We start from the raw sequence: 113,196 nt of genomic DNA, 5'->3' as shown, positions 1-113,196 counted from the left end.
ATCTCGGGCGATTGGGAAAGCCGCAAGCGGGCGGAAAAACGCACGCTGGCCATCCTCGCCCCGACGAACAAGGCGGCGAGCGTGCTGCGCAATCGCGGCGTACCTGCGACGACGATCCACCGCATCATCTACACGCCGGTTTACGACCCCGAATATGAGAAAATCGCTGAATGGCTGGCAGGTGAGGGGGACCGCCCCACGATTGAGGGCCTGACGGAGGAGGCACTGGACCGCGCCCATGCCTTCTATCAGCAACAACCGAGCGTTCCGGGCGCGTTGGCCGCTGCGGGGCTGCGCGGGTCTGATTTTATCACGGGGTGGAAACGGCGGGACGATCCGCTGGATATCGGCTTTGTCGATGAATCCTCGATGCTCGACGACAAACAGATGAACGACCTGCGAGAGATTTTCTCAACCCTCGTGCTGTTTGGCGATCCGGCGCAGTTGGCGCCTGTTGGGCAATCCGGCTCCATGGTGTTTGATGCCTTGCCCGAGGGATGCAAACGGATGCTGGACCGCGTTCACCGGCAGGAGGCTGACAGCCCAATTCTGGACTTGGCCCACGCGCTGGCCGACCCTGACCTGCAATTCGAGGATTTCGAGCGGATGATCGAGGATGCCGCGCGACAGGATGATCGCGTGGTTGTGGCGCAGCGGGTTGATGCGGAACTGATGGCGCGCTCTCCGGTGCTGGTCTGGCGCAACGCGACCCGTATCCGGCTGATTTCCGCATTTCGGGCCGCGCATCAGGCCCCTGAATTTGCGCTGCTACCCGGTGAGCCACTGATCTGTGATGGGGTCGAACTGCCCCTTAAACATCGTAAAAAACGTATCGACCTTGAGGCGCGCGGTCTGATCAAAGGCGCGCAATGCGTGTTCATGGGCGAGGGGCGCAAGCCGGGATTTTCGCGCCTCTATGTGATGGGGGCGGAGGAGCCGCAGGTAAATGCGGCGACGATTATCAAGATTGAGAAGCCGGATGAGGAGGAACCCTTCATCCCGTCCGCTGCCCGCATGGGTGCCGCTTTCGTCCACGGTGCGGCCTGCACAATCCACAAGGCGCAGGGCTCGCAATGGTCCGAAGTGCAGGTTTTCGCCCCCGACCTATATGGCGCGGCGCGGATGGGCCGGACCGAGGCAGGCATCGCGCTATGGAAACGGCTGGCTTATGTGGCGATCACGCGGGCGGAAACTCGGCTGCATTGGGTGACGAAGTACCGACTGGCCCGTCCATCAGCCCCGTTGGGAATTGAGGATCTGCGTAATCCTGAGCCTTCTGTGCTAACATTGCAGGCAGAACCAACGATCTGACGCGCCAATTGGGCATTTTGCGGGAAATTTACGCAAATTTGCAGCAGGTGCGTAAAGTTTCCCCCGTTTGCTTGCCCTTCGTGATTTGATGTTACATCAGGGCCGGTATCAAATTCTCTATGTAATATAGGGACGTAATCCGGTTTCAAAACAAACAGCTACGGGCGTTGCGTTACATCAAAGGGTAGGTGGCCATGGAATTCCTAGAATATATCTTCGGTAAGATCGGTGATTTGACATGGGGATGGTCGCTTATCCCGATTTTGGTGATTTTCGGCGTGTTCATTACGATCACAACCGGCTTTGTGCAGTTCCAGTTTTTCCGGCGCATGTTCCGCGTATTGTCTAGCAATAATAATTCCGCCGATCCCAACCAGATTTCCGCCCGTGCGGCGCTGCTGCTGTCCGTTGGTGGGCGCGTTGGCGGAGGTAATATTGCTGGCGTGGCGGTCGCAATTTCGCTGGGTGGTCCGGGTGCTGTGTTCTGGATGTGGGCGATTGCGCTGGTTGGCATGGCGACCAGCCTTGTCGAAAGCTCACTAGCGCAGTTGTTCAAGCGTAAGGTCGGCGATGGTGATTATCGTGGTGGTCCGGCCAGTGCGATTATTTACGGTCTGGGTATCGAGTACCGGTGGTTGGCTGTCGTTTATGCCATCTGTCTGATCGCGGCATTTGGCCTAGGGTTTAATGCGTTTCAGGGCAATACGGTTGCCGGTGCGATGCAGGATAGCCTTGGCATTGATCGTTTGTGGACGGGCGTTGTGCTGTCAGCGGTTTCTGCTGTGATCATCTTTGGCGGTATTCGCCGCATTGCAAAGGCAGCGGACGTCATCGTGCCGATCATGGCTGTCGGTTATCTGGGGATCGCGGTTATTATTATCCTGATGAACATCACCAGCATCCCCGGTGTGCTCTACGATATCTTTACCAATGCATTCGGTCTTCAGGAGGCTGTCGGCGGCGGCATGGGAGCTGCAATCGCGCAGGGTCTGCGGCGTGGTCTGTTCTCGAACGAGGCCGGTCTGGGTTCGGCCCCGAACGTGGCGGCAACGGCTGAGGTGCGTCACCCGATCAGTCAGGGCATTACGCAATCCTTCTCGGTCTTTATCGATACGATCATCATCTGTACCTGCACGGCCTTTGTGATCCTGCTGGGCGATGTCTACGTTCCGGGTGCCGAGGGGATTGATGGCGTTGCGCTGACCCAGCAATCCATGGTTTCGCATATGGGTGAGTGGGTGAAGTACTTCCTGACCGGCGCGATCCTGCTATTTGCGTTCTCGTCGATCATCTACAACTATTATTTAGGTGAGAATGCGATGGCGGTCCTGACCAAAAGCCCGGTGGGTATTTTGGTTTTGCGTATCGCCATTATCTGCATCGTGTTTCTGGGGGCAACTGCACCGGGCGCAACGGCGGTGTTCTTCTTCTCCGACCCGATGATGGGCATTCTGGCGCTGGTTAACCTGCTGGCGATTATGATGCTGTTCCCTGTCGCGATGCGGTTGCTGCGCGATTTCCGTGCTCAGCTAAAGGCAGGGGTAGAGCGGCCGGTGCTGGATCCAGACGCCTATGCTGATCTGGATATTGACCGTGAGGCGTGGAATCACCCCTCCGCCTAACGACGCGGCCTAGTTAGAAATAGATCAAGCCGCAGCTATGTGCTGCGGCCTGATGTTTATTGATCCGACGGCACCCAATCGGCCAGCGGCGTGCCGCCGGTGTAGTGGTTTTTCGCAGGATTCTCGCGGAACAGAACGTATAGGTCGATGGGGTCCACGCCCAGTTCGGTCTGTAGGATCGCGGCGATGGCATCAGTCAGGGCCTTTTTGCGATCGGCCTCGCGACCGGGGCGCAGGTCAACAGTGACCAGCGGCAGGCCGTCACCAATCTCGCCGAAGGCTTCACGAACGGCGACATAGTCATATTTGATCTCTTTAGGCGCGAGCGTATCCAGCACGGCCTGCTTTACGCCCTCGCGTATGCGCCTTTTGATGGTTTGCTCTGTTCCTTCGGGAACCTCGACACGAATTACGGGCATGGGAATTTCCTTCCGATACTTATTTGGCGCCACGCAAGGGCGCGCGCTAAGTTAAGCATCGCGGATAATTTGCCTCAAGCCATGGCCCGATCACGATTGTGATGGGCAACGTGGCGGCTGGGCTGTGTTCGCTAGAAGCAATCTAGCGTGGCACACGCGCTCATCGCGTATGCCACAGTTGCTCTTAAATCCGGAACCCGATGGAGAGCGAACCGATGCGCTGTGCTTCGTCCTGTCCGTCAAATTCTTCGCTCATCCATGTCTGGCCGAACATGACACTAAACATGCCAATTTTTGCCTGTACCCCTAGTCGGGCACGCACACGGGTTTCTTCGATATCGACTTGGGAGTTGTTCGGGAACAGATATGATGATTCTGCATGGCCAATATCCGCACCAGCAATGAAGCTGAAGCCTTCGATGTCATGCATTCCGGCGGTTAGCGGCATTCCCGTAACGGCATCACGGGTCCAGCGGTGTTCGTCCGATACGGCGAGGGGGCCAAAGATGAAATCACTGCCAAACCGCACCGTTGTCTCACTGCCTGCTTGGGCAAGGGCATAGGGCCGCACACGGAACTCGTTCTGGATCGAGTAGTTCGCTGCAAATTCAACCTCGACAGTGCCCCCGATCGAGTTCGAGATACGCGGGTCATTGCGGTTGCGCCCGTCATAGCTGCTGTCCAGTCCGAGGAGGTCGTGCGCCTGATGCTGCAAGCTGTGCAGGCCTGTTTGCCCGCCAATGACCAGTAATTCGGCACCAATACGCGTTTCGAACGCTCCGGTACGGGTATGCGCATATGCAGCGAAGCCCAAGGCCGAGCCGTATGACCGGTTTCTGGAAACCGCGCCTGCGCCTGGATTGGCAGGATCGACATAATCGGACTGACCTGTCCATGGTGACACGATCTGGCCGCGTAGGCGGAATTCCACAGCATCATCCGGCGCGAAAACATTTCCGTTGTAGAACCATGAGCGCTGATACGACGCAGATTGCCAGCGATCATTGCCGTCACCTATAGCATCATTTGTGAAGTTACCAATAGAGCCGATTTGGCCGCCTAGACTAAATCCGTCGGCACTTGCCGCTATAGGACACAGGGTAACTACTGCTGTGAGGCAGGCAGCCTTTATGAACGAAATCATGGATTATCCTCTCGGTCGCTGGACACATTTCCGAAGGTACACTGGAAATTTGAACCTGTGTAAAAGATAGTTCATAATTATGATTGAGTAATTGGGTCGGTCGATGCGCGAGATTGAGTATCAATTTATACTTTGGTATAGTTTTTTAGGGGTGTATTTCGCTTATCTTGTGCATTTTGCACGGTCGGTATGTTCGGTATTGAGACGCAATTTTGCGACATATCGCGTCACGAGCATTTAGAGAATCCACAGCTTCCGCAGGTAAGGCAGCCTTCTAGCATCCGTAGTTCATATGCTCCGCAACTTGGGCAGGCTGGTCCGGGTTTTGTGGTGCTGATTTGTGGGGCTACCGGATCAGGGCTGAGAGTGCTGCCCTGTGCAGGCAGGAACTCGATTGCTATCATGTGCCGCTCGATCACACCGCCGATGGCGGCCAGAATTGAGGGTACATATTTCCCCTGCATCCATGCGCCGCCACGCGGATCGAACACGGCCTTCAGCTCTCCAACGACAAAGCTGACATCGCCGCCGCGCCGGAACACAGCGGAGATCATGCGGGTCAGCGCCACGGTCCACGCGAAATGCTCCATATTTTTGGAGTTGATGAAGATTTCGAGCGGGCGCCGCAACCCGTCCACCACAACATCGTTCAGCGTGATGTAGATCGCATGTTCGGAATCGGGCCATTTGATCTTGTAGGTCATACCGTCCACCGCATCGGGGCGGGCAATGGGGGCGTCGAATTGCGGCATCTCAACGGTCGGTTCGGCGGGGGTGTCCACGCTTAGAACAGAGCCTGTGACGGCGTTGGGGCGATAGGTTGTGCAGCCCTTGCAGCCTGTATTCCATGCTTGCAGGTAGACATCCTTGAAGGTTTCGAAATCAATATCGGCTGGGCAGTTGATGGTTTTGCTGATGGAACTGTCGATCCATTTCTGGGCGGCCGCCTGCATGCGAACATGATCCGACGGGGCCAGGGTTTGTGCGTTCACGAAATAATCGGGCAGGGGGCCATCGCCGTGCAGGTCGCGATACAGCTTTACCGCGTAATCGACCACGTCCTCCTCGGTGCGCGTGCCGTCCTTTTGCAAAACCTTGCGGGTGTAGGAATAGGCAAAGACAGGCTCGATCCCGCTGGACACATTGCCCGCGAACAGCGAAATCGTGCCTGTCGGTGCGATGGAGGTTAGCAGCGCGTTGCGGATGCCATGCTTGCTGACGGCGCGGCGGACATCTGCGTCCATCTCCATCATGGTTTCCGAGCCTAGAAAGGCCTCCGCATCGAACAGTGGGAACGGCCCCTTTTCCGCCGCCAACTGCGCCGAGGCGAGGTAGGAGGCGCGGGCGATTTGATGCAGCCAATGTTCGGTCTGTTGCGCCGCCTCGACCGAGCCATAGCGCTGTCCCACCATCAGCAACGCATCGGCAAGGCCGGTAACGCCCAGCCCGATGCGCCGCTTTGCCTGTGCCTCATCCTGCTGCTCGGGCAGGGGGAAGCGGGAGCTATCGACAACATTGTCCATCATCCGCACAGCCATGGCGACCAGTTCGGTCAGCGCGCCCTCATCCAAAGCGGCATCGTCGGTGAACGGTTCAGTGACCAGTCGGGCGAGATTGATTGATCCCAACAAACACGCGCCATAGGGCGGCAATGGCTGTTCACCACAGGGGTTCGTCGCCGCGATTTCCTCAGCATAATATAGGTTGTTACGGCGATTGATCCGGTCAATGAAAATGACGCCCGGTTCCGCGTAATCATAAGTGGACCGCATAATCAGGTCCCACAGATCGCGGGCCTTTACGGTGCGGTAAACCGTGCCGCCAAAGGTCAGATCCCATGTGTGACCTGCCTCAACCGCCTCCATAAATGCATCACTGACCAGAACGGACAGGTTGAAGTTGCGCAGACGGGTTGAATCCTGCTTGGCGGTGATGAAATCCTCAATATCAGGGTGATCGCAGCGCATCGTTGCCATCATCGCACCGCGCCGTGCGCCTGCGCTCATGATCGTGCGGCACATGGAATCCCAGACATCCATAAAGCTGAGCGGCCCCGACGCATCGGCCCCAACACCGGCAACCGGCGCGCCCTTTGGCCGGATGGTGGAGAAGTCATAGCCGATCCCGCCACCCTGCTGCATGGTCAGGGCGGCCTCACGCAGGGCGTCAAATATGCCACCGAGTGAATCCGGTATCGTGCCCATGACGAAACAGTTGAACAACGTGACGGTGCGCCCTGTTCCGGCCCCTGCAACGATCCGGCCTGCGGGCAGGAATTTGAATTCGGACAGCGCGGCGTGAAAACGGTCCTCCCACAGGGCGGGATCGTCCTCAACACTGGCCAATGCACGCGCGATGCGCCGCCAAGTATCGTCAACGGTTTCATCCGCCCCAGCGCCATCCTGTGGTTGGAAACGGTACTTCATCTCCCAAATCTGTTGCGCGATTGGGGCTGCGAAATCGGACATGACACGACCTGCGATCTAGGGAATGGAGGATATGCCGAGTATGAGGCCAGCACCAAATGTGTCAACCGGCGGCAATTCGGCGCGTGATATACCTGCCCGGTTACCTATATGTAGTCGGTACGAAACCGCCTGTAAGGACACATCATGCCGACCGAACCGCTGAACCTGATCAAGCTATGTGTCGGAGCAGAAAAGGTTGAGGACCTGTTGAACTGGCAGGCGCATGTTCGGGAAACCCGCACGGCCCGTGGTGAGCCCGCGGAACATCGCCACGTAACCCGCATGTGGCCCAAACGTGAGGCAGAGCTTCTGGATGGCGGATCGTTGTACTGGGTGTTCAAGGGGCAGGTGCTGGCCCGCCAACAGATCGTGCGTCTGGATGAAGTGATCGGCGAGGATGGCATCCGCCGGTGCGGTATCGTTCTGGCGGATGAGGTGATCAAGACGGAGGCCGTGCCCCGCCGCCCGTTTCAGGGCTGGCGCTACCTCAAATCAACAGATGCGCCGCAAGATTTGGCCGCCGACAGGGAGGGGGAAACCGCCCTGCCGCCGGAACTGGCAACCGCACTGGCCGCGCTAGGCGTTAGGTAAGCGCCGGAACCGGTAGGTCCAAACGACCGCACAGCGTTGCGAATGTCGCACGGTTGGCATCTGACCAATGAGCATTACGCGCCGCAAACAGCGTCGCCTGTGATTTCAGGATTTCGCCATCGGTCAAAATCCGCAGGTGGTTCGCCGTCAGGGTCGCACCGCTGGAGGTGATGTCGGCAATCGCCTCAGCCGTTTGGTTCTTGATCGTCCCCTCGGTCGCGCCCTGTGAATCCACGATCTCGAAATCAGCCACGCCCTGCGTGCTGAGGAAGCCCCGCACGAGGTTGTGGTATTTCGTAGCAATCCGCAGGCGGTGTCCGTGATTGGCGTGAAACTGTGCTGCGGCATCATCCAGATCGCGCAATGTAGTCACATCCGCCCAGCTATCGGGGACAGCAACGATCAGGTCGGCAAAGCCGAAGCCCATATGCGCGACGGCGGGCGTGATCTGCGCCCAGTCGGCCAGCTTTTCCTGAATCAGATCCTCACCGGTTACACCCAGATGGATGCGTCCGGCGGCCAATTCGCGGGGGATTTCGCTGGCTGATAGCAGGACCAGCTCGATCCCGTCCAGACCAGTGACCTGCCCTGCATATTCGCGGTCCGATCCGGTGCGAGCGACGGTGATGTCTGCCTTGGAAAACCAGTTGATTGCATCCTGTTGCAAGCGTCCCTTGGATGGCAGGCCGAGTTTGAGCGCAGTCATTTGGCCACCTCATCAAGTGCGGAGAGCAGGATTTGTGGCCGGATCATACCACCAATGGCGGGCCAATCGGCGGCACCGACCTGTTGCGACAGGCGGTCATAGCGGCCACCGGCGGCGATAACTTGGCCTGCATGGGCCATCTCGAAAACGAACCCGTCGTAATATTCATGCCGACGCCCGAAATCGGCGCGGAACGGTGTGTCCAATGCTTCAGGGCCGAGACGGTGGCACAATTCGCTGAGCCGATCCTCGAACCGCGCCAGCGCATCGTCGATCCGATCACCGAGCAGGGCGCGGACCAGTTCCGGAACCTGCCCAATCGGGCCGGTAATATCCAGATAAGCCAGTAGTGTTTGCGCCGTATTCGCAGGCAGCATGTCATTGGCACGGGCGGTCAGCAATTCGGCGACCTCGGCAGGGCTGCGCTTGCCCTGAATGGTCAGGGTGTCGTGCAGCTTTGCCTCGATATCAGGTCCAGCCAGCGTATCCGGCACGGCGATAGGCGTTTGCATGCGAGTGATCTGTGCGCGCAATTGCTCGGGCCGCCAGAACAGGCCGCGCAGACGGGCGCGGATGCGGTCTGACATGTCCAGCGCATCCAGAACCGCGTGGAACAGCGCAACATCGCCGGTCATCACCGGAACATCCTTTAGGCCGGAGCGGTGCAGCGCCGCGAGGATATTTGCGAAAATCCGTACATCCGCCGCCTCGCGTCGCAGCGAGCCGAAATATTCGATGCCCAGTTGCAGGTATTCCGTGGGCCGATCATCGCCGGGGGCGCTGCGCCGGAACACCGGACCGCTATAGCAATAGCGCGGCGTGCCGGCATCACGGCCCCGTTCAGCGTGCAGCAGGTAAACCGGCACCGTGAAATCCGACCGCAGGGCAAGGCCGTTGCCCATCAGATAGGTCAGATCCAGCAGGGTTTGACCGCCCAGCCCGACATGTGCCGCGTCGTGCAGCATTGGCGGATCAATCCGCTCATACCCGGCCTGTTCAAACCCGCCCAGCAGGCTTTCGGACAGTTCGACGAGGCGGCGATAATCGCTGCCCCTGCGCGCCAGCCCGCTCATTTCGAGCGTGCGAGCAATTCACGCACTTCGCTGACCAGATCGGCGCGGCTCACTTCGAACTGCGCGGCGTTCTGCTTCCACTCCTCGTTCGAGGTGATTTCCTGTGCAAGGCGGGCGCCAAGGGCCAGATCCTTGATCTGAACGATGCCGTTTTCCTTCTCCTGCGCGCCCTCGATAATGGCGATGGGAGAATTGCGGGTGTCGGCATATTTCAGCTGGTTGCCGAAGTTTTTCGGATTGCCAAGATAAACCTCGGCCCGGATGCCTGCATTGCGCAGCTCGGCCACGATGGTCTGGTAATCGGCCATGCGATCACGATCCATGACGGTCACGATGACGGGGCCCGCAACCTCATCCGCGCGGGTCAGGCGATTGTCCAGCGCGGCCAGCAGGCGGTCCACACCGATGGATACGCCGGTTGCGGGAACCTCTTGGCCGGTGAAACGCTTGACCAGATCGTCGTAGCGGCCACCACCAGCGACTGAACCGAATTGACGGGGGCGGCCCTTTTCGTCGAGCACCTCGAATGTCAGCTCCGCCTCGTAAACGGGGCCGGTATAATAGCCGAGGCCACGCACAACCGACGGATCGATCAGGGCGCGGTCGGGGCCGTAGCCCTGCGCCTCAACCATCTCCGCGATTTGCTCTAGTTCTTGCACACCCTTGGCACCGACAGCCGATCCGCCGACCAGTTCGCCCAGACGTGCGCAGGTTGCGGCGTTGCTGTCGCGCAGGGCGGAAACGAAGCCCATGACGATATCGGTCTGTTCGTCGCCCAGACCTGCACCCTTGGTGAAATCGCCGGAGACGTCCTTGCGTCCCTCACCCAGCAGCGCACGCACGCCGGATTCGCCGAGGCGGTCCAGCTTGTCGATAGCGCGCAGCACGATGCCACGCTCATGCGCGCGGATGGTAGGGTCGGATGGGTTCAGCAGGCCGGTGACCTCCATCACGCCGTTCAGAACCTTGCGGTTATTCACGCGCACAATGTAGTCGCCGCGCTGAATGCCCACGCCCTCCAGCACATCGGACAGCATCGCGCAGATTTCTGCATCGGCGGCCACCGTTGGCGTGCCAACCGTATCGGCGTCGCACTGATAGAACTGGCGGAAACGACCGGGGCCGGGCTTTTCATTCCGCCAAACCGGACCAACCGCATAGCGGCGATAGGGCGTTGGCAGGTTGTTGCGGTGCTGTGCATAGACGCGCGCCAGCGGGGCGGTCAGGTCATAGCGCAGCGCCATCCAGCTTTCGTCATCGTCCTGCCATGCAAACACGCCTTCGTTCGGGCGGTCCACGTCAGGCAGGAATTTACCCAGCGCCTCAACCGTTTCCACAGCCGAGCTTTCCAGCGGATCAAACCCGTATTGGTGATAGATGCCGGTGATGGTGCGCAGCATCTCCTGCCGATGGATTACCTCGGGGCCGAAATAATCACGAAAGCCGCGCGGAGGGGCAGCTTTGGGGCGTTGGGGTTTCTTTTGCTTATCCTTGGCCATCGGTCAGTCCTCAAACCCTATAGGGGCTCTGAAATTGGGATTGTTGGCGGTGTAGCGGATGCCCCCCTAGGGGGCAAGCGAGGTGGTTTACGCCAGTCGCGGATATAGGCCCGCATGAAACACCAGCGGATGCGGTGTCGGATCATGTTCCAGACTGTCCACGCGCCCCACAACGATGGCGTGATCGCCCCCCGGATGCACGGCATGGCGGGTACAGCGGAACATCGCGGCGCATCCGCTGAATTCGGGAACACCTGTCGGACCATGCGTCCAATCCATATCGGCAAAGGGATCGCAACCGGATCGTGCAAAGGCTGCGGCCAGTTCCAGCTGTTCGGCATTCAGGATATGGATGGTGAAATGTCCTGCCTGTGTGAAGGCCCCAAAACGGGCGGAGCGTGTTGCCGGTGCCCACATGACCAGCGGCGGGTCTATCGACAGCGATGAGAAGCTGTTGGCCGTCATACCCAGCGGCCCATCCGGCCCTAGCGTTGTGACCACCGTCACGCCGGTTGCGAAGGCGCCACAGGCGTCGCGCAAATCTCTGGCTGTGAAATGGGTCATCGTACACTCCTCGTTTCAACCGGATTTATCCTGTTTCCCGCGCGATGCAATGCGCGCTATCCATAGAACATGGCCGAAAGCGATCTATACCATCCGATTAAGACGTTGTTGAGCGCGCAAGGCTACACCGTAAAGGGTGAGATAGGCCCCTGCGATATCGTTGCCATGCGTGGAGACGAACCCCCCGTGATTGTTGAGATGAAGACCGGCCTGACCATGGCCCTGCTGTTACAGGGCGTGGACCGCTTGGCGATGAGCGAGGCCGTCTATCTGGCCGTGCCGCGCCTGCCGGGGCGCAGTCGCAAGGACGCCACGCGGATCAAGGGGATGCTGCGCCGCCTCGGTCTCGGTCTGATCGTGGTAAAGAATGGCGTGGCCGAGGTGCGATTGGACCCCGGCCCCTATGCCCCCCGCGCGAACGCAAAGCGGCAGGGGCGTTTGCTGCGTGAATTCCAGTTGCGGCGCGGTGACCCCGAAATTGGCGGGCAACCTGCCGGTGCGGTGATGACGGCCTATCGTCAGGGATGCCTGCGACTGGCCACGCATCTGGCACAGCATGGCGTGGTCAAGGCATCGGTAGCGGGCAACGCGGCCGAGGTGGAGAAAGCCGCAACCATCCTGCGCGCCAATCATTACGGCTGGTTTGAACGGGTTGAGCGCGGTTTTTATGGCCTAACCCCCGCCGGTCACGATGCGCTGGCAGCGGATGATTCGACCGCAGATACGTCCCGCCATGGACGCACGGCGTCGCACGCGATAAACGACGCATAAAGGAGCCTTTGCCATGTCTCTCAATTCGTTCGGCCATCTGTTTCGTGTCACCACTTGGGGTGAAAGCCACGGTCCTGCCCTAGGCGCAACCGTCGATGGGTGTCCCCCCGGCGTGCCGGTGGAACCCGCGATGCTGCAACACTGGCTGGACAAGCGGAAACCGGGCAAGACCAAGTTCGAAACCCAGCGGCGCGAGGCGGACGAGGTGCGCATCTTGTCCGGCGTATTCGAGGGGCAGACCACCGGCACACCGATCCAGTTGATGATCGAGAATACGGATCAACGCTCCAAGGATTACGGCAATATCGCGGAGACTTTCCGCCCCGGTCATGCCGACATCACCTATTGGCAGAAATACGGCATTCGCGATTATCGCGGTGGCGGTCGCTCCAGTGCGCGTGAAACAGCCGCGCGGGTTGCAGCGGGCGGTATCGCGCGTGAGGCGCTAAAGGTTCTGGCACCTAACCTGCGCATCGTCGGCGGGTTGGTGCAAATGGGTCCGCACGTGGCCACGGGACGCGATTGGGATGAGGTTGAGAACAACCCGTTCTGGACCCCCGACGCCGCTGCCGCCGCGCATTACGCCGAATATCTGGATGAAATCCGCAAGGCCCATTCCTCGGTCGGCGCGGTGATCGAGGTTGTCGCGCAGGGCGTGCCCGCAGGTATTGGCGCACCGGTTTACGGAAAGCTGGACACCGAACTGGCCGCCGCGATGATGAGCATCAATGCCGTCAAAGGCGTCGAAATCGGTGAGGGCATGGCCGCCGCCTGCCTAACGGGTGAGGCGAACGCGGACGAGATCGATATGGGCCCCGACGGCCCGATCTATTCCTCGAACCATGCGGGCGGCATTCTGGGCGGTATTTCCACCGGACAGGACGTGGTTGTGCGGTTCGCGGTAAAGCCGACCAGCTCTATCCTGACGCCCCGCCGCTCCATCACCAAATCGGGTGAGAGTATTGAGGTCGTGACAAAGGGCCGCCATGATCCTTGTGTCGGCATCCGTGCCGTTCCCGTGGGTGAGGCGATGATGGCCTGTGTCCTGCTGGACCAAATCCTGCTGCATCGCGGGCAAATCGGCGGCAACCGCGGCGCAATCGGGGGCCTGCTATGAAGCGTTTCCTGATGCTCGCGCTACTGGCTGGCTGCGTGGCGGAGCCTGAGGTTGTGGCTGTCGTACCGGTAGAGCCGGAACCGGTCGCGGAACCCCGCCGTCAGTTCAGCGATGATAACATCCCCTTTGACCTGACGGCGGGCGCGGACATTACCGTCATCCCCGATTACTGGGTCGAGATTTTCTGTACACTGACATGGGAAAGCCGCGCCGAGCCGTTTACCGGTGTTGAGCAGTGGAACCCGTGCCTGCGGCCCGACATGTTTACCGACGGACCACGGGTCGCGCAGGCACCTGCGCCAACGCCGGAGCCCGCTGCCGAACCGGAAGCATTGGAGCAGGCCAATCCGGTAGCAGCGGTCCGTGCCGAACCTGTGCAGCAACAGACCTATGTCATCCCCAGCCCGACCACGGTACCGGTTCTGACAGCGCGTTCTGTCGAGTTCGACATAGCGCCGGACCCGACCCTGTTCCTGAACCCTGACGGGTCGTTCTCGCGACGGGCTCAGTAACCCTGCGCGTAATCGACGGTATTGTGCATCTGCTCACCCCGCGATGCGCGAGCAATGTTGCGCGCGGCTAGCACAGCGGCGGATGCGACCCGTGTTTCTGACGCGATATGCGGCGTGACCGTGACGTTGGGATGCGCCCAGAACGGGTGCTCCTGCGGCAACGGCTCAATGCGAAACACGTCCAGCGTTGCGTGGCCGATCTGCCCCGAGTCCAGTGCGGCAATCAGCGCCTCATCGTCGATCAACGGGCCGCGCCCCGGGTTCACAATCATTGCGCCACGCGGCAGCATCGCCAACCGGTCCGCGTTAAGCAGGTTTTCCGTCGCAGGGGTGGAGGGCAGCAGCATCACCACGATTTGCGCGACGCTTAGAACCTCGCTCAGCCCGCTATCGCCGTGATGGCAGGTGATGCCGTCGATCTGCTTGGCAGAGCGGCTCCAGCCGTGAACGTCGAAGTTCAACACGCTTAGCGCCTGTGCGCAGGCCGATCCCAGCGCCCCCAGCCCCAGCATCGCGACAGGGCGATCACGGGCAAGCGGGGCAATATGCGGCTGCCATTCGGCGTCAGTACGCTTGATATCAACATCCATGCCTAAGTGGTTGCGCAGGACGTGGCCGGTTACCCACTCGATCATCCCCTCGGTCATGCCGGGGTCAACCATGCGGGCCAAAGGAACCTTTAGCGTTGGGTTGCCGACGATTTTCTCAACACCGGCCCATAGGTTCTGTACGCCCTGCAATCGGGTGAAGGGCGAAAAGTCCTCCAACCCGCTATTGGGCGCGTAGATGATCCAGTCCACCGTTTCAGGGTCCATCTGGGTGGCCAGATTAACCTCAACCCGTTCCGCCGCGAAGGTGTCCAGCAGTGGTTTGCGATACTTGTCCCATGCTTCGGGACGGGCGGAAAACAAGACATTAATCATCCATAGGCTCCTCTAGGACGGTGGACATGGGCGCTTTGAATCAGGCCGAATGCGCCCAGCAGGACCAGCATCGCTGACCCGCCATAGCTGACCAGCGGCAGTGGCACGCCTACAACCGGCAGCAACCCCATCACCATCGCCATATTCACGGCGAAAAAGAAAAAGAACGTGGCGGTCAATCCGCCGGTCATCAGCGCCCCGAACCTGTCACGGTTTGAAAAGGCCGATAGCAGGCAAAACATGATGATCGCCGTATATAGCCCCAGCAATGTCAGCCCGCCGACAAAGCCGAACTGTTCTGCCAGCGACGTAAAGATGAAATCGGTATGTTTCTCAGGCAGGAAATCCAACCGGCTTTGCGTGCCCTGCATAAAGCCACGGCCCGACAGGCCACCGGCCCCCAGTGCAATCTTGGCCTGTGTGATGTGATAACCGGCACCCAGCGGATCCTTGGACGGGTCGAGGAAGATGTCGATCCGGCGATATTGGTAATCGTTGAGCAATTGCCACGTCTGCCCGCGCGACTCGAATACGGCCCAAACCGTCGTGGCAACCGCCGCAATGGCCGTGCCGAAATACCACCAGCTAACACCTGCTAGGAACATCACCACGCCAGCTCCCGCCACCATCAGGATCGAGGTTCCCAGATCAGGCTGTTTCAACACCAGCATCACCGGTATCGCGGTCATGACCAGTGGGACCGCAACCCAGAACGGGTGCGAGACTTTCTCCTGCGGTAACCACGCATAATATTGCGCGATCACCATGACGAGGGCGACCTTCATCAGCTCGGAGGGTTGCAGGCGCAGCGGGCCAAGGTCGATCCAACGCTGCGCGCCCATGCCAACCTCACCAATGAATTCCACGGCCAGCAACAGGGCAAGCCCGCCCAGATAGGCAAAAATCGAAATCCGCCGCCAGAAATCCACATGGATCATTGCGATGAACAGCATCGCGATAATGCCCAACCCGAACCGCATCATTTGCGGACGTGCCCAGCGATCCAAATTGCCGCCAGCCACGGAATACAACATCAAAAAGCCGGCACCGCAGACGCAGCAGATCAGGATCACCAGTGGCCAATGAACGTGTAACAGCTTTGCCGGACCGGTCGGGGTCGGGCGGGCGTTCATTTGCTCCCAGTAGATCATGCGCGGCTCCACTGTACGCTGGCGCTATCCTGCCCCAGGCGGCGGCGTTCGCGGATGGTTTGGTGCATGGCAGAGGGCCAAGCCTCAATCGGTGGTTCGGGGCCATATAGCGCGCGGATCATCACATCCTGCGCAATCGGGGCCGCCGCGGTGGACCCGCCGCCGCCATGTTCCACAATCGTTGCAATCGCATAGCGGGGCGCATCAAAGGGGGCGAAGGCGACGAACAGTGCATGGTCGCGTCGGTTCCACGGCAAATCCTCGTTTCGGAAAACGCCGGTGCGGCGCTCCGCCTCGGTGATGCGGCGTACCTGTGAGGTGCCGGTTTTACCCGCCATGGCCATTTGAGGGTCCGCGATGCGCGCGCGATAGCCCGTACCGCGCCGGTCATTGGACACTGCAAACATGCCAGCGCGCACTGCATCCAGTGACGCTGTCTGCACTCCTAGCGGCGCACCAGCGGACAGGTCAGCAGGCACGCCGTCAACAGATCGGATCAGCTTTGGCGTGACCGATGTACCGGATGCGATCCGCGCGGCCATCACGCACAGCTCCAGCGGTGAGGCCAGCATAAAGCCCTGCCCAATGCCCGAATTGACCGTGTCACCGATCAGCCAGCTTTCCCCGTGGACCCGCAGCTTCCAATCGCGATCCGGCATATTTCCTGCGCTGACCGCTGGCAGGGGTAAGTCGTGGCGGATGCCTATGCCTAGCCGATTGGCCATTTCGCTGATTTTATCGATGCCGACCCGTTGCGCGATGTCGTAGTAGTAAACGTCGCATGAGTTTTTCAGGCTGTCGCGCAGGTCCATCCAGCCATGCCCACCGCGCCGCCAGCAATGGGCGCGCCGATTCCCGACCTCGATCGAGCCGCCGCAGAACACGGTTTCGGACGGGTTGATGTGGCCTTCCTCTAGCGCGGCAAGTGCGACCACCATTTTGAACGTGGACCCGGGTGGATAAACGCCCGACACGGCCTTGTTATAAAGCGGGCGATATTCGTCAGTGTTCAGTGCGTTCCATTCACCGGTTGAAATGCCAAAGACGAAGCTGTTGGGATCAAAGGACGGGGCCGAGGCCATCGTTACAATCTCACCTGTTTGCACATCCATGACCACCGTGGCGGAGCTTTGCCCCTCCATCCGGCGTAGGGTGAAATCCTGTAGGCCGCTATCAATGGTCAGTTGCAAATCCTGACCCGAGCTACCCTCAACACGGTCCAGTTCACGTATGACGCGGCCGCTTGCATTGACCTCGATCCGCGAATTGCCGGCGGACCCGCGCAAATCAGCCTCGGCTCGTTTTTCCACGCCGTTTTTGCCGATCTGGAAATCGGGGATTTGTAGCAGGGGGTCAGGGTTCTCAATCTGGCTGAGGTCATAATCGGAAACAGGACCGACATAGCCGACAATATGAGCAAAGACCTCATCCGCCGGATAGTGGCGCGACAGGCCAACCTCGGTCAGAACACCGGGTAGGGCAGGGGCGTTCGATGCCACGCGCGCGAAGCTGTGCCAGTCCAGATGCTCCGCCACTGTCACGGGGACAAAGGCGGGGCGGGCGTACATATCGCGCAAAACACGCTCACGCCGGTCGGGGCTGATTTCGATCAGCAGGGACAGGCGGCGCAGCACCTCACCGGGGTCGCCTGCCCCCTCACGCACCATGACGATGCGGTAGTTTTGCTGGTTGATGGCAACGGGTTGCCCATCGCGATCATAGATCAGGCCACGCGCAGGGGGTAGCAGCCGGATGTTAATGCGGTTTTCCTCGGCCAGCAGTCGGTAGCGTTCCGCTTCCTCAACCTGCAAATGGCGCATGCGCCAACCCAGCGTGCCGACAAGGGCAAGCTGTGCGCCCATCAACACCAATCCGCGTCGGGTAATGCTGGGGCTGTTTTTCTCTTTACGGGCCATTTTAGCCCTCACCTAAATAATTGGAGTATGAAATCTTGCCGCTGGTGCGGTGCCGCAGCCCCAGTATCCCGCCACAAAATAGCGCGACGGCAGGATAGCTGAGGATTGTTATGCCTGCATATTGTGCCATCTCAACCGGCATAGGCAATGTGCCAAGGCTGATCCACAACAGCGCCATTTGCAACAGCATTCCAATGCCGACAAGCATGGCGACGGTCAGCCATTCCAGCGGAAATGCAGTGTCGCGCAATGTGCGGATCTGGGCGCGCAGCAGCTCTGTTATCAGAACCAACGTCAATGCGCCGATGCCGATGGGCCGCATCAGGATCATATCCGCGATCAGCCCAAGAGCGAACAGCACAAGGATCGGCGCGCAGTCAGGTCTGCGCAGCACCCAGTAACAGCACAGCATCAGCAGTAAATCAGGCATCGGCCATTGTGTGGCGCCCGGTTGAACTGGAACTGCCACGATCAGGATGCTGGCAAAACCTGTCAGCGCCAGCATCAGGATACGGGTCAGGCGGCGGGTCATTCCGGCTCCTCACCGAAAAAGAATTGCTCATCGGTAATCAGGCCACCGGGTTGGTCGATGGCGGGGCGCGGGCGATAGTTCAGCACGCGCACAAACCGCAATTGTTGGTAATCGGCGGCAAGGCGCAGGCGCAGGCGTCCATTTGCAGAGACGATCACCTGACCGGCCAGAACATCGGCGGGCAGGACACGTCCGTCGCCTGAGGTGACAACCCTGTCACCGGCCTGAACACGTTCGGTATCCTCAACAAAATCGATCAGCGGCGCGTCGGTATTGTCACCAATCAGGATCGCGCGCTGCCCCGACGGTTGCAGGATGACCGGCACGCGGCTGTTAATATCGGTCAGGAAAATCACGCGGCTGGTTTCCTCACCAACGCCGGAAATCCGCCCGACCAGACCCAGTCCGTCCAGCGCGGCGGATCCATCCATGACCCCGTTCTCAGACCCGACATTCAGCAGGCCGGAGCGGCTGAACGGGCCTGCGCCCTCTGCCATGATCTCACCGGTGATAAAGGTTGCCTGCGGGGACAGTTGCACGTTGTTCAGCGCGCGCAGGCGGGCATTGCGTTGTTCCAGCTGCAATGCGGCCTCGTGCCAGCCGTTCATGGCCTGCAATTCGCGGCGCAGTTCCTCGTTCTGTTCGTAAACCCGCACATAGGACTGGAAATCCTGCACCATGCTGGTGACCTTGGCCGCGGGGCGTGTGGTCCATTCCAGACTGGGCAGGACAGCATCCGCCACGGCCATTTGCAGGCGTTCAACCCGTGGGCTGTCGATGCGCCACAGGATGAACAGGGCAAGGCAGATCAATACGATCACGCCCAGCAAGATTTGCCGCGTGGTTCGCCAAAGGCTGTTTTGATCCTGTCCACTCGTATAGGCCACGCTCGGACTCCCGCCACGGGCTTACATTCGATGCCTGACCCACAGATTAACGCGGGTAGGACATCCACTCAAAATCAACGGTTACTGGTTGCCGTAATCGATGACGTGCTGGATTTTGCGCTCGAATTCCAGGCTTTTGCCGGTGCCCAGAGCAACACAATTCAGGGCGTCATCCGCCACCGTAATCGCCAGACCGGTCTGTTCGCGCAGGGCCAGATCCAGATCACCCAGCAATGCACCGCCACCGGTCAGCATAACGCCACGATCAACGATATCTGCGGCCAGATCAGGGGGCGTTGCCTCCAGCGCGGTCATCACCGCCTCACAGATTTGCTGGACCGGTTCGGCCAGCGCCTCTGCCACTTGGGCCTGCGTAACCTCGGTTTCCTTGGGCACGCCGGTCAGCAGGTCGCGACCGCGGATTTCCATGGCGTGACCGCGACCATCCTCAGGCATACGGGCGGACCCGATGGAGGTTTTGATCCGCTCTGCCGTTGCCTCGCCCACCAACAGGTTATGTTGGCGACGCAGATACGAAATAATTGCCTCGTCCATACGGTCGCCACCCACGCGGACGGAGCGCGCATAGACGATATCGCCTAGGGACAGCACAGCCACCTCGGTCGTGCCGCCGCCAATATCCACAACCATCGATCCGGTTGGTTCGGTGATGGGCAGGCCCGCACCGATTGCTGCGGCGATCGGTTCTGCGATCAAACCTGCCTTGCGTGCGCCGGCGGCCAGAACGCTTTCGCGGATAGCCTTCTTCTCAACGGGGGTGGCACCGTGAGGGACGCAGACGATGATTTTGGGTTTGCCGCGTTTGTTCACCTTGTTGATGAAGTGCTTGATCATCGCTTCGGCCACGTCGAAATCGGCGATAACGCCGTCGCGCATGGGGCGAATGGCCTCGATCGAGCCGGGCGTGCGGCCAAGCATCAGCTTCGCTTCCTCGCCCACTTCGAGAACCTTTTTGCGTCCGTCGCGCACATGATATGCCACTACAGACGGTTCGTTTAGGACGATCCCTTTGCCCTTCACGTAAATCAGCGTGTTGGCGGTTCCGAGATCGATTGCCATGTCCGATGAGAACATGCCTGAAATAATACTGAACATCTACGCACTGCCCCTGACCCGATACGTGCGCCATTCCCATTGCGGCGTCTTTTCGCATCACTGACAGTCTTATACGACTCACAGTCCCGTACCGTAAAGGGTGTGCAGGATGGGAATGCACGACAATGCAAGCCCAGATCGCATGCTGTCCCCCGCTGTGAGCAAAGAACCGCCGAGTAAGTCACTCATGTAACGCCAATTTGCGGAATAGACGCCCGATTTGCGGCGGCGCGAATCAGTTGGCCCGGTATTCAGTGCCGGTCGAAATCAACGGGTCACAGCGTCGGGAGTTTGTCCTGAAAGGCGCCGAATTATCTACAAGGGGAATAGTACCATGGACCAATTGCAAAGGTATGAGCAGTTCGCCGCGCTTCATCAGCCGGGCGTGCCTGTCGTGCTGGTTAATATCTGGGATGCGGGCAGTGCGCGCGCCGTCGTGGCAGGTGGGGCGGTTGCGGTTGCCACCGGTTCCGCCTCTGTCGCGGGGGCGTTGGGGTGCGCTGATGGTGAGGAATTGCCGATGGAGTGGTCGTTGCAGGCTGCCCGTCGGATTGTTGCTGCTGTGCATGTGCCGCTGACTCTCGATTTCGAGGGCGGATATGCCCAAGGCGCTGCGGAATTGTCTGCAAACGCTGCATCGGTTGTGGAAACCGGCGCGGTCGGGCTGAATTTCGAGGATCAGGTCGTCGGCAGCAGCAACCTGTATGATGTGGCCGAACAGGCGACACGCGTGGCGGCCCTGCGCAGTGGTGCCGGGTCCGCGTTTTGGATCAATGCCCGCACGGATGTGTTCCTCAAGGCCAAGCCTGACACGCATGACATGGCCAAGGTCGATCAGGCGCTGCGCCGTGGTGATGAATATGCCAAGGCTGGGGCCGATAGCTTGTTTGTGCCCGGTCTGCGCGATCTGGATCTGATCCGCAGCGTGTGTGAGCGTTCGTCCTTACCGGTCAACATCCTGATGTTTCCTGACATGGCCACACGGGCCGAGCTGGCGCAATGCGGTGTTGCGCGCATCAGTCACGGGCCATTCCCGTGGGTTGCAGCAATGGCTGCGGTGGCTGTGGCGACAAAGGTGGCCATGTCCTAGAGATCAGATTGTGGCGCCCGTTTTTGCCTTGATCGATGCCTTTAATACGGCTGGGCGCAGCATTTCAAAGCGTCCAGTCAGACCGCCAAAACCTAAGAAGCGCCAAGCGCCTACGATATGCGTCAATGACGGGTTTATCGTGCCGGAGTAGTGCACAAAATCGGCATCTGGATGCGATATTTGATAGGTTTTGACGAATGTGATGGTTTGGCCCGACCGCTCACCATTCAGATCGGCGCGCAGTGTTGATGGAGCATCGGCCATGAAGGTATTCGGCTCATCGCTCCACCCGTCAATTATGCCGGCATGTTCATCTAGCAGGGCTGTGAACGTAACCGGTGGCGCGAAGCGGGCGGGATAGGTGTAGCGCCCCGACCAATGGCCGGAGACGCTGATTTTGTCGCGCGACATTAGCTGGTGATGTCTTCGGGTGCGGATTTCTCACGCCGGACCATCAGTTTATTCAACGCGTTGATATACGCCTTGGCCGAGGCAACGACCGTGTCGGTATCGCTGGATTGTCCTGCGACGATCTTGCCGTCCTCCTCCAGCCGAACGCTGACGGTGGCCTGCGCATCGGTGCCCTCGGTCACGGCGTGCACCTGATACAGCGCCAGACGGGCCGTGTGCGGGACCATTTCCTTTAGTGCGTTGAACGTCGCATCAACAGGGCCGTCGCCAGTGGTCTGGGCACTTTTTGCTGTACCCTCAACCATCAGGGACATGGTGCAGGTCTGCGGACCAGTGGTGCCGCAGCGAACCTCCATCTCCGTCAGGCGCACGGTGTCGTGGCCTGCGCTGGTGGTCTGGTCGGACATCAGCGCCACGAGATCCTCGTCATAGACCTCCTTCTTGCGGTCAGCCAGATCCTTGAACCGGACGAACACATCCTTGAGCTGGTTGTCGCCCAGCTCATAGCCGAGGTTTTCCAGCTTGGAGCGCAGCGCGGCGCGGCCCGAATGCTTGCCCATCACCAGCGAGGTTTCGGACAGGCCGACATCCTCGGGGCGCATGATCTCGAACGAGGTGGAATCCTTGAGCATCCCATCCTGATGGATGCCGCTCTCATGGGCGAAGGCGTTTTTGCCGACGATCGCCTTGTTATACTGCACGGCAAAGCCGGAAACCGATGCAACCATGCGGCTGGCATGCATGATGCGGCTGGTATCAATCTGGGTCTGGTACGGCATAATGTCATTGCGCACCTTCAGAGCCATGACGACTTCCTCCAGCGCGGTATTGCCGGCCCGTTCGCCCAAACCGTTAATGGTACATTCGATCTGACGCGCACCTGCCTCAACTGCGGCGAGGGAGTTCGCCGTCGCCATGCCCAGATCGTTGTGGCAGTGCGTGGCGAAAATCACCTCATCCGCGCCGGGAACCTCTGCGATCAGCATGCGGATCAGCTCTGCGCTTTCGCGTGGAGCGGTGTAGCCGACGGTGTCGGGCACGTTGATCGTGGTGGCGCCTGCCTTGATCGCGATCTCGACCGTCCGCTTCAGGAAGTCATGCTCCGTCCGTGTCGCATCCATCGAGGACCACTGCACGTTGTCGGTCAGGTTGCGGGCATGGGTGACCATGTTGTGAATGTGCTCGGCCATTTCATCCATGCTCATCCCTGTGATGCCGCGATGGCTGGGGGATGTGCCGATAAAGGTGTGGATGCGGGGGCGAGCGGCGTGCTTGATCGCCTCCCATGCGCGGTCAATATCACCGGTTGCGGCGCGGGACAGGCCGCAGATTTGCGCACTTTTCGCGATCTTGGCGATTTCGCTGACGGCGGCGAAATCACCGGGGGATGCGATGGGGAATCCTGCCTCGATGATATCCACGCCCATTTCGTCGAGCAGGGTGGCGATCTCCACCTTCTCCTCATGGGTCATGGAGGCACCGGGGGATTGCTCACCGTCGCGCAGCGTGGTGTCGAAGATCAGGACTTGGTCCTGTTTCTGATCGGTCATGTGGATGTATCCTTAGAGCTTGTTGTGGTCGATCCGGCGCTCACTTCTCATATCCCCTGAGCGCGCGCGCCAGGGTCCCGGCACGCTCAGAGGCTGCTTAGGAGAAGGAGGCTGCGAAGGATCATTCTTGTGCTCATGCGGGTACTATAACGCGAAATACCGGAACGAAAACCCCGTAATTTACGCTGTGTTGTTTGGCGACATGGCGATCACCACGCGGGGCCGCTGAATTGTACTCATGACGCTAATTGTTATTGGCGAGGCGCCGTTTTGGGCGTAACGGAACATCATGCGTACTGTGACCCTAGACCAAGCGAAGGCCCTGCCTATTTGGGGCGGCCCTATCGCGTTGCTGATCCTGATGGCGGCGGCGATGCCGTTGGCGTTTTCCACGTGGAATGCCCTGCTGAATAATTTTGTGATCGAGGCGGCACAGTTCGACGGCTCCGATATCGGATGGCTGCAAACCGTGCGCGAGATCCCCGGATTTCTGGCCGTCGGTGTCATTGCGATCATCATTTATGTGCGCGAACAGATTTTGGGGCTGGTCAGTCTGATCATGCTGGGGGTCGCCGTGGCGATCACGGCCTATTTTCCGACATTTCAGGGGCTGTTGGTCACAACGCTGATCGGCTCCATCGGTTTTCATTATTACGAGACGGTCAACCAGTCCCTGCAATTGCAGTGGATCGATAAAAAACGCGCCCCCCAAATGCTGGGCTGGATTGTGGCTGTCGGATCGGGTGCGTCGCTGCTGGCCTATGGCCTGCTGGTTCTGGGATGGAAGAATTTCGGCTGGACATATGAGGCAGTATATCTGGTTGGCGGTGGTGCGACCGTTCTGCTAGCCCTGTTCTGCTTCGTTATGTATCCGCAATTTGAGAGCCCCAACCCTCAGATCAAGCGGATGGTCCTGCGCCGTCGCTACTGGCTGTATTACGCACTGCAATTCATGTCGGGCGCGCGTCGGCAAATCTTTGTCGTGTTCGCGGCGTTTATGATGGTCGAACGGTTCGGGTTCGAGGTTCACGAAGTCACCGGCCTGTTCATCGCCAACTATGTCGCCAACATGTTTTTCGCACCGATGATGGGCGGTTTCGTGCAGAAGTTCGGCGAACGCCGCGCCCTGATTGTCGAATATATCGGGCTGATCGGCATCTTTCTGGCCTATGGCGCGCTGTATTTCGCCAGTTGGGGCGATCTGAAATGGGGCGTTATGATCGCCGCTGGACTGTATGTGCTGGATCACTTGTTTTTCGCGCTGGCCTTTGCGTTGAAGACATATTTCCAAAAGATCGCTGATCCGGAGGATATTGCGCCAACCGCTGCCGTTGCCTTCACAATCAATCACATTGCTGCGGTCGGATTGCCGGCGGCTCTGGGTTATCTGTGGCTGACATCGCCTGCGGGTGTTTTCATCTTGGCCGCCGGATTTGCCTGTGTTTCCTTGATGCTGGCGCTGATGATCCCCCGGCATCCGGCAAAGGGGCATGAGACTGTGTTCGCGCCCCGCCTAACCCGCGCACCGGCGGAGTAATCCGGTGCCATCTTGCTGCGCGCGCGCGGCTTCCTATCTTCTGGTGCAAAGACAAGGGGAACCCAATGCTGTTTAGTCGTACAAAATCCACGATGGTCACTGCCGCTGATGCGTTGCCTGACAATGCACAGCCCGTAGCCACCGCCGAACATCACTTTATCAACGGTCGCCCATTGCAGGGACCGTTCCCCGAGGGGCTGCAAACAGCCATGTTCGGTATGGGCTGTTTCTGGGGTGTGGAGCGGATGTTCTGGAAGCTGGACGGCGTCTGGGTCAGCGCCGTTGGCTATGCCGGTGGATACACCAAAAACCCGACCTACCAGCAGGTTTGCACCGGTCAGACCGGCCATAACGAGGTTGTTCTGGTGCATTTCGATCCTGCGGTGATCTCATATGAGGATCTGCTCAAGATTTATTGGGAGGGGCACGACCCCACGCAGGGCATGCGGCAGGGCAATGATGCGGGTACGCAGTACCGGTCCGGCATCTATGTGTTCTCGGATGAGCAGCGTCAGGCCGCAGAGCAGTCAAAGGAAGCATTCGCCGTGCGCCTGACCGCAGCAGGCTACGGCGCTGTAACCTCTGAAATCGTGTACGCGCCGACGTTTTACTATGCCGAGGATTACCACCAGCAATATCTGGCAAAGAACCCCGCCGGATATTGCGGAATCGGTGGAACAGGCGTGACCTGTGCCATCGGAACAGGCGCGTAATATCCGGCGCTATTTAGATTCTTGCGGTAGGCGGGCTTGATTCAGCGCAGTCTGGGCCGCATACCGCGCTGAACCTGAACGAGGATATGTAGCATGACGACCTGGACAGCCCTGACGACGCTTGCCGGTGAAAAGCCGGGGCTGGCTCTCGCCGAAGCGATCGAAAACCTTGAGCCGACCCCAACCGGTGTTGGTGTTTTCGAAGTCGAAGATGGCTCCGGCCTATGGGAGGTCGGTGGCTATTTCACCGAAAAACCCGATGAGATCGGCTTGGCCCTGCTGGCCGCCGTGCATGGAGCCGCAGATTTCGCGGTGTCGAAACTGGATGATCGCGATTGGGTGGCACAGGTGCGACGTGAGCTGTCACCGGTGCCTGCTGGCCGGTTCCTTGTCCATGGCTCGCATGACCGTGGCGCCGCTGGAATCCACCAGATCTCGCTGGAGATTGACGCGGCCATGGCGTTCGGAACAGGGCACCATGATACAACGCTGGGCTGTTTGCTGTCCTTTGATGCGCTGCTGAAAACCGGACTGCGGGCGACGAATGTTGCGGATATTGGCGCTGGAACGGGCGTTTTGGCAATGGCCGCGGCCAAGGCATATCCGTGCCGTGCCATCGCATCTGATATTGATCCGGTTGCGACACAAACCGCGCAGGCCAATATGCGCTGGAACGGGCTGGGCGATCAGGTGGCTTGCGTGACCGCCGCTGGTTTCCGGCAGGCCCGCTTGCATGAACGTGCGCCCTATGATCTGGTCTTTGCCAACATCCTCGCCGGTCCACTGCGTAAGTTAGCGCCGCAAATGGCCGAGCATACCGAGCAAGGGTCGATCATCATCCTGTCTGGCATTCTGAACCGTCAGGCAACCGGCGTGGAGCGGACCTATCAGGGCTGGGGCTTTACCCGCCTCGACCGCCGCTCGATCGGGGAATGGACCACGCTGACATTGCTGCGTAGCTAATAAAAAAGGCCGCTCCGAACGGATCGGAGCGGCCTAAAGGAACAGCGCTGCCAGCGGTCAGAGAACGCGGCGCGACATGTTACGGGCGATGCGCTGGATATCGGCGCGCACGAGGCCCAGATCAGAAAGCTCACGATTAGAAAGACTGTTCAGGCTCTTTACCGTAGCGCGTGCGCGGGGGATCGCGCGAAGTTCGACAATCGCATGTTCGATGCTGGTCACAACCCGATAAACGAGGTCGGAGCCGATCGGCGCAAAGGCGGTGTTAACAGTCATAGTCATCGTGGTATTTCCTTGAATGGGATTTGGTGTTCCTTGGGTTGCGTGAAATTGCATTTGGCGTTTTCTGCGGCTTGCGACAAGAGGGAAAATGTACCCCGGACACGTCAAAATTTCCTTACCGCTGGCATCAGTGTGCATGACAAAATTATTGCGTCGTTTTGGGGTGATAGCGTGTCGCTAAAACCGCTTTTGATCTTTCGGGCTTGGTGGATGTTCTCGGTTCGTGCTAGGGCTTCCAATGTGCGGAAATGTGGAAGGTTTTGTGAATGCGCGTTCTTGGGATCGATCCTGGCCTACGCAAGATGGGATGGGGTATCATCGACGTGTCGGGAACGCGCCTTGCGCATGTCGCAAATGGCGTATGTACCGGTGATGGCACGGATTTAGCGAATCGCCTCTGCGCGCTGTTCGCGCAATTGCAGGTCGTTCTGGACGGCTACAAACCGGATTGCGCGGCGGTGGAGCATACCTTCGTGAACAAGGATGCCGCCGGTACGCTAAAGCTGGGACAGGCGCGGGCGGTTGCCCTGCTGGTTCCGGCGCAGGCGGGGTTGCCGGTTGCGGAATATGCGCCCAATCAGGTGAAGAAGGTGGTGGTCGGTGTCGGCCACGCGGCCAAGGCGCAGGTTGATCATATGGTCCGTCTGCAATTGCCCGGTGTTCAGATCGCCGGACCCGATGCGGCTGATGCGTTGGCCATTGCAATGTGCCATGCACATCATGCGCGCTTTGCCGGACGTTTAGATGCGGCAATCGCCCGCGCAGGAGGTTGAGATGATCGGCAAGATTTCAGGGCGGTTGGATTACCGCATGGGCGACCACGTTTTGATCGAGGCATCAGGCGTCGGCTATATCGTTCACTGCTCCGAGCGCACGCTGGCGGCGTTGCCGGTGGAGGGTAGCCACGTCGCGCTATATACCGAAATGGTGGTGCGTGAGGACCTGATGCAGCTCTACGGCTTTCTTACCTTGGCGGAGAAGGAGTGGCACAGGCTGCTGACCTCGGTTCAGGGTGTGGGGGCAAAGGCAGCGCTGGCGATCCTCGGCACATTGGGGCCGGAGGGGACCAGCCGCGCCATTGCGCTAGGCGACATTGCTGCGGTTAAGGCGGCGCAGGGCATCGGCCCCAAAATCGCGGCCCGCGTTGTCAATGAATTGCAGGACAAGGCACCCGCGATCATGGCGCTGGGGGCCAGTGGCGCGCGACGTGCGATGGCAGCTGCTCCGGTTGTGGCGACTCCGGTTGCAGACGCGCCAGTAATCGACACGGTGATTGATGAGGGACCGGCCAGCGATGGCTTGGCGCAGGCGGATGCCTTATCCGCGCTGGTCAATCTGGGCTACGCCCATGGTGAGGCCGCCAGCGCCGTCGCACAGGCCAGCGGTGAGGGCGGCGACGCAGGTGCGTTGATCAAGGCAGCGCTAAAGCTGTTGGCGCCCAAGGGATAGCTCCGCCCTTGTCCACGGCCTGCGCGGCTGCGACAACAGGATGAACCGATGAGCAGGCAAAACGCGCAATGACCGATCCGATTCCAATGACGCCGCAGGAACAGCCAGAGGACGCAGACCGCGCCCTTCGGCCCCAAACGCTTGAGGATTTCACGGGGCAAGCGGATGCCCGCGCTAACCTGCGCGTCTTTATCGAGAGCGCCCGACGTCGGGGCGAGGCGATGGATCACACGCTGTTTTACGGCCCGCCCGGGTTGGGTAAAACCACGCTGGCGCAAATTGTCAGCCGCGAGTTGGGCGTGAATTTCCGCATGACCTCGGGTCCGGTTCTGGCCAAGGCGGGCGATCTGGCCGCGATCCTGACCAATCTGGACGCCCGCGACGTTCTGTTCATTGATGAGATTCACCGCCTGAATCCGGTGGTTGAGGAAATCCTGTATCCCGCGATGGAGGATTTCGAGCTGGATCTGGTGATTGGTGAGGGGCCGGCCGCGCGCACTGTGCGGATCGACTTGCAGCCTTTTACCTTGGTCGGGGCCACCACGCGCTTGGGCCTGCTGACAACACCGCTGCGGGATCGTTTCGGCATTCCCACACGGCTGGAATTCTATACCGTGGATGAGCTGGTCAAGATTGTGGAGCGCGCGGCCAAGATGCTTGGCGCCCCCGCAACCCCCGGCGGCGCGCGTGAAATTGCCAGCCGCGCCCGTGGCACCCCGCGTATCGCGGGCCGTCTGCTGCGCCGCGTCGTGGATTTCGCGATTGTTGAGGGGGACGGAACCGTCACGCAGGAGCTTGCCGATCGGGCGCTAACACGGTTGAGTGTGGATGATCTGGGCCTTGATGGTGCGGATCGCCGCTACCTGCGCCTGCTGGCCGATAATTACGGTGGCGGTCCCGTGGGCGTTGAAACAATCGCCGCCGCATTAAGCGAGGCCCGTGACGCGATTGAGGAGGTGATCGAGCCGTTCCTGTTGCAACAGGGCCTGATTGCACGTACTCCGCGCGGCCGAATGCTGGCGCATAAGGCGTGGACGCATCTGGGCTTGGCACCACCACGCCGCCCCGATCAGTCCGACCTGTTTGATGCCGGTTCCAGAACCAACCTGCCGGAGTGATTGCCATGTCCGAACAACTCGACGTAACGCGCCTGTTCACCCGATCCGATGGCAGCTACGCCTTTGCCCGTTGGAACCGCCCCATCGCGCCGGTCGTGTTCGGGGTTGAGGATCAGACGGTCGCTTTGGTCAAGGATGCCCTGCAAGCGGTCGCCACATTGGCGAATATGCCGTTGGCGGAGACAGATCCGGAACTCGGCGCGAATATGATGTGGTTCTTTCTACGCGACTGGTCCGAGCTGACGGCCACGCCCGACCTGGATCAGTTGATTCCAGAGCTACCTGATCTGATCACGCGATTGCAGGCGGCTGGCGCGAACCAATACCGGATATTCCGCTTTGATCCTGATGGGGCAATTCGCGCGTGCTTTGTGTTTATCCGGATGGATGCGCAATTGGCGGATGTGCCTGCGGATACCTTGGCGCTTGGCCATGCGGTGCAATCAATCCTGCTATGGTCGGATACGGCGTTTGCACAGACATCCCCGCTGGCAATTGTGCAAACCGGCGGCCCTGCGGTGCTGCGTCCCGAAATTGCCGACGTGATCCGCGCGGGATATGCGGCGGCATTGCCCGCCCATGCGACAGATGCCAGTCATGCGCTGCGCCTACAGGCCCGATTGCCATCAGCAAGGCGCTAGCGTTGTTTGCTGTGGTGAAGAATGTTAGGCCCTAGTACGTAGATCAATCGGGACCGCAGCATGACCTATCGCACTCAGATCCGTGTCTATTACGAAGACACCGATATGGCGGGCATTGTCTATTACGCCAATTACCTGAAATTCCTGGAGCGTGGCCGCTCTGATGCTGTGCGTGAGGCAGGCATCAGCCAGCTTGATCTGCGTGATGCGGGGCTGGTTTTCGTCGTGCGTCGCGTGGAAATGGATTATAAACGCTCGGCCCGGTTCGAGGACATCCTGACAGTGCATACCGAGCTGGAGGATATGCGTGGTGCACGCTTTACCATGCCGCAATCGGTCTGGCGGGGTGAGGAGAAGCTCTTGGATGCGCGGATTGAGTGTGCTGTGATGGACCTATCGGGGCGGCCGGCGCGACTTCCGGCGGAAATCCGCCTTAAACTTGCCGAGTTCCTAGGCTAGGCGCCTGTGTAAGTTGAATTCTACGTGTCCCACCTGCGAGAAGCTTGCAAATGGGGCAAATAGGCTGAATTAGTTTGACAAAACGCGACCCGGATACCGGGCGCATCAATACGGGCGGCAGGCATATGGAAGCGGACGTAATAGGCGCGGCAAGCGAGATCGATTTTTCGTTGCTGGCACTGTTTCTACGGGCGACGATCACGGTCAAACTGGTGATGATCATGTTGATCGGCGCCTCTATCTGGTCGTGGACAATCATTATCGACCGCACAATGGCCTTCCGCCGTGTGCGCAGCGCGGATTCCGAGTTTGAGAGCACATTCTGGTCCGGTCGTATGTTGGATGAGATTCATTCGGATATTGATGGATCGCCAGATGCCCCAACCGCGACGATCTTTTCCGCCGGTATGGATGAGTGGACCAAAACCCAATCCAGCAAGGGGCTGCGCGCCGGTGCACAGCAACGTATCGATCGCGCCATGAATGTTGTTATCGCGCGTGAGAGTGAGCGCCTGAACCGTGGGCTTGGCTATCTGGCCTCGATCGGCGCGGTTTCACCCTTTATCGGCCTGTTCGGCACGGTCTGGGGGATCAAACACGCCTTTGAGGAAATCGCACTACAGCAATCCACCGATCTGGCCGTTGTGGCGCCCGGTATCGCGGAGGCCCTGCTGGCCACTGCACTGGGCCTGCTGGCCGCGATTCCAGCCGTTATTTTTTACAACAAGCTTAGCGCCGACAGTGACAGCATCGGTGGCGCGCATGAGAATTTCGCAGATGAATTCGCCATGATCCTGTCCCGACAGCTTGAACGTCGGGGGGAATGATCGATGGGTGCGGGAACGATCCAGCGATCTGGTGGGGGCGGGCGTCGTCGTAGACGGGGCCGCGCCGCCGCGATGAGCGAGATCAACGTGACGCCATTCGTGGACGTTATGCTGGTTCTGCTGATCATCTTTATGGTTGCAGCACCACTGCTATCCTCCGGCGTTCCGGTGCAATTGCCCGATACCGCCGCCGGTGCCTTGCCGCAGGAGGATGAGCGTCCCCTGACGTTGAGCCTGACGGCTGAGGGCGATGTTGTTCTACAGGACACGTCCATCGCGCGGGATGAGTTGATCCCACGTATGCGTGCGATCGCGGCGGAGCGGACCTCGAACGCGGTGTTCCTGCGCGCGGATGGCGCAATTCCCTATTCGCAGGTCGCACAGATCATGGGTGCGCTGAACAATGCGGGCTTTAATCAGATCAATCTGGTGACCAGCAATGGCGGACCTGATTTCGATGGTGCGGCCCCTGCCGCGCCGTCCGAGTGAGGGCGCGATGCGCAACGCCGTAAGGATATCTGCCGGGCTGCACGTCCTGCTGATTGCGGCGTCGCTGCTGAAATTGCCATGGCAAAGTGCTGAGATTGAGCCTGCGATCAGCATTGCGGAGGTCTCGATCCTCAGCGAATCCGAGTTTAATGCCGCAATCTCGCAGGCACCGCAGGTGGTGCCGATGGCAAATCTCAACAATCTGGCCGCGCCGAGCTTCGAGGATCTGGACGCTGCACGGCCTGATGATGAAATGGACGTTACGATCAACGATCTGGACGGGCCGGATGATCCTAGTGATGCGGATGCCGAGGCTGATTTGACCGCCGTTCTGGTGCGCAATCAGGTTGAGGTGGACAGCGATGTAACCTCGCTGGCTCCATCCCTGCCCGGTGCATTTGATACTGCGCTGGCCCCAACCACCAGCACTCCGGCGGAGCGACGCCCGCAATCGGTAGCGCGGCCTGCCGGAATTTCATCGCCACGTCCACAGGCGCCCAGCCTGCGCATCGACACAACCCCCGCCGCGCCCCCGCCTGAGGAGGCACGGCCCGACGAGGAAACCAACGAGGAAATCGAACTCAGCACTGAGGGCACGATCGAGCAGGAACCGCAGGAGGCCACCGCCCCTGAGGAAGCCGCGACCGAAATCGTGCCCGAGATTGCTGAGGATTTGCCCGAGCCGGAGCTCGCCCCCTTGGCCGAGGACCCGTTGGATGAGCTGGTTGCAGAGGCCCCTGAAACCGGCGCGCCGCTAACCTCCGCCCGTCCACAGGCACGGCCGGAGATTCGGGAACCTGAGCCTGAGCCGGTGCAAACTGCACAGACCGAACCGGAAACACCGCCCGCGGCAGCCGAGGAGCCTGCGTCAGAGCCAGCAAGCGAACCGGTTGCAGAACCAACGCAGACCGCCAGCAACGCCCCCGCATCCGGCCCGCCAATCGGATCCGGCCCGATTGATGCGGTTCGGCGTGGCATGGGCGATCACTGGAATATCAACTTTCAGGGCGTCGCAGGCTGGGAGACATTCATCGTCACCATGCGCTTCAACCTGTCGCCCGACGGGCAATTGGTTGGCGATCCGGAGCCAATTGTTCCGCAACGTATCGATGGTGGCTTTACTGTCGCCGCGCGCGATGCACGTAGTGCAATCATACGCGCCGCACGGGCCGGAGTTTTTGCCGCGTTGCCACGCGAAAGCTATGGCCGGTGGCAGACGATTGAGATGACATTCGATCCCGGACGGAACGCTGTTGGCTTTGGCTCATAGGTCAGACTTTGATTTTGGGGTATAAGAAGGTAGGCTTGGAACATGATTATTAGATTTCTAACGGCCCTTTTCCTAACGTTCGGCGCTGTTACGGCGTCGGCCCAGAATGCTCCGCTGCGGATCACAATCGACCAAGGCGTGATTGAGCCGATGCCATTCGCGCTGCCGAATTTCGTCGCGCGCGATGCGGCATCCTCTGAATTTGCCAGTCAGGTCTCGGCGGTAATCCTTGCCGATCTGTCCAATACGGGCCTGTTCCGTGCCATCCCGTCAGACGCGTTTATTTCGCAGGCGGTGGGCGTGGATATGCAGCCTACCTTTGGCGATTGGCAGATCATCAACGCGCAGGCGCTGATCGCGGGCAATGTCTCAACCGCTGCTGATGGCCGTCTGACGGTGGATATGAGGCTGTGGGATGTGTTCGGCTCAACTGAGGTTGGACAGGGCGTCAGCATGACGACAAACCCGCAAAACTGGCGGCAGGTTGCGCACCGGATTGCGGATGTCATCTATTCCCGCCTAACGGGCGAGGCCCCCTACTTCGATAGTGAGATCGTTTTCGTGTCCGAGTCCGGCCCCAAGAGCAATCGCGTAAAGCGTATTGCGATTATGGATCAGGACGGCGCGAATGTCCGCTTCATCACAGGCGGCGATGATCTGGTTCTGGCGCCACGGTTTGCACCAAATGGTCGCTCGGTTCTGTATACCAGCTACGCGACGGGCGCGCCTCAGGTGTATCTGCATGACCTTGCCACGGGCCAACGGCGACAGCTTGGTGGGGTTGAGGGGATGACCTTCGCACCCCGTTTTTCGCCAGATAGCAGCCATGTGATTTATAGCCAGACCAGCGGCGCGAATACCGATATCTATACGCTGGACCTGTCCACGCAGGCGCGTAATCGCCTGACCCGCAGTCCCGCGATTGACACCGCACCCAGCTATTCGCCAGATGGTCAGCGCGTGGTTTTTGAAAGCGATCAGGGCGGCAGCCAGCAATTGTATATTATGCCTGCGGGCGGTGGCGCGGCGCAGCGGATCAGCTTTGGCCAGGGGCTGTATGGCACTCCGGTATGGAGCCCGCGCGGCGACAAGATCGCCTTTACCAAACAGGTCAATGGCCGCTTCCATGTGGGCGTGATGAACGTCGATGGAACGGGTGAGCAATTGCTGACCGCATCCTTTCTTGACGAGGGCCCAACATGGTCACCGAACGGTCGTGTGTTGATGTTCTTTCGTGAAACGCCGGGGCCGTTGGGGGCGGCCTCGCTTGTGTCGGTCGATGTGACCGGTCGCAATCTGCGATACGTACAAACCCCGAGCGGAGCATCGGACCCGAACTGGTCCGCACTGCGCTCGAACTAAACAAATGGCCTAAAATCGGGCCGCATACAGGTAAGAGTAGAGGACAGCACTATGAAACTCATTCAGATCGTTGCCGCAGCAGTCGTCGCTGTTTCACTGGCAGCATGTACAGACGCAACGGATGGATCGGGCGGCGCCGGTTTGGGCGGGCTGACATCCGGTGTTGCACCTAGCAACGCGGTTGACCGTGGCTCGCTGGCCTATTTCACAGCGACGGTTGGTGATCGCGTGTTCTTTGACACCGCATCCAGCACGCTGAACACAGCAGCACAAAGCACGCTGAACCTACAGGCGCAGTGGTTGCAGCAATTCTCCGACCGCACGCTGACCCTGCAAGGGCACGCGGATGAGCGTGGAACCCGTGAATACAACCTCGCGCTGGGTGCGCGTCGTGCGCAGGCTGCATTTGACTATCTGGTTGCGCAGGGTGTTTCCCCATCGCGCATCAACACGGTCAGCTTTGGTAAAGAGCGCCCTGTTGAGCTGTGCTCGGATGAGAGCTGCTGGGCGGTCAACCGTCGTACTGTGACTGTCATCGCCGGCGGCGTTGGAAGCTGATAGCTAGGGGGCGCGGCCCATCCGGCCGCGCCTGTTCTTTGCCATAGGGGGCATATCATGCTGTTGCGTGGAATTCTGATCGCTGGACTTTCCTTTGCGCCGTTAACTGCGTTCGCGCAGGTTGATCCGCTGCAAAGCGTGCTGGACGGGGCTGAGGCCCCTGCGCAAACGCTTGAGGATCTGCGGTTGAGCCTGCAACGGCTGGATCAGGACCTACAGGAATTGCGCGGGCAGCTTGTCTCGACCGGTCAGGTTTCGCCCGGTGTTCCCTTTGACGCGGGCACATTGGCCCGCCTCGATTCGATGGAGGGGCGCATTCGCACCCTGACTGGTCAGGTTGAGCAGATTCAGTTCGAGGTCCGCCAAGTGGCCGAGGATGGTGGCCGCCGCATCGCCGATATGGATTTTCGCCTGACGGAGCTAGAGGGCGGTGACACGGCTTACGTTGCTCCGGCGACAAATCTGGGCGGTAACGCGGTCGGTACGACCACCACCACCACGCAAAGCGCGCCGCAGGTTGCGTTGACAGAGCAGGCCGGTTTCGACGCAGCGCAGGCGCTGCATGATTCCGGCGATTACGCGGGCGCGGTGACGGAGCTGGAGCGTTTCTTGGAAACCTTCCCCGGTGGTCCGCTGACCACGGATGCGCGCTATCTGATGGCGTTGAGCTATGAGCAGCAGGCGCAACCGCGCGCGGCGGCCATCAACTACCTCAACGCATTTTCTGCCGAACCAGAGGGCGAACATGCGCCCGATGCGTTACGTCGTTTGGCCGGCTCCTTGGGTCAAATCGGGCAGCAGACCGAGGCATGCCTGACCTATGACGAGGCGCTATCGCGTTTTTCGGGCGAGGGTGATGCATATCGCACCAGCATAGCCACGGCCAAACAGGCGCTTGGCTGCTTCTAATCTGATGCTCGATCTATCCGTCCTAGCGCAACGGCGTGATGGCCCGCTGGGGATCGCCGTCTCGGGCGGGGGTGATTCCGTTGCGCTGCTGCTATTGTTGCGAGAATGGGCGCAATCCACGGACCTAACCATTGCGACGGTGGATCATGGATTGCGTACCGAAAGCGCGGATGAGGCTGCGTGGGTCGCGGCCCTGTGCAAAAAGCTGAACCTGCCCCACTGCACGGTGAAATGGGCGCGCCCAGCGGAGATATCAGGAAATCTGGCGGAGCAAGCACGCGATGCCCGCCGCCAATTGCTTGCTGATTGGATCGTGACCGAGGGCGGGAATACCGTCTGCCTCGGCCATACGCAGGATGATGTCGCGGAAACCTTTCTAATGCGGCTGTCCCGAGGCTCAGGCCTGGATGGGTTGAGTGCGATGCGTGCGGTTAGCCAACGTGACGGTGTAACGTGGTTGCGGCCTATGTTGCAGGCTGGGCGGCAGGACTTGCGGGAATATTTGCGGTCGATGGGGCAGACATGGGTGGATGACCCGACGAATGAGGATGACAACTACGCCCGCGCCCGTACTCGGAAGGCACTGCGCGTGTTGCAAGATTTGGACATTGATCCGGCAAAGATCGCACAGACGGCACAGCGGCTGGAATCCAGCCGTGATGTGCTATCCGCCGAAACCGCGCAGTTGGCACGGCGATGCATACATCAAACGCACTATGGTGAGCTGATCCTGTCGCGGCTCGCCTTTGAGCAAGCGGCGCATGTCCTACAGGAACGGTTGCTGCGGGTGGTGATCGCGTATTTTGGTGGCGTTGCACATACCCCCCGTCAGCAGGCGGTGCGGCGTCTGCATGACTGTGTGATGTCGGGTGGGGCAACGACTCTGGCCGGCGTGCAGATGCGTGGCGATGGCGGAAAGTGCCACTTCTTTCGGGAGCCAGCGGCGGTTTCCCCCGCGATTACGCCACAACCCGCGGCGATCATCTGGGATCACCGGTGGATTATTTCGCCATTACGGGCCGATTGGCATGTCGCAGCACTAGGTGCCGCCGGTCTGTCGCAATGTGATACCCGCCCCAAGGGGTTGCGTGCCGTGGTCGCTGAAACACTCCCTGCGGTTTGGAATGGTGGTTCCTTGGTCGCGACACCTGTCCTGAAACCACGTGATGACATCACATTCCGGCAAAAACGCCTGTGATCTATAGGCGGCTGACATTGAATGCCTGACGGTGGAGGTCTATGTTGCTTTCCATAACACGGTAGCGCGGCATGAGGGTCGCGCAGGTGTGCGGGAGTATTCTGTTGGCCAACGGCAAAAATATTGCGTTCTGGGTTGTCTTATTTGTCCTAGTGATCGCGCTGTTCAATCTGTTCGAAGGGTCTTCGACATCGACGCGGGCAGGCATGCAACCCTATTCGACATTCGTCGATTCGGTTGAAGCTGGACGTGTTTCGAGCGTTACCATTGATGGTGAACGGGTAACCTATCTGATGGGTGAGGGCGGTACGGAGTTCCGGACCATTCGCCCCGTTGATGACAGCGAGCTTTTTGCCCAGTTGCGCGAAAACGATGTCGCGATTGAGGCTGAGGCACAGCAGCAAACCGGTTTGCTGGCCATGATCGGTCCTTTCCTGCCAATCCTGCTGCTAATCGGTGTGTGGATCTTCTTTATGAACCGCATGCAGGGCGGCGGTAAGGGCGGCGCAATGGGCTTTGGTAAATCCAAGGCAAAGCTGCTGACTGAAAAATCCGGCCGCGTCACCTTTGACGAGGTTGCCGGTATTGATGAGGCAAAGGACGAGCTGGAGGAAATCGTGGAATTTCTGCGCGATCCGCAGAAATTCTCGCGCCTTGGCGGTAAGATCCCTAAGGGCGCGCTGCTTGTCGGCCCTCCGGGTACTGGTAAAACACTGCTCGCCCGCGCGATCGCGGGTGAAGCAGGCGTGCCGTTCTTCACCATTTCCGGCTCCGATTTCGTCGAGATGTTCGTCGGTGTTGGTGCCAGCCGCGTGCGTGATATGTTCGAGCAGGCCAAGAAAAACGCCCCCTGCATCGTGTTTATCGATGAGATTGACGCAGTTGGCCGCTCGCGTGGCGCCGGTTATGGCGGCGGCAATGATGAGCGTGAGCAGACCCTGAACCAGTTGCTGGTTGAGATGGACGGTTTCGAGGCGAATGAGGGCGTGATCCTGATCGCTGCCACCAACCGCCCCGACGTTCTGGACCCTGCGCTGCTGCGCCCCGGTCGTTTTGACCGTCAGGTCCAGGTGCCAAACCCGGACATCAAGGGGCGCCAGAAAATCCTCGAAGTGCATTCGCGTAAGGTTCCACTGGGCCCCGACGTCGATTTGCGCGTGATTGCCCGCGGTACGCCCGGTTTTTCCGGTGCTGACTTGGCCAACCTCGTGAACGAAAGCGCCCTGATGGCGGCGCGCACCGGCAAACGGTTCGTCACGATGGAGGATTTCGAGAGCGCGAAGGATAAGGTGATGATGGGTGCGGAGCGCCGTTCCATGGTCATGACCGATGATGAGAAGAAGTTGACGGCCTATCACGAGGCTGGCCATGCCGTTGTCGGCCTGAACAGCCCGCTGCACGATCCGATCCACAAGGCGACGATCATCCCTCGCGGTCGCGCGCTGGGTCTGGTGTTGAGCTTGCCTGAGCGTGACCAGCTTTCCGTTAGCTACACCAAATATACGTCGATGATCGCAATGGCGATGGGTGGCCGCGTGGCGGAGGAACTGATCTTCGGTAAGGAGAACATCACCTCGGGCGCGTCATCGGACATCCAGCAGGCCACACGGATTGCCCGCGCAATGGTCACGCAATTCGGCTTCGCTGAGGAGCTGGGCTATGTCGATTACGCGAATGAGCAAAGCTCGTATCTGGGCAGCTATGGCGGCGGCACGAACCATTCGGGCCAGACGCAAAAGCTGATCGACGATAAGGTCCGTGAGATTGTGAACACCGGCTATGAAACCGCGCGTCGTATCCTGACGGAACGGGCGATTGATCTGGAGCGTTTGGCACAGGGTTTGTTGGAGTACGAAACTCTGACCGGTAACGAGATCACCAAGGTCATCAACGGCGAGGCGCTAAAGCGTGGCGGCGATGATGATGAAACGGATCAGGGCGGAACCCCCTCTGTCACCGCGATCCCCAAGGTGCAGAAGCCACGCAATACCGATGGCACAGGTGATCCTGAACCCCAGCCGTCCTGAGGATGGCTGCTACATCAAATGACTGGGACGCCGGAAGCTATGATCGCTTCCGGCGTTTGCGTTTGCGCCCTGCTATGGACCTGTTGGCCCAAGTGCCGACTGTGCCGGATGGCGATATCGTCGATTTGGGCTGCGGGTCAGGTGCTGCTGCGACAGCATTGCGTAAACGGTTTCCGAACCGTCGGCTGATAGGGATTGACCGCTCTCGGACGATGCTGGAGCAGGCCGAAGCGTTGGGTATCTATGATACTATGCATGAGGCGGACATCGCCCATTGGGCGCCGACCGACCCCGTCGCGCTGATCTTTAGCAACGCGGTTTTACATTGGCTGCCGGATCACGGGCCATTGCTGCGGCGGTTGCAGTCCATGCTGGTGGCTGGTGGGTCGCTGGCAATCCAAATGCCACGCCAGTTGGGGCGACCGTCCCATGATCTGATTTATCAAACCGCACATGCCATGTTTCCCGAGCGTTTCGACGGTGTGGTTCCCGTACAGGTTGCGCCGCCTACAGTGCTGCATCAAATGCTTGCGGCCTTTGGGTCAGTCACAGTTTGGGAAACCGAGTATTTGCAGCACTTGCCTGCATCGCAAATAGGTCATCCGGTTCGAATCTTTACGCAATCCACGGCTGCACGTCCTGTTTTGACAGAGCTGGACGCCGCTGATCAAAGCGCGTTTCTAACGCAATATGATGCGGCGCTGTTGGAGACCTATCCGCTGGACCGCGACGGTTGCGCGCTGATGCCCTTCCGGCGACAATTCGCCGTCCTGACCAAAGCTGGAGCCTGAGTCATGCCCGTTCTGATGCCGACCGAAATCACCGGTGAGGTGGTGTGGCTGGGCCTCGTCGCCAACCGCCGCGTGAAACTGTCCTCGGATCCGGTGCAGCGGGTGGAGGCGGAATTTTCGGGGCTGGTCGGGGAATACCATTCGGGCCTGATCCGCGAAAGCTGCTCGCGTGTTTCGTCGCAATACGCCGTGGGCACGCCGATCCGCAACACGCGGCAAATCTCGATCCTGTCGCAACAGGAATTGCAGGCCACAGCGGACAAGCTGGATTTGCAGGAGCTGCCCCCCGAATGGGTCGGCGCTAATATCATCCTGTCGGGCATTCCAGATCTGACGCAGATCCCCCCAGCCTCGCGCCTGATTTTTCAGCGCGGTGCCAGCCTCTGCGTGGATATGGAAAACGCCCCCTGCATCTGGCCCGCAAAGGAGATCGAGGGTCATAAACCCGGCCATGGTAAGGGGTACAAGGCCGCAGCCAAGGGACGTCGCGGCATCACCGCATGGGTTGAGGCGGAGGGCCTGATCGCATTGGGCGACATCGTTCGGCTGCATATCCCGCCACAGCGGATCTACAGCCACGCCACAGGGCAATTGCCCCTTTAAGAGGCCGTAGTTTCGCATAGGCGGCGTGGTGACCGGATCGTACCCCCGAAATTGCCGATTCATGGCAGAACCGCGCTCTGCATCCTTGCGAGGGCGATGATGTGCAGACAGAACATAGCGAACACTTCTGACGCGGGTCACGGACATGGCTAACGGGATAAACACTGCGATCACGCGCCCTGCGCGACAGTTTGACCGGTATCGCAGGTTGACGGCTTGGCGCCTGCGGGGCAGGACATGGCCCAAACAGGAGGATCGCACGTGACGCACCCGACGGATTGCAACTCGATGGCTGAACTTCGGCTGGGGATCGACGCGCTTGATCGGGAGCTGATCGCCCTGCTGACGCGCCGTGCCAGCTTTATCGACCGTGCGATTCAGCTAAAGCCTGCCGAAAACCTGCCCGCGCGCATTGATAATCGTGTGGAACAGGTCGTTTCCAATGTTCGCCATCTGGCCACACAGCAGGGGTTAGACCCCGCGCTGGCCGAGGATATCTGGCGCACTGTTATTGAGTGGTCCATTGCGCGGGAACAGCGCGTTCTGGGCGACTAAACCAAACCGAGGAGAGCGACATGACAGCTGACATTATCGACGGAAAGGCCTTTGCGGCCACAGTTCGGGGAAAAGTGGGCGAGCATGTCGCACGGTTAAAGGAGCAGGGCATCACGCCCGGTCTGGCCGTCGTTCTGGTGGGTGAGGATCCGGCGAGCCAAGTTTACGTGCGCAACAAGGGCAAGCAAACCCTTGAGGTCGGCATGGCCTCGTTCGAGCATAAGCTGGACGCCTCCACATCCGAGGAGGACCTGCTGGCGCTGATTGAAAAGCTGAACGCCGACCCTGCCGTGCACGGTATCCTGTGCCAACTGCCCGTCCCCGATCATATCAACGCGGATAAGGTGCTGGCCGCGATTGATCCGGCCAAGGATGTGGATGGATTCCATATCTCGAATGTGGGCCTGCTGGCGACAGGGCAAAAGGCAATGGTCCCCTGCACGCCGCTGGGCTGTTTGATGATGCTGCGCGACAAGCTGGGCTCGCTTTCCGGTCTGAATGCTGTGGTTGTCGGGCGCTCAAACATTGTGGGTAAGCCGATGGCGCAATTGCTGCTGCGCGACAGTGCAACGGTTACGATTGCCCATAGTCGGACCAAGGATATCGAGGCGCTGTGCCGCACCGCCGATATCGTGGTCGCCGCTGTTGGCCGCGCCGAAATGGTGAGCGCCGATTGGATCAAGCCCGGCGCGACCGTCATCGACGTAGGCATCAACCGCGTTCCAAATGGTGAGAAGACGCGCCTGGTCGGTGATGTTGATTTCGCCAGTGCGTCGCAGGTCGCGGGCGCAATCACGCCGGTCCCCGGTGGCGTTGGCCCAATGACGATTGCCTGCCTGTTGGCCAATACCGTGACGGCCTGTTGCCGTGCGAATGGCTTGGCGGAGCCTGAGGGCCTAACCGCTTAACGCATCTATAGGGATCGCGTGCTGCGGCGCACGGGTCATACGAACGGTTGCGTTGGGCTGTAACAGCCCGCGCAGCGCGGGATCGGTGACGTGCAGCCCCCCAGTATAGGTGCCAAAGGCCGGTAGGATCAGCCGGTGTTCATCCATCGCAAAGCAGGCGGAGGTCATCCTGCGCCCGCGCAGTTTCAGGCTCGCCTTCGGATGGTAATGCCCTGAAACCTCAGGCGTGGTGCTGTTCGGATCGGCGATGTGGCGAAACCATGCGGTGCCTATCTGAAGTTCGAACAGGTTTTCACCGCCCAGATCAGTGGCCGCAGGGTCGTGGTTGCCCTCGATCCAAACCCAACGCCGCCCATCCATCAGTGCTGAAATCTTGGTACGGCTGGTGTTGTCTAATGCCTGCACCGCGGCCATATCGTCGAAGCTGTCGCCCAGACAGATGACCGTTTCGGGCGCGTGGCGCTCAATCTCATCTTGTAAGCGATCCAGCGTGGCCAGCGTTTCATAGGGCGGCAGCAATGCGCCGCCCCGTCTTGCCATACGTTCCGATTTACCCAGATGTAGATCGGATACGCACAACATTGACCGCGCCGCGCACCACAATGCGCCACTGCCCAATGCTGTCAGCGTTAAATCCGCGAAGGAAAAATCCGCCTGCGCCATAGATTACAGGGCGATCCGTCGCATAGAAGTCAGCGCCCCATCGCCCTGCGCCTTGATCCGGTCGCAGGCCAGATCGAATGGCTCCAATACGGTGGCCATCGCAAAGGCATTCGCGTGCAGCAGCGTTTTATCATCGACCAACACGCCGACATGCCCCTTCCAAAAGGCCAGATCACCGCGCTGCAATCCGGCGGTCGGGTCGATCTGCTGACCCAATGCGCCCTGCTGCATGTCACTGTCGCGCAGGCACTCCTGCCCGATGGCTTGCAATGCAATCTGGATCAAGCCGGAACAATCGATTCCTGACGGTGTGCGTCCGCCCCACAGATAGGGCGTGTTGATGAACAGTTCCGCAATGGCAACCCAGTCGCCACCGGGCAGGGCTTCGGACAGATGGCGGCCGGGAACCCAACCACCGGTGCTCAGCTCCAGCCACTTACCCTCCTGTCCCACAACGGTAACAGCGGCGAGCATTGGCAGCATGTCAAAGGGGCGGGTTTTCAGGTCCGGCTCTGGATAGCAATGCGTCATCAGGGCGGTAACGTGATGGGTCGGCGCCTGTACCGGTTCCAGCATGAAGTTCGGAACCCAACCGACATAGCCGTCCTGCTGCGCCTGACCCCATGCTAGGCCGGTATCGTCGTCAACATCATAGACGGTGAAGATCTCGCCACTCAGCAACTGCGATGTCAGGCCCGCCTCTGGATCCGCCTGCGCGGTCATCGGCGCGGTGGATGTAGCGACCATCCGGTCCTGACCAGTGACGAATTTGGCGGCCTCAACCTGCCCCTGCAAATGTGCGGCGGCTATATCAGGGCGGGCAGGGGTCAGGCGGGGATCGAAGCTCATTGGTAGCGCCTTTCGATGACATTTAGCAGGGCGCGGATGCCTTGGTTGGCTCCGCCCTTGGGTCGGGCCGGTTTTGCCACAGGGGTCCAGCCGAAAATATCGAAATGGGCAAAGCTACCCGCATTTTCAACAAACCGCCGCAGGAACAGTGCGGCGGTGATCGCGCCTGCCATGCCACCTGCGGGTGCGTTGTCCAGATCGGCGATGCCGGGCTCAATCATCGGCTCATATGGCTCCCAGAACGGCATGCGCCACAGGGGGTCGTGCGCCTGAATCGCGGCGCAATCAATCATGGCGGCCAGCGCGGGATCATCGGTGAAATAGGGCGGCAGGTCTGGCCCCAATGCGACCCGTGCAGCACCGGTTAGCGTGGCCATGCACAGCAGCAGATCGGGCTTTTCCTCATCCGCGAGGGCCAGCGCATCGGCCAGCACCAGACGTCCCTCAGCATCGGTGTTGTTAATCTCAACGGTCAGCCCTTTGCGGCTGTGCAGGATGTCACCGGGGCGGAAGGAATTGCCGGATACCGAATTTTCAACCGCAGGCACCAGCAGGCGCAATCGAACCGGCAGGTTCAGCGCCATAATCATATGGGCTAGGCCGATTGTGTTGGCGCTGCCGCCCATGTCCTTTTTCATCAGGCCCATCGACGCACCGGGTTTCAGGTTCAACCCGCCAGTGTCAAAGCAAACCCCCTTGCCGACCAGCGTAACCTTGGGCGCGTCCTCATCACCCCAGCGCAGGTCCAGCAGCCGTGGCGCAACCGCTGCGGCGCGTCCGACGGCGTGGATCATGGGGAAGTTCGCGTCCAGCAGGGCGTCACCCTTGGTCACTGCAAAATCGGCCCCGTGCGTGTCGGCAAGTGCGCGGATGGCAGCCTCCAGATCATCGGGGTTCATATCCGAGGCAGGCGTATCGATCAGCCGCTGAGCCAGTGTTGCGCCATGGGCGATGATTTCCAGCCGCGCGGCGTCGCACCCATCGGGGCAGATCAGCGCCGCCCCCTGCGATTTAGGCTTAACGTAGCGATCAAACTTATATCCGCTCAACAACCAGCCAAGCGCCTGTTCATCGGCGTCGAAATCCTCAGGAGTATTGGCAATGCGGTAGGTTCCGACCGGCAGTTGGGTCGCGTATTGGGCAAACAGCATACGTCCCCGCGCCCGAGCAGAGCCAGTGCCCCACCCGACCAACGCGGCCGTAATCTGTCCATCCTCATCCGGAATCAGGCAATGTGTTCCCAGTGCGCCTGTAAACGTGGTCGCATTGACCCAATTGCGCTGCTGCTTGGTCAGTGGCACGCTATCCGTCGCGCCCTTTGCCACAACATGCAGATCAATTGCTGTGCTTGAATCGGTTGCAAATTTCAAAGTCATCTCAAATGCCGCTCCGCCATTAGGTGGGCGAAGACTATGCACTGTACCGCAGGGTGTCACGCCCCGACGCGGATTAGATCAGACCCCGTCGCCACCCAAACGAACCAGCGTAAACAGCGAATCCTCGCCCAGCCGAACCAGTCGCGCCGTAACCGCGCCGATTGCTGTTTCGTCGCGCAGGGCCAGCACCTCACACAGATCCGAGGCAACCACACTCATCCGTAGCAGACCGATCCGTGTGGTCAGTCCGATCAGCGTGCGCGCGGCATTGGTTGCTGTCTCGAAATCATCGGCCCGCACGGCGCGCTCCAGTTTTGCGAGGCGCGTCGTGATCTGATAGATCGCATCCTCGACCATTTCCTGACATCGCAGCGTGCCCAGACTTTGCTGTAACCCCATTACAGCCGTCGTATCCACAAGCGCAGATTCCTGCGCCGTGATACGGATCACTTGATCCTGCATCACTTAGCTCCATGTTTACCCATTATTGGCACGTTAATTGGCTGCAATTGCGACCGGACAACATGCCCCACCGATAAGCAAACGCGCTGATGCGTTGAATCGTTGCGTCGGCATCTGTAATGCTGACTTCACAGTTAATATCGGGGAACGAAATGCATCGTATCAAAGTCTTGCCAAACTATCTGACAAAACGGCTTGAGCGGTGGCGTGCGACCACGTTTGACGACAACCGCGAGTGGTTTTCGCATTTGGCGCAGCACGGCCAGCACCCGCGGGCAATGTTCATTTCGTGCTGTGACAGTCGCGTTGACCCTGTTGCAATGTTCGAGGGTGAGCCGGGCGACTTTTTCCTCGTGCGTAACGTGGCCAACCTTGTTCCGCCCTATGCGCCGGATAGCGAACTGCACGGCACATCCGCCGCGATCGAATATGCGGTTACGGTTCTGGGCGTCAGCCACATCGTGGTTATGGGCCATTCCGGCTGTGGCGGTGTTGAGGCATGTTACGAGAAATGTGAGGGGAACCCCGCAGATTGGGAGGAGCAAACCAGCTTCGTCAGTCGCTGGATGGATATCCTCGTCCCGGGATATGACCGGATCAAGGATCACGAGGGTGATCGCGGCGAACGCCTCAGCGCATTGGGGCATGAGGGGATCAAGGTCAGCCTGGAAAACCTGCTGACCTTCCCGTTTGTCAGTGATGCCGTGACGGACGGCAAATTGGCGCTGCACGGCGTGTGGACCGATATCGCATCGGGCGATCTGCATGCATATGACGGCGCGGCTGAGGAATTCCGCTCCGTCTAATGATAGGTGTTGCCGTCATGGCGCAGCACGCGCGCACCGGCATTGCTCCAGATAATGATATCGCGGTAGGCGCCATTGGTGCTTGCCGCGATTTCAGGTGTCCCCTGTGCTGTCACATCCGCTAGAATCGTGGCGTTGGGGGCGGTGATGCTGACAATCCATGTGCGGCATCCATCGGCGGCACAGAATTCCGCGCCCTCACCCTGAACGATGACCTCTGGTATCTCATCCCCGTTCAGATCGGTCAGTCCTGCGGCCAGCCCGTCAATCGAGATGTCCAATTGCTGCGCCACAGCCTCCAACGCGATGACGGCCTCCCCCGCAGGACCGGGCGATCCGGGAACAACACCGACGAAATCAAACTCATCCGCCTGCCATGAGGTTGCCTGGGGCAGGTCGAACACCTCGCCATAGATCAGGCCCTCCAGCTCATCGTGGTAACTAGCACCGTCGAATTTGTGGACGATGTCGGCGAACCCCTCACCATGGGCCACCAGATCGGGCCAGCCCATGGAATAGGACCCCGCGACAGTCACCGCGCCCTCGGCCGCGAGGATGATTTGCCAGTCATCCTCCTCGGTCCTGTGCAGCGCCCATAGCAGGCAGTTTTCTTCACAAAACACACCGGGCAGGGCAAAAGTGATCAGAGTGTCGTCGCCCATCCCGCCCAGATCACAGCGGGCAAAGCCAAAGGCATCATCTATGGCGATATTTTCGGATGTCAGTACGGCTTGCTCCGGCACGAATAGGCGGGCAAAGCCGTCTTGTTCCGCTGCGGTTAGGTCGGCAAAGCCCAGCGTCGCGCGCAGGTCTTCCCCCGGTGCACAGGCCATGGCCGTACCGGCGCTGAGCATCATGCCCATGGTCATACTGATAATACGGTAAGTTTGCATAATGGCCCCCAGCCTGCGGCGGTGGCATCCATCCCCCGCCTGACTGGCAGAGGATGGCAGAACCGGACGCATCCGGCAAATGGGTCTGGATCAGCCCTTTTTCAGGACACGACGTCCCAGCAGCTCGGCGATCTGGACTGCGTTCAGGGCAGCACCCTTGCGCAGGTTGTCCGAAACGCACCAGAAGTTCAGGCCGTTATCAACTGTGCTGTCCTGACGGATGCGGCTGATATAGGTCGCATATTCGCCAACGCATTCGATAGGTGTGATGTAGCCACCATCTTCGCGCTTATCGATCACCATGATGCCGGGCGCCTCACGCAGGATGTCGCGTGCTTCGTCCTCGTCCAGAAAATCCTCGGTCTCAACGTTGATGGATTCCGAATGACCGACAAAGACAGGAACACGCACGCAGGTCGCTGTGACCTTGATGCTCTTGTCGATGATTTTCTTGGTCTCGGCGACCATCTTCCATTCTTCCTTGGTCGAGCCATCGTCCATGAAGACATCGATATGGGGAATCACGTTAAAGGCGATCTGCTTGGGGTAAACCGATGGCTCACGCTCCTGCCCCGGAACATACATGCCCTTGGTCTGCATCCACAGCTCGTCCATCGCCTCCTTGCCCGAGCCGGAAACCGACTGGTAGGTGCTGACCACAACCCGCTTGATCGTGGCGCGATCGTGCAATGGCTTTAGCGCGACAACCATCTGCGCGGTCGAGCAGTTGGGGTTCGCGATGATGTTCTTCTTGGAATAACCCTCGATTGCGTCGGGGTTTACCTCAGGCACGATCAGGGGCACATCCGGGTCGTAGCGGTACAACGAGGAGTTATCGATGACGACACAACCTGCCTTGGCAGCGATTGGTGCGTATTTCTTCGTCGCGTCCGAGCCAATGGCGAACAGCGCCATGTCCCAACCAGTGAAATCGAACGTGTCGAGATCCTGAGTCTTGAGAGTTCGCTCCCCAAAGGCGCATTCTGTGCCGAGGCTTTTCCGGCTGGCTAGCACGGCAAGCTCATCCACGGGGAATTCGCGCTCAGACAAGATGTTGAGCATTTCGCGGCCCACGTTACCCGTGGCTCCGACTACGGCGATCCTATAACCCATCTCCCTTTGACTCCTGATAAGGGTTTTCAAACAGGGGCGTCATAATCCATTGGCGCGCAAAAGGGAAATGGCGATGGCTGTACCCTCACAACATCTTGGTCATTTGGGTGGCATGGCGAAACCCGAAGGCATATTGCAGCACCCCCAAATCATGTGATCCGGTGATCTGATACCCCTGACGGGCGTACAGCGCGCGGGCGCGGTCATTACGATCAATCACGTCCAGCCGCACGGCACGCTTGCCCAAATCCACGGCCCGTTGTTCCAGCGCATGCAGCAGGGATGTGCCGATACCCTGTCCGCGATGGCTATCCGCGATGGCAATGCCGTCCACCAGGAATTTGTCTGACGTCTCTGGCGTTTCCAGCATGTCCAAGATGATGCCGCGCCAAAGTCCGCCAAACTGCCCGTAATGGGGGCGCAACTCATCCCCGAACCGGTTGGTCAGCCCACCGCGCTCGGTCCGATAGCCTGCAATGCCGATCACCTGATCGCTGGCGCTGTCCATAGCCGTAATCGCAAAGGCCGGATCGATGCTGGCCGCCACGAAATCCTGCGCACGCTGCGTTGTGCCCAAAATCCGGCCCAGCTTCGGCCCGAAGGCCTGCATGTATATAGCCGTAACCTGCGCCCGCTGATCGGGGGGGAAGCCATGCTGTAATCGGGTGAAAGGCTGCATTGTGTCAGTTTTGAGAACAGTCATACGCGGCTAAGGAGTATTCTGTCGCGCGCTTGTGAAGGGACAGTTACTTTCAGGTAGTGTAGGGTCGTCCTAGTTAAAAGGAGATCGCTATGATCCGTCGTCGTATTAGTCTGACCCGTGTGTTCGAAGTTGTCATGTTCGGAAGCTGCCCTGAAAAGGTTAGCGGTTTCCGTCTGTCCTGCCTGATGAACACGCGTCCGTGCCAGTGCTGAAGTGGATGCTGCCGCTGCTATTCGCAGCGGCGCCCGCTCTTGCTGACAATCCGCGTATCGTTGACGTTCAGGCCCGTGCATCTGCATCAGGTTGGACATTTAACGTGACGGTCGCCCATGCCGATACCGGCTGGGACCATTACGCTGACGGGTGGGAAATATCCGCACCTGACGGCACTGTTCTGGGTCACAGAACCCTGACCCACCCCCATGTGAACGAGCAGCCCTTTACCCGCAGCCTATCCGGCGTTGCGATTCCTGACGCTGTGCAGGATGTGCAGGTGCGTGCGCATGATACCGTGCATGGCTGGGGCGAAATGCAGTCCTTCACCCTACCGCGCTAACCATTATTCCTTGTCGCTACGCTGCGCTGACTTGCCACGGCTGAGCAAGCGAATGATATCGCCTGTCCGCATGCCCAGTGCGGTGTCGCCACGCATTGTGCGGCTGGTGGTGACGGGACGCGCCACGGTGTTGCCGCCGCCCTCCTCGCGCATCACGATATAGATACCGCTGGCAATGATGATCGCGGTGCCAACAATCGTCAGCAGTTCTGGCGACTCATCGAAAAACAGCAGGCCGAACAAGACCGCCCAGATGATCTGCGAGTATTGCATAGGCGCGACAATCGATGCGGGCGCGCGCTGATATCCCACCAGCAGCCCCAATGTTCCCGCGAATCCCAGAACCGCAAGCAACATCAGCATGCCCAGATCAGGCATCGGCATAGGCACGTACACAAAGGGCATCAGCGCGCCCATGACGATCAGGTTTGCCAACATCGGGTACAGAATCATCACGGCGGAACGTTCCTCCGACCCGACCTTGCGCAGAATCACCGAAACAAACGAGCCTGTAATCGCCGCCGTCAGCGCCGCCAGATGGCCTAGGCTGAACTGCGTCGCGCCCGGTTGCAGAACGATCATCACTCCGATCAGACCGACGGCAACAGCGGCCCAGCGACGTGGCCCGACCTTTTCCCCCAGAATCGGTACGGATAGGGCGGTGATCAGCAAGGGTTGCGCGAACAGGATCGCGTACACTTCGGTCAGGGGTAGGCTGGCAAAGGCATAAAATGCGCCAAATCCGGTCACGACACCCAATCCGGTCCGCGCCGCGACCCATGCAGGGCGACGGGGAATCAATGTGCCGGGCGTCGTGTCGCGCACCAGCATCAGCATCACCAATGGCAGGCCCAGCAGGACTGAGAAAAACGCGATTTGAAAGGTGGAGTAGGTGCCGCCCAACGCCTTGATCACGGCATCATGGCTGGCGAAAAATGCAAAGCCGATCAGCGCGGTTACAGCGCCGCCTTTTGATGCTGGAATCATGTCAGTTCACCCCTTGCCTTATAACCAGCTAAGGAAAGCTGTCGGCTGGGTCAATTCTATCGCAATAGAATGGTGCGCACCGGCGGCAATCAACGTGCCGCCGGTGTGCATTTGGTATTATGCCAGCGATGCTGTCAGCTCGGCCAGGATCGCGTCGCCCATGCCGGATGTGGTCAGCGGGGTGCCGCCTTCCTCGCCCATCAGGTCAGGCGTGCGGGCGCCATTGCCCAATGCACGCTCTACCGCTTGCTCCAGACGATCTGCTTCCTCGCCCTGATCGAACGAATAGCGCAGTGCCATGGCAAAGCTGAGGATACAGGCAATCGGGTTTGCCTTGCCCTGACCTGCGATATCCGGCGCGGAACCGTGTACCGGCTCGTACAGCGCCTTAGGCATACCGCTTGCCATTGGTGCGCCCAGCGATGCGGAGGGCAGCATGCCCAGCGAGCCGGTCAGCATAGCGGCAGTGTCGGACAGGATGTCGCCGAACAGGTTGTCGGTAACGATCACGTCGAACTGCTTTGGCCAGCGGCACAGCTGCATGGCGCCAGCATCGGCATACATGTGGGTCAGTTCGATATCGGGATATTCTGCGTCGCGCAATTTCTGCACTTCTTCACGCCACAGAACGCCGCTCTCCATCACGTTTGCCTTTTCCATCGAGCAGACGCGGCTGTCACGGCGACGGGCCAGTTCGAATGCGGAACGTGCAACGCGGATGATTTCGGATGTGGTGTAGCGCTGGGTGTTGATGCCAACCCGCTCATTGCCTTCTTGGAAAATGCCACGAGGCTCACCGAAATACACGCCCGAGGTCAGTTCGCGCACGATCATGATGTCCAGACCGGCAACGATATCCCGCTTGAGCGAAGAGAAATCGGCCAGCGCGTCGAAACACTGCGCAGGACGCAGGTTCGAGAACAGGTCCATCTCCTTACGCAGGCGCAGCAGGCCGCGCTCCGGCTTGATGGAGAAGTCAAGATCGTCATATTTCGGGCCGCCAACAGCGCCCAGCAGAACCGCATCAACGGATTGTGCCTTGGCCATCGTGTCATCGGTCAGGGGGGTGCCATGGGCGTCATATGCCGCGCCGCCGACCAGATCCTCGAACACGTCAAAGGCCATTGCGCGGTTCGCGCCGTACCAGTCGATGATCCGCCGGACCTCCGCCATAACTTCCGGACCAATGCCGTCGCCGGCCAGAATAAGAAGGGAGGGATTTTTCATGGCGGTCTCCTTGCTGAAAGCCTCCTGCGTGTTGGCGTCCGAGGGCCGGAAAGTCAAGCTAGGGCAGGGTTCGGGTGCTATAGAATGGTTGTAATTTTCGGTGCAGGTCTAGGGCAGTTCCACATCAACCCACACGATACGGTGGTCGGATGCGGTGGCCTCCTCGGATAGCCGGTCACCCGGTGCAGGCCAGAAAACACCGCTATCCGTGACGGTTAGCGTGGCATCGGGCAGCACATAATCCACGCGCAGATTGCCCGGACCCGGATCATCCCGCCAGTCCGCAGTGTCCTGCGCAACAGGCCCGCGATGCGTATCATTTGCACCGCCAATTCCTGCGATGATTGCGCCAGTGCTGGTCGGCTCGGGATCTTGCAACCGTGGATGCGCCAGTAATGTCAGCATCGGTGCGCGCAATGCCTCGCCGTCAAAGGGGTCGGCGTTTAAATCACCCAACACAACCACAGGGCCATCGGTCAGCGCGGCGACCGTGCCGTTATCATCCGCGATCGCCTCACCATTCAGATAGCGCAGGAACCACACGATCTCATCGGCGTTGCGCCGCCCGTTGCGATCCTCTGGCCCGTCAAAAACCGGAGGAGTCGGATGCGCGGCCAGAACATGCAGCGCCTGACCATTTGGCAGCGCGACACTGACATCCCAATGGCTTTTGGACGATAGCCGCTGGATCGCACGCACCTGCGCCGGTTCTGTCACCGGAATGCGGGTATCCGTGGCGTCGGCCCATAGGCCCAGTTGAAACGTTCGCGTCGGGCCTAGCGGATAGCGGCTGAGCAACGCCATCCCGTAATGCCCCGGCCAGCGGCCCCAGCCCTGCGCGTCATTTGGCCCGCTGAACCGCCCGTCACCGTCCAGATCCAGCCCCGTCATCTGCCCAGTATTCACAGCACCGGCAAAGCTGTACCCATAGGCCAGCCCGTCCTGCGCCAACAGGTCGATAAACCCACGCAGCGCGCGTCCCTCCGGATCTCGATCCAGTTCGGTAATCAAGATAATGTCGGGTGCGATTTCACGTAGCAGCGCCGCGATGTGCAGCACTTGGTCATCTCGCTGTTCCACGTCACGGATCAGGTGCCCCGCATAATCACGGGAAAGCGCTGCGTTAAAGGTCGCAATGCGGATCGTTTCAGCCTGCGCGGCGGTGCCCAGCAACAGCAATAGGGCCAGCCACTTGGTCAATCCGTACGTGCCCGATCGATTAACCATGCGATTTTCAGCATCGCACTGCCGCGGTTGAACAGCACGACCGGTAAAAAGGCCCAGAACAGGCATCCCCAGACGAGGGACTGGTAATTGCTCAACGCAGCCGGATCAAACCAACCGCCCCCGCGCGATGCGATGGACACGGTTGTATAGGGCAGGGCCATGGCAACGATGATGTTCATCAGGCCGGAGCGCCGTAACCGCCACGCGATATCCTGCCCAACGGATGGATCAAAGGTAGGCAAATTGATCCACAGGTTGAACCCGTCCCGCTCCGCTGGCCAACGGAACACCCAGACATAAAAGGTAAAAAACAGCACGGAGCCTAAGGCGATGGTAAAGCTTAACGCCGCCGCCCGCTCAACCAACTGGTTCAGGCCCGGTGCCTCGGAGCCGATCAGCGTTTCGGCCAGCACAACGGGGCTAAGCGGCACACTGAAAATCGATACCAGCCGATCTGTCAGGGCCAGAAAATCTGCCGAAAATGAATCCGCGCCTGCATCCGCACGGCACAGAAACACCAATGCGAAAACCAGTACGGCAAAGGTTAGAAACCGAAACCGGTTATAGGGCGGTGCAAATCGGAAATCGATCAGTCCGGGATGCGAGGACGCATATTCGAACATCGTAAACAGGGCAAATAGCGCCCCGATAATCAGCGAAATCTCCTGCCCCGTCCGTGACGTTTCGGGCAGGAGAAATGCCGGTAGTGCAATGAACACCAATACCAGGAACGCACGTGATACGCCCGTGACCAATCTGGTCAGGGTTTGTCCAACACCGGCCCTAGCATATGCCATTCACGTTACCTCAGATCCAAGGCGCGGCAGTTTCATACTGCGCCTCGAAGGCGTCAATGGACGCCGCTTTTTGCATGGTCAGCCCGATATCGTCCAAGCCGTTCAGCAGACAATGCTTGCGAAATGGCTCTACGTCAAAGCTGATTGTGCCGCCATCTGGTCCCTTGATCGTCTGGCTTTCCAAATCAACCGTTACAACCGCGTTGGCGCCACGCTGCGCATCATCCATCAGTTTATCAACTTCGGATTGTGGCAGCACAATCGGAAGGATGCCATTCTTAAAGCAGTTATTGAAGAAGATATCTGCGAACGAGGTCGAGATTACACAGCGAATGCCGAAATCGGCCAGCGCCCATGGCGCGTGCTCACGGCTGGAACCGCAGCCGAAATTGTCGCCGGCAACCAGAATTTTCGCATCGCGATAGGCGGCCATGTTCAGCACGAAATCTTCGATTTCATTGCCATCAGCGTCAAAACGCATCTCGTCGAACAGGTTTTTGCCCAGTCCGGTCCGCTTGATCGTTTTCAGGAACTGCTTGGGGATGATCATATCGGTGTCGATATTGACCAGTGGCATTGGCGCCGCAACGCCCTCAAGTGTGGTGAATTTTTCCATTGTGTCGAAACCTTTATCTAATGTGCGTTCCCCCGACCGGATTACGGTCGAGGGGGGAGGGTGCGCCGTTACAAAACGGCCTCAGTCCAGCTCCCGCACATCTGTCAGACGACCAGTGATCGCGGCGGCGGCAGCCATCGCGGGCGAGGCGAGGTGGGTGCGGCCACCACGGCCCTGACGACCCTCGAAGTTACGGTTGGAGGTCGAGATGCAACGCTCCTCCGGCTTCAACTGGTCGGGGTTCATGGCCAGACACATGGAACAACCCGCCATGCGCCATTCAAAACCGGCCTCGATCAGGATGTCGGCAATGCCCTCTTCCTCAGCCTGTGCGCGGACCAGACCGGACCCCGGCACGACCATTGCACGCAGACCGTCCTTGACCTTCTTGCCCTTCATGATCGCGGCCACTTCGCGCAGATCCTCGATCCGGCCATTGGTGCACGATCCGATGAACACGGTGTCGATGGTCACGTCGCTCAGCTTTTGACCCGCCTCAAGGCCCATATAGGCGATGCTGCGGCGCACTGCGTCTACCTTGCCGCCGGTGTAATCCTCGGGCGAGGGCACAACAGCGGTGATCGGCAGAACGTCCTCGGGCGAGGTGCCCCAAGTGACCAGCGGGGCGATATCCTCGCCTGCGATGGTCAGAACCTTGTCAAAATGCGCGCCCTCATCGGTGCTGAGGGTTTTCCAGTAGGCCAGCGCGGCCTCCCATGCGGCACCTTTCGGCGCGTGGGGACGGCCCATGCAATAGGCGAATGTCTTCTCATCCGGTGCGATCAGACCGGCGCGTGCGCCACCCTCGATCGCCATGTTGCACACGGTCATGCGACCCTCCATCGAGAGGTCCTCAATCGCGGTGCCGCAATACTCGATGACGTACCCGGTGCCGCCGGCGGTGCCGGTTGCGCCGATAACAGCCATGGTGATGTCCTTGGCCGTGACACCGGGGCGCAGATGGCCGGTGATCTCGACCTTCATGTTCTTGGACTTTTTCTGGATCAGCGTCTGCGTGGCCAGAACGTGCTCGACCTCGGACGTACCGATACCATGGGCCAGCGATCCGAACGCGCCGTGGGTCGCGGTGTGGCTGTCGCCGCACACAACGGTCATGCCGGGCAGGGTCCAGCCCTGCTCAGGCCCGACAATGTGCACGATGCCCTGACGAACATCGGAAACGGGATAGTAGTGAATGCCGAATTCCTTGGCATTGCTGTCCAGCGCATCGACCTGAACGCGGCTATCCTCGGTCATGGTCGCGGCATTTGCGCGGTCCAATGTGGTGGGGACGTTGTGATCGGGTACAGCGATTGTTTTTTCAGGCGCGCGCACAGTGCGGCCGGACATCCGCAGACCCTCGAACGCTTGCGGGCTGGTCACTTCGTGAACGAGGTGACGGTCGATATAGAGCAGGCAGGTGCCATCATCAGCTTCGTGGACGACATGTGCGTCCCAGATCTTGTCATATAGAGTCTTAGCCATGGGATTCCCTCGATAGTCAGTAGAGCGCGTGTGCAATAGATGCCGACAGGTCATCCTGTCGGAAAAACCGGACGGGAATCACAGTTGTGATTCTAACGTCTTCGCAAGACCGAAGAAGCGCCATGGCAGGCGTGCGTGATCGTCGAGGATCGGAATATGTACGGTCTGTTGCGACATTCGCGGAACCTACGCCCGCAGATGCAACTGCGCAAGATGCTGCCTGCGCCTACTGTCCCGCAGCCGCCGTGGTGATATCTGCCCGCGCGCATTGCGAAATCACATCCGCATTGGACAGCGACCCATCGCCGATTGACGCCATCCAGCGGCGCAACTGGTTTACCGCACGGGGGGATGTCATGAATTCATCCTGCGGGATCAGACGTTCCAGCGGGCTGTCGGCCACATTGATATTATCGGCCCCGCCGACCTGCGCGATGACTTGTAACGCGCAATATCCCTGTGTGGTCGGGCATGTTTGCGCGCAATAGGCGTGGACCGTGGCAAGATTCGCATCGTTTTCCACCTGGTTCGCCATAACACTGGCCGCATTGTGCATATTGCCCGATTCAATCAGCTCCGCCGGAAAACCGCGCATGGCGATGGAATATTCGCGCATTTCCTCGCTCGGCTGTAGATGCGGAGCCAGAACCGGTGCGACGAGTGAGATCATCATCATACCGCCCGAACGGCCCGTTGCAGGGGTTTGATCCAGCCAATCCCAGCTATTCGCGGTAGGGGGCGAAGCAAAATAGGCCCGCATCCACAGCACAAAGTCGAGCTGCTCTAGCAGGGGATCATCTGGCGCCAGCGCGAAGATTTCATCCCAGCGACCGCGATCAAAAATTTCCCATGCCAGCTTTTGTGCGGCCTCGTGCTCCCCGCTCTGCAATAGCGCGCGCACAACGTCCATATCGGCATCGGGCAGACGCGAGGCGAGCAGTGCTGCGGCGAGTTCATCGCCCTGCTCCGCGCGGACGCGCAACCATGATTTGCCGGATAGCCCACCGGCAGAACGCAGCAAATTGATGCGATCACGCCGTGACAGGGCGCTTACAAAGAGGGAGCCGGCGCCCGGTGGTACGACTGCCTCGATCTGGCCCAGCAGCATTTGCGCGTCTTCGTCGCCTGACAGTGCCATGCCTGACAGAATTGGTAGCGCCTCGGCATCGTTATCATCCAGCCAGAATGCAACAGCGTCCTCAATCGGGCCTGCCACTAGCGGTGCGGTTAAGGCTCCGATTGATAGGAAAGTTGCTGTTATTAGTCGAATAAATGACATGGTAACTCTCCACCGATCGGATGCTTTTGATCCATACCTGAGCGTATCTATCGTGTATTGGTTCACAAATGCCAGCGTGAAGTTCACACCTAATTTGGCGCCTCATACCAATCCAGCATCATCTGGGTCCATCCACGCGGAATGGAATGCCCGCCAGTATGCAACGCGAGGTTGATTTCGCCACCATTCGAGCAGCTTGTCCAGTGCTGTATCTCAAATTGTCCCAGAGTTTCCGTCTGCGCAGGTATATCGATGGGACAGCCATGTAGGGTGCGCTGGTTTTGCAGAACCTCAAACACATCGCCCTGTTGCGCACCTGATCCGACGGTTCGGCCAGCCAGCGGAACAACGGTGTCGCTGGTTCCGTGGGTGTGGAATATGCGGATCGGGGCGGCGCAATCCTCGGGAATCGGGTTCCAGAAGGTTCCGGCGATCGGGGCATATGCGGCGAAGGCGTCGGGAGCGTCGCAGGCGACCCGCCATGTCATCATGCCGCCACCGGAAAATCCTGCTAGGACGGTGTTTTTTCTAGGAAAATCAAAGCGTTGTTCTGCATCATCCGCCACTGCATCGATAAAGGCCACATCATCGCGCCGTCCATCGCCGCGCGCGCGGCTGTTCCATGACCCGCCCTGCGACCCCTGCCGCACCGGCATGCCCTGTACCGCGATCACGGCGTACCCTTGAGAATTCATCGCGTTCATCAGGCCGGTATTTCTGACAGTGGCTGAGGCGCGCCCGCCATATCCGTGCAGAAAAACAACTGCGCCTGTTACGTCCCCGTCCGGGATGGAGGCATGGTAGAAACCGCCCGAAATTTCGCAGGGAGTATCAGCATCCCCGCAGGTTTGTGCGTGGGCACCCCCCGCGACGAGAGTGGCAAATGCGGTGATGATTTTGAGCATGGGAACCTGCCTTTCATGGCGACCCTAGCGCGGATTTTTGCACGACGAGGTCACGTTTTCGCAAGGCTGCTTTCCGGCTGCTCTATGGCTGCTATGCGGCTGGCAAATTTATGGCTGTTGCGGGGGATGTGGCCCCGCAACAGGGTCGTGGGTTAATGTGCCTCGGCCCAATTTGCGCCTGTGCCGCCCTCAACAATCAGGGGTACGTCCAGCGCGACGGCGGGCATGTGGGCGTTTTCCATGACCTGACGTACGGTGCCGATCAGGTCGTCGGCGGCTTCCTTTGGTACCTCGAACAGCAATTCATCGTGAACCTGTAGCAGCATCCGACCGGGCAGTTTTGCGGCCTCCATTGCCGCAGGAACGCGGATCATCGCGCGGCGGATAATGTCGGCAGCGGTACCCTGAATCGGGGCGTTGATCGCAGCGCGGTTGGCGAAACCGGCACGGGGGCCAGCTGCGCCAATTTCGGGCGTATGGATGCGGCGACCGAACAGGGTATCGACGCGCTTATGCTCCTTCGCGAAGGCGACGATGTCGTCCATATATTTGCGGATGCCGGGGAAACGCTCGAAATAACGGTCGATAAAGGCCTTTGCGTCTTCACGCGGAATGCGCAGATTATTGGCGAGGCCAAAGGCAGAGATGCCGTAGATGACGCCGAAGTTAATCGCCTTGGCCTGACGGCGCACATCCGAGGTCATCTCGTCCAAAGGTACACCGAACATTTCCGACGCGGTCATGGCGTGGATGTCGTGGCCATCGCGGAACGCCTGCTTTAGCGATTCGATTTCGGCGATATGGGCGAGGATGCGCAACTCGATCTGGCTGTAATCGAGGCTGACCAGCACGTTGCCTTCCTCGGCGATGAAGGCCTCGCGGATGCGGCGGCCCTCCTCGGTTCGGACGGGTATGTTTTGCAGGTTCGGGTCGGTGGAGGCGAGGCGACCCGTATTGGCCCCAGCGATGGAATAGGACGTATGCACGCGGCCCGTTTCGGGATGGATATGTTCCTGCAACGCATCGGTATAGGTCGATTTCAGCTTGCTAAGCTGCCGCCAGTCCAGCACCCGCGCGGGCAGATCATTGCCCTGTGCCGCAAGCGTTTCGAGGATATCCGCGCCGGTTCCATAGGCGCCGGTCTTACCCTTTTTACCGCCCTCCAGGCTCATCTCATCAAACAGGATCTCGCCCAGCTGTTTGGGCGATCCGACATTGAATTTACGCCCCGCAAGGGTGTGGATTTCATCCTCGAGCCCCGCCATTTTCTGGGCGAAGGTGTTGGACATGCGGCTGAGATGGTCGCGATCCACCTTTACCCCGTGGCGTTCCATCTGGGCCAGAACAGGGACCAGCGGGCGCTCCATCGTTTCGTACACATTGGTGGTGCGCGATGTGACGAGGTTCGGTTTCAGGGCGGTCCACAGGCGCAGGGTGATGTCTGCATCCTCGGCCGCGTAGGGGGCGGCGTCCTCGATCTTGACCAGATCGAAAGTGATTTGTTTTTTGCCGGTGCCGATCAGCGTTTTGATCGGGATCGTCTTATGATCCAGATACCGCTCAGCCAGCGCATCCATGCCATGCCCGTGCAGGCCCGCATTTTGTGCGTAGGAGATCAGCATCGTATCGTCGAACGGCGCGACGGTAACGTCGAGCCGTGCGAAGATCTTCATATCATATTTGGCGTTTTGCATGATTTTGAGGATGGCTGCATCCTCAAGCATCGGGGTCAGCATTTCGAGAGCTTGAGCGAAGTCCATCTGGCCCTCGCACCGTTCCGCCCCGCCCAGCAGGTCGCCGGTGCCGTTCACGTGGGAGAGCGGGATATAGCAGGCCTCACCCGCCTCCACGCTGAGGCAGACGCCAACAAGGTCGGCGCGCATTTCATCAAGGCCGGTGGTCTCCGTATCCACCGCAACGTAGCCGCGCTGATAAACCCGGTCGATCCATGTTTGCAGGGCCGCCGCATCGCGCACGATCTCGTATTTCGAGTGGTCGATGGCGGGCATGTCCGGCTCCGCGCCGGTGCTGGTGTCGGGGGGCGGTTCCGCGATGGTCGGTGCGGCCGCGCCCAGCTTGGCCGCGACGCGGGTGGTCATGGTGCGGAACTCCATATCGGCGAGGAAAGGCAGCACGACCTCGGGGTCCAGCGGCTGCACCTCCATCGCGTCGATGCTGACTTCAACCGGTACGTTTTTCTCCAACGTCACAAGGCGTTTGGAAATGCGGACCTGTTCGGCATTGTCGATCAGGGTTTGGCGGCGCTTGGGCTGCTTAATTTCAGATGCGCGTTCCAGCAGGGTTTCCACGTCGCCATATTCGTTAATCAACAGAGCGGCGGTTTTGATGCCGATCCCCGGCGCGCCCGGCACGTTATCAACGCTGTCACCGGCCAGCGATTGCACGTCGATCACACGGTTGGGGGCGACGCCGAACTTTGCGTGTACCTCATCCGGTCCGATGGTGACGTTCTTCATGCCGTCCATCATTTCAACGCCGTCACCGACCAGTTGCATCAGGTCCTTGTCAGACGAGATGATGGTAACACGCGCGCCTGCATCACGGGCCTGACAGGCGAAGGTTGCGATCAGGTCGTCGGCCTCCCATCCTTCCTGCTCGATACAACACAGGCCAAAGGCGCGGGTTGCCTCACGCGTTAGGGGCATTTGCGGGCGCAAATCCTCGGGCATGGGGGGGCGCTGGGCCTTGTATTGCGGGTAGATGTCGTTTCGGAACGTCTTGGACGAATGGTCAAAGATCACGGCCAGATGGGTTGGCGCGTCGTGGCCTGTATTCCCCTCAAGCATTTTGAACAGCATGTTGCAAAAGCCCGAAACCGCGCCCACCGGCAGGCCGTCGGATTTGCGTGTCAGGGGCGGCAGGGCGTGGAAGGCCCGAAAGATGAACCCCGATCCGTCGATCAGATGCAGGTGGTGTCCCTTGCCGATAGCCATGTCGTGCCCCTTCGATTTTGAGGGGGCAGATTAGGGGATCGGCGTGGGGAATGCGAGGGGACGGGAAGCCTGCGGCGCGGATATTTTGAGAATGCGATATGGCCGGTTATCGCTGATGGTGACGCATGGCAAAGAAGGTGCGCAGCGAGGTTTCCTCGGTTTCGGTGAATGGCGCGCCAAGTGTCAGGTCGGCAATGCGATCCACACGGAACATGCGGTAATCGTGGCGCAGTTCGCACCATGCCACCAGCGTCCAGACTTGGCCCCAGAACCATAGGCCCAGCGGGCGGATGATGCGGGTTGAGGCTTGACCGTCCTTGTCGCGATAGGCGAAGTGCAGGCGGGTGTGGGAATTGCAGGCGGATTGGATCTGATCCAGCAGCGGGCGGGCGAGGCTGGTGGTCTCGCCGCCGCCAATTGCATAGATCGGGACGGCGTTGGCATCGATATTCGGCGCATCAGGCACTGCGGATTCGATTTTCGACAGGGCGTCCTCGGCCGCGAGGGCCAGTGAGGCCCCGCCAAAGGCCCGCGCCATGCGGATGCCTGCGACCAGTGCGTGTAATTCGTCGCGGGTGAACATTAGCGGGGGCAGGTCGTACCCCTCGCGCATCAGATACCCGACGCCTGCCTCGCCCTCCACCGGTACGCCGGAGCCGATGAGGTCAGCGATGTCGCGGTAGATTGTGCGTTCGGATACTTCCAGCCGTTCGGCCAGAGTTTTAGCGGTGATCAGCCGACCGCCCCGCAGATACTGAACGATCTGGAACAGGCGGTCGGCGCGGCGCATGGCTTATGCTGCCTTCGGCTCAAACAGGCCGATGGAGTTGCCGTCCGGATCGGTCGCATAGACAAAGCGGCCAGCGGGGATGGTGACAGGGTCCGAGATCACCTTGCCGCCAGCGGCGCGGCAACGTTCGGATGCGGCCTCCACGCTATCTGGCAGGAACAGGTGGATGGTGCTGCCCTCGGTTGAGGGTTTGCCTGCATAGAGGTGGCCGGAAACGCCCGTTCCGCCCTGATAGGGGAAGAACGAGATCGGTTGCGGGCCCATTTCGGAGGTGGCTTCCATCTGGCAACTCAGTACGGCGCCGTAGAACGCCATGCCTGCGTCCAGATCCAGAACCGGAATTTCAAACCAGATGGCGGCATTTACAGGGGGAGTGGTCATTGCGTGTTCCTTGTCACATCGTTGCGATGGCACAGGATTAGCACCCCCCTGCTGACAGCGTTCTGTCAGGAGTGTTAGCGGTCGTCGGCGACGCTGCCCTCAAGCACGAATTTCTTGTCGCAATAACCGCACTCCACGTAACCGTCCTCTGGCGCGATGGTGTACCATACGCGGGGATGGCCCAGACCTGCTGTGCCACCGTCGCAATGGATGCGGGCTTTGGTCACGTATTCGACTTCGGGGGCCTCGATCGTCATATGTCTCTCCGACAACTCTTGGGTTTGGGGGCCGGACGGCCTACATCGCTGTTGGTGTGCATGATAACGATAGCGCACACGGCGACAAGACCGGACAGAGCATCAGGAGAGCAGGACTGTGGAAAACGCAATTGAGCTGGCGGGCTTGCGCAAGGTTTATCGTGGTCAGGGCGGCGGCGATGACAAGATCGCGCTGGAGGGATTGGATCTGAGCATTCCTGCCGGATCAATCTTTGGCCTGTTGGGGCCGAATGGTGCGGGTAAGTCCACGACCATCAACATCATGGCCGGTCTGGTGAACAAGACGGCGGGCAATGTGCGAATCTGGGGATTCGATCAGGATGAAAACCCACGCATGTCGCGTGCCTCGATCGGGGTGGTGCCGCAGGAGCTGAACGTCGATCCGTTCTTTACCCCGCGTGCCGCGCTGGAGGTTCAGGCCGGTCTATACGGTGTGCCACGGTCCGAGCGTCGCACGGACCAGATTCTGGAGAAGGTTGGCCTGCTGGATAAGGCCGAAGCCTATGCCCGCACCCTGTCCGGCGGTATGCGGCGGCGGCTGCTGGTGGCCAAGGCTTTGGTTCACGCGCCACAGGTTCTGGTGCTGGACGAACCCACCGCGGGCGTGGATATCGAATTGCGTCTGATGTTGTGGGATTACGTGCGTGAGTTGAACGAGGCAGGCACCACCATCATCCTTACCACCCATTATCTGGAGGAAGCCGAGGCGATGTGTGATCGCATCGGCATCATCTCCGCCGGTAAATTGGTGGAATGTGATGAGACGAGCAACTTGCTGAAACGTCTGGACGCCAAATCGCTGGTGGTTACGACGGAGGGGCAGGGCGTTCCCGCCTTGCCCGAGGGTGTGAACGGCACCCGTCGTGAGGATGGCGCATTGGTGCTAAGTTACCGCAAATCCGCGCATTCCGCGATGGATTTGCTGGACCACCTGCGTAATCAGGGCGTGGTGATCCAGGATATGGCGACCGAGGAACCGCATCTGGAGGATGTGTTCCGCGAGATTACCAAGGCAGCTTAGGTTTTACGCCATGCGCCGTTATTGATGCCGTCAATCGTCCAGTCCCCGATGCTGTAGCGGATCAGCCGCAGCGTGGGGAAGCCGATGGCGGCGGTCATGCGGCGGACCTGCCGGTTGCGTCCCTCGCGGATGGTGATTTTCAGCCAGCTATCCGGCACGCTTTTGCGATAGCGGACGGGTGGGGTGCGGGCCCAGACCTTGGGCTCCTCCATCAACTCAACCTCGGCGGGGGCGGTTTTGCCGTCCTTTAGGGTAACGCCGGTGCGCAGGGCGGCGATGTCGCGATCGGTGGGCGCGCCCTCGACCTGTACCCAATAGGTTTTAGCGGTCTTATATTTCGGATGCGCGATGCGGGCCTGTAGCTGACCGTCATCGGTCAGAACCAGCAAACCCTCGCTGTCGCGGTCCAGACGGCCGGCGGCGTAGACGTGTTTTACGTCGATGAAATCGGACAGGGTGCGGCGGGCCGAATCCTTGGTGCCCTCATCCGTGAACTGGGACAGCACGTCGAAGGGCTTGTTGAACAGGATCGTTGTCATGTGCGGGATGCTTTCTCGGCAATGCCGGAGGTGCCTTCACGGCGCTCAAGCTCGGTCAAAACGTCGGCCCATGCGATGCCGCGGGCGGTCAGCATGACCATCAGGTGATAGACCACGTCTGCGGCCTCATAGGTCAGTTTGTCGGTATTGCCCTTGGCGGCCTCGATAATGGCCTCGATGGCTTCCTCACCGAATTTCTCGGCGCATTTTTCGGGGCCCCTGGACAGCATCCGTGCGGTGTGCGAGCTGTCAGGATCAGCATCGGCACGGGCGGCGATGGTTTCGGACAGGCGGGTCAGGACGTCGGTCATGTCAACCTCATGGGGATGCCGGCGGCGGCCATGTGGGCCTTAGCCTCGCCGATTGTGTAGGTGCCGAAGTGGAAGATCGAGGCGGCCAGAACGGCATTCGCGCCGCCCTCGGTCACGCCCTCAACCAGATGGTCCAGCGTGCCAACCCCGCCGGATGCAATGACCGGCACGGAAACGGCATCGGAAATCGCGCGGGTCAGGAGCAGGTTATAGCCGGATTTGGTGCCGTCCTTGTCCATAGAGGTCAGCAGGATTTCACCCGCGCCGCGCCGTGCCATATCGGTGGCGAATTCCACGGCGTCGATGCCGGTGCGCTTGGTGCCGCCATGGGTGAAAATCTCCCAACGGCCCGGCTCCACCGTTTTTGCGTCAACGGCGACGACGATGCATTGCGCGCCGAACTTTTCAGCCGCTGCGTCGATTACATCGCGATTGGCGACAGCGGCGGAATTGAAGCTGACCTTATCCGCGCCCGCCAGCAGCAGGGCGCGCACATCGGCCACGGTGCGCACACCGCCGCCGACGGTCAGGGGCATAAAACACTGTTCCGCCGTGCGGCTGACCACATCGAACATGGTGCCGCGATTTTCCAGTGTCGCGGCAATGTCGAGGAAGCATAGTTCATCCGCACCAGCCGCATCATAGGCGATTGCGGCCTCAACCGGATCACCGGCATCGACGAGGCCCTTGAAGTTAACGCCCTTGACGACGCGCCCGTCCTTTACGTCCAGACAGGGGATGATGCGTGTTTTCAGCATGGGAACTCCGGCGCTTAATTTGGCGTTCATATACCGTAACTAAGCTCGATCAAAACGGAGGAAGCTATGGTATTGAACGTGTTCGCAGTGTGTTCGGCATTCGCGCTAATTGCGACGGCCGCCTATTACTAGGATTTTAGCAGGGCGACAGCCTGTGCCAAATCGATCTTTCCATCATATAGGGCGCGGCCCGAAATTGCGCCATCCAGTGCGGCGCCGCTATCCTTGAGCGCGCGCAGATCGTCCAGCGAGGAGACGCCGCCGCTGGCAATTACGGGAATCGAAACCGCGCTGGCCAAGGCAGCAGTCGCCGCAACATTCGGCCCCTGCATTGCGCCGTCGCGGTCAATGTCGGTGTAGATGATGGCGGCAACGCCTGCATCCTCGAACTGGCGGGCCAGATCGGTGGCTGTGGTGTCGGTGGTTTCTGCCCAGCCCTCAACCGCGACCATGCCGTCGCGGGCGTCGATGCCGACGGCGACCTTGCCCGGGAATGCTTTGGCCGCCTCACGCACCAGCGCTGGATCACGCACGGCGATGGTGCCCAGGATGACGCGGGCCAGCCCCTTGTCCAGCCATGCCTCGATCGTGGCCATGTCGCGGATGCCGCCGCCCAGTTGTGCGGGAACGTTTGTCGCGGCCAGAATCGCCTCAACTGCGGCGCCGTTCACGGGCTTACCGGCAAAGGCCCCGTTCAGATCGACCAAGTGCAGCCATTCGCAGCCTGCCTCGACAAAGCTGCGGGCCTGTGCGGCGGGGTCGTCGCCAAACACGGTCGCCTTGTCCATGTCGCCTTTGTACAGACGCACGCAGGCGCCATCTTTGAGGTCGATTGCAGGGTAAAGGATCATCGCGTCAGCTCCAGCACAGTAGGGTTGTGTTGCAGGTAACGGGCCGAACGGGATTTTGCAAAGGCTCGCTGCTCCCGCTACGTCGCAGTTGACCGCAATCAGGTGCCGTATCAGGGTTTGAGGTAATAATAACGGGGAGATATCCATGAAGAAGATCATTCTAGCTGCCGCCCTGACATTGGCACCAATGGCCGTACACGCGCAGGACGTGGCCGGTACGTGGCAATCCGCGCCCAGCGATACGGGCAGCTATATCACGGTCGATATCGGCGCATGTGCAGCCGAGGCCAGCCAGACATGTGGTAACATCACCGGTGTGTTCGAGGCGGACGGGTCCGCGGGCAATCAGGAAATCGTGGGCAAGCCGATTATCTGGGACATGCAGCCAAGCGGCACCAATGCATGGGATAGCGGCACGATCTGGGCGCCGGATCAGGACAAGACCTATACATCCAAGATGGAGCTGAACGGTGACACGCTGTCCGTTTCGGGATGCGTTCTGTTCATTTGCCGGTCGCAGGATTGGACCCGCGTAAACTGATGCGGTGACCGGGGCGGTGGATGCCGCCCCGATCTATTTTACTGGTGCAGGGTCAGGTGTGGCACGCCGTCCGATGTCCGCTCCTGCGATGTGCCCTGCGGCCCGACGGTGCCACGGATGCGTTTGCGAAAGTTGGAAAAGCTGTCAAAGGTCACGACATCGACCGGTTGATCCAGATCCAGCTCCACGCCGAACCAACCGGGGCGCTGGGCGTCGATTGTCACCACCGTAGCCGTGAAATCCTGCGACAGATATGCGCCGCGCACCCGTGCGCCGATCCGCCATTCGGGGGGCGGGGTATTCGCGATGCGCGCGCTAAGCGTGTTCCAATCGGCAAACCCGTATTGCTGGGCCACACGCTCCAACGCCTGCGCATGACCGATTTCGGTGCCCTGCGCGGCCAGTTGCGTGCGCAAAGCCTTGGCCTGCGATTTGGCTTGGGTGGTGGTGGGTAATGGCGTGTTCATGATTGTTCCCCCGTGATGGTGTGGAAAATGCCCCAGCGCAGTGATTTCTGGCGGGCAGTGTAGGTCAGGACCGCGATGGTCAGGGTTAGCAGGCACAGCTCGGCTATCGGTCCGGCGATCCAGATGCCGTCCTCGCCCATGGTCAGCGTCAAAATGCAGGTCATCGGGATGGAAAACAGGTAGGGCTTGGACAGGCTCAACAGTGCCGCGCGCGTCGCATCGCCCGTTGCCTGAAAATAGGCCGAGATCATCATCAGTGGGCCCGACAGGAAAAACGCCAATGTGATTGTTGGCAGGATGCGTTCAACCTGCGCAATGACCTGCGGGTTTTCAACGAATGCCGCGCCGATTGGCCCTGCCAGCGTTTGCATCACAAGTTGCGCCGTCGTGCAGTAGATCAGCGCCGTCAGCACCGCAAAGCTGACGCTATTGTTCGAGCGGTGCCGTTGCGCCGCGCCGAAATTATTGCCCGTGATCGTTTGCATCGCATGGGACAGCCCCAGCAGCGGCAAAAACACAAAGGTCATGACCCGCGTGATGATACCATAGGCCGAGATTGTCGCCTGATAGTCGGGGCTGTTCACGAATTGCAGCGCCCCCATGATCGTTGCGGACCCCAGCGCCATGCCGATAAAGCCGAGGCTTTGCGGTGCGCCGAGTTGCAGGATGCGCTGCCAGCCATGCATCAGGCTGTTTTCGCGCAGGATGCGTAGCGTCAGGTCCGTGCGCCCCCAGATGCGAAAGGTGATGATGCAGCACATGGCAAATGCTTGGGCCAGTGCGGTGCCATAGGCGGAACCGGCAACGCCCATCTCCAACACCGCGATCAGCAGGTAGTTGAAGGCGATATTGGCGAGGGAGACCAGCAGGCTTGTCCCCGCCATCAGCGCCACCCGCCCCTCGTTTCGCAGGGTGTCGGAATTGACGGACAGCACGAAAAGCAGGGGTGAGAACAGCACCGTGATGCGCAGATAGGTCAGCCCCATATCGGCCAGCGCAGCGGAACCGCCCGCCGCCAGATTTGCCGCAGCAACTCCTGCCACGAAGAACAGCGCAATCAGGATCGCCGCGACGGTCAGGGCAAGGCCGTGTGCACCGGCAAAGACCGCCTGCGCCTGATCCAGCCGCCCTGCGCCAAGGTGCCGCGCCAGCAGGCTGGACATACCGCTGGAAACCAGTGTCGCCAGTGCGATAATCAGCATATATAGCGGAAACATCAGCGTCACAGCGGCTAGCGCGTCCGGCCCGACATAGCGGCCCAGAAACAGCGCGTCGGCAACCGAAAGCAGCCCGTTCATCCCCATGACAAAGATGATGGGCAGCGCCGTTTTCGCGTAGATGGACCACATAGGTCCGGTCAGAAATGAATTGGATCGGGTGTCGGACATCGGCCCGTATTCCTCATGCAAGGTCGCGCGAAATTAGGATGGACACCCGCATTGCCACCCGCGCGATATGCGTAGGGGAATCTAACCAATCATCATTCAGAACTTTACCAAGACATCATGTCAGCGGGCGGCAGGCGTCAGAGGCCTGCGCCCCGATACGCCCGGCGACGCCCCCGCGTCAAGCATTACCCGAAAATCGACCAACCGGTTTTGCGGGCCAGAACCTCGACCGCGATGGTGCCCAGATGCGAGTTGCCGTAATCGTTCAGGCCCGGTGACCAGACCGCGATTGAGGCTTTGCCCGGTGCGATGACCAGAATGCCGCCGCCAACGCCGCTTTTCCCGGGTAGGCCAACCCGATAGGCGAAATCACCCGAGCCGTCATATTGCCCGCAGGTCAGCATTAGCGCATTGATCCGGCGCACACGGCCATCCGACACCATGCGCGGCATGTCCGGTGCATTCATCAGGAACCGCCCCGCACGGGCCAGTTGGTCCGTGTTCATCGCGACGGCGCATTGGTGGAAATAGGTGCCGAGGGTCAGCTCCGGCGCGTGGCGCAGATTGCCATGGGACTGCATATAATGGGCGAGCGCGAAGTTGCGGTGGCCGGTTGCGATCTCGGATCGGGCGACGTCCTCATCGATATGGATGCTGTCATCATCTGCTGCCTCGCGGATGAAACGCATCAGGCCGCCCAGTGCCTCGGCCGGACTGTGCCCCTCCAGATAGGTATCTGTGGTGACGATGGCGCCTGCATTGATGAAGGGATTACGGGGGCGGCCCTTTTCCTGCTCCAATAACAGGATCGAGTCGAAGGCCTGACCGGACGGTTCGCGCCCGACGCGGGTCCACAGGTTGTCGCCCACGCGGCCCAGGGCCAGTGCGAGTGAAAAAACCTTGGACACTGACTGGATCGAAAACGGCACCTGCGCATCGCCTGCGGACAGTTGCGTGCCATCAGCCAGACAGATCGACATCGCAAACTGGTCGGGGTCCACATTGGCAAGCTGCGGAATATAGCGCGCAACCGCCCCACGATCGGGGCGGGCGGCCATGTCATCCGTGATCCCGTTCAGGATCGCCGTCAGGTCCACTTACGGTGTCCAGTTCAGGAAGTTGCCGATAACGTCCAGACCGGTGCGCTGTGATTTCTCGGGGTGGAATTGCAGCCCGATAATGTTGTCACGCCCCACGGCGGCGGTCACTTCGGTTCCGTAATCCACATGGGCCAACCGGTGCGCCATGTTATCCGGTGTCAGGTGGAACGAGTGTACGAAATAGGCATGCGCGCCCGCCTGTACCCCGTCAAAGATCGCGTGGGGTTGGTCGATGTGCAGTTCATTCCAGCCCATATGCGGCACCTTTAGCGCCGGATCGGACGGGGTTAGCGCGGTAACCGCTCCCGGAATCCAGTCGAGACCCGGCGTTTCGCCAAATTCACGCCCGACGGTAGCCAGCAACTGCATGCCAACGCAGATCCCCATGAAGGGGGTGCCTGCATCGACCCGTTCGCGCAGCACCTCAACCATGCCCTGCGCCGCCATCAGGCCCGCCTGACAATCGGCAAAGGCACCAACGCCGGGCAGCACGATGCGGTCTGCCTTGCGCACGACCTCGGGGTCGGCGGTGACGATGATTTCGGGGCCGCCTGCCTCACGCCGCATCCGCTGGAACGATTTCTCAGCCGAGTGCAGGTTGCCGGAGCCGTAATCGATGATTGCGCAGGTCACAGCATGCCCTTTGTCGAGGGGATCGCGTCGCCCTTGCGCGGATCGGTTTCCAATGCGTCGCGCAGGGCGCGTGCCACTGCCTTGAATGCGGCCTCGGCGATGTGGTGCGAGTTGATGCCGTCCAGCTTTTCAACATGCAGCGTGATGCCTCCATGGGTCGCGAAGGCTTGGAAAAACTCACGCACCAGTTCGGTATCGAAGGTTTTGATCGCGGGGGTGGGGAAGTCTACCTTCCACACCAGATAGGGCCGCGCGGACAGGTCCAGCGCCGCACGCACCAGTGAGTCGTCCATCGGCAGCAGGCAGGAGCCATAGCGCACAATGCCGCGCTTGTCGCCCATTGCCTGTGTCAGGGCCTGACCCAGTGCGATGCCCACATCCTCCACCGTGTGGTGGTCGTCGATATGCAGGTCGCCCGCGCACCGTACCGTCATGTCGATCAGGGCATGGCGGGCAAGTTGGTCCAGCATATGGTCAAAGAACCCCACGCCGGTCTGGTTATCGTACCGCCCCGTTCCGTCGAGGTTGATGTCTACCGTGATGTCGGTTTCCGCTGTTTTGCGGGTGATGGTGGCGCTGCGCATGGGGAGCCTCCGCTAAGGTCTGCGCTGCCTTATAGCGCCGCGCCGCGCCGGTCGCAAACAAGGTTGTTGCCAGATAAATGAACATGTGTTCATATACCCGTAAGCGGCGATGATCGCATTTGGAGGAAAGCCATGTTTAACGCATCCATGAATTTCGCACTGGGTGAGGAAATCGAAGCACTGCGCGATATGGTGCATCGTTGGGCGCAGGATCGTGTTGCCCCGATGGCAGCCGATATCGACCGCAAGAACGAGTTTCCGGCCGAGTTGTGGCGCGAGATGGGCGATCTGGGCCTATTGGGAATCACTGTGCCCGAGGAAGATGGCGGCGCGGGTATGGGATATCTGGCCCATGCCGTCGCGGTTGAGGAAATGGCGCGTGCGTCTGCCTCGGTCAGCCTCAGCTACGGGGCGCATTCCAACCTGTGCGTCAACCAGATCGCGCTGAACGGCAATGCCGAGCAAAAGGCGAAATACCTGCCCAAGCTGATTTCCGGCGAGCATGTCGGATCGCTGGCCATGTCCGAGGCAGGGGCCGGTTCCGACGTTGTGTCGATGAGCCTGCGCGCGGAAAAGCGGAACGACCGCTTCGTTCTGAACGGCAATAAATACTGGATCACCAACTCGCCCGAGGCATCCACCCTGGTGGTTTATGCCAAGACGGACCCCGATGCGGGATCGCGTGGCCTGACGGCGTTTCTGATCGAAAAGGAAATGACCGGTTTCAGCGTCGGTCCGCATTTCGACAAGCTGGGCATGCGCGGGTCAAACACCGCCGAGCTGATTTTCGAGGATGTCGAGGTTCCGTTCGAGAATATTCTGGGTGAGGAGGGCAAGGGCGTAAACGTCCTGATGTCCGGTCTGGATTATGAGCGTGTGGTGCTGTCAGGCATCGGCGTCGGCCTGATGCACGCCATTCTGGACCATATCATGCCCTATATGCATGAGCGTAAGCAGTTCGGTCAGAAGATCGGCGACTTCCAGTTGATGCAGGGCAAGATCGCGGATCTGTATACCTCGATGAACACGGCGCGGGCGTATTTGTATGCCGTTGCGGCAGCCTGTGATCGGGGGCAAGTGACCCGTCAGGACGCGGCGGCCTGTGTGCTGTATTGTTCCGAGCAGGCCATGTTGCAGGCTATTCAGGGCGTGCAGGCGATGGGCGGCGCGGGCTTCCTGAATGATTCGCCCCTGTCGCGGATCATGCGCGATGCCAAGCTGATGGAGATCGGCGCAGGCACCAGCGAAATCCGCCGGATGTTGTGCGGGCGGGAGCTGATGAAGGTCACGGCGTAATGCGCGCCTCATCCGTGCGCGGTCTGGGCGGTAACGATCAGGCGGGTTTGGGTGTCGCTGATTTCATCCCTACCTTTTCTTCTATCCAAGAGTTCGGACAGAGGGAGGCTTTCAAGTGATGTTGTACGGCACTCAACTGACGAGGCTCGATTTTGCGAGGGGCGCAGCACTGGCTGTTGCCGCCCTATGCGCATCGGTCGGGCCGGTATCTGCGCAAGACCTGGAGTTTGACGCGGAGATTGTCGCGCAATGCGCGGCGCGTGATGGCGATAGTCGTGGCTGTATCGGTCGCGCGGCAAATGCTTGCATGAAGGATTCTGTCGGTGGGGAAAGCACCGTCGGCATGGGAGGCTGTCTGGACCGCGAATTGCAGGTCTGGGACGGGATGCTGAACACCGAATATCAGCGCGTGGTCGCCGTGATGGAACGTCGGGATGCGGAGGGCGCTGACTATAACGTGCCACCGATGCAGCCAGCCCTGCGCGACATGCAGCGGGCATGGGTCGCCTATCGTGATGCGACCTGTGATTTCGAGCGTGCGCAATGGGGCGGCGGCACTGGTGGCGGGCCTGCAACGCTTGGCTGTTTGATGCGCTTAACGGCGGAGCAGGCATTGTACCTTTCGACCGAGGGGTTGCCCGATGGTCAGTAACCTAAAAGCAGTACCGCAACTGGATGAAGTGGCGCAGGACAGTGTTGATCTGCCCCCGCAGGCCTGTCGGGCCGTGTTGGCCGAGCAATCGCAATATCGCGTGCAAAGGCCCGCAATCCTGCCCCGATTCGCCCGTGCGGTGACACGCCCTGCGGGGTGGATCGCGTCACGGCTGATTCCGGTGGAGGCGATCGAGCTGGCCCTGACCGGTGCGGATTTCGCCGCCAATGCCAGCCTGCGCCGTGTGTTGATCGACCATGATTTCGCGGATCTGTTCGCATGTGATGCCGCCGCTCAGGATGCCCGACGCTGGGCGATTGGCTACGGTATGACATCCGGCGGCGCGGCTGGCGCTGTTGGTGCGATCGGGCTGGTGGTGGATGTTCCGACCTCCATCACCTTGGCCATGCGCACGGCGCGTGCGGTCGGGCTGTGCTATGGCTTTGGCGAAAGCGGACCGGCGGAGCGGAGCTTCGTCATGAGCATCCTTGCGCTGGCCGGTGCAAATGATCGCGCGGACAAGGAGCAGGCCCTGCTATTCGTCGATGCGGTCAACCGGCCCGAAGCGATACAGGACCATGATTTTCAAGCCATCGCCCGGATGAGCGGCCCGGGAACGGCCAGCGTTGCCGCTGTGCGTGCCTTGGCCGAACAACTGGGCGTGAATTTGGCGCAGCGTAAGGCGGCACAGATTGTTCCTGTGTTCGGGGCCGTGATCGGGGCGAGCGTGAATGCGGCCTTCCTCAGCGATGTGGCGCTGGCGGCCCGATATGCCTACCGCGAACGCTGGCTGGCCACCCGTGGCTACGCCGAGACCGTTGAGGAAACGCCGGTATGAGAGTGAACAGCAGCGCCGTAGAGAGAGATTTGCGATGACCAAGTTACAGACCGAGGCTCTTGCCGGATCAGAGGTGTTCGAGGCCAATCAGGCCGCCCACGCCGCCGCCGCTGCTGAAATTGCAACGGCTGCGGCTGCTGCGGCGGCGGGTGGCGGTGCGCGTTCGCTAGAGCGGCATGTGTCGCGCGGGAAAATGCCTCCGCGTGAACGGGTCGCAAACCTGCTGGATGCCGGCACGCCGTTTCTGGAGGTTGGCGCCACAGCCGCCCATGGCATGTATGACGGCGCGGCGCCCTGTGCGGGCGTGATTGCGGGTATCGGTCAGGTCGCCGGTCGTCAATGTATGATCCTGTGCAATGATGCGACGGTTAAGGGCGGCACCTACTATCCGATGACCGTCAAGAAGCACCTGCGCGCGCAGGAAATTGCGGAGCAGAACCGGCTGCCCTGTATCTATCTGGTGGATTCCGGCGGTGCGAACCTGCCCAATCAGGACGAGGTGTTCCCTGATCGCGACCATTTCGGGCGTATCTTTTACAATCAGGCGAATATGTCCGCAGCGGGCATTCCGCAAATCGCGGTGGTGATGGGCAGTTGCACAGCGGGCGGAGCGTATGTTCCGGCGATGTCTGATGTGACGATCATTGTGAAGGAACAGGGCACGATTTTCCTCGCCGGCCCCCCCTTGGTCAAGGCGGCAACGGGTGAGGTTGTCACCTCCGAAGATCTGGGCGGCGGCGACGTGCACACGCGTTTGTCCGGCGTTGCGGATTATCTGGCCGAGGATGACACACACGCACTGGCCCTCGCCCGACAGGTCGTTGGCAACCTGAACCTGACCACCCCCGCAACGGTCGAGTGGCAGGAGCCCGAGGCCCCCGCCTACGCCCCCGAAACCCTGACAGGTGTTGTGCCTGCCGCGCTGACCACCCCCTATGATATTCGTGAGGTGATCGCCCGCATCGTAGACGGATCACGCTTTGACGAGTTCAAGGAACGGTATGGTAAAACACTGGTAACAGGCTTCGCCCATATCGAGGGCTGCCCCGTTGGCATCATCGCCAATAACGGCGTGCTGTTTTCCGAGGCCGCCCAAAAGGGCGCGCATTTTGTTGAGCTGTGCAGCCAGCGCAAAATCCCGCTGATCTTCTTGCAAAACATCACCGGCTTTATGGTTGGTCGCAAATACGAGAACGAGGGTATCGCGCGCCACGGGGCCAAGCTGGTCACGGCCGTCGCCACCACCAAGGTGCCCAAGATCACGGTGCTGGTCGGCGGCAGTTTTGGCGCGGGCAATTACGGCATGGCAGGGCGGGCATACTCTCCGCGCTTTCTGTGGACATGGCCCAACAGCCGTATCTCGGTCATGGGGGGGGAGCAGGCTGCTGGCGTGCTGGCCACCGTGCGCCGCGACGGGATTGAGCGTAAGGGCGGCACATGGTCCGCCGAGGAGGAGGCCGAGTTCAAGCGCCCCACCGTTGAGATGTTCGCCGAACAATCCCACCCGCTCTATGCCTCCGCCCGCCTATGGGATGACGGCGTGATCCCCCCCGAAAAAACCCGCGACGTGCTGGCATTGTCCCTACGCGCCTGCCTGAACGCACCGATCGAGGAGACACGCTTCGGCGTGTTCCGCATGTGATGATTATGCGTGGAAGTTTCGATCAGATCGCTGCCCGTGACCCGTCAGCTCAAGGGAGCGCACCATATGTTCACTAAAATTCTCATCGCCAATCGCGGCGAAATTGCCTGCCGTGTGATCGAAACCGCCCGCCGCATGGGTGTGGCCACGGTCGCGGTCTATTCTGACGCCGATGCGCAGTCGAAGCATACGCAAATGGCGGATGAGGCGGTGCATATCGGGGCAGCGCCTGTTGGGGAAAGCTACCTCAAGGGGGATCGTATCATTCAGGCGGCGCTGGATACCGGCGCGCAGGCGATCCATCCGGGCTATGGCTTTCTGTCGGAAAATCCTGATTTCGTGGATGCGATCACGGCGGCTGGTCTGATCTTTATCGGGCCGAGCGCCGATGCCATCCGCGCCATGGGCCTAAAGGATGCCGCGAAAAAGCTGATGGTCGAGGCGGGCGTGCCCGTCGTTCCCGGCTATCACGGGGCGGAGCAGGGGGCCGACTTCCTTGCGGCAGAGGCTGACAAGATCGGCTATCCCGTCCTGATCAAGGCCCGCGCCGGTGGCGGCGGTAAGGGTATGCGCAAGGTAGACGCCCCCGCCGATTTCCGCGCCGGGCTGGAGGGGGCGCAGCGTGAGGGGCTTGCCTCGTTCGGGGATGCTGCTGTGCTGATCGAAAAGTGGATCACCACGCCCCGCCATATCGAGATGCAGGTCTTTGGCGATGGTAAAACCGCGCTGCATTTGTACGAGCGTGATTGCTCGCTACAGCGTCGCCATCAAAAGGTGATCGAGGAGGCCCCCGCCCCCGGCATGACCGCAGAAATGCGCGCTGCAATGGGCGCCGCAGCGGTCAAGGCAGCGGAGGCGATTGGCTATGCCGGTGCGGGCACAATCGAATTCATCGTGGACGGGTCCGACGGCCTGCGCCCTGACGGGTTCTGGTTTATGGAGATGAACACCCGCCTACAGGTCGAACACCCCGTGACTGAGGCAATCACCGGCGTTGATCTGGTTGAGTGGCAGTTGCGCGTTGCGGCGGGCGAACCGTTGCCCGCGCAGCAGGATGACATCACCCTAACCGGCCATTCCTTCGAGGCGCGGCTATATGCCGAGGACGCATCCAAGGGGTTCCTGCCTGCCACGGGCCGCCTGAATGCGCTGAGCTTCCCTGACAATGTTCGGGCCGATAGCGGTGTGCGCGCGGGTGATGAGATCACGCCGTTCTACGACCCGATGATTGCCAAGCTGATCACCCACGGCCCGACCCGCGATGTGGCGCTGGGTCAGTTGCGCAGCGCGTTGGAGCAGACGGTCGTCGCCGGATCTGTCACCAACCTGCCATTCCTCGCCGCGCTGACCCGTCATGCAGGGTTCGCCGCCGGTCAGGTTGATACCGGCCTGATTGAACGGGACCAAACCGCGCTGACCTATGTGGAGCCAGCAACGCCGCAAATCACGGCCATTGCCGGGCTGTCACTGATGGGGCTGTTTGATGCGCCTGCGCGGGCAGGCTTCACCCTGTGGTCGCAGCACGTCCAAACGATCGAATTGGGCGAGGATGCGGTGCGCGTTACCACCAACGGCCCTGACGATTTCGCGGTGCGTGTGGGTGATGCTGATGTGGCGATCACGGGCCTGCGGGTTCAGGGCCATGATGTGCGCTTCACCGGCGGTCGCTATCGTTTTAGCCGTACTGATGATACAGTAACGATCTTCGCCGGGGCCGTGCCGCATGTGTTTACACGCATCGATCCGCTTGCCCGCGCGGCAGAGGGCGGCGCAGGTGGCGATGTCCTGCTGGCCCCGATGCCGGGCCTGATCAAGGTGGTGAACACCAAACCGGGCGATGCCGTATCGCAGGGCGACGCGTTGATCGTGATGGAGGCGATGAAGATGGAGCATACCCTGACCGCCCCCCGCGATGGCATCGTGGCGCAACTGGCCGCTGCACCGGGGCGTCAGGTTGCTGATGGCGACGTTTTGCTAAGCCTTGAACCGCTGGAGGACTGATCGTGCCATCGCATTCACCCAAATATCCCCGCCGGAGGCACCATGGCTGAGCACGTTACCCTGTTCGAAGTTGGCCCTCGCGACGGGCTGCAAAACGAAAAGACCCAGATCGCCACAGCAGATAAAATCAAACTGGTGGGCCTGCTATCAGATGCCGGTTTGACGCGGATCGAGGCGGCCAGCTTTGTCAGTCCCAAATGGGTTCCGCAAATGGCGGATGCGGCGCAGGTTATGGCAGGGATCGACCGGCGTGCCGGTGTTCGTTACGCCGCGCTGACCCCGAATATGCGCGGGCTTGAGGGGGCAGTGGCGGCCAAGGCGGATGAAGTCGCGATCTTCGTTTCCGCGTCCGAGGGGTTTTCCAAGGCGAATATCAACGCCACCATGGCTGAGAGTCTGGACCGGTTGCGCCCCGTCGCACAGGCGGCACTGGATGCGGGGGTAAAGCTGCGCGGTTATGTTTCCTGCGTCACCGATTGCCCCTTTGACGGTCCCGTGCCGCCGCATAACACGGCCTTTATGGCTGAGGCGCTGATGCGGATGGGCTGTTACGAGGTCTCGCTGGGCGACACAATCGGTCATGCCACCCCGCGGACCACGACCCTAATGCTGGATGCGGTGCTCAGCGCGGTTCCCGCGGCGCAATTGGCGGGGCATTTTCATGATACAAAGGGTGCCGCGCTCGACAATATCGAGGCGTCGCTGGCGCTGGGTTTGCGCACCTTTGATGCGGCGGTCGGTGGTCTGGGCGGCTGTCCCTATGCGCCGGGCGCGTCAGGTAATGTCGCGACGGAGGCAGTGGTCGAGCGGCTGAGTGCGCTTGGCTATGAAACCGGCGTTGATCCGGTGGCCTTGGCAAAGGCCGCAGCATTTGCGCGCAGTTTGGTTGCGGGAGGTTAAGGTGATCAGGGCAATCCTCGTTTGTTTGATGGTGCAGGGCGCAGCAGCGCAGGCGACACCGTTCGAGGATGCCTTGACCCAATGGCTGGGCGGACATGACCTGCCGGCCTTGCAGCTGATAGCGGATGCGGCGGCGGCTGGGGATGTCGATGCGCGGCTGTTCCTTGGCACGGTGGAGCATATGGGTGAGCTGCATGGCGACGGTGGTGTTGCCGCACTGGATCGCGCGCAGCGGATTGCCCTGTTCCGTGCGCCTGTGGGTTTGTCCGGCACCTCGTGGCTGGACGGTTTGCAGGGGGCATTGCCCGAGCTGATCCGCGATCTGGATTCGGTGCGGACCGCGCCCGAAACGGTCCTCGGTTTGGACGCCATGGGCGAAACACGACTGGCGCGTGAGGCATTGCGCGCGCAGGCCAAGCGTGAATATTTCGATCTGGTCGCGGCCTCGCTAACCGGCGTGCCGCATATGGCTGCGGTCGTGGCAGGGCGTGCGCCGAATGCGCCTGATCTGCCGGATGTTAGTGCGATGAACCTATCCACCAATCCTGACGCGGTTCTGCCCCGTGCCGTTTGTGGCGCGGATTGTGGGGCGCAATGCCTGCAGCAGATCGTCGTCGCGATTGGTGGTCATGCGGGGCTGATGCAGTTGGGCTCACCCATCACTACGCTGATCCCCGAGGATATCTGGAATGACAGCACCCGCGCCATGATGAGCGTCGAGGGGTTGGCCCGTCTGCGGGGGCAGTCGCTGCCAGCCTGTGCCAATTAAGGAATAGAACATGCCTACCGATTTCAACGCGATCACAGTGAGCACAGATGCGCGCGGCGTCGCGACGCTGACCCTCAACCGGCCAGAAAAGCATAATGCCCTGTCCGCCGTGATGATTGATGAGCTGACACAGGCCGCCGCCATGCTGGGCGCAGATCCTGCCGTGCGGGTGGTGATCCTGACCGGTGAGGGGCGTAGCTTCTGCGCCGGTGGAGATCTGGAGTGGATGCGCCAACAATTTGACGCCGACCGTACGACCCGCATGGCTGAGGCACGCTTGCTGGCGGAAATGTTGGATGGGCTGAATACCTTGCCCAAGCCGCTGATCGGGCGGATCAACGGGCAAGCCTTCGGTGGCGGTATCGGTATGATGTCGGTCTGCGACGTGGCGATTGCGCAGGACGATGCCCGCTTTGGCCTGACCGAGGTGCGGTTGGGGCTGATCCCCGCAACGATCTCCCCCTATGTTTTGGCCCGTATGGGTGAGGGTAAGGCGCGGCGCGTGTTTATGTCCGCCCGCCTGTTTGACGCGGCGGAGGCCGTGCGGCTGGATATGGCCGCGGATGCCGTTCCTGCGGCGGAACTGGATGCGCGGGTCGAGGCGGAGGTGGTTCCCTATCTGGCGGCCGCCCCTGCGGCTGTGGCGGCTGCCAAGGCGCTGGCCCGTGCTCTTGGTCCCCGTATTGATGCGGCGGTGATTGATGACACGATCAGCCGTCTGGCCGATACATGGGAAACGCCCGAGGCGCATGAGGGCGTCGCCGCCTTCTTTGACCGGCGTAAACCCGATTGGGGTACAAAATAACGCACCCGCTACCTCTGTTTTATTGAGCAAAAAATCCCATCTGTAACGCCTGTCGTTGCAGAGGGCGAAGCCATGTGTGTTTGGTGTAATCGAGAGTTGATATCCCCTAATGGCGGGGTGCGGGTATGAGCGTGCTGGATGATCCGCGTGAATCGTCGCTGCGTGGCATGTGGGCCGATATGGTTGCCCGCCGTATGCCGCGCGCATCCGCCCGCCGTGGGTGGAGCGTTGACAGCCCCGAATGCTTTGCCCGTATCCTGTTAGACGCCGCCGGTCGTCAGCCATGGCGCGGTGCGGTTGAGGCACCCATCTGGGGCGCTGCCTCGATCGAGGTGCTGGAGGATGCCACCGCATTGGGTGAAGCGGTGATGGAAGGTTCGGCCGATTTTGCCGCTTTAAACCGATTATCTGCACAAATGCGCAAAAAGCTTCAGTAAGCCGCTTGACGCCCCCCGCGCAGGGGGCTAATTGAGCCTCCGTTGTGGCTGGGTAGCTCAGCTGGTTAGAGCGCGCGACTCATAATCGCGAGGTCGGGAGTTCAAGTCTCCCCCCCGCCACCACAACACCTCCTTATTTTTGGAAATCCGTTCGACATTAGGTCGACTGATACGGAACCCACCAACACATTGCGCGTTGTCCCTGTAATTGAATTATTAATTTCAGGAGATGACCTAATGGCACAAGCAACCACAAAGCCGACAGAAGCAACAACCGCAGAACTGCAACAGCAAGTTGAAGCACTAAAGGCAGATATCGCCGCATTGACTGACACCATGACATCGCTGGGCAAGCAAAAGGTCAGCGCAACCAAAGGTGAAGTTGAGCAGCAGGCCGCAGCCCTGCGTGCCCGTGGTAAGGACGCGATGGACTATGCCGGTTCCGAGGTGGAGCGTCTGAGTGGCGAAGCAGAGCGTACAGTGCGTGAACGGCCTATGACCTCACTGGCGGTAGCCGCCGGTGTTGGCGTGCTGTTCGGCCTGCTGACTGCGCGGAAGTAACCGATGCCTCATGCAATGATTGCGCGGATTACCGCGATAGTCGAGCTGAAGGTGCGGCGGGCAGTGATGTCCGCCGTATCTTCGGTATTTTTGCTGGTCGCCTTTGGCTTCGCGCTGTCGGCGGGGTGGTTATGGCTGGCACCCCAGATCGGTGCGATGTCCACCAATCTGGTTTTTGCAGCCGCCTTTGCTGCGATGGGGCTGATCGTCCTGCTGCTGGCCCGTCCATCAAGGCCCGCTAAGGTTCAGGCAACCCCAACACCAGCGCCTGTTGCGCCGCCCCAACCGGCCAGCATTACGGATGATCTGATCGCGGCATTTGCAGCAGGGTCACAAATCGGACGGTCTGTGCGTCGCTAACACGCCCGCACGGCCGGGGCGCAGGTGATAGACCACGACCTTGGCGCTCAACAGGAATGGTACAGCCAGAAACGCCCCGGGCGCGCCCCACAGCCACAGGCAGAATGTCAGCGTGCAGAATACCAGAAACGGGTTCAGCACCAAGGCGCGCCCGACGATGGACGGTGTTGCGAACTGTCCCTCCATCAAATTCAGTGTGACAAAACATGCCGCCAGCAGGACCGCCGTTTGCATCGCGTCGAATACTAACAGCCCGATGGAAAACAGGATCGCAGCCATCAGTGCAGGTCCGATATACGGCACGAAGTTTAGCGCCGCCGCCAATCCACCCCAGACATAGGGCGTCGGCATTCCGAACATCCAGGTCAGCAGCCCGACAGCCAGCCCGAACACCACGTTGATTGCGGCGATGGTGCCGAAATAATGCGACATGCCCCCCTCGATATCGCGGAAGATGCGGGCCACCCGCCAGCGGGCGCGCCGTGACATGCAAAAGGACAGCATGAAATCGCGGATCTGGTGTCGTGTCGCGAGGAAGAAATAGACCGCGCCGATAAAGATGACGAATTGCCCGATAAGTGTCGGGGCCAGTCGCAGTGCAGGCAGGATTGAGCTGAGCGGATCAATACCTTGTCCTGCTGAACTGGTGTTTGCGCCAATCGCCTCGGAGATATCGCCGGCCGCATCCTCGAACTCTTGTATGTGGGCCTGAAATGTCCATCCCAAACGCTCTAGCCGTTGCCAGATGTCGGGGGACCGTTCGATCCAGTCATTGATCGGGAGTACGATACCGGTGGCAAAGGCGCCAATCCCGATCAGGACGAGCAGGGTCATGGCCCCTGCGGCTAGTGGCCCGGGAATGCCGTTACGCTCCAATTTCGATGCAACAGGGCCCAGGACCAGCGCGAAGGTCACGCCGAGGAAGATCGGCGCGAAAACAAAGTAGGTTGCCTTCATCCCGACCAGCAGCGCGATCACGAAAATGCCAATGATCGCGATGCGCGACATATAGCTCATCAACAGGGCTGCACGCGAATCGTGAGAGGGCATTTCGGGAAATGCAGAATTGTGCCTAGTCTGTTCGGGCATCATGGCTCGCTATATAAGAAGGACGGGATATCAACGCCGTTGCAGGAGCTTAGTTCCCAGTGGCAATTTGTACACTTGATGTACAGCGTCACGTGCTTCACATCTGCACTATGTTCAAGGGCCTGTTCAAATCGCAGCTAAATTACCTGTTGGCCGGATTGCTGACGGTTGCGCTGTCCTTGCTGGCTTATGCCCATGAGACGCCTGTGCGTACGGGGCCGATTGTGCTGGCCCCTGATGGGACTGTGGCTGTTTTATGCCTTGCCGTGCCGCAGGATGATGCGCCGGTTCACTTCGCCGAGGAATGCACCGCCTGCCGGATCGTGCACGCGATAGATTGCCCCGATATTGCCGGTCCTGTTGGAACTGTCGCATGGCATCGGGTTGAGCGGCGGATTACGACGCCTATCATCGGACATGACATCGCGCGGATATTCGACGCGGCCCCGCGCGCGCCACCCGCCTGAAATCGCCGTTCACGCACCGCTTGGTGCATCCAAACACGATTTCTATAGGGGTTTCCCATGTTCAAGACACTTACACTGACTGCAATGATCGCTGCCTTCTCGCTGCCCGCTATGGCTGAGGACGTGACCGTCGGCGATCTGATGATCACCGATACGTGGATGCGCGCGACAACTTCGGTTGCACGGGCCACTGGCGGGTTCTTTACCGTTCACAACCACGGCGACACGGATGAGCGCCTGCTGTCCGCCAGCACCGATTTCGCCATGGTTCAGGTGCACGAAACCGTCATGCAGGATGGCGTGAACCGTATGCAGGAACAGACCAATGGCGTCGTAATCCCAGCGGGCGGCAGCGTCAGCTTCGCACCCGGTGACTATCACCTGATGCTGATGGGGCTGGAGACAGGTCTGCCCATGGGTGAGGAGCGCCAGATCACCCTGCTATTCGAAAATGCAGGTGAGGTTGTTCTGAACTTCGAGGCAGAGATGCGCCAAGGGGCCGCCGCGCAGGGCCACGATATGGACCACGGTGAGATGGATCACGACACCATGGATCATGGGGATATGGAGCATGGCGACGGGCATGAGGCCGCCCACGACCACTAAGCGCTCAGAATTGCGCGCCTTCGACGCTCGGATCGGTTTTGTCCGGTCCGAGCGTTAGCACTTTCCGGCGCATCGCCGCCGTTGCATCGGTGGCGGTTATCGCCTGTTCCACGGTAAAGGGCGCGGCGGTATAGGCATCCACCTGCGATCCGATCCGCTGATAAAACCCGTTGATCTGCAATCCATTGCGTAGGGTCGGATGCACGAATCCCACATTGTCAAAGAACGGGCGGGACTGCGTCGGGAAACAGATCGGCGCAATTGGCGCGCCGCTTTCCATGGCGATGCGGGCGGTAAAGCTGCTCCACGGGCATTCATGCGGCCGTTGAAACGGGCGCGGGGGGCAGGCGGTTGCCCCTGCGGGAAACATCGCCACGATCTGTCCGGCGTTCAGGGCAGCCAGCGCGGCGCGGCGGGTTTGCAGGTTTCTGCGCGCCGCCTCACGTCCGCTGTCAAAGCTGATCGGCAGGATGTAATCGGCAATCGGCCCTGCGCGGCCATAAACCTCGTTCGCGACAATCTTGAACGGTTGGCCGGTTTCGCTGAGCATTTTGCACAGCGCCAAACTGTCCAGCAGGCCGTAGGGATGGTTTGCAATGACCAGCAGCGGGCCGGTTGCGGGCAAGGGCGGCCCGATCCTGTTGAGTTTCAGGTCAAACACATCCCACAGCGCGTCCCAGATCGGTTGCCCCTGCGCGATGCGGTCTGCCAATGGGCGCAGCCGCATCAGAACCTGCGGGCGTCCCGTCAGGTTTTCCAGTGTGCGAATGGTCAGCCGCCCCAACCGCCCCTTGGCAATTGCGCTATAGCTCAGGTCGCGGGGGTTCAGATCCATCGGGGCGTCGTCAATCATATGGTGGTGCGGGCAGGGCGAACCCCGCCCGCAGGTGTTATTATTCAGCCGCGTCCAGGTAATCCTCCAGCGGCGGGCACGAGCAGACCAGATTACGGTCGCCCCATGCATTGTCCACACGGTTGACCGGTGCCCAGTATTTATCCACGCGGAACGCGCCCGCGGGGAAGCATGCTGCCTCACGCGAGTAGGGGCGATCCCACTCACCCACCAGATCCTCCATGGTGTGTGGGGCGTTGGACAGCGGGTTGTTTTCGCGGTCTAGCGTGCCGTCCTCAATCGCGGTTGCCTCCGCACGGATGCTGAGCATCGCGGCGATGAAGCGGTCCAGCTCTGCCTTTGGCTCACTTTCCGTGGGCTCGATCATCAGGGTGCCTGCGACCGGCCAGCTCATCGTGGGGGCATGGAACCCGCTATCGACGAGGCGTTTGGCGATGTCGTCAACGCTAACGCCTGCGCTATCCTTTAGCGGGCGTGTGTCGATGATGCATTCATGGGCGACATGGCCGGATTTGCCGCGATACAGCACGCCGAACGCGCCCTCCAGCCGCTTGGCGATGTAGTTCGCGCTGAGGATGGCAACCTTGGTCGCCTGTGTCAGGCCGTCACCGCCCATCATGGCGCAATAGGCCCATGAGATCGGCAGCAGCGAGGGTGAGCCATATGTCGCGGCACTAACCGCACCGGCAGAACCCTCATCCGTATGACCGGGCAGGAACGGGGCCAGATGCGAGCGCACGCCGATCGGGCCCATGCCGGGGCCACCGCCACCATGGGGGATGCAGAACGTCTTGTGCAAATTCAGGTGGCTAACATCCGCCCCGATCTTACCCGGACGGCTGAGGCCAACCATCGCGTTCATATTCGCACCGTCCAGGTAGACCTGACCGCCATGGGTGTGGGTGATCTCGCACACTTCACGCACGGTATCCTCGAACACGCCGTGGGTGGACGGATAGGTGATCATGCAGGCGGCGAGCTTATCTCCTGCGGCCTGCGCCTTGGCACGGAAATCCTCGACATCGATGTCGCCGCGTTCGGTGCATTTCACCACGACAACCTTCATCCCGACCATCTGGGCCGAGGCAGGGTTGGTGCCGTGTGCGTTGACGGGAATCAGGCAGATGTCGCGATTGTCGCCATTGGCGGCGTGATAGGCGCGGATCGTCAGCAGGCCCGCATATTCGCCCTGCGCGCCGGAATTGGGCTGCATGGAAATCGCGTCATAGCCGGTGATCTGGCACAGCTTATCGCTGAGATCGTCGATCAGCTCCTTATATCCCTGCCGCTGATCGGCGGGGGCAAAGGGGTGGATGTTGGAAAATTCAGGCCAGCTGACCGGCATCATTTCCGCCGTGGCGTTCAGCTTCATCGTGCACGAGCCCAGCGGGATCATCGCGCGATCCAGTGCCAAGTCACGATCGGCGAGGCGGCGCATATAGCGGGTCATCTCCGCCTCGGCCCGATTGTGGTGGAATGTCGGGTGGGTCAGGTATTCAGACGTGCGGATCAGGGCGTCGTGCAGGTGGTATGTGCTTGCCTCACCCCCATCGGTGCCGCCGAATACAGCGATCAGGCGGATGATATCCTCGGGCCAGATCGCCTCGTCCAAAGTGATGCCGATCTGGGTGTCGCCAACGCGGCGCAGGTTGATACCTGCCTCGACCGCGGCGCGCAGGATCGCCTCACGCGGGGCGCCAACCTCAACGGTGATGGTGTCAAAGAAGGTTTCGGGCACGACGTTATAGCCCGCGGCGGTCAGGGCATCGGCCACGCGAACCGCCTTCAGGTGCACACGCTGCGCAATGGCGCGCAGGCCGGCGGGACCGTGGAACACAGCGTACATCGACGCCATGACGGCCAGCAGAGCCTGTGCAGTACAGACGTTCGAGGTCGCCTTCTCACGCCGGATATGCTGTTCACGTGTTTGCAGCGACAGGCGGTAGGCGCGGTTGCCCCGTGCGTCGATGGACACGCCAACGATACGGCCGGGCATCGAGCGTTTATAGGCATCGCGACAGGCCATATAGGCGGCATGCGGTCCACCCGCGCCCAGCGGCACGCCGAAACGCTGTGTGTTGCCGATGGCGATATCTGCGCCCATTTCGCCCGGTGCCTTTAGCAAGCACAGCGCGAGGGGGTCCGCCGCAACCACGGCCAGTGCCTTGGCCGCGTGCAGGGATTCGATAATATCGGTGAAGTCGTGAACGTGGCCATGTGTGCCGGGATACTGGAAAATCGCACCAAACACGTCGGCAGGGACCAGATCGGTGAACGGATCGCCGACAAGCACGTCCCAGCCCAGCGGCTCGGCCCGTGTGCGAATCACGTCGATGGTTTGCGGGTGGCAGTGGTGATCGACAAAGAAGGTCGTCGCCTTGGATTTACCGGCTCGCTGGGCCAGCGCCATCGCCTCGGCTGCGGCGGTGGCTTCGTCCAGCAGGGATGCGTTTGCGATCTCCAGACCGGTCAGATCGGCAATCATGGTCTGATAGTTCAGCAGCGCCTCCAACCGGCCCTGCGAAATCTCGGGCTGATAGGGGGTATAGGCGGTGTACCATGCAGGGTTTTCAAAGATGTTGCGCGCAATCACCGGCGGCGTGATCGTGCCGTGATAGCCCTGACCGATCATCGAGGTTTTGACGATGTTCTTTTTGGACATGGTGCGCAGGGCACGCAGGGCCTCCTGCTCGGACAGGGCGGCGCCGAAATCCAGTGCTTCACGCTGACGAATGCCAGCCGGAACCACCTGATCGATCAGCGCGTCGAGGCTGTCCGCGCCCAACACTGCGAGCATTTCCTCCATCTCCGCCGGAGAGGGGCCGATATGGCGACGATTGGCGAAATCATAGGGGGCATAATCAGTCGGAGAATAGCTCACGGGGGGTCATCCTGTCTGGGGTACACGCGGAGGAGGGGAATGTGGTCCCGACACGGGGTCGGGACCATAGGGGTCAGTCGATGAATGCCTTGTAGGCAGCCTCGTCCATCAGGTCGTCCATCTCGGACGGATCATCCAGCTTCATGCGGAAGAACCAGCCATCTTCGAGCGGGTCCTCGTTTACGAGGCTGGGCGTCTCGACGATTTTGTCGTTCACGGCGGTGATCTCACCGTCGAGGGGCGCCATAATGTCGGATGCGGCCTTAACGCTCTCGATCACGACGATTTCCTCGTCTTTCGTGACCTTGACGCCCGGCTCTGGCAATTCGACGAAAACCAGATCGCCGAGCTGGCCCTGCGCATGCTCGGTAATGCCGACGATGACCTCGTCACCATCGACTTTCAGCCATTCATGCTCTTCGGTATATTTGACTGTCATTGGAGTTACCTCTTGTAGGTCTGCTGAACGAAGGGAAGGTTTACGACCCTGATCGGAACATATTTTCCACGCAGATGCGCGAATAATTCGGTGTCACTATCGGTGTGACCTGTCGCGACATAGCCCATGGCCACCGGCCCGCCAAATGTCGGACCGAACGTGCCCGAGGTGACGGTGCCGATTTGCGGCCCGTTTTCCTCGGCATGCAGGGTGGTGCCAGCGCGGATCGGGGCGCGCCCGCCCGGCTGCAATCCGACGCGCTGACGCCCGGTTCCATTGGCCAGTTGCGCCTGAATGATGTCTGCACCGGGGAAGCCGCCATTTTCGCGGCGGCGTTTCTGCATGGCCCAGATCAGGCCGCCCTCAACCGGAGTGGTGTTTTCGTCGAGGTCATTGCCGTACAGACACAAACCGGCCTCAAGCCGCAGGCTGTCACGCGCGCCCAACCCGACGGGGGCAACGCCGTCCTGCTCCAGCAGGGCCTCGGCCACGGCGACGGCCTCATCACGGGGGATCGAAATCTCGAACCCGTCCTCACCGGAATAGCCGGAGCGGGTGACGATGCACTCACCATCAATCAACGGCATGATGCGGGCATCCATGAAACGCATATCGCGCACATCTTCGTTCAGCGCGGCCAGAGCGTCCTCGGCCTTTGGTCCCTGCAATGCGATCAGCGCGCGGTCCAGCACGGTGGCCTGCGTTACGGATTGAATGTGGGGGATGTCATGATCGGCGCGGGCCGCGTTAACGACAACGTAAATCCAGTCGCCCATATTGGCGAACATCAGATCGTCCAGAATGCCGCCATTCGCAGCGGTCAACAGGCCGTAACGCTGGCGACCGGCCTTTAGCTCCGCCACGTTGACGGGCATCAGGGATTCCAGCGCCTCAACCCTGTTCGGGCCGTCCAGCCGCAACTGGCCCATATGGCTAACATCGAACAGGCCCGCATGTTCGCGGGTGTGCAGGTGTTCCTGCATGACGCCCATGGGATATTGAACCGGCATTTCCCAACCGGCGAACGGCACCATTTTACCGCCAAGCGTTGCATGCAGTGGTGCGAGCGGTGTGTTTTTTAAATCTGACATTCAGGCAGCCCCGTAGCATCTGGCCGCGCGACAATCGCACGGTCCGTGATGCCCCATCTGTCCTTTTGCCTGAGATCGTTATCCCGTCGGCGGGCGCGTGCGCCTCTCTCCAGAGTTTTAGCTATCCCACCGGTCCTGTAACCTGAGAGTTTCCGGGGCGGTTGCTCCTTCGGCAGCGGCGAACCGCGTTCTCCCGGTGAGATGGCGGCACATTATGCACGCTTCGCTGCGTGAGCAAGTTTTTTTGCTGCGGTCAGTCGATTGTCAGTGTATCGCGCATGTATGGAACAAATTACGATAGACAGGCTCGGCCATCAGGGCGACGGCGTGGTGCAGGGCGGGGGTGAACGCTTTGTGCCCTATACCTTGCCGGGTGAAGTGGTTGAGGTAAACGCCAAGGGCGATTTGCAAAACGTGGTGACGGCATCGCCCCACCGTGTGGACCCATTGTGCAAACATTTCGGCACCTGTGGCGGATGCGCTGTGCAGCATGGCGCAGATGCGTTCGTGGCGGAGTGGAAGGTCGATGTCGTGCGGCGCGCCCTGTCCGCGCGCAGTATCGAGATGAAATTTGGCGGTTTGGCGACCTCGCCTGCGGGCACACGCCGCCGCGCGGTGTTTGGTGGACGGCGCACGCGCAAGGGGGTCAGCGTCGGCTTTCACCAGCGCGGATCGAACCAGTTGGTTGAGATTGAGGAATGCACTGTTGTCGATCCCAAGGTGTTGGCCGCAATGCCCGCGCTGGAGGAACTGACCGCAATCGGTGCGTCCCGCAACTCAACGATTCGCCTGTCCGTGACGCTGTCCGTGGCCGGTCTGGATGTGTTCGTTGATGAGGCGCATGAGTTGGAGCGGCCGATGCTGCCCCAACTGGCGGAGATCGCGACCCGCCACAACCTCGCCCGTCTGACATGGAATGATGAGGTGATCGTCAGCGCCAATGCGCCGATACAGCGTATGGGCCGCGCCCGTGTCGTGCCGCCGCCCGGTGCGTTCCTACAGGCGACCCCGCACGGTCAGGCCGCATTGCTGGCCACGGTCAAGCAGGCAGTCGGCAAAGCATCGCGCATTGTCGATCTGTTTGCGGGTTGCGGCACATTTGCCCTGCCGCTGGCCGAAAATGCCGAAATTCATGCTGTGGAAAACGATGGCCCGATGTTGTCCGCGCTGGAAACCGCCTGGCGCCGGACCGAGGGTGCATTGCACCGGATCACCACGGAAAACCGTGACCTGTTCCGCCGCCCGATGTTGTCGAGTGAGCTAAAGGGCTATGACGCTGTTGTCATCGATCCGCCCCGCGCAGGTGCCGCCTCGCAAATCGCGGAGCTGGCGCAAAGCGCGATCAAGACGATTGTGTTTGTGTCCTGCAATCCCGTGACCTTTGCCCGCGATGCGGAGGTGCTGACCAATGCGGGTTACACGATGGGATCGGTTCGGGTGATCGACCAGTTCCGTTGGTCGCCGCATATCGAATTGACGGCCACCTTTACCAAGTGATCTGCGGGCGGCGTGAACCGCCCGCAAAATATGCTTTACGCGTTGATGATCGTGCGTGTGGGGAACGGGATGTCGATATTCGCGGCATCCATCGCTTCCTTCACGGCCTGCATCAGATCGAACTTCACGTTCCAGAAATCCGCGCTGGAGGCCCAGACACGAACCGTGAAATCAACCGAGCTGTCACCCAGCGAGGTAACTTTCACGAAAATTGGCTGATCGTCGTGAATGCGCTCTTCCTGGGCCAGGGTGGCGCGGATGACCTCCTCGGCCAACTTCAGGTTCGCGCCGTAGCCAACGCCGAAAACCAGATCGACGCGGCGATTGTCGTGGAAGCTGTAATTTCGGATCGCGCCGGACCAGATATCGCCATTGGGAACAAAGACCTGAATGTTGTCAGGGGTCGTCAGCTCACATGTAAACAGCGCGATTTCGGTGACGGTGCCGCTTTGCCCGCCTGCCTCGATATAATCGCCGATCTTGAACGGGCGGAATGCCAGCAGCATCAGACCCGAGGCAAGGTTAGACAGCGTGCCCTGCAATGCCAGACCAATGGCCAAACCGGCAGCACCGATAACCGCGATCAGTGACGCGGTCTGAATGCCAAAGCGCGCCAGAATAAAGATCAGCGCAAAGGTCAGAACCACATAGCGCGCAACCGTGCCGAGGAAGTTGAACAGCGTCTCGTCAAAGCGCTCATGCCGTTTGCCAAGGTTGCGGATCTGCCGGTTCACGAAACCTGCGACGATAAACGCCACAATTGCGATGACGCCCGCGACGAGGACGTCAAAGATTAGCTCAAGCCACCATTCCATTTCATATTCTCCTATTTATGCACATTTGGCGCATGGATATGCGGCATTGGACCCGATTGCCAAGCCTGCCGTCGCGGATCGCGTCTGGAAGCTGCCGCCGAAGGCCGTTAAACCCGCCCCCATGAACGATTTGACCCCGCTTCTCTCATCCGTATTCGGCTTTGACGGCTTCCGCCCCGGACAGGAGGAAATCGTCGAGGCCGTGGCCGCCGGTCAGGATGTGCTGGCGATTATGCCCACCGGTGGAGGAAAGTCGCTGTGCTATCAGCTACCCTCGCTGGCGCGGGATGGCGTGACGGTCGTGATTTCCCCGCTGATTGCCCTGATGCGCGATCAGGTCCGTGCCCTGCATGCGGCAGGTGTTGTGGCCGGTGCGCTAACCTCCGCCAATACGGAGGAGGAGAACGAGGAAGTCTTTGCCGCCATCGATGATGGCACTTTGCGCCTGCTATATATCGCGCCCGAACGTCTGGCCGCTGGTGGGACAGAACGTCTGCTGCGCCGCGCTGGTGTTACTATGATAGCGGTGGATGAGGCCCATTGCGTCAGCCAGTGGGGCCACGATTTCCGGCCCGATTACCTGCGCATTGGTGAGCTGCGCCGAACGCTGGGCGTGCAAACCACCGCCTTTACCGCCACCGCCGATGCCGAAACCCGTGCTGAAATCGTTGAGCGCCTGTTCGATGGGGCCGAGCCACGGACATTCCTGCAAGGGTTCGACCGCCCCAACCTGACGCTCGCATTTCAGGCCAAGAACCAACCCCGCCGCCAGTTGCTGGACTTCGCTGTGGCGCGCAAGGGGCGATCCGGCATCATCTACGCCGCCTCGCGGAACAAGACGGAGGTGCTGGCGCAGGCTCTACGCGAAGCAGGCGTTAGCGCGCTCAGCTATCATGCAGGCATGGACCCCGACGACCGGCGACAGGCCGAGGCGCGGTTCCAGACCGAGGATGGTCTTGTCGTTGTCGCCACCATTGCGTTCGGCATGGGCGTCGATAAACCCGACATCCGCTACGTGATGCACGCCGATCTGCCCAAAAGTATCGAGAGTTACTATCAGGAAATCGGCCGCGCAGGCCGCGACGGTGATCCGGCGGAAACGCTAACACTCTACGGTCCCGACGATATCCGTCTGCGCCGCGCGCAGATCGAGGAGGGTCTGGCCCATGTTGAGCGTAAGCAGGCCGATCATGCCCGCCTGAACACATTGCTCGCGCTGGCCGAGGCACCAGTCTGTCGCCGCCAAACCCTGTTGGCCTATTTCGGTGAGGTTATGCCCCAGCCCTGTGGCAATTGTGACCTGTGCATCGACAAGCCCGAAACCTTTGATGCGACAGATGCGGCGCGTAAGGCCCTGTCCACCGTGTTCCGCGCCGAGGAGTGGTTCGGGGCCAGCCATCTGATCGACATTCTGTTGGGTGAGGAAACGGAGAAAGTTCTGGCCCGCGGCCATGACAAAATCTCAACCTTCGCCATTGGTCGTGAATATAGCCGCAAGCAGTGGCAAACCCTGTTCCGGCAGCTCATGGCGCTGGATCTGGTGCGCCCCGACCCCTCGCGCCACAACGCGCTGCGTCTGACCGAAGCCGCCCGCCCGATCCTGAAGGGTGAGCAAAGCCTGACATTGCGCAAGGACAGCATCGACCGCCGCGATCGCAAGCGTCCACGAGTTGAGGCGATGGTGCAGGAGGCCGACGAGCCGCTACTATGGGCGCTGAAATCCAAACGGCGCGAACTGGCCGAGGCAGCAAAAGTGCCCGCCTATGTCATCTTTCCCGACCGTACATTGGTTGCGATGGTGGATGCGAAACCGCAAAATCTGGATGCCTTTGCCGCATTGCCCGGCGTTGGCGCAAAGAAGCTGGAGAAGTTCGGCCGCATCTTCCTAGAGGTACTGACAGGCGATGCCGAGCCAGAGGTGCATCCCGCGAAAATGAAAGCCGCCGCACGGGGCAATGGCGACCTGCTGGATCGCTTACACGAAATGCAGCGCGATCTGGCCTATGGCAGCGATGGCACGGCCAAGCGGCTAGACTGCCCCACCACCACCATCGCCCGCATTGCCGAGGCAAAGCCGAGCAGCATCGACGCATTGTCACGGATCAAGGGGATGGATGAGGCGCGGGTGCAGCGGTTCGGGGCGGATTTCATAGCCCTCATCGCTGAACATGGCTGATAGCTGAGCCTCCGGCGGGGATATTTAGCGAATGCGAGGCCGTAGGGGCTTGGTATTGCCTGACCATATCGCATTCTGGAAATATCCGCGCCGCAGGCAGCTTTCTTACAAACCGGCTTCCTCGGCGATTTGTTTACGGGATTTCCGCTCACGCTCGGTTGCGGATTTCAACTGACCACAGGCGGCCATGATATCCTCGCCACGGGGGCGGCGAACGGGGCTGGCATAACCGGCGGCGTTCACGATGTCGCCGAATGCCTCGATCCGTTTGCGGGTGGAGCGTTCATAGGGCGCGCCGGGCCATGGGTTGAACGGGATTAGGTTGATCTTCGCCGGAATGCCGTCGATCAATTTAACCAGACGGTGGGCGTCCTCATCACTGTCATTGATGCCGCGCAGCATGACATATTCAAAGGTGATCCGCTCGGAATTGCTGAGCCGTGGATAGTCGCGGCAGGCCTGTAGCAGGGCGTCGATGTTCCAGCGCTTGTTGATCGGGACCAGTTTGTCGCGCACATCATTTGTCGTCGCGTGGAAGGAGATTGCCAGCATACAGCCGATTTCATCGCCGGTGCGGATGATTTCAGGCACAACGCCGGATGTGGACAGGGTGATGCGGCGGCGAGACAGGGCGACGCCCTCCGGGTCCATCGCGATTTTCATCGCGTCGCGCACGGCATCGAAATTGTACAGCGGCTCACCCATGCCCATCAGAACGATGTTGGACAGCAGGCGCTTGTCATCCGGTCCCTTTTCCCACTCGCCCAGATCATCGCGGCACAGCAGAACCTGGCCAATAATCTCGGCGGGGGTCAGGTTGCGAACCAGCTTTTGCGTGCCGGTATGGCAGAACGAGCAGGTCAGCGTGCAGCCCACTTGGGATGAGATACACAGCGTTCCGCGATCCTTTTCGGGGATGTAGACGGCCTCAACCTCGTGCCCGCCCTCGATGCGCAACAGGTACTTGCGGGTGCCATCTGTCGAAACTTGCTTGGTCACGATTTCGGGCAGCGTCACGCGGAAATTTTCGGCCAGCATCGCGCGGAACGGCTTTGCCAGATTGGTCATGGACTCGAAATCATAGACGCCCTTGTTGTAGATCCAGCTCCAGACCTGCCCCACGCGCATTTTCGCCTGTTTTTCAGGCGTTCCGGCACCAATCAGTGCTTCGCGCAGCTGTGGTCGTGTCATGCCAACCAGGTTTGGCAATCCGACAATGGGCGCACGCTTGATCGTCATCAGATCCTGCGTGATGGGGGCTGTGGCATCGGTCATCGGTCATACTCCAACAAAGACGCCTCCCCGGTGAGGAGGAGGCGTAGACCGCTCCTTAGCAAATATTGCGGTGCTTGGCCAGATGTCAGCGGATGTGACTATACGGACGATAAATCAGGGGGCCTCGTGGTGCAGCCCGCCATCGTTGCGGTTACGCAATGGAATGCTCTGTGCACCCGGAATAGCAAAACGGACCAGATGCGTTAACATCCGGTCCGCCTCAATCATAAACGCTGCCGTCAGGGCAATTACTGGGCGGTTACGAACCGCTGGATTGCCAGACGTGTCATGCCGGGGGTGCCGTAATAGCCACCGGGCCGACCAACCGCGAGCACATAGGTGCCGGGGTTCACACGTGCCGCGATCTGCGAATCGTAGCTGCCGCCGATATCGTCGTTCTGGTCGATGCGACGTCCCAGATCATCGAACAGGGTCAGCATTGGGTCACTGCCTGCGGTTGCGATGCCTTCAATCAATACCAGACCGGATTCGGTCACTTCGAAGCTGAACCAAGTCAGGTTGTCGCCGTCACGCACATCGCGGCGCAGGCGGGTGTCTAGCGTGCCCAGTGCCTCAACCGGATAGCTGCCATCCAGCGGTGGGCTGGCATCTGCCATGTTGTACAGGTTCTGCATGTATTGCTGCTCGCTGAACTCACTGACCGTTACGGTTACAGGTGCAAATTCGTCGCTAAGCGATTCGAGCGCGATGCAATATGTGCCTGCCTGAAGCCCGTCGATGAAATCGATGCGGGAATTCAGCCCGTCGAAATCGTCGTTTTCTGCCAGCAATTGGCCGAAGTCGTCATAGAGCGACAGCACAGGATCGGCGTTCGGGTTTTCAGCGGTGATGCTGAGGCTTTGCGTCGAATCCAGTGTGAAGCGATAGAACGGCGTCTGGCTGATGGTGTTCGTGCTGGAGATACCTTCGGCCAGCACGCTGTCCAGCGCGCCCTCGGGGCGGAAGGGAGTTGCCTCGGTCGAAGGTTCGCAAACTGCGCTATACCCACCGGAACTGCCGGATGTCAGCGTTTCATGCTCCATGCGTGAAACACGCAATTCGGCCAGCAGATCAGCGCCATCATAGCTGGTGGCGACCAGGCAATAGGTGCCCGGATCCAGCTGTGCCTCGGCACGTGAGGAGAGGAACCCGCCGCCATCATCGTCGGACAGGATGTACATGCCGTTCGCGTCCTGAAGCTCAATCACGGTATCGCCGGATTCCGTGGGGGCTGCCTCCATCCGAACCATGATCGGGCTGCTGACTGTGAACAATGTCGTCAGTTCGCCACCGGCGGGAATGTTGCCGACAAGGCCGAGGTAATCCTCAGCCGAGCTGATATCGGACATGTCCTGAGTTCCGCCCGCCCATAGCGCATCTGCACCGGACCCGCCGCAAAGCGCAGAGGTATCGTCCTGTGCCATCGCGGGTAGCGCCGACGCTCCAAGAAGTAGACAGCTGGTAACCGTGAGTTTTTTCAGGTTCATCTCGTATTCTCCCAATCTTGCAGTAGGCGGAACTTAAGTTCTCATTACACCGATGTCGGTATCATGACGCACATCGTCCCGCAGCATTGTTGAGCGCGGCAGTGAAGCCGATCAACGATACTGAGTCGGTTGTGGTCGTGCCACGGGCAGACATTCCGACGATCCGTGCATCTGCGCCTGCACGCATCGCTGCAACGACCCGCTGGTCATCTGCCGGTGACGATGGCCATGCCCATTCGCCGCGTGTGTAGAATTCAAAATCCTGACCGCCGACTGTAACGGTGACGGAGGATCCGTCGCGGAACGGATAACCGCCGGTATAGCTGACCTCGTTCGCCACGCTTTGCCCTGGACGGTTTGTGACCATCAGCAGGATTTTCCCGCGGTTGACCTGAACCGTTGATCCGTTGCGCGTTGCGCGGCTGGATGTGGGGGCGGATGCGATCCAGCACTCGGATGAGCTGCCCTCGCTTTCGAAAACGCTCCAACGCTCATGGGCGTCGACCCGTGTTGTTTGTTCCTGTGCTGATGCACCGGTTGCGACTGCGCTGCCAAGCGCGGCTAGAACCGTGATCGTAGCGATGAAACTGGCCTTCATGTCCTGCTCCTTCGTTGATGCGCAATGCTGTCTCGTGTGGACGGCTTGGTGCGCGATCGCCTCAAATTTCTGAACCTTGCCAATATTGGGTCCGGCTCCGATAATGTATCTGCAAGGGGGTTGCATACGCTACCCCGCAAGCGGATTTTTCGCCTTTGTGGCGAGGGTACGTGACACCGAGCAAGGACGCCACCCAGTGTCGGAAATTGATCCGCATCTGCTAACACCGTCAATGACGGGCTGTGATGTCGCATTGGCAGACGATTCCCAATTGCTGTTGCGAATCGCCACGCAGGACCGCGCCGCCTTTGCCGAATTGTTCGGGCGGTTCGCCGGACGGGTGAAATCATTCCTGCTGCGCTATGCCATGCCGGATGAGCAGGCCGAGGAGGTCGCGCAGGAGGTCATGGTGCAGGTTTGGCGCAAGGCGGCCAGCTTTGATCCTGCGCGCGCCGGTGCATCGACCTGGATATTTGCCATTGCGCGCAACCGCCGTATCGACGTGATTCGCAGCAATATGCGCCGCGATTTCGACCGGTTAGACCCCTATTTCCAGCCAGAGCCGGAGGCAGATGCCTCCGCCGTTCTGGGCCAAACGCAGCGGGCGCAGATTATCCGCGATGCCTTGGTCGAATTGCCATCGGTACAACGCGATGTGCTGCACGCCACCTTCTTTGACGGGTTGAGCCAAGCGGAAATTGCACAACGCGACGGCTTGGCGTTAGGAACAGTGAAATCCAGAGTCCGCCTCGCCTTTGCGCGATTGCGCGAACGACTGGGGGAACAGATGCTAGGAGAATTGCGCGATGACTAACCGATCCAATGATGCAGCAGAGCTGGTTGAGGTTTGGCGTGGTGACATTCTGGAATCGACCCATCGCGGCCACGCGGTTATTTGTCGCTCCGATGGTGAGATCGTCGCGCAATGGGGCGCGCCCGAGGCGATCATCTATCCCCGCTCGTCGTGCAAAATGCTGCAAGCCTTGCCCCTGATCGAAAGCGGCGCTGCCGATGCGGCTGGTCTGGGCACGGAACAACTGGCCCTGTCCTGCGCCTCGCATAAGGGCGCATTGATCCATACGGAGCGGGTTTCCGACTGGCTGGGCACATTGGATCTGGGCGAGAGCGACCTGCGCTGTGGTAACCAGTTCCCCACCGACGGGCCAGAGGCGGATCGCCTGCGCGCAACGGGTGAGGGGGCATGCCAGCTTCACAACAATTGCTCGGGAAAACATGCAGGTTTTCTGACGCTGAACAAACATCTGGGCGGCGGTGCCGATTACCACGAGATCGACCACCCCGTGCAGCGTATGGTCAAGGATGCCTACGAGGAAATGACCGGCGAAACCTCACCGGGCTTCGGAATCGACGGCTGTTCTGCGCCCAATCACGCCAGTTCGCTGCACGGTTTTGCGCGCGCTATGGCCCGCATGGCTGATCCGTCCAGTTTGGGCGGTGTGCGTGGTGCGGCGGCGGAACGCTTGGTCGCCGCGATGCGTCAACATCCCCTGCTGGTGGCAGGTGAGGGGCGCGCCTGTTCCGAGATGATGGCCGCAATGCCAAATGCCACCGCCATCAAAACCGGTGCCGAGGCTGTGTTCATCGCCATTCTGCCTGAGCAAAAGCTGGGCGTCGCGCTGAAGATCGAGGATGGCACAACCCGTGGCGCCGAATGTGCCATCGCGGCACTGTTGGCGCGGCTGGGCGTGGCCGACCCTGCGCATCCGATGATCGCAAAACGTCTAACGCCAACGCTGCGCAATTGGCGTGGTACTGTTACCGGCGATATTCGACCGTCAGTCGGCTTGTGGGCTGATGGTGCGAAACTCTAGTCGGTAGATCACGATTAAACCTGAAAGATAGTCGGGCACGTGCCCAATATTCTTTGCCTCTTGTCAATCGCAGGCAACTTGCCTTTGATGCAGGCAGTCAAGAAAATAACGGGAGACTACCACATGAAGAAGTTTCTGATCGGCACAGCCATTGCGGCGCTCGCCTCGACCAGTGCGCTGGCGGATAGTCACGCCGAAACAGCGAATATCGGCATCATTCTGGGCTTCACCGGCCCTATCGAATCGCTGGCACCTGACATGGCTGCCGGCGCGGAGCTGGCCATTGCCGAGGCAAACACATCCGGTGCTTTTCTTAACGGTACGCTGCTCGCCTCTGTGCGCGCAGACTCGACCTGCATCGATGCGGGCGCGGCAACTGCTGCTGCGGAACGTCTGGTCACCGGCGATAACGTCATCGGCCTGATGGGCGCGGATTGTTCCGGCGTGACCACCGCGATTGCCAGCAACGTAGCCGTGCCAAACGGTGTGGTTTCGATCAGCCCATCCGCAACATCGCCTGCGCTGTCTTCTATCGATGATAACGGCTTCTTCTTCCGCACGGCCCCGTCCGATGCCCGTCAGGGTGAGGTTCTGGCCGAAATCGTAGCCGAGCGTGGCATCGATTCGCTGGCCATCACCTATACCAACAACGATTACGGCCTTGGCCTTGCCGATGCATTCCAGGCCGCGTTCGAGGCAGCTGGCGGCTCGGTCGAGATTGTCGCCGCGCATGAGGACGGCAAGGGCGATTACTCCGCCGAGGTTGGCGCACTGGCCGCTGCCGGTGCAGATGCGCTGGCCGTGTTCGGTTATGTCGATCAGGGTGGCCGTGGCATCATCCAGTCCGCCATCGATACCGGCGCATTTGATACCTTCGTTCTGGGCGACGGCATGATCGGCGACAGCCTGACCGAGGGCTTCGGTTCGGACATCAATGGTTCCTTCGGTACTGCACCGGGTTCGGATAGCGATGGTTTCGCGTTCTTTGATGCGATGGCAAAGGCCAATGGTATTGAGGGTGACGGCCCCTATCGTGGTGAAAGCTATGACGCCGCAGCGCTGATTATCCTTGCTGCGCAGGCGGCTGGTTCGACCGATCGCGTTGGTATTCAGGCGAATATCCTGAACGTCGCTAACGCACCGGGCACGCCGATTGCACCGGGTCAGTTGGGCGCGGCATTGGCTATTCTGGCTGCTGGTGGCGAGGTCAACTATGTCGGCGCGACTGGTGTTGAGCTGATCGGACCGGGTGAGGCTGCTGGTTCCTATCGTGAGCTGGAAGTCATCGATGGTGGCTTTGAAACCATGGGCGTTCGCTAAGTATCGTTCTGTAGTTAAAGTGAAAAATGGCCCGGAGGAAACTCCGGGCCTCTTTGTTAAAGTCGGGGTGAACGCATGATCCGGGTCGAAGACCTTCACATGCATTTCGGTGGCATCCGTGCCGTTGATGGCGCGAGTATCGAGATCGAGAAGGGCTCCATCACGGGTCTGATCGGCCCTAATGGCGCGGGAAAAACCACGCTTTTCAACGTGGTAGCAGGGCATTACACGCCCACATCCGGACGGGTGTTTCTGGATGGTGAGGACGTTACCGGCCTGGCCCCGCATGAGCTGTTCCACAAGGGGCTGCTGCGGACATTCCAAATTGCCCATGAATTCTCGACACTTACGGTGCGCGATAACCTGATGATGGTGCCAGACGCGCAAAAGGGTGAGAACCTGCTGGATGCGTGGTTGCGGCCCGGTCAGGTGCGCGCGCAGGAGCAGGCGATCCGCGAAAAAGCGGACGATGTTATTGATTTTCTTGAGATTAGTCATGTCGCGGATGAGCTGGCAGGCAACCTGTCTGGCGGTCAGAAAAAGCTGTTGGAGCTGGGCCGCACGATGATGGTGGATGCCAAGATCGTGTTTCTGGATGAGGTGGGCGCAGGCGTGAACCGCACCCTGCTCAACACAATTGGTGATGCGATTCAGCGGCTTAACCGTGAGCGCGGCTATACGTTCTGCATGATTGAGCACGACATGGACTTTATCTCGCGGCTTTGCGATCCGGTCATTGTGATGGCTGAGGGCAAGGTGCTGGCGCAGGGCGATGTTGAGGCCGTGAAATCGGATGAGCGCGTGATCGAGGCCTATCTGGGCACCGGTCTGAAAAACAAGGAACCGGCATGAATATTATTCCGATTGCCGCCGGTTTCAGCACAAATCAGATGGCTGCTATAGGGCTGCTTTCCGGCTGCTCTATGGCTGGCAGAATAAAATTCTTCGTGGAGGGGCCGCTATGAGTTTCCTAAGGGCGGAGGCCATGACCGGCGGGTATGGCGCGGCGGATATTCTGCATGATTGCGAAATCAGCGTGGAGCAAGGCGAGATCGCAGTGATCGTCGGCCCCAACGGCGCGGGCAAATCCACCGCGATGAAGGCCGTTTTCGGGATGCTGCCATTGCGCGCGGGCACCGTGACGCTGGACGGCAATGACATCACCAACCTGTCGCCGCAGGAACGTGTGGCGATGGGGATGGGGTTTGTGCCGCAAACCTCGAACGTGTTCACAACGATGAGTGTTCAGGAAAATCTCGAAATGGGGGCTTATCTGCGGCGCGATGATTTCATGCCAACGATGGAGCAGGTTTTTGACCTGTTCCCGATCCTGCGCGAAAAACGCAAACAGCCCGCAGGCGAATTATCTGGCGGGCAGCGCCAGCAGGTTGCGGTTGGCCGTGCGCTGATGACGGAGCCCAAACTGCTGATGCTGGACGAGCCGACGGCCGGCGTGTCGCCCATCGTGATGGATGAATTGTTCGACCGTATCATCGAGGTGGCGCGCACCGGCATCGCTATCCTGATGGTAGAGCAGAACGCCCGCCAAGCGTTGAACATTGCGGATAAGGGATATGTGCTGGTGCAGGGCGCCAATGCGTGGACCGATACCGGTGAGGCCCTGTTGGCGAATCCCGAGGTTCGTCGCACGTTTCTGGGGGGCTGAGTATGCACATGGTATGGCTGGGAACTGCGATATTACTTTTTCTAGGGGTGGGGCACGCGGCAAAAGCTGAGATGTTTTTGCGATGCTCTCTTCAGAGCTATTGCTACGTAGAGCCGACAACGGAACCTATTCAAAACTGCGAAACCTACGCCAATGATACGGAGTACTTCTTTTTCTCGACACCATCTGCGCCGAATGTCGTTTCTGGCTATAATGGGTTCGAGTGGTCTGAATTTGGCAAAGACCACAATATTGATGCGCACTTTGGACTGACTGAGTATGGCGTCAGCATTCTGACGTTGCCGGGCGAATCGGATTATCTATCAATTGCTTATCTCGAAACAATGCACGGTGGAGCGGGTGTTGAGCATTATGTTTGCGAAGGTGAGTGAATGTGGAAAATTTGCGCTTAGTAGTTCTGCTGGTTTCAATATTGGTTCGAGAATGAGCAAGGCGAACCTTAGCTTTGTGGCGTTTCTGGGCGTGTTCTTTGCGCTGATCGCAGGGGCAGTCTGGTGGAATGTGAACCAGATCACCATGGCGCGGCGCGCGGCGGCGCAGGCGGCACCGCGTCTGGCCTGCGCCTTTGCCCAATGGTGCGTGAACGGGAATTGCGAGGTCGGCAAACCCGCGGATTTCGTGCTGATCACGCAGGGTGCGCATGGCCGGTCCTATCTGCGAATGGACGGGCGCGGTGGGCAGTTGCGCGGTGTATTTACGGCGGATCGCGACCCGCGCTATTGGCGGCAATATGTTCAGTGGCAGCCCGATCGGGGTGAAATCACGGTAAGCGTGCTGCAAAATCTGAATTTCGATTTCCTCTATGCCTTACAGGACGGGCAGGAAGCGGACATCGCATCCGCTTCGGCCCAAGGCAGCGGAACCTGTGACTGGATCGTGGAGGAGGCGGCATGAATGCGGCGACCTGTCCCGACATCGTACGCCGTAGCGGCGTGGAGCGAGTGATATGATTGATATTCTCAACGCGATTGTTCTGTTTTCGAATTTCGTGCTGATCCCCGGAATGGCCTATGGCGCGCAACTGGCGCTGGGGGCGCTGGGTGTAACGCTGATCTACGCGGTGTTGCGTTTTTCGAATTTCGCCCATGGCGATCTGATGGCGTTCGGCACAGCAGCGACGATCCTGTTTACGTGGTGGCTGCAAAGCATGGGCGTCAATCTGGGCGTCTTGCCCACGGCGCTGCTGGCGCTGCCGGTCGGGATCGCGGCGGCGGTGGCGATGTCGCTGGTCATGGATAAGGCGGTTTACAGTTTTTACCGCGCGAAGCGATCAGCCTCGGTGGTGTTTGTGATCTCCTCGGTCGGGGTGATGTTCGTGCTGAACGGTCTGACGCGCCTGCTGATCGGGCCGGACGACCAACGCTTTGCCGATGGTGAACGGTTCGTTATTCGCGCCCGTGACTTCAAGGATATGACCGGATTGGACGAGGGGCTGGCCCTGCGCACAACGCAGGTGATTACTGTTGTGGTTGCGATCCTCGTGGTGATTGCGCTGTTCCGGTTCCTGAACCATTCGCGCATGGGCAAGGCGATGCGCGCCTATTCCGATAACGAGGATCTGGCGCTGCTGTCGGGCATTGATCCCAAGAAGGTCGTGTTCTGGACATGGGTGATTGCCGCCGGTCTGGCGACCGTAGCCGGTGTGCTGTACGGGCTGGACAAGTCGTTCAAGCCGTTCACCTATTTCCAATTGCTGCTGCCGATATTCGCAGCGGCCATTGTTGGCGGAATTGGCAACCCTGTGGGGGCCATTGCGGGCGGGTTTGTCATCGCCTTTAGCGAGGTGACGGTGACCTATGCCTATAAGAAATTTCTCGGCTATATTGTGCCCGGATGGGAGCCGGATGGCCTGATGCAATTGCTGAGCACCGATTACAAATTCGCGGTCAGCTTCGTCATTCTGGTCGTGGTATTGTTGGTTAGGCCCACGGGGCTGTTCCGGGGGAAGGTCGTATGAGCCAGTCCGTTCGTATCATTCTGCTATATTCGCTGATGTTTGCCGCACTGGTTGCGGTTGGTTTCGCGCAGAGCTGGCCGCTGGCGCTCGCGATCCTGAACATGTGCCTGATCTCGGGCATTATGGCGCTGGGGGTTAACATCCAGTGGGGCTATGCAGGCCTGTTTAATGTCGGGATCATGGGGTTTGCCGCGCTTGGCGGTGTGGCGGCGGTGTTGGTTAGCGAGCCTATCCGCGGTGAGGCTTGGTCCGTCGGCGGGCTGGGGCTGGTCGCCTCGTTCCTGTCGATTCTGGCGGCGGCGGTTGCTGTTGGCTGGGTGCGAAAGCATTTGCCGCAGCGCGGGCGCGGGCTGATAACGGTGCTGTTGCTAATCGCGGGATATGCGGCGGCGCGGCAGTTCTTTGGTCCTGCGGTGGGCGCGATTGAGGCGCTGGACCCGACGATCTATGGCAATATTGGCGGTGCGGGCCTGCCCGTTATCTTTAGCTGGCTGGTGGGTGGCCTGTTCGCGGGCGGTGCGGCGTTCCTGATTTCGCGCATCGCGCTGGGGCTGCGGTCGGATTATCTGGCGATTGCGACGCTGGGTATTTCGGAGATCGTGCTGGCGGTGCTGAAAAACGAGGACTGGTTGGCGCGGGGGGTGAAGAACGTCTCGGGTCTCGATAGCCCTGTGCCGAGCGCGATTGAGCTGCAAGCCTCGGACTGGTTCATCAGCTTTGCTGCGGATATCGGGATGACAACGATTGAGGCGTCCACCGTCTTTGTTCGCGGCTCCTATACGTTGCTGTTCGTGATCGTTCTGGCGCTGCTGATGTGGCTGACGGAGCGCGCGTTGCATTCGCCGTGGGGCCGCATGATGCGTGCCATTCGTGACAACCGCGACGCAGCGGAGGCGATGGGCAAGGATGTGGTCGCACGGCACCGGCAGGTCTTTATCCTCGGGTCGGCTGTGGTCGGGATCGCGGGTGCGATGTTGGTCACGATGGACGGGTTGTTCACGCCGGGGACTTATAATCCGCTGCGCTATACCTTCCTGATCTGGGTGATGGTGATCGTCGGTGGGTCCGGTAACAACTGGGGCGCTGTTCTGGGTGGTTTTCTGATCTGGTTCACATGGACACAGGCCGAAAACTGGGGGCCGCAGGCGATGGAGTTTGTGACATCGGGCATGGCGGGGGACAGTGCATTGCGGCTGCATCTGATGGATAATGCGCCGCATATGCGCCTGATGATTATGGGGCTGGTGCTGCTGATTACGCTGCGCTTTTTCCCCAAGGGGCTGATCCCCGAGCAGATCCGCCGTTAGGCGGGTCTAGCTGCGGGTGAAGTGGGGCAGACGTTTTGCGCGGCGTGCGGCCAATGCCTCGGCGTGGTCGGCGCTGGCAAAACAGGTGGTGACACGTTTGCGGGCACTGTCACCCTGATTCAGGGACCGCTTCATCCCCTCAACTGACAGCGGTGCCAGTTTGGTCACATGGGTGGCCAGCGCGTTTGAGGCCTCGTCCAGATCGTCAGGTGCGATCAGGTCGCTGACCAGACCGGCATCGCGGCATTGTTCATCCGACAGACGTTCGGCCGCCAGAAACAGGCGGCTGGCGACCAGATGACCAAGGCGCGATTGGGCGCGGGCAATCGCTGCCCCCGGATAGTGCACACCGATTGCGGCGGCTGGAACCTGTGCCACCATGCCGGTAACGCCCAGCCGTAAATCGCAGGCCAGCGCCAGATCGAGGCCCGCGCCAAAGACACCGCCATTAAACGCCCCGATAACCGGAACGCGCAGGGCGGTGATCTGAGTCGAAAGCTCGGTCAGGGGGATGTCGGGGCGGTTGCCCGCCTCAAGCTCCGCAAAATCGGCACCGGCGCAAAAGACCGATCCGCGCCCCGTCAGGACGGCGACGCGCAGTTCGGTGTTGTCGTCGATATCGCTCAGCGCGTCTGTCAGCTCTGCCATATCGGTCAGGCGCAGGGCGTTGCGGCGGTCCGGTGCGTCCAGAATTATGCGGGCAATCGGACCGTCACGTTCCAGACGAATCACGGGTTAAAGGCCGCGATGATTGGCGCGTGGTCCGATGGCTTCTCCCAACCGCGCACGTCGCGCAGGATTTTGGTCGATCCGGCAACGTGATTGGCATCTGGGGTGGCCCAAACATGGTCTAGGCGGCGGCCTTTGTCAGCGTTGGACCAATCCTTGGACCGGTAGGACCACCACGAATATAGCTTTCCGTCGGGGATATCGGCGCGGGTTGTGTCGGTCCAGCCGCCATCGGTGCGGACCTTTTCCAGTGCCTCGACCTCCACCGGAGTGTGGGACACCACCTTGAGCAGCTGTTTGTGGGACCAGACGTCGTCCTCAAGCGGGGCGATGTTCAGATCGCCGACCAGCACGGATTTCGACGGCGCGCTATCAGCCCCCCATTTTGCCATATTGGCGAGGAATTCCATCTTATGCGCGAATTTCGGGTTTGCTTCGGTATCGGCGATATCACCGCCGGCAGGAACGTAGAAGTTGTGCACCGTCAGGCCGTTTTCCAGCCGTGCCGCGCAGTGGCGGGCGTGGCCCGTATCGCAGAACAGTTGCGTTCCGGCGTCAACGATGGGCAGGCGGGACAGGATGGCGACGCCGTTATAGCCCTTGTTCCCCTCAGCCACGATATGGCCGTAACCAGCGGCGGCAAAGACATCCAACGGGATTTTATCAACGGGACTTTTGGTTTCCTGCAAACACAGCACGTCAGGGGCCTGCTCCGCCAGCAATCGCAACACGAGGTCGGCCCGAAGCCGGACGGAATTGATGTTCCAGGTGCAAATGGTGACGGTCATTTCAGGCTCCAATCCAGATTGAAGCGCAGTGTCTGCGATGGAACGCGCACCCTCAATAGAGAAAGCGCCCAATCCGGTTTTACGGATCAGGCGCAGTCCCTTGTAACAGCCACCTTGGAGGGGGGGAAAAGTGGCCGGGCACGATCGCCTAACGTGGGGGGGAGGCGACCGATGGTTCATATTACGGCCTATGGCGCGCATCTTTCAACTGAGTGCGCCTGCAAGTTGTGCATTTTGCATCGAAAAATGCAGTTCGTGTTACGAGACCAGCCGGTATCCACCAGATTCAGTAACGAGAAGGGTTGCGTTGCTGGGGTCCAACTCAACCTTTTGGCGAAGTCGGTAGATGTGAGTCTCTAACGTATGCGTTGTTACGGCTGCGTTATATCCCCAGACCTCATGCAGCAACACGTCACGGGCAACCACGCCATCATTCGCGCGGTACAGGAATTTCAGGATGTTGGTTTCCTTCTCCGTCAGGCGAATTTTCCTGTCATCCTCGGTGATTAACATCTTTGCCGAAGGTTTGAACGTATATGGCCCGACGGAGAAAACGGCGTCCTCGCTCTGCTCATGCTGACGCAATTGGGCGCGGATACGGGCCAGAAGCACGGGGAATTTGAACGGTTTGGTGATATAGTCATTGGCACCCGAATCGAGGCCAAGGATCGTATCTGCATCCGTGATGTGGCCGGTCAGCATAACAATCGGGCATTTCACGCCCTGCTTGCGCATCAGGCGGCAAACCTCGCGGCCATCCATATCGGGCAGACCAACGTCGAGGATCACCAGATCGTAGAGGCCCTGCTTGGATTTTTCCAAGCCTTCGCCGCCGGTGCCTGCCTCGAACACGTCGAACTCTTCGGTCAGAACCAACTGGTCGGCCAGCACTTCGCGCAGGTCCAGATCGTCATCCACCATCAGGATTTTCTTAAGATTGCTCATGTCACGTCCTTTATCTGCGCTTACCTTGTGTAAGACATGCGTGAGCGGAGCGGTTCCAACAAGTTTTACAGCGTTACCTCACATAGGCGTGTCCGCGGATGGGCATTTGTTTCACATCTGGCGGGGATCGCACTATATCCAACAGCAGAACGTAACATGAGGCGGTTCCATGACCCTGCGCCCTACCACAGCCGAGCGCATTGCGCGGGCGAGAAACGATTTGCGGATCGGTGTGCCTGTGTGCATCGCCGGCAGTGTTGTGGTCGCGGTTGAGAGCCTGAGCCAGTCACGCTTTGACGCATTGATGGCGCTAGGGCGAGATCGGGCGCGCCTGGTGTTGACCGAGCGCCGTGCGGCCACGTTGCGGGCGCGTGCCTATGACGGGGATGTGGCGCGAATTGTGCTGCCTGAGGGGGCGACATTGGCGTGGTTGCGGGCCAGTGCGGACCCGTCCACCGATTTGGCGAACCCGATGAAGGGGCCGTATCACAGTGACCGTGAGGGCTCTGCCGATGTGCACCGTGCCGCGATTGCGTTGTGCAAGCAGGCGTTTTTGTTGCCTGCCGCGCTGGTGATTGAGGGGGCGGGCGATGATGCCTTTGCTGCGGCAAACGGGTTTACCACAGCGCCGTTGCTGGACCCTGATCCCGAGGTGGTTGTGCTGGATGAGGCATCCGCCGCGCGGGTTCCGCTGGAGGTTTCGGCCGCCGGTCGTGTCCATGTTTTCCGCCCGCGCGACGGGGCGGAGGAGCATTACGCGATTGAGATCGGGCAGCCGGATCGGACGCAGCCTGTTTTGTCGCGGCTGCATTCTGCCTGCTTTACCGGTGATGTGATCGGGTCGTTGAAATGTGATTGCGGCCCGCAATTGCGTGCTGCCTTGGCGCAGATGGGGCAAGAGGGGCATGGCGTTTTGCTGTACCTGAACCAAGAGGGGCGCGGCATCGGCTTGGCGAACAAGATGCGGGCCTATGCGTTGCAGGATCAGGGATTTGATACGGTTGAGGCGAACCATCGCCTCGGCTTTGAGGATGATGAGCGGGACTTCCGCATCGGGGCGCAGATTCTGAAATCTCTGGGTTTTTCGGCTGTTCGTTTGATGACCAATAATCCGGGCAAAGTGCGGATGATGGAAGGTGAAGGCGTGCAGGTGGCCGAGCGTGTGCCGCTGCGCGTGGGGGAGACTGAGCAGAATGCCGCCTATCTGGCGACCAAGGCGGCCAAGAGCGGTCATTTTCTGTGACGCCGACACGCCACGATTTGGTCGTGCGCGGGCAGTTCGCGTGGTTTGCAGGGCGGCGATTTGTGTGCGCGATCGGGCGCAGTGGCAGGGTGCTGGACAAGGTTGAGGGCGATGGCGCCACCCCGACCGGTTGCTTTCATCTGACCGGTGGATTGTGGCGCGCCGATAGGGTGGCGCGGCCGGATACCATGTTGCCCATGGCGCGGGCGGCGTATCCTGATATCTGGTCGGATGATGTGCGTGACCCTGCCTATAACAGCTTTCGCAAGGATGCCGAGACTGAGTTCGGGCATGAGCGGCTGCGCCGACGTGACCGCCTATATGATATCGTTTTGTTTACGGATCAGAACACGGACCCCGTTGTGCCGGGGGAGGGCTCTGCGATTTTTGTGCATATCTGGCGCGGGCCAAGGCGCGGCACCGAAGGGTGCGTTGCCTTTGCCGAAGCGGATTTGCGCTGGATATTGCAGCGCTGGACCGTGCGCAGCCGGTTGATCGTTCAGCCGTAATCGCGCTTGCCAAAGATGGCGGAGCCGACGCGGATGTGGGTGGCGCCAAAGGCGATTGCTTCCTCGAAATCGCTGCTCATTCCCATGCTAAGACCGGTCAGGCCGTTACGCGCGGCGAGCTTTCCCAGCAGGGCGAAATGCAGGCTGGGGGTTTCCTCGACCGGTGGGATGCACATCAGGCCCGCGATTTTCAGGTCCATTTGGCGTAGCTCCGCTAGGAAGCTGTCGGTTTCTGCCGGAGTGATTCCCGCCTTTTGCGGTTCCTCACCTGTGTTGACCTGCACGAACAATTCAGGACAGCGGCCCAGCGATTGGGCCTGATCCGCGATTCGTTGCGCCAGTTTCAGGCGGTCCACGGTGTGGATGGCGTCGAACAGCTCCATCGCGGGGCGGACTTTATTGGATTGTAGCGGGCCGATCAGGTGGACCTGTGTGTCGGGAAAAGTGGTGCGGAAATCGGGCCATTTGCCCTGTGCCTCCTGCACCTTGTTTTCACCGTAGAGGGTGTGGCCCTGTTCCAGAACAGCCTGAACGCGGTCGTTTGGCTGTACCTTGGACACGGCAATCAGAGAGACGGAGGACGGGTCGCGTGATGCTTTGCGGCAGGCGGCGTCTATACGGTTCCGGGTTTCGCTGAGTGACATGATTGCTTCCCTGTTATGCGGGGATCTGGCCCTGCTGTGCAGCGTTATGGGGAAGGATTGCACAAAAGAAAAGAGCGGGCCAATGGCCCGCTCCTCCCTAAACAGTCTCTGATCGGAAGGATCAGAAGGACATGCCGATGCCTGCACCGAACTGTGTGTCTTCGTTGCCAGCGATATCTTCGTCTGTACCAGCAGCAGCAGTGAAGGTTGCACCACCACCGAGAGGCATGGAGTACCAGATGCCGTAGCCAGTGTTCTCGGAAACACCGTCAACTTCGTCGTAGTCGTAGTTGACTGCCAGAGTGCCTGCACCCAGAGCGATTTCAGCGGACACGCCGTATGCGTCCATGTCGTTGCCGCCAGTTTCACCAGCAGAGTAGTTAGCTGTCAGGTCAACGGAACCCAGAGCAACCGATGCGGAGATACCAGCGATATCGTCATCGCCAGCTTCCTGGTAGCCGATACCCATGCTGACTGTGCCGAACGTGAATGCAGCACCGATGCCGTATACGTTCTCGGAGCCAACCGAATCATCGCCGTCTTCGTAGGAAACGGACAGCGTGGTGCCGCCGAATGCGATGTCGTAACGAGCAACCTGATCTTCAGCATCCTGTGTGCCGTCGAAGCCGGAGTTGCCGTTTACGTAGAAGTCAGTCTCGTCAACCAGACCACCGGAAGCGATTTCGATCATTGCTTTGTCGAACGCGCCGTCTGTGTCACCGATGGTGATGGTGCCGAAGGAACCGGAGATGTAAGCGTGTGCTTTCTCTTCAGTAGGAGCTTCGTCCCAGTCGCCGGATGCGCCGAACTCGAGGCCGCCATCGGTGGTGCCGACGAGTGCCCATGTCAGGTCGAAGTCGTTGTGTACCTGGATGTGGCCGTCATCAGTAGCGGAAGTGTCAGCATCGCGCGATGTGAAGCCGAGCTCTGCGGAGCCGGACAGGGTGATGGAGGTGGAAGCGTGACCGTCAGCGAACGAAGCGCCCGCGAAGCCGAATGCTACAAGTGCCGTGGAGGCGAAAAGCACGTTTTTCATGGGAAGTCCCTCATGGTTTAAAATTGACCGACACTCACACCCCTGTGAGCCGGATGACGAGAACCTCGCCAAATACCCCCGACTCGTCAAAACCTTTCGCAGGGTAAAATCGCTAATCGGGGTTTCTGATGCTTCGATGTCACAGTAGCCGTCTCGGCCAATGCCGCCCAAAAGCCTTGTCGCATCGCAGTCCCCCCGATATGAGGAACAGGACCTATATATACGGAGGCTGCGCGGACCGATGTCAGCGAAACTGTTTGTTAGTGTTGCTATAGTAGCGGCTGTCCTTTCGTCTTGTGGCGAAACCTCACTTCAGCCTGAGGAAGACCGGCTGCGCGCAGAGGCGGATGAGGGGATTAGCATCAACCGGCTGTTATCCGGTGATCTGTTTGGCAATCAGGGGCCAACCCTGAATGTGAACGAATACCTGTGGCGTGCGTCCTTGGACACGCTGGACTTCCTGCCTTTGGTGTCGACCGACCCGTTCGGGGGAATCATCACCACCGATTGGGGCACACCTGAGGGCGTGGCGGATGAGCGTTTCCGCGCAACCGCTGTGATCGATTCCGATCAACTGGCCGTTAGCTCGCTGCGGTTGGCGCTGTACCGGCAGGTGCTCAGCAATGGTGTGTGGACCGATGGCACGGTGTCCGACACCACGGTTCGTGCGATCGAGGATGCGATCCTGCTGCGCGCACGCCAGTTGCGCCGCGAAGATGCCTTGAACGGCTGATCCTATATAGCGGGGGGCATAGTTGTGCCTCTCGCATTTCAGACGAAAGAATATGATGTCACGTTATAATGCCCGCGTGGCCGAGCCGAAATGGCAGCAGGCCTGGGACGACGCCCGTGTATTCGAGGCGGTCGCTGATCCGAATCGCCCGAAATATTATGTGCTTGAGATGTTTCCCTATCCATCGGGTAAGCTGCACATGGGCCATGTCCGCAATTATACCATGGGCGACGTGGTTGCGCGGTATAAGCGGGCGACGGGCCATGCGGTGCTGCATCCGATGGGCTGGGACGCATTCGGCCTGCCCGCGGAAAATGCCGCGATGGAGCGGGGCGTGCATCCGGGGGACTGGACCTACGAGAATATCGCCGCCATGCGGGCGCAATTCGGTCGTTTGGGGTTCAGTCTGGATTGGAGCCGCGAATTTGCGAGCTGCGATCCTGAATATTACGGGCAGCAGCAGGCCCTGTTCATCGACATGCTGGCGGCCGGACTGATCACGCGTAAAAACGCTGTGGTGAACTGGGATCCGGTGGATATGACCGTTCTGGCCAATGAACAGGTCGAGGATGGCAAGGGCTGGCGATCCGGCGCACCGGTGGAGCGTAAGGAACTGACGCAATGGTTCTTTAAGATATCGGACATGGCGGATGATCTGCTGGACGCGATCGACGGCTTGGACAAGTGGCCGGAAAAGGTACGCCTGATGCAGGCGAACTGGATCGGACGCAGCCGTGGTTTGCAGTTCGAGTTTGAGTTCTCGTCCGGTCTGGACGGATTCGAGACGCTGGACGTGTACACGACACGCCCCGATACGCTGATGGGCGCAGGCTTTGCCGCGATTTCGCCCGATCATCCGCTGGCCAAGGCGCTGGAGGAAAAGCGGGACGATATTAAGGCGTTCAACGAGGAGTGCCGTCGTACCGGCACCTCCGAGGAAGCGTTGGAAAAGGCGGAGAAGCGCGGTATTGATACCGGTCTGACTGTTGCGCATCCATTCGATGCGGATGTTGAACTGCCGGTCTGGATTGCGAACTTCGTTCTGATGGAATACGGCACCGGCGCGATTTTCGGCTGTCCTGCCCACGATCAGCGCGATTTGGACTTTGCGCGTAAATACGATTTGCCAGTGCGCGACGTGTTTGTCGCGGCTGAGGGGGCAGACCCCGTAGCCAATGAGGCGTTCGTGCCGCCCAAAACTGACGCCGTCTATTATATACGCCCGCTGGGCGAGGCCGGCACGATGACCGGTCAGGACGCTGTCGATCAGGCGATTGAACTGTGTGAGGCGCAGGGCATCGGCAAGGGCGTGACCAAGTTCCGCCTGCGCGATTGGGGCCTGAGCCGCCAGCGTTATTGGGGCACACCGATTCCTGTCGTTCATTGCGACGATTGCGGTGTGGTGCCCGAGAAGAAAGAGAACCTGCCGGTTGAGCTGCCCAAGGATGTCACGTTTGATCGTCCGGGTAATCCGCTGGACTGGCACCCGACATGGCGCGATGTGCCGTGCCCGTGCTGTGGCAAACCGGCCAAGCGTGAAACCGACACGATGGACACTTTCGTCGATTCGTCTTGGTATTACGCCCGCTTTACCGCGCCCGATGCGGCAACGCCGACGGATATGGATGCGGCGAAATACTGGATGAATGTGGACCAGTATATTGGCGGGGTCGAACACGCGATTCTGCACCTGCTATATTCGCGCTTCTTTGCCCGTGCGATGCAGAAAACGGGGCATTTGCCTGCTTCGGCCAGTGAGCCGTTCGACGCGCTGTTCACGCAGGGCATGGTCACGCATGAGACCTATGCGACCAAGGGCGCAGATGGCCGTAATGTCTGGCATGAGCCGGGCGATGTGATTCGTGAGGGCGACTCAGCACGGTTGGAGGATGGCACCGAGGTTGATGTTGGGCCGGTCATCAAGATGTCCAAGTCCAAGAAAAACACGGTCAATCCGCTGGATATTATCGATCAGTATGGCGCGGATACCGCCCGCTGGTTCGTCATGTCCGACAGCCCGCCCGAGCGGGATGTGGAATGGACGGCCGCCGGTGCCGATGCTGCATGGAAACATTTGCAGCGGGTTTGGCGCTTGGTGGTGGAGCTGGAGGACGACGTTCCTGCTGTCGAAACCGCTGATGGGCCGGATGCGATTGCACTGCGCCGCGTCCTGCACCGCACGATTGCGGATCTGACGGCATCCATCGACGGGTTCGCGTTTAACAAGGGCGTGGCCAAGCTGTACGAGCTGACCAACGCGATTGCCAAGGCAAAGGGCGGCGCGGATGTTGTGCGCGCGAAACGCGATGCGCTGACGACTCTGGCCCGTTTGATGCAGCCGATGACGCCGCATCTAGCC

The 113,196-nt window shown here is 60.1% G+C and carries 118 protein-coding genes, 1 tRNA gene and 1 riboswitch (2 of these 120 cut by a window edge); of the genes, 61 read left to right on the top strand and 58 right to left on the bottom strand.

Features of this window, described 5'->3' with window-relative positions; genetic code table 11:
* Both CR254_RS04525 and CR254_RS04520 read left to right on the top strand, forming a co-directional pair.
* Positions 1-1,311, top strand: the 3' portion of a protein-coding gene (locus CR254_RS04525) for an ATP-dependent DNA helicase (RefSeq protein ID WP_097928595.1). Its footprint begins 222 nt before the window's first position; 1,311 of the gene's 1,533 nt are visible here — the last part of the coding sequence; the start codon falls outside the window, past its left edge; it ends in the stop codon at positions 1,309-1,311.
* Between the two features lie 194 nt (positions 1,312-1,505).
* A complete protein-coding gene (locus CR254_RS04520; protein ID WP_097928594.1) occupies positions 1,506-2,933 on the top strand; it encodes an alanine/glycine:cation symporter family protein in 1,428 nt (475 codons plus the stop codon).
* Positions 2,934-2,989: 56 nt separating this feature from the next.
* Here the strand turns inward: CR254_RS04520 and CR254_RS04515 are convergent, their stop codons facing one another.
* The 3 genes from CR254_RS04515 to CR254_RS04505 all read right to left on the bottom strand — a co-directional run bounded on the left by CR254_RS04515 (position 2,990) and on the right by CR254_RS04505 (position 6,964).
* Positions 2,990-3,352 carry a tautomerase family protein gene (locus tag CR254_RS04515; RefSeq protein WP_097928593.1) on the bottom strand — a complete coding sequence of 121 codons (363 nt, stop codon included), beginning with the start codon at positions 3,350-3,352 and terminating at the stop codon, positions 2,990-2,992.
* 184 nt (positions 3,353-3,536) lie between these two features.
* Entirely contained in the window at positions 3,537-4,496 is a 960-nt protein-coding gene (locus CR254_RS04510; RefSeq protein WP_097928592.1) for a lipid A-modifier LpxR family protein, read from the bottom strand.
* Between the two features lie 227 nt (positions 4,497-4,723).
* Positions 4,724-6,964 carry an adenosylcobalamin-dependent ribonucleoside-diphosphate reductase gene (locus CR254_RS04505; RefSeq protein ID WP_097928591.1) on the bottom strand — a complete coding sequence of 747 codons (2,241 nt, stop codon included), beginning with the start codon at positions 6,962-6,964 and terminating at the stop codon, positions 4,724-4,726.
* Between the two features lie 144 nt (positions 6,965-7,108).
* Here CR254_RS04505 and CR254_RS04500 point away from each other — a divergent pair, with 144 nt between their 5' ends.
* The gene (locus CR254_RS04500) at positions 7,109-7,555 is read left to right on the top strand and encodes a DUF1489 family protein (RefSeq protein WP_097928590.1); all 447 of its coding nucleotides are present in this window, start codon (positions 7,109-7,111) and stop codon (positions 7,553-7,555) included.
* Here CR254_RS04500 and hisG read toward each other — a convergent pair.
* From hisG to CR254_RS04480, 4 genes are all read right to left on the bottom strand, one after another.
* Complete coding sequence (gene hisG / locus CR254_RS04495; protein ID WP_097928589.1) at positions 7,548-8,261, bottom strand: ATP phosphoribosyltransferase; 714 nt, start codon at positions 8,259-8,261, stop codon at positions 7,548-7,550. The two genes, CR254_RS04500 and hisG, sit on opposite strands and share 8 nt — an antisense overlap.
* A complete protein-coding gene (locus tag CR254_RS04490) occupies positions 8,258-9,334 on the bottom strand; it encodes an ATP phosphoribosyltransferase regulatory subunit (RefSeq protein WP_097928588.1) in 1,077 nt (358 codons plus the stop codon). The genes hisG and CR254_RS04490 overlap by 4 nt, the downstream gene beginning before the upstream one ends.
* Positions 9,331-10,833, bottom strand: a complete 1,503-nt coding sequence (hisS, locus tag CR254_RS04485) for a histidine--tRNA ligase (protein WP_097928587.1) — start codon at positions 10,831-10,833, stop codon at positions 9,331-9,333. The genes CR254_RS04490 and hisS overlap by 4 nt, the downstream gene beginning before the upstream one ends.
* A gap of 87 nt (positions 10,834-10,920) precedes the next feature.
* Positions 10,921-11,397 carry a flavin reductase family protein gene (locus CR254_RS04480; RefSeq protein ID WP_097928586.1) on the bottom strand — a complete coding sequence of 159 codons (477 nt, stop codon included), beginning with the start codon at positions 11,395-11,397 and terminating at the stop codon, positions 10,921-10,923.
* 69 nt (positions 11,398-11,466) lie between these two features.
* Here CR254_RS04480 and CR254_RS04475 point away from each other — a divergent pair, with 69 nt between their 5' ends.
* From CR254_RS04475 to CR254_RS04465, 3 genes are read left to right on the top strand one after another with little or no spacing between them, the layout of a single operon-like run.
* Entirely contained in the window at positions 11,467-12,168 is a 702-nt protein-coding gene (locus tag CR254_RS04475; RefSeq protein ID WP_097928585.1) for a DUF2161 domain-containing phosphodiesterase, read from the top strand.
* Positions 12,169-12,181: 13 nt separating this feature from the next.
* The gene (aroC, locus tag CR254_RS04470; RefSeq protein WP_097928584.1) at positions 12,182-13,285 is read left to right on the top strand and encodes a chorismate synthase; all 1,104 of its coding nucleotides are present in this window, start codon (positions 12,182-12,184) and stop codon (positions 13,283-13,285) included.
* Positions 13,282-13,797, top strand: coding sequence for a hypothetical protein (locus CR254_RS04465; RefSeq protein ID WP_097928583.1), 516 nt, complete (start codon positions 13,282-13,284; stop codon positions 13,795-13,797). The genes aroC and CR254_RS04465 overlap by 4 nt, the downstream gene beginning before the upstream one ends.
* On the opposite strand, the gene CR254_RS04460 is transcribed toward CR254_RS04465, so the two are convergent.
* The 6 genes from CR254_RS04460 to CR254_RS04435 all read right to left on the bottom strand — a co-directional run bounded on the left by CR254_RS04460 (position 13,791) and on the right by CR254_RS04435 (position 20,322).
* A complete protein-coding gene (locus tag CR254_RS04460; RefSeq protein WP_097928582.1) occupies positions 13,791-14,720 on the bottom strand; it encodes a 2-hydroxyacid dehydrogenase in 930 nt (309 codons plus the stop codon). The genes CR254_RS04465 and CR254_RS04460 overlap by 7 nt on opposite strands.
* The gene (rodA, locus tag CR254_RS04455; RefSeq protein WP_425440244.1) at positions 14,717-15,868 is read right to left on the bottom strand and encodes a rod shape-determining protein RodA; all 1,152 of its coding nucleotides are present in this window, start codon (positions 15,866-15,868) and stop codon (positions 14,717-14,719) included. Before rodA ends, CR254_RS04460 begins: the two co-directional genes overlap by 4 nt.
* On the bottom strand, positions 15,868-17,787 hold the full coding sequence (gene mrdA, locus CR254_RS04450; RefSeq protein ID WP_097928580.1) for a penicillin-binding protein 2: 1,920 nt from the start codon (positions 17,785-17,787) through the stop codon (positions 15,868-15,870). The genes rodA and mrdA overlap by 1 nt, the downstream gene beginning before the upstream one ends.
* Before the next feature lies 1 nt (position 17,788).
* On the bottom strand, positions 17,789-18,319 hold the full coding sequence (gene mreD, locus CR254_RS04445) for a rod shape-determining protein MreD (RefSeq protein ID WP_097928579.1): 531 nt from the start codon (positions 18,317-18,319) through the stop codon (positions 17,789-17,791).
* Positions 18,316-19,206, bottom strand: coding sequence for a rod shape-determining protein MreC (gene mreC, locus CR254_RS04440; RefSeq protein ID WP_245851374.1), 891 nt, complete (start codon positions 19,204-19,206; stop codon positions 18,316-18,318). The genes mreD and mreC overlap by 4 nt, the downstream gene beginning before the upstream one ends.
* A gap of 81 nt (positions 19,207-19,287) precedes the next feature.
* Positions 19,288-20,322 carry a rod shape-determining protein gene (locus CR254_RS04435; RefSeq protein WP_097928578.1) on the bottom strand — a complete coding sequence of 345 codons (1,035 nt, stop codon included), beginning with the start codon at positions 20,320-20,322 and terminating at the stop codon, positions 19,288-19,290.
* A 334-nt stretch (positions 20,323-20,656) separates the two neighbouring features.
* Between CR254_RS04435 and CR254_RS04430 the strand changes: the two genes are divergently transcribed.
* Complete coding sequence (locus CR254_RS04430; RefSeq protein ID WP_097928577.1) at positions 20,657-21,412, top strand: isocitrate lyase/PEP mutase family protein; 756 nt, start codon at positions 20,657-20,659, stop codon at positions 21,410-21,412.
* A 3-nt stretch (positions 21,413-21,415) separates the two neighbouring features.
* On the opposite strand, the gene CR254_RS04425 is transcribed toward CR254_RS04430, so the two are convergent.
* Both CR254_RS04425 and CR254_RS04420 read right to left on the bottom strand, forming a co-directional pair.
* Entirely contained in the window at positions 21,416-21,823 is a 408-nt protein-coding gene (locus CR254_RS04425) for a hypothetical protein (RefSeq protein ID WP_097928576.1), read from the bottom strand.
* On the bottom strand, positions 21,823-23,373 hold the full coding sequence (locus CR254_RS04420; RefSeq protein ID WP_097928575.1) for a 2-isopropylmalate synthase: 1,551 nt from the start codon (positions 23,371-23,373) through the stop codon (positions 21,823-21,825). The genes CR254_RS04425 and CR254_RS04420 overlap by 1 nt, the downstream gene beginning before the upstream one ends.
* A 289-nt stretch (positions 23,374-23,662) precedes the next feature.
* Here CR254_RS04420 and CR254_RS04415 point away from each other — a divergent pair, with 289 nt between their 5' ends.
* The 3 genes from CR254_RS04415 to CR254_RS04405 all read left to right on the top strand — a co-directional run bounded on the left by CR254_RS04415 (position 23,663) and on the right by CR254_RS04405 (position 26,586).
* The gene (locus tag CR254_RS04415) at positions 23,663-24,910 is read left to right on the top strand and encodes an MFS transporter (RefSeq protein ID WP_097928574.1); all 1,248 of its coding nucleotides are present in this window, start codon (positions 23,663-23,665) and stop codon (positions 24,908-24,910) included.
* Positions 24,911-24,975: 65 nt separating this feature from the next.
* Positions 24,976-25,623, top strand: a complete 648-nt coding sequence (gene msrA / locus CR254_RS04410; protein ID WP_097928573.1) for a peptide-methionine (S)-S-oxide reductase MsrA — start codon at positions 24,976-24,978, stop codon at positions 25,621-25,623.
* 93 nt (positions 25,624-25,716) lie between these two features.
* On the top strand, positions 25,717-26,586 hold the full coding sequence (locus CR254_RS04405; RefSeq protein WP_097928572.1) for a 50S ribosomal protein L11 methyltransferase: 870 nt from the start codon (positions 25,717-25,719) through the stop codon (positions 26,584-26,586).
* A gap of 57 nt (positions 26,587-26,643) precedes the next feature.
* Here CR254_RS04405 and CR254_RS17830 read toward each other — a convergent pair whose 3' ends face one another.
* Complete coding sequence (locus CR254_RS17830) at positions 26,644-26,868, bottom strand: DUF1127 domain-containing protein (RefSeq protein ID WP_219617974.1); 225 nt, start codon at positions 26,866-26,868, stop codon at positions 26,644-26,646.
* A 266-nt stretch (positions 26,869-27,134) separates the two neighbouring features.
* Between CR254_RS17830 and ruvC the strand changes: the two genes are divergently transcribed.
* The 17 genes from ruvC (at position 27,135) to folD (ending at position 42,032) form a co-directional block, all read left to right on the top strand.
* Complete coding sequence (ruvC, locus tag CR254_RS04395) at positions 27,135-27,641, top strand: crossover junction endodeoxyribonuclease RuvC (RefSeq protein WP_097928570.1); 507 nt, start codon at positions 27,135-27,137, stop codon at positions 27,639-27,641.
* Position 27,642: 1 nt separating this feature from the next.
* A complete protein-coding gene (gene ruvA, locus CR254_RS04390; RefSeq protein WP_097928896.1) occupies positions 27,643-28,317 on the top strand; it encodes a Holliday junction branch migration protein RuvA in 675 nt (224 codons plus the stop codon).
* Positions 28,318-28,385: 68 nt separating this feature from the next.
* Positions 28,386-29,435 carry a Holliday junction branch migration DNA helicase RuvB gene (gene ruvB, locus CR254_RS04385; RefSeq protein ID WP_097928569.1) on the top strand — a complete coding sequence of 350 codons (1,050 nt, stop codon included), beginning with the start codon at positions 28,386-28,388 and terminating at the stop codon, positions 29,433-29,435.
* Positions 29,436-29,440: 5 nt separating this feature from the next.
* Positions 29,441-30,076 carry a hypothetical protein gene (locus CR254_RS04380; protein WP_097928568.1) on the top strand — a complete coding sequence of 212 codons (636 nt, stop codon included), beginning with the start codon at positions 29,441-29,443 and terminating at the stop codon, positions 30,074-30,076.
* 60 nt (positions 30,077-30,136) lie between these two features.
* Complete coding sequence (ybgC, locus tag CR254_RS04375) at positions 30,137-30,535, top strand: tol-pal system-associated acyl-CoA thioesterase (RefSeq protein ID WP_097928567.1); 399 nt, start codon at positions 30,137-30,139, stop codon at positions 30,533-30,535.
* Between the two features lie 125 nt (positions 30,536-30,660).
* Entirely contained in the window at positions 30,661-31,362 is a 702-nt protein-coding gene (tolQ, locus tag CR254_RS04370) for a protein TolQ (protein ID WP_097928566.1), read from the top strand.
* Between the two features lie 3 nt (positions 31,363-31,365).
* Positions 31,366-31,851 (top strand): ExbD/TolR family protein, encoded by a 486-nt coding sequence (locus CR254_RS04365; protein ID WP_097928565.1) that lies wholly within the window; start codon positions 31,366-31,368, stop codon positions 31,849-31,851.
* Positions 31,802-33,121 carry a cell envelope integrity protein TolA gene (tolA, locus tag CR254_RS04360; protein WP_097928564.1) on the top strand — a complete coding sequence of 440 codons (1,320 nt, stop codon included), beginning with the start codon at positions 31,802-31,804 and terminating at the stop codon, positions 33,119-33,121. Before CR254_RS04365 ends, tolA begins: the two co-directional genes overlap by 50 nt.
* 42 nt (positions 33,122-33,163) lie before the next feature.
* Positions 33,164-34,483 carry a Tol-Pal system beta propeller repeat protein TolB gene (gene tolB, locus CR254_RS04355; protein WP_097928563.1) on the top strand — a complete coding sequence of 440 codons (1,320 nt, stop codon included), beginning with the start codon at positions 33,164-33,166 and terminating at the stop codon, positions 34,481-34,483.
* 51 nt (positions 34,484-34,534) lie between these two features.
* On the top strand, positions 34,535-35,041 hold the full coding sequence (gene pal, locus CR254_RS04350) for a peptidoglycan-associated lipoprotein Pal (protein ID WP_097928562.1): 507 nt from the start codon (positions 34,535-34,537) through the stop codon (positions 35,039-35,041).
* A gap of 57 nt (positions 35,042-35,098) precedes the next feature.
* A complete protein-coding gene (gene bamD / locus CR254_RS04345; protein ID WP_097928561.1) occupies positions 35,099-35,950 on the top strand; it encodes an outer membrane protein assembly factor BamD in 852 nt (283 codons plus the stop codon).
* 4 nt (positions 35,951-35,954) lie between these two features.
* Positions 35,955-37,148 carry a tRNA lysidine(34) synthetase TilS gene (gene tilS / locus CR254_RS04340; protein WP_097928560.1) on the top strand — a complete coding sequence of 398 codons (1,194 nt, stop codon included), beginning with the start codon at positions 35,955-35,957 and terminating at the stop codon, positions 37,146-37,148.
* A 104-nt stretch (positions 37,149-37,252) separates the two neighbouring features.
* Complete coding sequence (gene ftsH, locus CR254_RS04335) at positions 37,253-39,175, top strand: ATP-dependent zinc metalloprotease FtsH (RefSeq protein WP_097928559.1); 1,923 nt, start codon at positions 37,253-37,255, stop codon at positions 39,173-39,175.
* A 2-nt stretch (positions 39,176-39,177) separates the two neighbouring features.
* Positions 39,178-39,966, top strand: coding sequence for a methyltransferase domain-containing protein (locus CR254_RS04330; protein ID WP_097928558.1), 789 nt, complete (start codon positions 39,178-39,180; stop codon positions 39,964-39,966).
* Between the two features lie 3 nt (positions 39,967-39,969).
* Positions 39,970-40,569 carry an MOSC domain-containing protein gene (locus CR254_RS04325; protein WP_097928557.1) on the top strand — a complete coding sequence of 200 codons (600 nt, stop codon included), beginning with the start codon at positions 39,970-39,972 and terminating at the stop codon, positions 40,567-40,569.
* Between the two features lie 288 nt (positions 40,570-40,857).
* Positions 40,858-41,124, top strand: coding sequence for a chorismate mutase (locus CR254_RS04320; RefSeq protein WP_245851373.1), 267 nt, complete (start codon positions 40,858-40,860; stop codon positions 41,122-41,124).
* Between the two features lie 20 nt (positions 41,125-41,144).
* Positions 41,145-42,032 (top strand): bifunctional methylenetetrahydrofolate dehydrogenase/methenyltetrahydrofolate cyclohydrolase FolD, encoded by an 888-nt coding sequence (gene folD, locus CR254_RS04315; RefSeq protein WP_097928555.1) that lies wholly within the window; start codon positions 41,145-41,147, stop codon positions 42,030-42,032.
* Here folD and pdeM read toward each other — a convergent pair.
* The 4 genes from pdeM to CR254_RS04295 all read right to left on the bottom strand — a co-directional run bounded on the left by pdeM (position 42,021) and on the right by CR254_RS04295 (position 45,382).
* Positions 42,021-42,695, bottom strand: coding sequence for a ligase-associated DNA damage response endonuclease PdeM (gene pdeM, locus CR254_RS04310; protein WP_097928554.1), 675 nt, complete (start codon positions 42,693-42,695; stop codon positions 42,021-42,023). The two genes, folD and pdeM, sit on opposite strands and share 12 nt — an antisense overlap.
* A gap of 3 nt (positions 42,696-42,698) precedes the next feature.
* The gene (locus CR254_RS04305; protein WP_097928553.1) at positions 42,699-43,544 is read right to left on the bottom strand and encodes a C40 family peptidase; all 846 of its coding nucleotides are present in this window, start codon (positions 43,542-43,544) and stop codon (positions 42,699-42,701) included.
* Entirely contained in the window at positions 43,541-44,920 is a 1,380-nt protein-coding gene (locus CR254_RS04300; protein ID WP_097928552.1) for a leucyl aminopeptidase family protein, read from the bottom strand. The genes CR254_RS04305 and CR254_RS04300 overlap by 4 nt, the downstream gene beginning before the upstream one ends.
* Positions 44,921-44,998: 78 nt before the next feature.
* Positions 44,999-45,382, bottom strand: coding sequence for a hypothetical protein (locus CR254_RS04295; protein WP_097928551.1), 384 nt, complete (start codon positions 45,380-45,382; stop codon positions 44,999-45,001).
* A gap of 152 nt (positions 45,383-45,534) precedes the next feature.
* On the opposite strand from CR254_RS04295, the gene CR254_RS04290 reads away from it, so the two are divergent.
* Positions 45,535-46,188 carry a carbonic anhydrase gene (locus CR254_RS04290; protein WP_097928550.1) on the top strand — a complete coding sequence of 218 codons (654 nt, stop codon included), beginning with the start codon at positions 45,535-45,537 and terminating at the stop codon, positions 46,186-46,188.
* Here the strand turns inward: CR254_RS04290 and CR254_RS04285 are convergent.
* The 3 genes from CR254_RS04285 to CR254_RS04275 form a co-directional block, all read right to left on the bottom strand.
* Positions 46,185-47,081, bottom strand: a complete 897-nt coding sequence (locus CR254_RS04285; protein WP_097928549.1) for a hypothetical protein — start codon at positions 47,079-47,081, stop codon at positions 46,185-46,187. The two genes, CR254_RS04290 and CR254_RS04285, sit on opposite strands and share 4 nt — an antisense overlap.
* Positions 47,082-47,171: 90 nt before the next feature.
* Positions 47,172-48,194, bottom strand: a complete 1,023-nt coding sequence (locus CR254_RS04280) for an aspartate-semialdehyde dehydrogenase (RefSeq protein ID WP_097928548.1) — start codon at positions 48,192-48,194, stop codon at positions 47,172-47,174.
* Positions 48,195-48,279: 85 nt separating this feature from the next.
* On the bottom strand, positions 48,280-48,873 hold the full coding sequence (locus CR254_RS04275) for a GNAT family N-acetyltransferase (RefSeq protein WP_180955877.1): 594 nt from the start codon (positions 48,871-48,873) through the stop codon (positions 48,280-48,282).
* Positions 48,874-48,986: 113 nt separating this feature from the next.
* On the opposite strand from CR254_RS04275, the gene CR254_RS18290 reads away from it, so the two are divergent.
* Positions 48,987-49,109, top strand: a complete 123-nt coding sequence (locus CR254_RS18290) for a hypothetical protein (RefSeq protein ID WP_281252973.1) — start codon at positions 48,987-48,989, stop codon at positions 49,107-49,109.
* Entirely contained in the window at positions 49,097-49,453 is a 357-nt protein-coding gene (locus CR254_RS04270; RefSeq protein WP_342744466.1) for a hypothetical protein, read from the top strand. The genes CR254_RS18290 and CR254_RS04270 overlap by 13 nt, the downstream gene beginning before the upstream one ends.
* A gap of 3 nt (positions 49,454-49,456) precedes the next feature.
* Here CR254_RS04270 and CR254_RS04265 read toward each other — a convergent pair whose 3' ends face one another.
* The 12 genes from CR254_RS04265 to CR254_RS04210 form a co-directional block, all read right to left on the bottom strand.
* Positions 49,457-50,440: a DMT family transporter gene (locus tag CR254_RS04265; protein ID WP_097928545.1), complete on the bottom strand. Its 984-nt coding sequence runs from the start codon at positions 50,438-50,440 to the stop codon at positions 49,457-49,459.
* A gap of 117 nt (positions 50,441-50,557) precedes the next feature.
* Positions 50,558-51,667, bottom strand: coding sequence for a 3-isopropylmalate dehydrogenase (leuB, locus tag CR254_RS04260; RefSeq protein WP_097928544.1), 1,110 nt, complete (start codon positions 51,665-51,667; stop codon positions 50,558-50,560).
* A 108-nt stretch (positions 51,668-51,775) separates the two neighbouring features.
* Entirely contained in the window at positions 51,776-52,894 is a 1,119-nt protein-coding gene (locus CR254_RS04255; RefSeq protein ID WP_180955876.1) for an endonuclease/exonuclease/phosphatase family protein, read from the bottom strand.
* Positions 52,864-53,691, bottom strand: a complete 828-nt coding sequence (locus CR254_RS04250) for a hypothetical protein (protein WP_097928542.1) — start codon at positions 53,689-53,691, stop codon at positions 52,864-52,866. Before CR254_RS04250 ends, CR254_RS04255 begins: the two co-directional genes overlap by 31 nt.
* A gap of 10 nt (positions 53,692-53,701) precedes the next feature.
* Positions 53,702-54,307 (bottom strand): 3-isopropylmalate dehydratase small subunit, encoded by a 606-nt coding sequence (leuD, locus tag CR254_RS04245; protein WP_097928541.1) that lies wholly within the window; start codon positions 54,305-54,307, stop codon positions 53,702-53,704.
* 81 nt (positions 54,308-54,388) lie between these two features.
* Entirely contained in the window at positions 54,389-55,792 is a 1,404-nt protein-coding gene (gene leuC, locus CR254_RS04240; protein WP_097928540.1) for a 3-isopropylmalate dehydratase large subunit, read from the bottom strand.
* Between the two features lie 226 nt (positions 55,793-56,018).
* Positions 56,019-57,071, bottom strand: a complete 1,053-nt coding sequence (locus CR254_RS04235; protein ID WP_145996699.1) for a hypothetical protein — start codon at positions 57,069-57,071, stop codon at positions 56,019-56,021.
* Between the two features lie 89 nt (positions 57,072-57,160).
* The gene (locus CR254_RS04230) at positions 57,161-57,976 is read right to left on the bottom strand and encodes a CE1 family esterase (protein ID WP_097928538.1); all 816 of its coding nucleotides are present in this window, start codon (positions 57,974-57,976) and stop codon (positions 57,161-57,163) included.
* 152 nt (positions 57,977-58,128) lie between these two features.
* On the bottom strand, positions 58,129-60,930 hold the full coding sequence (gene polA / locus CR254_RS04225) for a DNA polymerase I (RefSeq protein ID WP_097928537.1): 2,802 nt from the start codon (positions 60,928-60,930) through the stop codon (positions 58,129-58,131).
* 106 nt (positions 60,931-61,036) lie between these two features.
* Positions 61,037-61,720, bottom strand: a complete 684-nt coding sequence (locus CR254_RS04220; RefSeq protein ID WP_097928536.1) for a helix-turn-helix transcriptional regulator — start codon at positions 61,718-61,720, stop codon at positions 61,037-61,039.
* 3 nt (positions 61,721-61,723) lie between these two features.
* A complete protein-coding gene (locus CR254_RS04215) occupies positions 61,724-62,101 on the bottom strand; it encodes a VOC family protein (RefSeq protein WP_097928535.1) in 378 nt (125 codons plus the stop codon).
* Between the two features lie 74 nt (positions 62,102-62,175).
* Entirely contained in the window at positions 62,176-62,358 is a 183-nt protein-coding gene (locus CR254_RS04210; RefSeq protein WP_097928534.1) for a zinc-finger domain-containing protein, read from the bottom strand.
* Between the two features lie 118 nt (positions 62,359-62,476).
* Between CR254_RS04210 and CR254_RS04205 the strand changes: the two genes are divergently transcribed.
* Positions 62,477-63,400: an ABC transporter ATP-binding protein gene (locus tag CR254_RS04205; protein ID WP_097928533.1), complete on the top strand. Its 924-nt coding sequence runs from the start codon at positions 62,477-62,479 to the stop codon at positions 63,398-63,400.
* Here the strand turns inward: CR254_RS04205 and CR254_RS04200 are convergent.
* The 4 genes from CR254_RS04200 to hisA form a co-directional block, all read right to left on the bottom strand.
* Positions 63,397-63,939, bottom strand: a complete 543-nt coding sequence (locus CR254_RS04200) for a pseudouridine synthase (protein ID WP_097928532.1) — start codon at positions 63,937-63,939, stop codon at positions 63,397-63,399. The two genes, CR254_RS04205 and CR254_RS04200, sit on opposite strands and share 4 nt — an antisense overlap.
* On the bottom strand, positions 63,936-64,250 hold the full coding sequence (locus CR254_RS04195) for a phosphoribosyl-ATP diphosphatase (RefSeq protein WP_097928531.1): 315 nt from the start codon (positions 64,248-64,250) through the stop codon (positions 63,936-63,938). Before CR254_RS04195 ends, CR254_RS04200 begins: the two co-directional genes overlap by 4 nt.
* Positions 64,247-65,008 (bottom strand): imidazole glycerol phosphate synthase subunit HisF, encoded by a 762-nt coding sequence (hisF, locus tag CR254_RS04190; protein ID WP_097928530.1) that lies wholly within the window; start codon positions 65,006-65,008, stop codon positions 64,247-64,249. The genes CR254_RS04195 and hisF overlap by 4 nt, the downstream gene beginning before the upstream one ends.
* A gap of 128 nt (positions 65,009-65,136) precedes the next feature.
* Positions 65,137-65,859 carry a 1-(5-phosphoribosyl)-5-[(5-phosphoribosylamino)methylideneamino]imidazole-4-carboxamide isomerase gene (hisA, locus tag CR254_RS04185; protein ID WP_097928529.1) on the bottom strand — a complete coding sequence of 241 codons (723 nt, stop codon included), beginning with the start codon at positions 65,857-65,859 and terminating at the stop codon, positions 65,137-65,139.
* A gap of 145 nt (positions 65,860-66,004) precedes the next feature.
* On the opposite strand from hisA, the gene CR254_RS04180 reads away from it, so the two are divergent.
* Entirely contained in the window at positions 66,005-66,400 is a 396-nt protein-coding gene (locus tag CR254_RS04180) for a DUF2147 domain-containing protein (RefSeq protein WP_097928528.1), read from the top strand.
* A gap of 38 nt (positions 66,401-66,438) precedes the next feature.
* On the opposite strand, the gene CR254_RS04175 is transcribed toward CR254_RS04180, so the two are convergent.
* The 5 genes from CR254_RS04175 to hisB all read right to left on the bottom strand — a co-directional run bounded on the left by CR254_RS04175 (position 66,439) and on the right by hisB (position 70,572).
* Positions 66,439-66,867, bottom strand: coding sequence for a glyoxalase superfamily protein (locus CR254_RS04175; protein WP_097928527.1), 429 nt, complete (start codon positions 66,865-66,867; stop codon positions 66,439-66,441).
* Positions 66,864-68,255: an MATE family efflux transporter gene (locus CR254_RS04170; protein WP_097928526.1), complete on the bottom strand. Its 1,392-nt coding sequence runs from the start codon at positions 68,253-68,255 to the stop codon at positions 66,864-66,866. Before CR254_RS04170 ends, CR254_RS04175 begins: the two co-directional genes overlap by 4 nt.
* A gap of 185 nt (positions 68,256-68,440) precedes the next feature.
* Positions 68,441-69,352, bottom strand: a complete 912-nt coding sequence (locus tag CR254_RS04165; RefSeq protein ID WP_281252972.1) for a glutaminase — start codon at positions 69,350-69,352, stop codon at positions 68,441-68,443.
* A complete protein-coding gene (gene hisH / locus CR254_RS04160) occupies positions 69,353-69,988 on the bottom strand; it encodes an imidazole glycerol phosphate synthase subunit HisH (protein ID WP_097928525.1) in 636 nt (211 codons plus the stop codon).
* Entirely contained in the window at positions 69,985-70,572 is a 588-nt protein-coding gene (hisB, locus tag CR254_RS04155) for an imidazoleglycerol-phosphate dehydratase HisB (RefSeq protein WP_097928524.1), read from the bottom strand. Before hisB ends, hisH begins: the two co-directional genes overlap by 4 nt.
* Before the next feature lie 132 nt (positions 70,573-70,704).
* Between hisB and CR254_RS04150 the strand changes: the two genes are divergently transcribed.
* From CR254_RS04150 to CR254_RS04095, 12 genes are all read left to right on the top strand, one after another.
* Positions 70,705-71,868 (top strand): isovaleryl-CoA dehydrogenase, encoded by a 1,164-nt coding sequence (locus tag CR254_RS04150; protein ID WP_097928523.1) that lies wholly within the window; start codon positions 70,705-70,707, stop codon positions 71,866-71,868.
* Between the two features lie 118 nt (positions 71,869-71,986).
* A complete protein-coding gene (locus CR254_RS04145; RefSeq protein WP_097928522.1) occupies positions 71,987-72,520 on the top strand; it encodes a lysozyme inhibitor LprI family protein in 534 nt (177 codons plus the stop codon).
* Positions 72,510-73,358: an EcsC family protein gene (locus CR254_RS04140; RefSeq protein ID WP_097928521.1), complete on the top strand. Its 849-nt coding sequence runs from the start codon at positions 72,510-72,512 to the stop codon at positions 73,356-73,358. The genes CR254_RS04145 and CR254_RS04140 overlap by 11 nt, the downstream gene beginning before the upstream one ends.
* 34 nt (positions 73,359-73,392) lie before the next feature.
* The gene (locus CR254_RS04135) at positions 73,393-75,000 is read left to right on the top strand and encodes a carboxyl transferase domain-containing protein (RefSeq protein WP_097928520.1); all 1,608 of its coding nucleotides are present in this window, start codon (positions 73,393-73,395) and stop codon (positions 74,998-75,000) included.
* A gap of 66 nt (positions 75,001-75,066) precedes the next feature.
* Positions 75,067-77,001, top strand: coding sequence for an acetyl/propionyl/methylcrotonyl-CoA carboxylase subunit alpha (locus tag CR254_RS04130; protein WP_097928519.1), 1,935 nt, complete (start codon positions 75,067-75,069; stop codon positions 76,999-77,001).
* Between the two features lie 42 nt (positions 77,002-77,043).
* Positions 77,044-77,901, top strand: a complete 858-nt coding sequence (locus CR254_RS04125; protein ID WP_097928518.1) for a hydroxymethylglutaryl-CoA lyase — start codon at positions 77,044-77,046, stop codon at positions 77,899-77,901.
* A gap of 1 nt (position 77,902) precedes the next feature.
* Entirely contained in the window at positions 77,903-78,670 is a 768-nt protein-coding gene (locus CR254_RS04120; RefSeq protein ID WP_145996698.1) for a hypothetical protein, read from the top strand.
* Positions 78,671-78,680: 10 nt separating this feature from the next.
* Entirely contained in the window at positions 78,681-79,475 is a 795-nt protein-coding gene (locus tag CR254_RS04115; protein ID WP_097928516.1) for a crotonase/enoyl-CoA hydratase family protein, read from the top strand.
* Between the two features lie 125 nt (positions 79,476-79,600).
* Complete coding sequence (locus CR254_RS04110) at positions 79,601-79,912, top strand: GCN5-related N-acetyltransferase (RefSeq protein WP_097928515.1); 312 nt, start codon at positions 79,601-79,603, stop codon at positions 79,910-79,912.
* Between the two features lie 46 nt (positions 79,913-79,958).
* Positions 79,959-80,035: transfer RNA gene (locus CR254_RS04105), tRNA-Met, on the top strand.
* A gap of 114 nt (positions 80,036-80,149) precedes the next feature.
* A complete protein-coding gene (locus tag CR254_RS04100) occupies positions 80,150-80,473 on the top strand; it encodes an ElaB/YgaM/YqjD family protein (protein ID WP_097928514.1) in 324 nt (107 codons plus the stop codon).
* Between the two features lie 3 nt (positions 80,474-80,476).
* Positions 80,477-80,833, top strand: a complete 357-nt coding sequence (locus CR254_RS04095; protein ID WP_097928513.1) for a hypothetical protein — start codon at positions 80,477-80,479, stop codon at positions 80,831-80,833.
* On the opposite strand, the gene CR254_RS04090 is transcribed toward CR254_RS04095, so the two are convergent.
* On the bottom strand, positions 80,804-81,883 hold the full coding sequence (locus tag CR254_RS04090; protein ID WP_180955875.1) for an AI-2E family transporter: 1,080 nt from the start codon (positions 81,881-81,883) through the stop codon (positions 80,804-80,806). The two genes, CR254_RS04095 and CR254_RS04090, sit on opposite strands and share 30 nt — an antisense overlap.
* Positions 81,884-81,981: 98 nt before the next feature.
* Here CR254_RS04090 and CR254_RS04085 point away from each other — a divergent pair, with 98 nt between their 5' ends.
* Both CR254_RS04085 and CR254_RS04080 read left to right on the top strand, forming a co-directional pair.
* Entirely contained in the window at positions 81,982-82,389 is a 408-nt protein-coding gene (locus CR254_RS04085; protein WP_145996697.1) for a hypothetical protein, read from the top strand.
* A 57-nt stretch (positions 82,390-82,446) separates the two neighbouring features.
* Positions 82,447-82,995: a copper chaperone PCu(A)C gene (locus tag CR254_RS04080; RefSeq protein ID WP_097928510.1), complete on the top strand. Its 549-nt coding sequence runs from the start codon at positions 82,447-82,449 to the stop codon at positions 82,993-82,995.
* A 4-nt stretch (positions 82,996-82,999) separates the two neighbouring features.
* Here the strand turns inward: CR254_RS04080 and CR254_RS04075 are convergent, their stop codons facing one another.
* The 4 genes from CR254_RS04075 to gcvT form a co-directional block, all read right to left on the bottom strand.
* Positions 83,000-83,848, bottom strand: a complete 849-nt coding sequence (locus CR254_RS04075; RefSeq protein WP_180955874.1) for a 1-acyl-sn-glycerol-3-phosphate acyltransferase — start codon at positions 83,846-83,848, stop codon at positions 83,000-83,002.
* A 40-nt stretch (positions 83,849-83,888) separates the two neighbouring features.
* Entirely contained in the window at positions 83,889-86,729 is a 2,841-nt protein-coding gene (gene gcvP, locus CR254_RS04070) for an aminomethyl-transferring glycine dehydrogenase (RefSeq protein WP_097928508.1), read from the bottom strand.
* Between the two features lie 73 nt (positions 86,730-86,802).
* Positions 86,803-87,168: a glycine cleavage system protein GcvH gene (gene gcvH, locus CR254_RS04065; protein ID WP_097928507.1), complete on the bottom strand. Its 366-nt coding sequence runs from the start codon at positions 87,166-87,168 to the stop codon at positions 86,803-86,805.
* Between the two features lie 5 nt (positions 87,169-87,173).
* Positions 87,174-88,259 (bottom strand): glycine cleavage system aminomethyltransferase GcvT, encoded by a 1,086-nt coding sequence (gene gcvT, locus CR254_RS04060; RefSeq protein WP_097928506.1) that lies wholly within the window; start codon positions 88,257-88,259, stop codon positions 87,174-87,176.
* A gap of 120 nt (positions 88,260-88,379) precedes the next feature.
* Positions 88,380-88,465: riboswitch (glycine riboswitch) on the bottom strand.
* A 76-nt stretch (positions 88,466-88,541) separates the two neighbouring features.
* Here gcvT and CR254_RS04055 point away from each other — a divergent pair.
* Positions 88,542-89,756, top strand: a complete 1,215-nt coding sequence (locus tag CR254_RS04055; RefSeq protein WP_097928505.1) for a class I SAM-dependent RNA methyltransferase — start codon at positions 88,542-88,544, stop codon at positions 89,754-89,756.
* Positions 89,757-89,791: 35 nt separating this feature from the next.
* On the opposite strand, the gene CR254_RS04050 is transcribed toward CR254_RS04055, so the two are convergent.
* Entirely contained in the window at positions 89,792-90,571 is a 780-nt protein-coding gene (locus CR254_RS04050; RefSeq protein WP_097928504.1) for a mechanosensitive ion channel family protein, read from the bottom strand.
* A 121-nt stretch (positions 90,572-90,692) separates the two neighbouring features.
* On the opposite strand from CR254_RS04050, the gene recQ reads away from it, so the two are divergent.
* On the top strand, positions 90,693-92,747 hold the full coding sequence (gene recQ, locus CR254_RS04045) for a DNA helicase RecQ (RefSeq protein ID WP_097928894.1): 2,055 nt from the start codon (positions 90,693-90,695) through the stop codon (positions 92,745-92,747).
* Between the two features lie 105 nt (positions 92,748-92,852).
* On the opposite strand, the gene rlmN is transcribed toward recQ, so the two are convergent.
* The 3 genes from rlmN to CR254_RS04030 all read right to left on the bottom strand — a co-directional run bounded on the left by rlmN (position 92,853) and on the right by CR254_RS04030 (position 96,107).
* On the bottom strand, positions 92,853-94,022 hold the full coding sequence (gene rlmN / locus CR254_RS04040) for a dual-specificity RNA methyltransferase RlmN (RefSeq protein ID WP_097928503.1): 1,170 nt from the start codon (positions 94,020-94,022) through the stop codon (positions 92,853-92,855).
* Positions 94,023-94,270: 248 nt separating this feature from the next.
* On the bottom strand, positions 94,271-95,509 hold the full coding sequence (locus CR254_RS04035; protein ID WP_097928502.1) for a DVUA0089 family protein: 1,239 nt from the start codon (positions 95,507-95,509) through the stop codon (positions 94,271-94,273).
* Positions 95,510-95,570: 61 nt separating this feature from the next.
* Entirely contained in the window at positions 95,571-96,107 is a 537-nt protein-coding gene (locus tag CR254_RS04030; RefSeq protein WP_097928501.1) for an invasion associated locus B family protein, read from the bottom strand.
* A gap of 196 nt (positions 96,108-96,303) precedes the next feature.
* Here CR254_RS04030 and CR254_RS04025 point away from each other — a divergent pair, with 196 nt between their 5' ends.
* The 9 genes from CR254_RS04025 (at position 96,304) to CR254_RS03985 (ending at position 104,210) form a co-directional block, all read left to right on the top strand.
* Positions 96,304-96,921, top strand: a complete 618-nt coding sequence (locus tag CR254_RS04025) for a sigma-70 family RNA polymerase sigma factor (protein WP_245851372.1) — start codon at positions 96,304-96,306, stop codon at positions 96,919-96,921.
* On the top strand, positions 96,914-97,939 hold the full coding sequence (locus tag CR254_RS04020; protein WP_097928500.1) for an asparaginase: 1,026 nt from the start codon (positions 96,914-96,916) through the stop codon (positions 97,937-97,939). Before CR254_RS04025 ends, CR254_RS04020 begins: the two co-directional genes overlap by 8 nt.
* 123 nt (positions 97,940-98,062) lie before the next feature.
* The gene (locus CR254_RS04015) at positions 98,063-99,259 is read left to right on the top strand and encodes an ABC transporter substrate-binding protein (protein ID WP_097928499.1); all 1,197 of its coding nucleotides are present in this window, start codon (positions 98,063-98,065) and stop codon (positions 99,257-99,259) included.
* 75 nt (positions 99,260-99,334) lie between these two features.
* Positions 99,335-100,111 (top strand): ABC transporter ATP-binding protein, encoded by a 777-nt coding sequence (locus CR254_RS04010; RefSeq protein ID WP_097928498.1) that lies wholly within the window; start codon positions 99,335-99,337, stop codon positions 100,109-100,111.
* Between the two features lie 109 nt (positions 100,112-100,220).
* Entirely contained in the window at positions 100,221-100,925 is a 705-nt protein-coding gene (locus CR254_RS04005; RefSeq protein WP_097928497.1) for an ABC transporter ATP-binding protein, read from the top strand.
* 2 nt (positions 100,926-100,927) lie between these two features.
* Positions 100,928-101,317 (top strand): hypothetical protein, encoded by a 390-nt coding sequence (locus tag CR254_RS04000; RefSeq protein WP_097928496.1) that lies wholly within the window; start codon positions 100,928-100,930, stop codon positions 101,315-101,317.
* Between the two features lie 52 nt (positions 101,318-101,369).
* Positions 101,370-101,840 carry a hypothetical protein gene (locus tag CR254_RS03995; RefSeq protein ID WP_097928495.1) on the top strand — a complete coding sequence of 157 codons (471 nt, stop codon included), beginning with the start codon at positions 101,370-101,372 and terminating at the stop codon, positions 101,838-101,840.
* A gap of 55 nt (positions 101,841-101,895) precedes the next feature.
* Positions 101,896-102,903 carry a branched-chain amino acid ABC transporter permease gene (locus CR254_RS03990; RefSeq protein ID WP_097928892.1) on the top strand — a complete coding sequence of 336 codons (1,008 nt, stop codon included), beginning with the start codon at positions 101,896-101,898 and terminating at the stop codon, positions 102,901-102,903.
* On the top strand, positions 102,900-104,210 hold the full coding sequence (locus CR254_RS03985) for a branched-chain amino acid ABC transporter permease (RefSeq protein WP_097928494.1): 1,311 nt from the start codon (positions 102,900-102,902) through the stop codon (positions 104,208-104,210). The genes CR254_RS03990 and CR254_RS03985 overlap by 4 nt, the downstream gene beginning before the upstream one ends.
* Before the next feature lie 6 nt (positions 104,211-104,216).
* Here CR254_RS03985 and CR254_RS03980 read toward each other — a convergent pair whose 3' ends face one another.
* The 3 genes from CR254_RS03980 to CR254_RS03970 form a co-directional block, all read right to left on the bottom strand.
* Positions 104,217-104,942 carry an enoyl-CoA hydratase/isomerase family protein gene (locus CR254_RS03980; RefSeq protein WP_097928493.1) on the bottom strand — a complete coding sequence of 242 codons (726 nt, stop codon included), beginning with the start codon at positions 104,940-104,942 and terminating at the stop codon, positions 104,217-104,219.
* On the bottom strand, positions 104,939-105,727 hold the full coding sequence (locus tag CR254_RS03975; RefSeq protein WP_097928492.1) for an exodeoxyribonuclease III: 789 nt from the start codon (positions 105,725-105,727) through the stop codon (positions 104,939-104,941). Before CR254_RS03975 ends, CR254_RS03980 begins: the two co-directional genes overlap by 4 nt.
* Before the next feature lie 258 nt (positions 105,728-105,985).
* The gene (locus CR254_RS03970; protein WP_097928491.1) at positions 105,986-106,672 is read right to left on the bottom strand and encodes a response regulator transcription factor; all 687 of its coding nucleotides are present in this window, start codon (positions 106,670-106,672) and stop codon (positions 105,986-105,988) included.
* Positions 106,673-106,841: 169 nt separating this feature from the next.
* On the opposite strand from CR254_RS03970, the gene ribA reads away from it, so the two are divergent.
* Together ribA and CR254_RS03960 are read left to right on the top strand one after the other, a co-directional pair.
* Positions 106,842-107,915: a GTP cyclohydrolase II gene (ribA, locus tag CR254_RS03965; protein ID WP_097928490.1), complete on the top strand. Its 1,074-nt coding sequence runs from the start codon at positions 106,842-106,844 to the stop codon at positions 107,913-107,915.
* Positions 107,912-108,424: a L,D-transpeptidase family protein gene (locus CR254_RS03960; RefSeq protein WP_097928489.1), complete on the top strand. Its 513-nt coding sequence runs from the start codon at positions 107,912-107,914 to the stop codon at positions 108,422-108,424. Before ribA ends, CR254_RS03960 begins: the two co-directional genes overlap by 4 nt.
* Here the strand turns inward: CR254_RS03960 and CR254_RS03955 are convergent.
* A complete protein-coding gene (locus tag CR254_RS03955; protein ID WP_097928488.1) occupies positions 108,415-109,068 on the bottom strand; it encodes a YggS family pyridoxal phosphate-dependent enzyme in 654 nt (217 codons plus the stop codon). The two genes, CR254_RS03960 and CR254_RS03955, sit on opposite strands and share 10 nt — an antisense overlap.
* Positions 109,069-109,189: 121 nt before the next feature.
* Positions 109,190-110,104 carry a porin gene (locus tag CR254_RS03950; protein ID WP_097928487.1) on the bottom strand — a complete coding sequence of 305 codons (915 nt, stop codon included), beginning with the start codon at positions 110,102-110,104 and terminating at the stop codon, positions 109,190-109,192.
* Between the two features lie 241 nt (positions 110,105-110,345).
* Here CR254_RS03950 and CR254_RS03945 point away from each other — a divergent pair, with 241 nt between their 5' ends.
* Entirely contained in the window at positions 110,346-110,837 is a 492-nt protein-coding gene (locus tag CR254_RS03945) for a DUF3576 domain-containing protein (RefSeq protein ID WP_180955873.1), read from the top strand.
* A 55-nt stretch (positions 110,838-110,892) separates the two neighbouring features.
* Positions 110,893-113,196, top strand: the 5' portion of a protein-coding gene (leuS, locus tag CR254_RS03940; protein WP_097928891.1) for a leucine--tRNA ligase. It continues 273 nt past the right edge of the window; the window shows 2,304 of its 2,577 coding nt (coding positions 1-2,304); its start codon is at positions 110,893-110,895; its stop codon lies beyond the right edge, outside the window.

Source organism: Pontivivens marinum, from assembly GCF_900231835.1.
Classification (GTDB): Bacteria; Pseudomonadota; Alphaproteobacteria; order Rhodobacterales; family Rhodobacteraceae; genus Pontivivens; species Pontivivens marinum.
The sequence above is the reverse complement of the archived record's forward strand: the minus strand, read 5'-3'. Positions and strand labels throughout refer to the sequence as shown.

Coding starts and splice junctions, on each gene's coding strand:
- CR254_RS04520 (WP_097928594.1), top strand. CDS start 1,506: ATGGAATTCCTAGAATATATCTTCGGTAAGATCGGTGATTTGACATGG.
- CR254_RS04515 (WP_097928593.1), bottom strand. CDS start 3,352: ATGCCCGTAATTCGTGTCGAGGTTCCCGAAGGAACAGAGCAAACCATC.
- CR254_RS04510 (WP_097928592.1), bottom strand. CDS start 4,496: ATGATTTCGTTCATAAAGGCTGCCTGCCTCACAGCAGTAGTTACCCTG.
- CR254_RS04505 (WP_097928591.1), bottom strand. CDS start 6,964: ATGTCCGATTTCGCAGCCCCAATCGCGCAACAGATTTGGGAGATGAAG.
- CR254_RS04500 (WP_097928590.1), top strand. CDS start 7,109: ATGCCGACCGAACCGCTGAACCTGATCAAGCTATGTGTCGGAGCAGAA.
- hisG (WP_097928589.1), bottom strand. CDS start 8,261: ATGACTGCGCTCAAACTCGGCCTGCCATCCAAGGGACGCTTGCAACAG.
- CR254_RS04490 (WP_097928588.1), bottom strand. CDS start 9,334: ATGAGCGGGCTGGCGCGCAGGGGCAGCGATTATCGCCGCCTCGTCGAA.
- hisS (WP_097928587.1), bottom strand. CDS start 10,833: ATGGCCAAGGATAAGCAAAAGAAACCCCAACGCCCCAAAGCTGCCCCT.
- CR254_RS04480 (WP_097928586.1), bottom strand. CDS start 11,397: ATGACCCATTTCACAGCCAGAGATTTGCGCGACGCCTGTGGCGCCTTC.
- CR254_RS04475 (WP_097928585.1), top strand. CDS start 11,467: ATGGCCGAAAGCGATCTATACCATCCGATTAAGACGTTGTTGAGCGCG.
- aroC (WP_097928584.1), top strand. CDS start 12,182: ATGTCTCTCAATTCGTTCGGCCATCTGTTTCGTGTCACCACTTGGGGT.
- CR254_RS04465 (WP_097928583.1), top strand. CDS start 13,282: ATGAAGCGTTTCCTGATGCTCGCGCTACTGGCTGGCTGCGTGGCGGAG.
- CR254_RS04460 (WP_097928582.1), bottom strand. CDS start 14,720: ATGATTAATGTCTTGTTTTCCGCCCGTCCCGAAGCATGGGACAAGTAT.
- mrdA (WP_097928580.1), bottom strand. CDS start 17,787: ATGGCCCGTAAAGAGAAAAACAGCCCCAGCATTACCCGACGCGGATTG.
- mreD (WP_097928579.1), bottom strand. CDS start 18,319: ATGACCCGCCGCCTGACCCGTATCCTGATGCTGGCGCTGACAGGTTTT.
- CR254_RS04435 (WP_097928578.1), bottom strand. CDS start 20,322: ATGTTCAGTATTATTTCAGGCATGTTCTCATCGGACATGGCAATCGAT.
- CR254_RS04430 (WP_097928577.1), top strand. CDS start 20,657: ATGGACCAATTGCAAAGGTATGAGCAGTTCGCCGCGCTTCATCAGCCG.
- CR254_RS04425 (WP_097928576.1), bottom strand. CDS start 21,823: ATGTCGCGCGACAAAATCAGCGTCTCCGGCCATTGGTCGGGGCGCTAC.
- CR254_RS04420 (WP_097928575.1), bottom strand. CDS start 23,373: ATGACCGATCAGAAACAGGACCAAGTCCTGATCTTCGACACCACGCTG.
- CR254_RS04415 (WP_097928574.1), top strand. CDS start 23,663: ATGCGTACTGTGACCCTAGACCAAGCGAAGGCCCTGCCTATTTGGGGC.
- msrA (WP_097928573.1), top strand. CDS start 24,976: ATGCTGTTTAGTCGTACAAAATCCACGATGGTCACTGCCGCTGATGCG.
- CR254_RS04405 (WP_097928572.1), top strand. CDS start 25,717: ATGACGACCTGGACAGCCCTGACGACGCTTGCCGGTGAAAAGCCGGGG.
- CR254_RS17830 (WP_219617974.1), bottom strand. CDS start 26,868: ATGACTATGACTGTTAACACCGCCTTTGCGCCGATCGGCTCCGACCTC.
- ruvC (WP_097928570.1), top strand. CDS start 27,135: ATGCGCGTTCTTGGGATCGATCCTGGCCTACGCAAGATGGGATGGGGT.
- ruvA (WP_097928896.1), top strand. CDS start 27,643: ATGATCGGCAAGATTTCAGGGCGGTTGGATTACCGCATGGGCGACCAC.
- ruvB (WP_097928569.1), top strand. CDS start 28,386: ATGACCGATCCGATTCCAATGACGCCGCAGGAACAGCCAGAGGACGCA.
- CR254_RS04380 (WP_097928568.1), top strand. CDS start 29,441: ATGTCCGAACAACTCGACGTAACGCGCCTGTTCACCCGATCCGATGGC.
- ybgC (WP_097928567.1), top strand. CDS start 30,137: ATGACCTATCGCACTCAGATCCGTGTCTATTACGAAGACACCGATATG.
- tolQ (WP_097928566.1), top strand. CDS start 30,661: ATGGAAGCGGACGTAATAGGCGCGGCAAGCGAGATCGATTTTTCGTTG.
- CR254_RS04365 (WP_097928565.1), top strand. CDS start 31,366: ATGGGTGCGGGAACGATCCAGCGATCTGGTGGGGGCGGGCGTCGTCGT.
- tolA (WP_097928564.1), top strand. CDS start 31,802: ATGGCGGACCTGATTTCGATGGTGCGGCCCCTGCCGCGCCGTCCGAGT.
- tolB (WP_097928563.1), top strand. CDS start 33,164: ATGATTATTAGATTTCTAACGGCCCTTTTCCTAACGTTCGGCGCTGTT.
- pal (WP_097928562.1), top strand. CDS start 34,535: ATGAAACTCATTCAGATCGTTGCCGCAGCAGTCGTCGCTGTTTCACTG.
- bamD (WP_097928561.1), top strand. CDS start 35,099: ATGCTGTTGCGTGGAATTCTGATCGCTGGACTTTCCTTTGCGCCGTTA.
- tilS (WP_097928560.1), top strand. CDS start 35,955: ATGCTCGATCTATCCGTCCTAGCGCAACGGCGTGATGGCCCGCTGGGG.
- CR254_RS04330 (WP_097928558.1), top strand. CDS start 39,178: ATGGCTGCTACATCAAATGACTGGGACGCCGGAAGCTATGATCGCTTC.
- CR254_RS04325 (WP_097928557.1), top strand. CDS start 39,970: ATGCCCGTTCTGATGCCGACCGAAATCACCGGTGAGGTGGTGTGGCTG.
- CR254_RS04320 (WP_245851373.1), top strand. CDS start 40,858: ATGGCTGAACTTCGGCTGGGGATCGACGCGCTTGATCGGGAGCTGATC.
- folD (WP_097928555.1), top strand. CDS start 41,145: ATGACAGCTGACATTATCGACGGAAAGGCCTTTGCGGCCACAGTTCGG.
- pdeM (WP_097928554.1), bottom strand. CDS start 42,695: ATGGCGCAGGCGGATTTTTCCTTCGCGGATTTAACGCTGACAGCATTG.
- CR254_RS04305 (WP_097928553.1), bottom strand. CDS start 43,544: ATGAGCTTCGATCCCCGCCTGACCCCTGCCCGCCCTGATATAGCCGCC.
- CR254_RS04300 (WP_097928552.1), bottom strand. CDS start 44,920: ATGACTTTGAAATTTGCAACCGATTCAAGCACAGCAATTGATCTGCAT.
- CR254_RS04295 (WP_097928551.1), bottom strand. CDS start 45,382: ATGCAGGATCAAGTGATCCGTATCACGGCGCAGGAATCTGCGCTTGTG.
- CR254_RS04290 (WP_097928550.1), top strand. CDS start 45,535: ATGCATCGTATCAAAGTCTTGCCAAACTATCTGACAAAACGGCTTGAG.
- CR254_RS04285 (WP_097928549.1), bottom strand. CDS start 47,081: ATGCAAACTTACCGTATTATCAGTATGACCATGGGCATGATGCTCAGC.
- CR254_RS04280 (WP_097928548.1), bottom strand. CDS start 48,194: ATGGGTTATAGGATCGCCGTAGTCGGAGCCACGGGTAACGTGGGCCGC.
- CR254_RS04275 (WP_180955877.1), bottom strand. CDS start 48,873: ATGCAGCCTTTCACCCGATTACAGCATGGCTTCCCCCCCGATCAGCGG.
- CR254_RS18290 (WP_281252973.1), top strand. CDS start 48,987: ATGATCCGTCGTCGTATTAGTCTGACCCGTGTGTTCGAAGTTGTCATG.
- CR254_RS04265 (WP_097928545.1), bottom strand. CDS start 50,440: ATGATTCCAGCATCAAAAGGCGGCGCTGTAACCGCGCTGATCGGCTTT.
- leuB (WP_097928544.1), bottom strand. CDS start 51,667: ATGAAAAATCCCTCCCTTCTTATTCTGGCCGGCGACGGCATTGGTCCG.
- CR254_RS04255 (WP_180955876.1), bottom strand. CDS start 52,894: ATGGTTAATCGATCGGGCACGTACGGATTGACCAAGTGGCTGGCCCTA.
- CR254_RS04250 (WP_097928542.1), bottom strand. CDS start 53,691: ATGGCATATGCTAGGGCCGGTGTTGGACAAACCCTGACCAGATTGGTC.
- leuD (WP_097928541.1), bottom strand. CDS start 54,307: ATGGAAAAATTCACCACACTTGAGGGCGTTGCGGCGCCAATGCCACTG.
- leuC (WP_097928540.1), bottom strand. CDS start 55,792: ATGGCTAAGACTCTATATGACAAGATCTGGGACGCACATGTCGTCCAC.
- CR254_RS04235 (WP_145996699.1), bottom strand. CDS start 57,071: ATGTCATTTATTCGACTAATAACAGCAACTTTCCTATCAATCGGAGCC.
- CR254_RS04230 (WP_097928538.1), bottom strand. CDS start 57,976: ATGCTCAAAATCATCACCGCATTTGCCACTCTCGTCGCGGGGGGTGCC.
- polA (WP_097928537.1), bottom strand. CDS start 60,930: ATGGCTATCGGCAAGGGACACCACCTGCATCTGATCGACGGATCGGGG.
- CR254_RS04220 (WP_097928536.1), bottom strand. CDS start 61,720: ATGCGCCGCGCCGACCGCCTGTTCCAGATCGTTCAGTATCTGCGGGGC.
- CR254_RS04215 (WP_097928535.1), bottom strand. CDS start 62,101: ATGACCACTCCCCCTGTAAATGCCGCCATCTGGTTTGAAATTCCGGTT.
- CR254_RS04210 (WP_097928534.1), bottom strand. CDS start 62,358: ATGACGATCGAGGCCCCCGAAGTCGAATACGTGACCAAAGCCCGCATC.
- CR254_RS04200 (WP_097928532.1), bottom strand. CDS start 63,939: ATGACAACGATCCTGTTCAACAAGCCCTTCGACGTGCTGTCCCAGTTC.
- CR254_RS04195 (WP_097928531.1), bottom strand. CDS start 64,250: ATGACCGACGTCCTGACCCGCCTGTCCGAAACCATCGCCGCCCGTGCC.
- hisF (WP_097928530.1), bottom strand. CDS start 65,008: ATGCTGAAAACACGCATCATCCCCTGTCTGGACGTAAAGGACGGGCGC.
- hisA (WP_097928529.1), bottom strand. CDS start 65,859: ATGATCCTTTACCCTGCAATCGACCTCAAAGATGGCGCCTGCGTGCGT.
- CR254_RS04180 (WP_097928528.1), top strand. CDS start 66,005: ATGAAGAAGATCATTCTAGCTGCCGCCCTGACATTGGCACCAATGGCC.
- CR254_RS04175 (WP_097928527.1), bottom strand. CDS start 66,867: ATGAACACGCCATTACCCACCACCACCCAAGCCAAATCGCAGGCCAAG.
- CR254_RS04170 (WP_097928526.1), bottom strand. CDS start 68,255: ATGTCCGACACCCGATCCAATTCATTTCTGACCGGACCTATGTGGTCC.
- hisB (WP_097928524.1), bottom strand. CDS start 70,572: ATGCGCAGCGCCACCATCACCCGCAAAACAGCGGAAACCGACATCACG.
- CR254_RS04150 (WP_097928523.1), top strand. CDS start 70,705: ATGTTTAACGCATCCATGAATTTCGCACTGGGTGAGGAAATCGAAGCA.
- CR254_RS04145 (WP_097928522.1), top strand. CDS start 71,987: ATGTTGTACGGCACTCAACTGACGAGGCTCGATTTTGCGAGGGGCGCA.
- CR254_RS04140 (WP_097928521.1), top strand. CDS start 72,510: ATGGTCAGTAACCTAAAAGCAGTACCGCAACTGGATGAAGTGGCGCAG.
- CR254_RS04135 (WP_097928520.1), top strand. CDS start 73,393: ATGACCAAGTTACAGACCGAGGCTCTTGCCGGATCAGAGGTGTTCGAG.
- CR254_RS04130 (WP_097928519.1), top strand. CDS start 75,067: ATGTTCACTAAAATTCTCATCGCCAATCGCGGCGAAATTGCCTGCCGT.
- CR254_RS04125 (WP_097928518.1), top strand. CDS start 77,044: ATGGCTGAGCACGTTACCCTGTTCGAAGTTGGCCCTCGCGACGGGCTG.
- CR254_RS04115 (WP_097928516.1), top strand. CDS start 78,681: ATGCCTACCGATTTCAACGCGATCACAGTGAGCACAGATGCGCGCGGC.
- CR254_RS04110 (WP_097928515.1), top strand. CDS start 79,601: ATGAGCGTGCTGGATGATCCGCGTGAATCGTCGCTGCGTGGCATGTGG.
- CR254_RS04100 (WP_097928514.1), top strand. CDS start 80,150: ATGGCACAAGCAACCACAAAGCCGACAGAAGCAACAACCGCAGAACTG.
- CR254_RS04095 (WP_097928513.1), top strand. CDS start 80,477: ATGCCTCATGCAATGATTGCGCGGATTACCGCGATAGTCGAGCTGAAG.
- CR254_RS04090 (WP_180955875.1), bottom strand. CDS start 81,883: ATGCCCTCTCACGATTCGCGTGCAGCCCTGTTGATGAGCTATATGTCG.
- CR254_RS04080 (WP_097928510.1), top strand. CDS start 82,447: ATGTTCAAGACACTTACACTGACTGCAATGATCGCTGCCTTCTCGCTG.
- CR254_RS04075 (WP_180955874.1), bottom strand. CDS start 83,848: ATGATTGACGACGCCCCGATGGATCTGAACCCCCGCGACCTGAGCTAT.
- gcvH (WP_097928507.1), bottom strand. CDS start 87,168: ATGACAGTCAAATATACCGAAGAGCATGAATGGCTGAAAGTCGATGGT.
- gcvT (WP_097928506.1), bottom strand. CDS start 88,259: ATGTCAGATTTAAAAAACACACCGCTCGCACCACTGCATGCAACGCTT.
- CR254_RS04055 (WP_097928505.1), top strand. CDS start 88,542: ATGGAACAAATTACGATAGACAGGCTCGGCCATCAGGGCGACGGCGTG.
- CR254_RS04050 (WP_097928504.1), bottom strand. CDS start 90,571: ATGGAATGGTGGCTTGAGCTAATCTTTGACGTCCTCGTCGCGGGCGTC.
- recQ (WP_097928894.1), top strand. CDS start 90,693: ATGAACGATTTGACCCCGCTTCTCTCATCCGTATTCGGCTTTGACGGC.
- rlmN (WP_097928503.1), bottom strand. CDS start 94,022: ATGACCGATGCCACAGCCCCCATCACGCAGGATCTGATGACGATCAAG.
- CR254_RS04035 (WP_097928502.1), bottom strand. CDS start 95,509: ATGAACCTGAAAAAACTCACGGTTACCAGCTGTCTACTTCTTGGAGCG.
- CR254_RS04030 (WP_097928501.1), bottom strand. CDS start 96,107: ATGAAGGCCAGTTTCATCGCTACGATCACGGTTCTAGCCGCGCTTGGC.
- CR254_RS04020 (WP_097928500.1), top strand. CDS start 96,914: ATGACTAACCGATCCAATGATGCAGCAGAGCTGGTTGAGGTTTGGCGT.
- CR254_RS04015 (WP_097928499.1), top strand. CDS start 98,063: ATGAAGAAGTTTCTGATCGGCACAGCCATTGCGGCGCTCGCCTCGACC.
- CR254_RS04010 (WP_097928498.1), top strand. CDS start 99,335: ATGATCCGGGTCGAAGACCTTCACATGCATTTCGGTGGCATCCGTGCC.
- CR254_RS04005 (WP_097928497.1), top strand. CDS start 100,221: ATGAGTTTCCTAAGGGCGGAGGCCATGACCGGCGGGTATGGCGCGGCG.
- CR254_RS04000 (WP_097928496.1), top strand. CDS start 100,928: ATGCACATGGTATGGCTGGGAACTGCGATATTACTTTTTCTAGGGGTG.
- CR254_RS03995 (WP_097928495.1), top strand. CDS start 101,370: ATGAGCAAGGCGAACCTTAGCTTTGTGGCGTTTCTGGGCGTGTTCTTT.
- CR254_RS03985 (WP_097928494.1), top strand. CDS start 102,900: ATGAGCCAGTCCGTTCGTATCATTCTGCTATATTCGCTGATGTTTGCC.
- CR254_RS03975 (WP_097928492.1), bottom strand. CDS start 105,727: ATGACCGTCACCATTTGCACCTGGAACATCAATTCCGTCCGGCTTCGG.
- CR254_RS03970 (WP_097928491.1), bottom strand. CDS start 106,672: ATGAGCAATCTTAAGAAAATCCTGATGGTGGATGACGATCTGGACCTG.
- ribA (WP_097928490.1), top strand. CDS start 106,842: ATGACCCTGCGCCCTACCACAGCCGAGCGCATTGCGCGGGCGAGAAAC.
- CR254_RS03955 (WP_097928488.1), bottom strand. CDS start 109,068: ATGTCACTCAGCGAAACCCGGAACCGTATAGACGCCGCCTGCCGCAAA.
- CR254_RS03950 (WP_097928487.1), bottom strand. CDS start 110,104: ATGAAAAACGTGCTTTTCGCCTCCACGGCACTTGTAGCATTCGGCTTC.
- CR254_RS03945 (WP_180955873.1), top strand. CDS start 110,346: ATGTCAGCGAAACTGTTTGTTAGTGTTGCTATAGTAGCGGCTGTCCTT.